Source organism: Virgibacillus sp. CM-4 (genome assembly GCF_000445495.1).
Classification (GTDB): domain Bacteria; phylum Bacillota; class Bacilli; order Bacillales; family Amphibacillaceae; genus Virgibacillus; species Virgibacillus salexigens.
On sequence record NZ_AUQA01000007.1, the window covers coordinates 115,343 to 230,685 of the forward strand.

Below are 115,343 nucleotides of genomic sequence, written 5' to 3' on the forward strand. Positions count from 1 at the left end.
TTAACTGTAAAAAAATTTAACAAGAAGTTGTTCTGGCATTCCGTAGTCTTCTATTGCTTGATCAAAAGAAACATTTCCATTCTCTGTGTTTGATAACAAAAGCTCAATAGCAAACGTGTTCGCTTCAACCTCCTTTTTATCTGTTAAACAGTATGTGTTACCTTTTAGAAAGGCAGTGTTTTCATCTGGGTGTAATACAACATGACCTAATTCATGAGCAATTGTGTACAGTTGTTTTTTATAGGATAAACTCTCATTTATATGGATAATAGTTGTTCGATAGATACTACTGAAGTACCCTAGTGATGTACCTAAGTTTTCGTATACAATCTCAATTCCCATGGCTTCAGCAATCTTGAAAGGATCATTCGTTCCATATTTTTCAACTAATTGACCGACCTTCTTTTTTATTGTCACGGAATCACGCCTTATCTATATTTTTTAGGAGTGAACTTCTTCTTAGCTAGTCTTTTGTGCATTCTTAGAGCATTCTTCAATGATGATATATATAGATCTCTGTCTTCTTCGTCCATTTCATCTAGAACCTTTCCGTCAAATGAAGCAAGTCCGCAATCACTTTCAGCGCTATTAATAATACGCTCCAGGTCTTTCTCGATATCTCGCTCATCTTTGTCAGTTAGGTCATAGTATCTCTTTTCGTCAGTACGGCCTAGTAAGTAGTCAGTAGAAACATCAAAGTAGTTAGCTACTTTAGTAACATTATCAATTTTCGGTGAGGATTTATCCCAACGGCGTATTTGTCCATTGGAAATACCTGTACTTCTTTCAACCTCTGCGAAAGATACTTTTTTCTCGTCACATAACTTTTTTATTCTTTCCACTAAACTCACTCAAATCAACCTTTCAGGGAGCTTATGGAAAACAAATATTAACTTTTGCGCTATTTAGTTGTTGACAAATAGCGTTTACGCTAATATACTGTGTTCATAAGCTATTTAGTTAGCTATAAAAAGACAGTAAAAATACGACCTATCTAAATGCAATTTTTGACGCTGGGGGGCTGAAAAAATGCACAATTACAGGCTTTTTAGAGTCTTATTTAGCTATGCATTGATAATAGCATACACGCTAATTAAGGTCAACACTTTTTAGCTAATTAGCTAACTTTATAGCTTTTTTATAAAACACTCACACCTGAGTTTCAACATCTAAACGAGCGGAGCATGCCATGATCTATCAATTGCGGTAAGAAGCAGCACCAATAGGTCACGCCATGACTTTAGGTCTTGAAACTTAGGTGTGAGTGAAATAAAGGAGGGGTGTAGAGTGAGTGAAATGGTTCCTTACTGTTCAGGGAAAACATTTGGAGGTCAAGTACCGGGATATGTTTTAGAAGTAAGTTTGATTTTTTCAAGATACGAACTAGAAGTAGATGGAGAAGGTAATTTCCAAGTGAATGTACCCGATAAAGAGCTATTTATTGTGAATAAATTTAAAGATGATGTTTCTAAAATGTTATCAGAAATTTATAAAGTGGATAGCGAACTAGCTAAAAAACTAGCTCGCCAATATCAGTTTAAATTACAGAAATTGATTTAATTGCAGATGTGAAGTAGATGGTTTTATCTTCACCATCTCCAACAGAAAAAGCGTCGTGAGATAAAAGGAATCCACCAATCCCTAATCTCTTATCACCAGTATTTAATGCGGATTGAAGACCATTTATGTCACCATCAAGACTACCTGCATAAGTCATTGATAAATAGAATTCTTCTGAACCTTTTCGAGGATTATTATTTATTCCAACAAAAAATGTGTCATGTTCGACTTCTAACTTATCACCATCAAGAAAATTAATAATTACCATATTAAATCACCTCCCCCATAGGGAGATTATACCAAATGAGAGGAGAAATATAATGTCAGATTTAACAATTGTAAGCCACAACGGTCAACTTGTAACGGATAGTAGAGAAGTAGCCGAAATGGTGGGGAAACGTCACACAGAATTACTAAGAACAATTAAAGGGTATGAAGCCATTTTAGCCGAACGCAATTTTGCGTCGGGCGATTTCTTCATAGAACACAACTACAAAGATAGTAATAACCAAACAAGACCTTGCTATCTTCTAACTAAAAAAGGATGCGAAATGGTTGCTAATAAAATGACTGGTGAGAAGGGGATTTTATTCACTGCAACATACGTAAGCAAATTTAACGAAATGGAACAGCAACTAGACACATCACAGTTAAGTCCAGAACTTCAAATGTTTAATGGTTTGTTTCAATCACTGGCTAAACAAGAAATGGCCACCAAGCAACTAGAAAATAAAGTTGATGGAATACGTGATGTAGTTGCTCTAAATACAACAGATTGGCGCAAAGATGCTCGTCAGCTGATTAGTAAGATGGCTCAATCTCGAGGTGGTTTCAGTGCATACAAAGAAATTAACACAGAGATTTATAAAGAAGTAGAACGTCGTGGCGGTTATCAATTAGGTGTTCGTCTAACCAATAAGCGCAGACGTCTTGCAGATGAAGGTGTTAGCAAGTCAAAACGAGACAAGCTCACAAAAGTAGATGTAATAGAAGATGATAAACGTTTAATTGAAGTGTATGTAGCGGTTGTAAAAGAATTTGCTATTAAGCATGGCATTGATTTAAAGGAGGCTAACTAACATGTCAGAAACAAATAAAAAAGTAACCTTAATGTTTTGGGATTGTAACGCTTCGATCGATATAGAAAATCATGAAGAAATGGACTCTTATACATTGTCAGTAACTGAATATCAAGTTAATGAAGAAAAGTCTTCCAGAGATAACGCTCGATTGGAGGAAAGAAGTGTTACGGAAGTCTATCTGGGTGAAGAAGAAATTCAAGAGCTGATCAGATCATTACAATATTTATCACATAACAAGTGTGATCGAAAGGAGTGAACACCATGTCAAACGATTTAGCAGCCAAGGTTAAATCAGAAATGTATAAGCAAGATATTACACAGAAGCGATTAGCTGAGCTACTAGGTGTGTCTGCTCCATATGTGAGCGACATTATTAATGGAAGAAGGACAGGAAAAAAAGCTCAACAGCACGTTAAACACATTAGAAAAATCTTAGGTATTTAACAGGAAAAGGGGGTTCCTAATTGCCAATAGCAGAATTCAATATTGATGTAGATCAATCGGAAGTAAGGGAGTATATCAACGAAAAGTTAGATGAAACATTAAAAAATGCGTTATTTGTTTGGGATATCGAAGAAATGTCGAAAAGAACGTGCATGAGTAAGTCTTTCTTAGAAAATGAATTTTTACACGATCCACGAATGAAGCTCTTGGAAAGAAGAAAAGAAAAGGGAAAACGTTTTTGGTTTTATGAACAAAGCTTAGAAGTTATGAAAGAAATTATGGATGAATGGTAATCCAAATTAAGCGCGGACAGGCGTTCAAATTAACTTTTTAGTTGAAGGAAGTGAAACAAAATGACAAAAGCTAACACATTTCACTTAAACATCTTACAAGAGCGTTTCAATGACATCATGAATACTTTTCCAGCTTCAAGAAAACAACGTGCAGAAATGTTAATGAAAGACATGGAAATGATCTTCCAACTGCCAGGCTCAAATGTACATCCTAGAATTATTAACTTATATGAAAGGGTACAAGCTGCTGCTTTATAAAGGAGGTTTAAAAAATGGCATTAAGAGATCACTTTCTTCCAGAGGATAGAGACATGGTGGATGATGAAGTGGAAAATCTAAGAATTACTTGCAACAAAATTTTAGATAATGCGGTGTCTGCAAACTTTAAAAACAATCGAGGTAGCTTGGAAGACATCAACAATTCAATGCTAACACTAAAGGCATTGAACGCTAAAAAGATTGAAGAAGAAAAGAGCGACATAGCAAGCGAAAAAAGGAGGGATTGGTATTGAGAAATAAAATAATTGATTTCTTTATCGGTGAAGTTGAAGAAGTTAGTTTGTCCGATGAGATTCTATTTTATGTCATTATGGCCACTCCTCTAATAATCGCAGCAATAGCAATCATTATTTCTTAATTAAAGGGGGTGAGGTAATTGTCACAGAAGGAGCTGCAATTATATCGTGAACGGTTCATTGAGATTATGTGGGCATCTAAAGAAGTTCGAGATCATCGTATTACTGCTTTGATGGATGATATGAAAAAGGTTTATAACATTCCAGATCTTTATTCAGCAGCATTTGAATTTAATAATCCAGAAGTAATGCAATTATATCGAGAAATATCTTACGCCAAAGACCTGATAAGGAGGTGAGGTGTAAACATGTTCGACTTTTTAATACTGATGATATCTATAATCGCACTAATTATTAGCGTAATTGTGTTTGTAGTAAGTGCTAGATAGTTGAAGGAGGTGAGGACACTGATCAGAGGAAGTTTAATGGGAGCATTCATTATAGCTTTAGTAGTATTTCTAATCGTTATTTAAGGAAGTGAGTTAATTGGGTAACTGTTTTGAAGATGAAACTGATAAATCACCTGAGGAATTAACAAAGGAAGAGTTCAGCAATCTATCTGATGACTTGAAATGGCTTGCTTATGAGAATTTGTTAGAAATGTTTTATGGCGTTTCTGGTGAGTTAGAAGAATCTATTCAAGATTATTGAAGGGGGTGAACTAATTGGAACTAGGCATAGCAGGAAGTATTGGAACCAAGCAGTTATCAGGTGGTCTTATTGATGGAAAAATCAACAAATGGTTAGAAGAAAACGCAGATGTTGAAGTGATTGATATTAAGTTTAGCGCAAGTGCGAATGAAGAAGAAATGGCAACAGATGTATTAATAATCTATCGGAAGGAGTTATAACATGCAAATCAAATTTAAATCTCTTAAACTAGAAAATTTTAAAAGCCACCAGGATCTTGAAGTTAAGTTTGCCGACCTGACTAAGATCCTTGGTGACAATGCTCAAGGGAAATCAACAATCCCTCAAGCTATCTCATGGTTATTATACGGTACAGACACGTTAGGAAGCAAATTGGATCCTACACCGATCACTTACGAAGCAGATCAAACAATGGTTTCACTACTGTTAGATGTTAACGGTAAGGACATGCTTTTAGGTCGAGGAATACAAAAGGGCAAAACTCAGTTTTACATCAACGAAGTACCAAGCAAGGCAACAGAATTTAATGAAGTCCTTGAACAGATTTTTGAACAAGATTTATTTCTATCATTATTCAATCCAAATTACTTTTTTACTTTACATCCAACAAAAGAACAAAGACCGATGCTTTTGAAATATGTACCTGCACCAGCAAATAAAGAAGTGTTTAAAGCATTGCCAGAAGTACAAGCTTCTAAATTAGCTGAATTAGTTAAGAAAAAATCATTAGAGGATCTGGACAAGATTCATCGTTCAAATAAAACCAAACTTGAAAAACAATACATTGCAGCACAAAGCAAGACCAAAACACTTAAAGAACAACTTGATGAAAATGCACCAACTGTGCCGCTTGAGTCATTAAATGCAGAAGATAGCCAATTAGTAAAACAAATTAAGGAATTAGAAAAAGCTACTGAATCTGCAAATGATAAAAACAGGAAGTTTAATGAACTGCAATCACAAATCCATTCACTAAATGATCAGATTGAAATGTCTAAGGAAAGATGGCCAAGGTTGCGGGACGAGGAAATAGAGGACACATGTAAAACATGTAAGCGTCCTTTAGATGAAGAATCTGTACAAGTGGTTAGAGACGATAAAGACAAACGAATTGGTGAATATAAAAGCCAACATAAAGAACTTGTCGATAAGCGTAATGAGTTAAGAGAAGAATTAAATTCATTGGAATACATCGATGTATCAGAACAACATGAAAAGATTAGAGAGTTAGAAAATAAACGTTATCCAATCTTACAAGAAGTGTCTAAACATAAGCATATTGGAAGTTTACAGGAACAAGTGGATAAGGCAGCAGCTACTGAAAAAGAAACTCTTGATTCTCTCAACGAATCCATTTTCATTATTGATAGCATTAAAGCTTTCTATGCAAAAGAAGCTGAACTGCAAGCGCAGAAGGTACAAGCCTTGTTTGACACCTTATCTATTAATCTATTTAAAGAACAGAAGAACGGAGAGATTAAGCCTGACTTTGAAATTGAAATGGATGGAAAAGGTTATAAAAAACTTTCCCTGTCTGAATCCATAAGGGCAGGACTGGAACTTAGAGAAGTGTTATCTGAACAAAGTGAAGTAATCGCACCTGTATTTGTAGATAATGCGGAATCAATCACCAAGTTTAAAGAGCCTAGCGGTCAGTTGATTATTAGCAAGGTTGTGGCTGGTAAGGAATTGGAGGTAACTGCAGATGAGTAAGGCTAAATTCGGACTATCGTTTAATGCTCGGAAACCTCATGTAAATGTAATTTTTAATACTCGTAAAGAGAGAGAAGAACTGCTACTGCTGCTGAATAAAGTGCAATTTGATGCAACTATTTCTTTATTTGAAAAAAGGGAGGAAACAAACAATGACAAATAATCAATTACAAACATATCAAGGAATGGCATTTGGAGAGTTGGCACCACAGGATGTAACAACTATCCGAGAAACAATAGGTAAGGATTGTAACGAATCCCAATTTAAATTGTTTATGAGCATTGCTAAAGCTTCTGGTGCAAATCCAGTTATGAATGAGATTTATCCAGCTGTACGCAGTGGCCAATTAACAGTTCAATTTGGAGTAGATTTCTATGTGAGAAAGTCTAAAGAAAGTGAAGGATACCAGGGTTATGATGTTCAGCTGGTACATGAGAACGATGAATTCAAAATGCACCAGGAAAAATCAAATTATGGTCGATATTATGCAGTAATTGATGAACACGCTTGGTCGTTCCCTAGAGGGAAAGTTATTGGAGGATACGCTATTGCTTACCGTAACGGATATGATCCATTCACAGTAGTAATGGAAGTGGATGAAGTAGAACACTTTAAACGGTCACAGATCGGTATGCAGAAAACGATGTGGACCAATTATTTCAACGACATGTTCAAAAAGCATATTACAAGAAGAGCGTTAAAAGCAGCATTTGATCTTAATTTTGATGAAGATCAACGCTTAGAGTCAGGTGATCAAATTCCAGAATACCAACCAAGAGAACGCAAGGACATTACACCTAATCAAGAAACTATTACTGAGCCGAAAGAAGAGCAGCCAGAAAATAAGGTTCCTAGTTTACGCGAAGAAATGAAAAGTAAGTTTAGGAAATTAGGAATAACAACAAATGCCAAAATTGGTAAGTATTTAGAAGATAACAATATGAAAATGAGTGATCCAGCTACTGAAGCAGAGCTAATTGGATTAATTGAATTGTTGGACATGCATCTTGAAATGAACGAAGCACAAGCTGCTGATGACGATGAGTTACCTGAATAAGCATTTTCCAAAAGTGATTGTTTATGAAAGAAGACCTGATTGTCAGTTATGTGGAAAAGAAGTGAATCCAGGAACTGAAAATTATTACCGTGGGTGTATTATCTGCCCACGGTATAAGGAGGATTTGAACGATTGAAAGTAGATATTCTAGCATCGGGATCCAATGGCAACTGTATTGCTCTTACTGCAGGTGAAACTACTATTCTAGTAGATGCTGGCATTGCCAAGACAAAGATAGAAAAGCGGCTCTTAGAGGTTGGAATCACTCCTAATAATATAGGAGCCATATTTATTACACATGCCCACAAGGATCACACAAAGGGGCTTCCGTTGGCTAATAAATATAAGATCCCTGTTTATGCAGGTGAGGAAGAATGGAAGTCAATTGAGATTGTAGAGGAAGATCTTATGCAAGTAGTAGATAGTGAAGGGGAATTTTTTAATCACGGAGTAGGGGTTTCCCCTTTTAATACACATCATGATGCATATGATCCGAAAGGTTACATTATTCAAGGTGATAAATATAAAGTATCAGTTTGTTTAGATACCGGAAAAGTGGACGAGTTTATGCTTCACGCTATGCAAAATTCAGATGTTTACATCATAGAAAGCAACCACGAACCAAGAATGGTAGAAGCATCTAGTTATCCTAACAGCGTAAAAGCCAGGGTGCTTTCAGATGTGGGGCATTTATCTAATAAGCAGACAGCTGCAGCATTAACTGAGTTGATTCAAGGTAAAGGTGAACAGATATATCTAACGCATTTAAGCGGCAATAACAACTTGCCTGCTCTGGCTGAAATGACTACAGTTAGAGCCTTAATGAAAAAGAGATTTAAACGAGATATACATTATAAATTGGAGGTAATTTGAATGCCTGTACGTGTACCGAAAAGGGTTGCTGAAGCTTTTGATTATCATCATAAGTTGTGGAAATGGATGTCAAAAGAAAGTAGAGTACTCATGTTTATGTCTATTCCATCATCTTGTGTTGAAGGGAAAGCATTAATTCTAAAAGAATTTGCGAACAAATATCCAATAACTTTTCTTGATGCTGTAAGGAATGGTTATGAAGCTGAAATCGATATTCAAGCAGAATTATCACAAATGATTACCCTCTGGCTAGAAAAACAATATGTCGGAAACGAGCAAGAAGATATAAATAACTTTGCTCACATGGTTACTAAATTTTTTAATCAAACATGAACGGATGATTGAATATGGCAAATCCACAAATTGAAAACGGGTATACAAGGGTTGCCAATGAAATCTTAAACCAAATAATGAAGACCAATCTCAATGGCACACAGTTTCGCTTAGTAATAGCTATATGGCGTTATACGTACGGATTCAAACGGAAGGAATACGAAATGTCCAGTAGCTATTTAGCGAAGCTGCTAGATACAAAGAGTCGTAGTCAAGTGGACAGAGAATTAACTTCTTTAATTGATAAAGGAGTGCTAACTGTTAAAGGGATTGGTGAGAAGGGAGCAAGAGTATTGTCATTCAATAAAAATTATAAGGATTGGAACGAAAAGGATCCAAGTAAGGAGACTGTTCCAGAAATTAAACCTAATAAAAAGCCGACAACTAAGAATTAGAAGTACAGCGAAGATAGCACTTATTACAAAATGGCAGTTTATTTCTATGAGCTTGTTGAGAAGGTTGCACAAGATGCAGGAGTTCCTCATTTAACTAAAAAGGCGAATATGCAAACCTGGGCGGATGATATGAGGAAACTGATTGAGCTTGATGGAGTAGATAAAAAGCTTGCAAAGGATGTTATGGATTGGGTGGTTACAGATTCCTTCTGGAAAACGAACGTTCTTTCAGCTAGGAAACTACGAGATAAATTTGTCGAGTTGGCCATCAAAATGAAAGCACAAAAACAACCTGAGAAGCAGCAACAGCCTAAAGATCATCGTGACAAAGAAATCGAACTGCAGCAATGGATTGCTGAGGGGAATGATCCAGAGGAGTTTGATTGGAATGATTGAAAATTTATCTGCAGAACAATCTGTTCTGGGTGCGGTATTTCTAGATGCAAATGTGCTTGATGAAATTTCATTTCTAGAGGAAAGAGACTTTCATAATCCAGTTCATCAGCAAATCTATAAGGTTATGAAGTGGTTAGACAGGCATGAGTATCCTGTCGATGCTGTGACCGTAACAGAGCAATATGTGAAGTTTAAAAAAACGGATCAATTGGATACCACCTATTTTATACAATTGGCTGAATCTTGTCCTACGACTGCAAATGTGGTTCATCATGCAAAAATTTTACGGTCTAAAGCCATTAGAAGAAGAGGATCGGAAATAGGCAATCAAATTGCAGAACTAGCAAGGGAAGATTTTGAAACAGATGAGGAATACTTTTCCGCTGTGGAAGCTTTAGCTGCTGAAATTAGACCTGATGAGCAAGGCAGGATGAAAAGCTTACAAGAAACCAGACAAAGCTATTTTAACTATCTGTTAGATAAATCGGTCGATTACATTGAAACTGGATTTCCTCAATTTGACGGATGGGCAAAAGGAATATATAGAGGAGATCTCTTTGTATCTGCAGGTCGTCCATCTGTGGGAAAAACAGCAAAATTACTTCAACGATCATTAGGGGTTGCTGAAACAGGTCCTGTACTTATTTGGTCACAGGAAATGGATGAAAACCAGTTGAAAGATAGGATGGTCTCCAACATTACTGGTATTGGATACAACCGAATTAGAAACAAAGAACTGAATCCACAGCAATTTGCACAGATCGAGGAAGCATATAACCGAATAGAGAAACTGCCAATATTTTTACAAGATAGCAGCGGAATAACAATTGAAGAAGTAAGGTCTACCGCTCGGAGGTTTAAACGTAAATATGGCGATCTGGCAATGGTAGCTGTAGATTACTTGCAGATTATGAGTATACCAAGAGTTAAAGGACAAACAAGGTCTGAGGCGATTGGGGAAGTGACAGGTGCAGCTAAGCAATTAGCACGAGAATTAAAATGTTGCTTTATGATGTTATCTCAAATGACCAGGGACAGCGATAAAAATCCTAAAAAACCTACTCTCTCAGAATTAAAGGAATCAGGAGCTATTGAACAAGATGCCGATGTAGTTGAGTTTCTATGGATAAATCCAGACGACAAAGAACAACAAGGCAAAGTGGTGCAGCAGTTTATCGCTAAAGGTCGTAATACTGGATTGAACGAATTCAGGCTCTTGTTTAGAGGTTGGAAGCAGCAATTTGTGGAGTTGGAAAAGAAAAAGCGTAAAAGGTGAAGTTTAAATTTGAGGAGGAACCTATATGGAATTAAACATTGAAGTAGTTGAAGGAAATAAAAGAAACTCTCTACAAATGAAAGGAGCCACACAGGAAAGCGAAAAGACAGCAATTAACAACTTTTTTAAGCTGATGAATGTTGATCCTGACACAAAGCTAGAAAGCCCACCAAAAGAACAAAATATTGCTTTGCTAAACAATGAAACAGCAAAAGATGAAGTTGTGAAACACGAAAAAGAAGAAGTTAAGAGATCCAAAAAACTACCTTTGCTTGGCTCTGAAACCAGATCTAATTTCTCTGTTTATGAATCCGTTGAAGATAAAGAAGGATTTCAGAAACCGGACCATTGGATAACTGGAATTAAAACGGATGAAGATGGATCCAAAAGATATAAATGTCGTTATTGGTGCGAATGTGGAGGAAAAGGAAATCATTATATTCCTCTAGACGTTGAAGAAGTTGAATGTAGAGATTGTGGTGGTTTTATTGATGTGTATCCAGCAACCGATGAAATTGATCAAGAAGGCGTTCCTGAACGTGATGATTTCGGTAATTTCTTTGTAGCGCGTTACTAACAAATATAAAAGTTTTGAAAGGAGAATCGGAATGAAAACAATTGAGAAACAGCAAGTAATAGATGTACTAAATGGTTTAGAAGTAATTGAGGAAAATGGTGGAGAAGATACTTACGTTCTTGTAGAAAATAGTGAGGAAAACCATAAACAGTTAAATTCTGTGGGAATTTCTAGCGAAACTATCAATCGATATGGTGATGAAGAAACATTTTGCATACTAGCGTTAGCTTTCAGTGAAGGATACGCAGACCTGTACGATGGTAATAAAATAATCTTCTTTGATGAAAAAGTCGAATTGGAAGTTGAGGAAGGTAAAACTATTATTTTTTATAAAGATGATGGAGATTTTTACTTAGCTGTTTCTGAAGACAGTGGGAATGTATCAATAAACAAATTAACAGACGAACATCTTCAAGCTTTGAAGAACTTATTGCATAGAGTGAATTAAATAACCAACCCTCCCTTAATGGGAGGTAAAGGAGGAAATGACGTGAAAGCAAATATAAACCTTGAAATAAATAAGGAAGATCTCAATTACGAACTTGAATGCTTGGTGTCTGAAGTAGCTTCAGACCAAGTTGAAAAAATGGTTAGAGAACAAGCAACTGAAATGGTGCGAGAAGAAGTAGAAAAAATCATTTCTCCAATTGTAGATAGTTATTTGAAAACAGCTATAGTCGGGGAAGAGTACAAATCCTTTCATAGCGATAAACCACCAAGGACAGAAGTTGATCAATATATCAAACGTACTCTACAAAATTATTTAGATGAACCTTGTTTTGTTTTTGATAAAAACTCCAATAAGCTGTCTAAAAAATATATGAAGAGTAGTGATGGAGATAGAACAACAAGAGCCGAACATTGGATTATGGATAAGGCAAGAGAGTATGCAGATAAAGAATTATTCTCGAAAATTGATTCACAAATCGAAGAAACAATAAAAAGCGTTATCCCTACAGGAGAACAAATTCAAGAAATAATAAAACAAGAAATACAAAACAAATTCAATCAGGAAGGCGTAACGTCATGACAAAAGAACAATTATAGGAGGTCAAACAATGAAATATCATACCGTCCATGTAGATGGAGTTTATGAACATTATAAAAACAAGAAACGTTATGTGGTATTGGAAGTTGTAGAACATACGGAACGTGAAGGTGAATACCTTGTTACCTACTTTTGTTTAGATGACATTGGCAAGCATGGTTCTAAAAAGGTATGGGCAAGACCTAAGGATATGTTTGAGGAAGGTCTGGAAATAGACGGGGAGATAGTTCCTAGATTTAAATTATTAACAAATTAAATGAAATGAGGTCAAACAATGAATTTAAATAAATTAACAACAAATATCAAATCATGGGCTGAAGATAGAGGTTTAGACGAAGCTCAACCAGAAAAACAAATGCTGAAGCTTATGGAAGAAGTAGGAGAACTGGCGCAAGGATTAGCAAAAGGAAACAGAGATCAGATAATTGATTCTGTAGGTGATGTCTACGTGGTATTGACTATCTTGTCTATGCAGATGGATTTAGATATAGAAGATTGTATAGCAGCTGCGTATGGAGAAATAAGTGGACGTAAAGGCAAGATGATCAACGGTGTGTTTGTTAAAGAGAGTGATTTATAAAAGGTGGTGAAAGCATTGAAAAACATTAAATGTGAATGCAAATATCCTGGTTGTAAGAAATCAGCAGTAACAACTTACGCATTGGTTCCTATTTGTGCCACTCACTACTCCGATATATACAATGAAACGCTGAATTACTACAAGAAGAAAGTAACCAGTAATAACACGAAGTATTCGGATAGAGAGCATTATCACAAGATTTCTCATTTAACACTTCTAGCTAATAAGGAGGAAATGCAGTGAGATTTCTAGGGATTGATCCAGCATCAAAAACAGGATTCGTTGCTCTTGGAGAACAAGGTGATGTATTAAAGGCAAAGGAGTTAACAGGTGTAGGTGATAAGGATCCTAAAAGAATGATTACCTTAATCGATGAAATTGCTTCCTTTGTAAAACGAAAAGATATTATCTGTATTGAAGGAATGCCATTTAGTACACAAAAAGCAATGTTTGCTGGTGGTTTACATCATGGTATCAGGAATGAGCTTTACAAGCGCCACCTTAGATATTATGAGGTTGCACCAAATGCGGTTAAGAAGTTCGTAAACGTCACAGGATGGGAAGGCGAACCAGGTAATAAAAAGCGGCTGAAAGGTAGAGAAAAGAAATTGGCTGTTATGGCTGCAGTTAAAAATCATTTTGGTTTTGAACATACGAGTGACAATGTAGTCGATGCTTATATTTTAGCTCAAATAGCAAAGGCGTTAGTGGAACGAAAAGTATCATATTCTTATCAGGCTGAAGTTTTGTATAATGTAAAAGCTGGATGACCTTGTGAATGATTTTAAGGCAATCTGAGCGGTTTTTATATAAAAATGATCAACACTACTCGTTAACAAATAAAAACGCCACATTTGGCGGAAATCTATTAAATTTAATATGAAGAGGAGAAACTATTATGTCAAAAATAGATTTAAATGTATTGTTTAAAAAGATCCAGAAAGACGATAAGAAAGAAGTATTGGAATTCCATGTACAAGGTGATGAGCTGCAGCATTCAGATGAATTAGTTCTACTGGCTGGGAATATTGCGATATTAGAAGTAGGAGGGAGTGAAGCTGGTCAACTTACTGCAGAGTTTAAATCTATTCAACGTGACAGCAAGAAGACTGTTCTTAAATTCAACGTTAAAGGGGATAGCGAAGATAAGGTATTACAACTATATGCCTTTGCTGGTAGAAGTGTTGTCCTTTACTTGGAACCTTCACAGATGACCATAGAAGAGTTTGAAGAAGCAGCAGAAGAACACGAAGGCATTGATTATAGCGTACAGAAGGACGGCACTGTTGAAGTCGCAGAAGGTCAAATGAGTGTAGAAGATATACCTGCAGGTGAACCAGATAACGTTAATTTTGATGATGACGATTTGTTAGATTAATAGATTAAGCCTCGGATAGTATTCCGGGGCTATCCTCTAAAAGGGGGCGTAACATGGAATTTGAATTGCCAGAATTAGATAGAAAAGCTACGCAACGAGAAGTAGAAGATGCTCTTGAGAAATATCGCATTTTTAAATATCTAGCGTTTGAAGAAAGGGAAGCATCCATAACCGCTGCTTATGATGATATAGGTGGAGGTAAGGCAAATACAATTAGTGACCAGACTGGATCCATAGCTACTCACAATATAAGCGAGCAAGAAAAGAGGAAAAGGTATTGTGAACGTATTGATCGTGCTGTAAGGCGTTTACCTAAGATGGAAAGGTTCCTAATAGAAGAGAGATATCTTAAAGAAGATGCCGAGTATCTGACGGACATCAATGTGTACTGCTTTAAATTTCAACCACCTATAAGCGCAATGACATACTCTAAGCTGAGATGGAAAGCTTTTTATAAATTGGCTTTGAACCTTAATATAGCTGTTACAAAGTCATAATATTGATATGAATACACCGAACAAATGGATGTTTGGTGTATTTTTTGTGTCTCTACATTTAAAAATACTAGAAAAATATTAGAAAAAAATTATAAAAAAGGTTTAAATCATTAGGTTCAAAAGGTGATAAATTTATATTATCGGAAAATCAATAAGGCATAAGCAAATGAACTGTACGCTAATTAGAGTACACCTTTTACTGTACGCGGATTAGAGTACAGCTTGTACGCTAATTAGAGTACAGCACTGTACGCGGATTAGAGTACAGTAAAAATTTTTCCTTCATTATATGCAAAAATCCTAAAGAAAGTATTTAAAGAAATATATAAAGAAAGATACTTGCAAATGGTTTTAAATTACTTTTTAAATGCTAGAATAGGAAGAAAAAGAACAGGGGGAAAATTGTGTTCGAGACTAAGTATTTAGTAAGGTTCGGTATTCCAGGATGGACTTTAATTATTGGTATTGTTTCTTCCTTATTTTTTTCTGAGTTAGAAGCTACATTAAAACTGTTTGATAAGAACACTTTAACTACAGTTGGGTTTGGAGCAATCTTAGCAGGTATTGGAGTACCAATAGGTTATTTAATACATCAAGTGTCCCTTTATTATGGTTGGGTTAGAAAATGTGATTCGAAGAAGTTTTTCGGGGAAGAAATTGAATATGATAGAGAATTTTTAAAAGATGGCACTGGTAAATTAAACGAAAGGTACCGTTATCTCTTATCACAAGTCCATGGTCTTCGAGCTTTAAAATTTTCTTTATATATAGCCGTTATTTCTAATGCGCTTTTATTTGTTTTTCATAAAAATCATTTCTCTATATTACTAGTTTGTATAGTAATGTATTCTTTAAGCATTATTGTAGATAACAATCTGAAATATACAGAGGGAAATCTAAACTTCTTTAAAGATAATATAAAGAGGTTAAATGAAAAATGTAACGAATAAATCAATATTGCATATATTTTCCATCTCCATCATAATAAAACTAAAGTACTACTATTGGGGGAGATTGGGATTGAAGAAAGTATTAGTTGTATTGAGTATTCTAATCACTTTAATGTTGTTTGGTTGTTCTAATGAAACTAAGATTCACGAGAATATTAATGAAGAATTAGCGCAAGATTCTTTGCAAGTTATGAGTATTATCGAAAAAGCTGTGGAACAAGATCAAACAAGCGATGAGCTGGACGATAGTGATTATAAAAAGTTGGTTTCTTATAAAGATAAGTATTTGAATCCCGATGACTCATTCGTGGTTATTGGTGAAGCAGACGATGATATTATCACTTTCACTTTAGGTACTATAAGTCAATATTCTGATAGCGGATTACTTGAATCTGATAAAAAGGACTTCCTAAAAAATAAGGAAAATGTTGAGAAGATAATAGAACAGGGGAAAATACACGCTGAATTAGAAGATTAAAGACATCTCAATGAGGTGTCTTTTTAATTATGTAATTTTGATTCATTGGTGCTTTTTCAATAATCTATTCAAATTAGCTAACAACTCTCCGATAATAGTATTAAATAATAGGGGGGATTAATTATGAAAAAATATTTGTTTGCTTTAATTATTGGATTAATTCTTATTTTAGCTGCGTGTGGTGACTCCAGTGAAAGTGAAGATGCTTCAGCCGAAGAAAGTAATAGTACAAGTGATGAGTCAACAGAATCAGATTCTGGCAGTGAGGAAGCAAAAACAGAAGAAAATTCAGATGTATATTTCAAAGATAACGAAGCTAAAATTAATGATTTAAAAATCAAAATTACCGAAACTAAAGTTATTCCTGCAGGGGAATCAGGAAATGAACATGGAGAAAAACCAGTATTCGCCATATGGTATGAAGCTACGAATCTTTCCGATAAAGAGATAGATCCTTCAACCGCTTGGATCGCAATGTTTACTGCTATACAAGACAATGATCCTAATGCAGTAAACGAGTTAGAAGTAGGAGCTTTGCCTGATGAGGCTCATTTAGATTCGCAGTTAGAAAACATAAAAAAGAATGGCACAGTAGAAAATTCTGTTGCTTATGAACTAGATGATTTAGAAACACCAGTAACATTGGTGGCCAATCAAGGTGTCATGGGTGACGAGATAGGAAGACAAGATTACGAAATAAAATAGTTATAGTTTATAAAGACATCTCAATGAGGTGTCTTTTTTATATGGGGGTGAGTCAATGGATCTCCAAAGAATTAAAGAATTAATAATTCAGGACAATCTTGTTAAGTTCTATCAATGCAAAGCATGGTATGGCAAAGATGGGATAAGGAACAAAGCGCTGGAACGTGATAACAATGAATGCCAGGAATGCAAACGACAAGGGAAAGTTAGCCCAGCACAAAACGTGCATCACATCAAAGAAGTTAAGACTCATCCAGAGTTGGCACTGGTTCTAAGTAATGTTGAGTCTGTTTGTATTAACTGTCATAACAAAGAACATAAACGATTAGAGAAATACATTCGCAAGAAGAAATCTAAGTGGGATGATGAGAGGTGGTGATTGTTTTGGAGACATGGAAACCAATTGAAGGACATAGCTATGAAATATCAAATCATGGTAGGGTTAGGAATAGGAACACAAGAAAGGTAATAAGAGTCGATGTAACTGATCATAGTTATGCGAGAGTTAAGTTAAATAATAGCAGGCACAAAGTCCACCGATTGGTTGGGCTTTATTTTATTTCTAATCCTGATAACAAGAAAGAAATAAATCACAAGGATGGAAACAAAATTAATAATCATGTTGATAATTTGGAATGGGTCAATGGTGAAGAGAACATCAAACATGCTATCAATGAAGGATTGATTATAACCACTGATAATAACATCGTGTCAGATATATACTTATCATTTAAAAAAGGAATTGATAAGAAAGAAATCATTAAAAGACATAAAGTTTCTCGACAGATGGTAGATAATATTATTTCAAAACGCAGGCACAGGAAGTTTACTGACAAACTTGATCTCAAAATTATTTCCTGATACCCCCGGGTAAAAAATTCAGTGATTTTTGGGAGAACCGTGAAACGGGGAGTGGGTGTCTACTGTCCAAAAAAATCGAAAAATCCACACTCGTAATAGGGGGGATAAAAAGTAAGGGGGGTGTTTTTGTGATTAGGACAGTAAAAATTTCTGATTTGGAACAACAACTAATGCTTCGCATAGATACAAACGATTTAGTGGAAGTTGATAAAGTAAAGCGGTATGTCGCTATCGTAAAGCAGGTTAGGAGACTTCAAACTGAAATAAATAAGAATGGAGTGCTAACTAAAACCGTTAACGGAAGCCAAGAATTCATGAAGGCAAATCCTGCAATTAAAGACTTAAATAGTCTCACAAAAACATTAATTTCTCTTGAAAAGTCAATCAAATTTGAACTGATTAACCCTCCTGATTTGGATGAGAATAAGAAGGATAATGACGACCCAGAAGTCAGTGATTTATATTGATTCACCAAAAGTATGTAGATGAATATATACAAGCTTGGCGAAGTGGAAAAATTATATTCAACCAAGAAAGAATTGATTTAGTCAAGCATTTAGAAGCAGAAGTGCTTGTTCGTGATGATATATACTTTGACGAAGATCAGATTGAACAATGCATTAACTATATTGAGAAATGGTATTTTAAATTAGAGCTATTCCAGAAATTTATTATAGCTTTTATCTTCCTGAAGTATATCGAGAAAGACAAATTATTTTATAAAGATATAGTGATTGTTATTGCTCGTGGGAATGGGAAAAATGGTTTGATTACAGGGCTTTCTGATTACTTTATCAGCCCTGGCCATGGGATAGAAGGTTATAATGTAGATGTTGTTGCCAATAGTGAACAACAAGCGGAAACCTCTATAAAAGAAGCATTCAATATGAAAGAAAAAAATAAGAACTTCATGAGAAATTTCTTTTCATGGACTAAAACAAAGATTACGGGTAAAAAAACATTATCCGAATTCTCCTTTAAGACATCTAATGCAGACACTAAAGATGGTGGTCGTCCAGGATGTATCATAATTGATGAATGGCATATTTATGAAAATATGAAGCTTATTAGTACGCTCAGTTCTGGGCTTGGTAAAGTTAAACATAGAAGAAGGATTTTCATTTCCACCAACGGTCATGTCCGAGGTGGTTTTTTTGATAAATTCATGGAGCAATGTTTAGAAGTATTAAGTGGCGGCAGTAAACGTAAAAACCGCTTTGTATTTGTTTGCAAAATGGATAGTAAAGATGATGTAGACAATCCAGATTTATGGGAAAAAGCTAATCCAATGTTTAGTAAACCGCGGAGTCCTTATGCTGATGAATTATTTGATACAGTTATGGACGAGTATTTAGATTTAGAAGATGATCCTTCAGGACGTCCTGAATTTATGGCCAAGAGAATGAATCTTCCTCAAGAGGACACCGCAACCAGGATTGCTTCTTGGGATGACATTATGGCCACCAACAGACCTATACCTTATGATCGTTTAAAAAACAAACCATGTGTTGGTGCTATTGATTACTCTTTTATAAAGGATTTTACTGCATGCGGTGTTTTGTTTAAGGATGGCGATGATTATATATGGGATAGTCATCAATATGCAAGAAGAGATTTCGTGAAAGAAGCTAATTTAAAACCTCCTATTTTTGAATGGGAGCAACAAGGGCTTATAACCTTACTTGACGAACCGGCAATTAATATAAAGTATATGGTTGACTACTTCTGTAGAATGCGTGAACTATATGGATTAACAACTATCATAGGAGATACCTATCGTTTGGATATTGTGAAAACTGCCTTAGAAGCGGAAGGGTTCGAAGTTCTCTATATCAGAAATCCGCATGCTATTTATGCAAAACTTGCACCAAGAATTGAGATGCTTTTTGCACAGCATAAAATCATATTTGGTGATAATCCATTGATGAGATGGAACACGAACAACATAGTCGTAAAAGTAAAAAACGATGGGAATAAAGACTTTGTAAAAGAAGATGAAGTCAAAAGAAAAACAGATGGATTTTCAGCATTTGTTTATGCAATGTGGCAAGCCGATAACATTCTTGTTGAAGAAGAGGAATTTTTCCTTGATGCAATTGACTTTTAGGGAGGTGAGTAAAAATAGGTTTCTTAGATATATTTAAACGCAATAGCGAACTGGTACAGATGTATGACGAGGACTTGATAGAAAATACTTCCGAACGAATTCAGATGAAGCAGCTGGCCATACAAATTTGTGTCAATATGATAGCCAGAACAATAAGTCAATCTGAATTCCGAGTAAAAAAGGACGGGAAAGTATTAAAGGATGAAATGTACTACAGGCTAAATGTTAGGCCTAACTCTAATATGTCAGCATCTCATTTTTGGCAAACTGTCGTTTATAAACTCATACATGATAATGAATGTTTGATTATTAAATCGGATAGCGATGATTTATTAATTGCTGATGATTTTACGCGAATCGAATATGGGCTTGTCGAAGATCTATTTAAAGGCGTTACTGTCAAAAATTTCACCTTCCAACGGTCATTTAGGATGAGTGAAGTTTTTTATTTGGAATACGATAATGAACGATTATCCAAATTATTAGACAGCCTGTATACCGATTATGGGATGTTGTTTGGTAGGATGCTAGAATTTCAAATGTATAATAACCAATTTCGTAGCACCGTGAGTGTAGACAATCAGGGTCCTAAAGACCAGAAAAACCAAGAAAAGCTTCAAAATTTTATTAATAAGATGTATATGGCCATTAGAGATAAAACATTTGCCATTGTTCCCCAGCAAAAGGGGTTTGCTTATAAGGAAGAATCACAACGACAAAACGTAAGTGTAGAGGAAATCAATAAAGTAACTAATGGTTTTCTCGATCAAGTAGCCAAAGCGCTTGGAATTCCACCATCGTTGGTACATGGTGAAATGGCTGACGTGGAAAAGCATACACGTAATTTTATGACGTTTTGTATTGATTTCTTTCTCAAAAAAATTAAAGACGAGATCAATGGGAAGTTCTTTACGAAGCAAGAATATTTAAAAGGAAAGAAAATGGATATAAGACGGGTCTCTTATAGTAATATCTTTGATTTAGCAACTGCTGTTGATAAGCTTGTATCTTCTTCTGCGTTCACAGGTAATGAGATAAGAGAGGAAGCTGGTTATGAACGATCAGAAGATGAGTTATTGGATAAGCATATTATCACCAAGAACTATACAGAACTAGGTAAATTACTTGAAGGGGGTGAGAAAGAGTGAACTGGAAAGAGGAACTTAAAAATATGATGAATAAGAAAAGCGATATCCGTTTTGAAGCAGATACCGACAATAAAGAAGTGAAACTTTATATTTATGGACCAATTGGAGGCTTTCTTTTCAGCGATAACAGTGCGCAGGGAATTAAAAGACAATTGCAGAATGTAGATGCAGAAACAATACATGTTCATATTAATTCTCCTGGCGGTTCTGCTTTCGATGGTGTTGCAATTGCTAATCAGTTAAAACAGCATAAAGCAGAAATAATTGTACACATTGATGGATGGGCTGCTAGTGCTGCATCTGTTATAGCGATGGCTGGTGACAAGATTATTATGCCAGAAAATACAATGATGATGATTCATCGGGCTTCAACGATTGAAATTGGAAATGCTGCAACATTTGAGAAGACAGCCTCAGATTTACGAAAAATTGACACCTCATTAGCTGCATCTTATAAGAAACGTTTTGTAGGTGAAGATTCCGAACTAAATCAGTTACTTGATGAAGAAACCTTTTTAACAGCAGATGAAGCAGTTGCTTTTGGACTAGCGGATGTTGTTGGTGAGGAAATAGAAATCAAGGATCTAGAGGATCTAGAAGATGATGACAAAGAAGAATATGAAAACTTTAAAGATAGTCTTGTTGCCAAATACACAGCACAACAAAATAACCCAAAGCCAAAGCCTACTCCTGCTGAACCAAAGCAGAATATGAGTAAGCTTTTTTTAAATTTAAAATAAAGGAGAATGACAATGCCAATTAAATTCAATAATTTCGAAGAGAAGAAGTTAGATTTCGCTAAAGCTACACAAGATGGTACAGAAGAGGAACAGTCACAAGCATTAAATACTATGCTTGAGGCACTTGCAAACGATGTAAGGGGAGACATCCTGAATCAAGTTAATACACAAATGGCTGATAATGCAGTAATGCAAGCTCGTGGTCAAAACGTATTAACTTCTGAGGAACATAAATTCTTTAATGCTGTTGTAGAAGATGGTGGTTTCAAAGAAACGGATACACTTCCTAAAACAACCCAGGAACGAGTATTTAAAAACTTAGTAGAAGATCATCCAATTTTACAAGCAATCGGATTACAAAACTTAGGAGCAGTTACAGAGTTTATCTTTTCTGATCCAAGTGGTGCAGCTGTATGGGGGCCGTTATTCGGAGACATTAAAGGGCAATTAAATACTGCATTCCGTAAGGAGTCTATTAGCCAATTGAAACTAACAGCGTTTATACCTCTAGCTAACGACATGCTTAAATTAGGACCTGCATGGGTTGAACGTTATGCACGTACTATCATCAAAGAAGCAATGGCTGTGGGACTAGAAAAAGGATTTATTGCTGGTACTGGTCAAAACCAACCTATTGGTTTATTAAAAAATGTTAACAAGGATACTGGTGCCGTATCCGATAAAACATCATCTGGTACCTTAACTTTTAAACGTGGAGACACTATGATTGATGAATTTGCTGGTGTTGCTGAAAACCTTGCAGTCCGTACTGTTAATGGAGAAGAAAAAGTACGTAAGGTTGAAAACAAAATTGTAATGGTTGTGAACCCTAAAAACAGCTTTAAAATCAAAGGTAATGCTACTATTCAAAATGCAAGTGGCGTTTATGTAACAAATTACCCTTTAAACTTTAAAGATTATGAATCTGTATTTGTACCTGCAGGTAAAGTATTGTTTTTCTTGCAAGGTGAATATATTGCTGCTATGGGTGGAACTGAGCCGATCAAACAGTATAAAGAAACAATGGCGCTTGAAGATGCAACCTTGTATATCGCAAAACAATACGCAAATGGTAAACCAGTTGATAATGATGCGGCTAAAGTTTATGACTTGCAATTGACAGAAACTACACCCTAATGCACCCGCAAACCTAGCAGCATCTGATGTAACGGATACAACATTAACGTTAACATGGGATGCTGTTACGTATGAGGCGGGAATCGCAAATTATGAAGTTTTCCGGGATGGTGCAAGTGTGGGAGTAAGTGATACGAATAGTTTTAATGATACAGAACTAACTGCAGATACAGAGTATGTTTATCAAATCAAAGCTATCGGATCGGATGGTAAAGAGTCTATATTAAGTGCTGAATTAACGATTTCTACAGTTCCAGCAGTATAAAAAGGGAGGAAATATTATGCCTTACAAGGTAATTAATGAATTTATTGATAAAGATCATAAGGATACACATTACAAACCAGGTGATGATTATCCAGTGGATGGTTACAAGCCAACGCAGAAACGCATAAAAGAACTATCTCAAAATCATAAAAAGTATAAACGTGTATTCATTGAAGAAGTTAAAGAGGATAATGCTTCTGATGATAAAACAAAGAACAAAGAAACTAAAAAACCATCTTCTAAAAAGTAGGAGGTGGTTTTCTTGAATGAACAACAATTAAGTGATCTAAGGGACGAATTGAAGGATTATCTGAAAATAACATGGCCAGATGAAGATGATGATTTACTAAAGTATATCAAAGATGGTATTGATTATTTGTATGAAATAACTGGTACAGAAATTGATTACACTGTGGATTCAATGGCTAGACGCTTGTTAATGGATTATGGCCGTTATGTTTACAACCATTCGTTGGAACTGTTTGAAATCAACTTTGAAAGAGTGCTTTTCAAACTTTCATTACGAGAGGGGATGAAAAGTTTTGAAACGGAAAATACAGAAACCAGTTCATGGAGTATTTAATGATGGCTTTCTCAGTTATGGCCGAAAGAAAACCAAGCGTAATGAGGCACGTAAACGAATTGGTGAGGAGTTTTCAGAAGAGGGAAAGCTAGCATTTCATTTATTAACTGCCCGTGAAGAGGATTATCGTTTTGCTGGGTTAATGAGTGCTAGCTTAGACCTTAAAGTTAAGACAAGGTTTCCACCATCTTTTAAAAATGTGCGTAAAACGAATTTAAAAGTGGTTATTGAAGAAATTGAATATGATGTTATTGATGTAGATAGAGATAATGACAAACGTTATCTCTATTTTTACTTGCAGGAAGTTGGTGTAACGAGTGAATGAAAAGAAAAAAAAATACATGAAAGAGCAGCAAGAAAAATTAGTTGCTGAACTAAAAAGTGTATTTGAATTGCCTGTATTCGAGGATGAGATTGCTGATGATGAATTACCAGCAACAGGTAATTATTTTCTTGTTGTTTACGGAGATATGCGCGCAACAGAGTCAGTAAAGAGCTTATCCCAAGAAGTATATGTGGTTTATATATCAGAGGATAACGGAGATGTAGAAGTTTCAACGCTTGATATTTTAACAGTCGTTTCAAAAATTAAAGGATATACTTTTTATCGAACGATAAAAGAGCGTGTTCAAAAGAATGAAACAGACGATTTTGTTGACCAGGTAACCATCATCTTTAGAAGGAAGTTGACTTATGAGTGTCAAGTTTGAAATTGACTATGAAGAAGTTGAAAAGTTGGAACAAAAGTTTAAACGGATCCCTGATAATATCGAAAACATCATAAACAGCTATTTACACAAGGATGCTCCAAAACTGGCAAAGAGCAGAATTGTTTCTTTAATGCCTCTATCTCAGAAAAAAGAAGGTATACATGCAAAGCAAAGTAACCCGTTACGAGTGAAAAAGATTAATCTGGGTTTTGAGATATTACCAAAACGAAAATTTAATTACCTGGTGTTCCCTGATCAGGCATTAGGAACATCGGTTGGTAACAATCCTGATGAGTTTATGCAAAGAGGTCTTAATCAATCTATCAATGACATTATGGAAGGTCTCAATGAACATATAGATCACTATTTAGAGGAGGAATTTTGATGGCAAAAACAATTATTGAGGAATTTGATGCAGTTTCCATTGAAAACGCAAGTCTACAATTCTTCGATAAAGGTCAAAAACAACCAGGACAAAAATTTGGTTGTTTAGGAACCATCGAAGGAGAAACAGAATTAAAAGAAATTGTAAAAATGTGTGCCGGTCAGGAAAGAGGAAAAACTACAAAGCCCATTAAAATGAATTTAACATTGTCTGGTCATGTAAAAGTGGCAGTAATTAGAAACTTATTTGGGTTAACGAATCAGGGGTTAAAACCTGGTGTTTACAAATATTCGACTAAGTCTAAAGGGAAGACTTTTGTGTTAACGGCAGATGTCGTAGATGAATTTACAGACGTAACAAAGCTTATTGCCTTTCCTAATTGTATTTCTGCAACGGGGTTAAAAATAACAGTACAAGCAGGTGCCGATGAAGTTGCAGAATTAGAGTTAGAAATAACAGCTTATCCAGACAAAGAGAGTGAAGAAGGGAATTTTTATTATGAATCCTTCAAAGAAGAATTAGAAGATACAACAATAGTAGAGCAATGGCACAAGGAATTTAATCATGAACTTGTTGCTGCTAGTGGAGCTACAGGAGGTGCTGCAAGCTAATGGCATATTTTACAGCTACAGTCACAGAAGCAGTTGAAACCAATCGACTATTAAGTCTATCGAATAGTGAACAAGGGGCTACTTTGTCTATCGCAACCGCAGGACAAACCCCTGATTTCTATTCCACTAGAAGTCTAACTGCAGATGAAAGTATTCGTGTAAGTATTACTGGTAAATCATCTTGGAATATCGAAGCAAGCGAAGATATACAGGAAGGTTCGCTTGTAGATATCGGTGAAGGTGGAACGCTTGTTAATGTGACAACGGGTGAAGGGGTCGGCTATATTACCAATACGGTAGTAGCTGGCGAATTGGCGAATCTTGTTTTAACAGTAAGTGGCGGAAAAGGTCCTAAAGGCGAACAAGGACCTGAAGGACCAAAAGGACCGGCTGGACCAAAAGGTGATCCTGGTGCTGATGGGTTTCCGACAGAAACACAATGGAATGATCTAGTGGCCAGAGTCGATGCTTTAGAAGGTACTGGCGGAGCATAAAGGAGGAGGCATTAGCCTTCTCTTTTTTACATAAAAAGGAGGATAATAATCATGGCCAAAATTGAAATGATTACATTGAAAGACATGGAAATTAAAGAAGTTGATGGAGAGTACCAACAGATCTTTTCCAATGAGAAACAATATCCAGCAGCCATAACGAACTACGGGCTAGGTCTTGGTGAAAAGTTAGGTTTACTGGAAGGTTCTAATTTAACGGATTTATTAAAAATTGCATCGTTAGAACAACTTATGGCTGGCGGAGGAGTAAACGAACAAGCCTTAGAAGCAGATGATACCAATACCACTAAATACTTAAAAGGAATATATATTGCCCTCATCGGTATCAACCCCAAACTCGAATTGTCCTATGAGGAATTTTTACAAAAATATCATGCGGACAGTATAACCACAATGAAAACATATGCCAGATTGGTAATGAATACTCTCCCTTCTACCAAAAACAAATTCGCTGAAGGGATGGAACAAAGTACTAAAAAAAAGTAGAAAAAGACCAGAAAGTAATTAAACCACCAAAACTCAATTTTGAAGGTGTAGAAGATCGCTATGTTTGGTATTGCATTGCCAATGGTATAGATAGCGATATTTTCTGGTATTATCCAATTCCTGATGTAGAACGAATCTATAAAAATAAAATTGCCTATGACGGATGGGCGAATAATCCAAGATAAAGGCAGGTGATAAAATGGCAAAGCAACCAGAAACTAAAGTCAAATTTAGTATCTTCAACAAGGAATTCAATGAAGGCATGAACGAGATGAATAGAGATAGTGCCAAGTTACGTAAAGAGTTTAAATTACAAGAAGCTCAAATGAAACAAAACGGTACAGCTGCAGAACAACTTGAAGCTAAGATATCCTATTTAGGGAAAGAACAGGACATCGTCAGAAAGAAAATAAGCGCCACTGAGAAGCAATTAGATAAAGCTAAGCAAACATACGGAAATAACTCTAACGAAGCAAACAAGCTATCAAATAAGCTTCTAGATTTGCAGATTTCAGAACAGAAGTTAGAGAATGCTATCAATCAATCAAGAAATGAAATAGCGAAGCAATCGCAAGAAATGCAAGAAGCTGCTAGCGACACAGATAAATATAAAAAATCCTTACAAGAAGTTGCTGGTGAAGCTAGTGATCTAGGCGATAAATTAAATACTGGCGTAACATTACCTTTAGCAGGAGTGGGTGCTGTCGCTGGTAAAAGTGCAATGGATATAAGTGATGCCGTTCGATTGATGACAGGATCGCTAGGGGCTACTGGTGATGAAGCGAAGCAGCTAGAAAATGATATGCGTACCGTTTGGTCTGAGGGATTTGGCGATAATCCTGAAGAAGTTGCTCGGTCAATGATGATGGTGAAACAAAATATTCAAGGGATTGATGAAGGGGAAGAACTTCAAAAGGCTACTAAGAACATTTTACTTCTTGCGAATGCCACAGAATCCGATTTAGGTGAAGCTACCCGTGGTGTAAATCAGTTAATGCATAACTTTGGAATAACAGCAGATGAAGCGATGGACCTGTTTAAAAAGGGTCAAGAAGAAGGCATTAACTACTCCAACGAAATGTTTGATAACATCTCTGAATATGCTCCTTTGTTTAATCAAATGGGCTTTGAAGCGGATGAGTATTTTTCTATTCTAGCTAATGGTGCGCAGAACGGTGCTTATAATTTGGACTATGTGAACGACATTATGAAAGAGTTTAACGTCCGTGTTCAAGATGGATCCGATAAAACAGCTGATGCTTTCGGTGATATGTCGAAAGAGACACAGAACCTATTCGAAGAATTTAAGAACGGAGAAGCCACAACAGAAGATTTATTCAAGTCAGTTATTCCTGAACTGGAAAATATGGACGACCAGGTGAAAGCAAATCAAATTGGCGTGGAGCTTTTCGGTACGAAATTTGAGGATATGGGTACGGATACGGTTTATGCACTAGACGATGTTAATGACTCGATGAAAAATGTTGAAGGATCCATGGATGACTTTGCCAAATCCCAAGAACAAGCATTTAGCCGTGAATTAAAAGAAACCATTCGCGGTGTTACTGAAGCATTAGAACCTTTAGGTAGAGAGTTGTTGGAGATTGCCCAAGAAGTCACACCTAAAATACAGGAACTATCCGATTGGTTTGTTAACCTTGATGATGATACACAAAAGTTTTTATTAACGATGGCTGGTTCCGCGGCTTTTATTGGACCAGCATTAAAAGTATTTTCTGGGCTTTCAGGTGTTGTTGGAGGAATAACTACCAAGTTCGGAAAGGCGGAAAAATCAGCCGGAGCGAAAGGATTTGGAGGTACACTACTTGCTTTAGTTAGTCGTGCTGGTCCTGTCGGGGTAGGTATTGGGGCATTAACTGGGCTAGGGATAGCAATTGCAAGTGTGTCTAACAAAGAAGAAGAATTGAATGAGGTATCACTTGAAACCTATGATTCCTTAATGAAACAACATGAATCGACTGGAGCAATGATTGATCAAATGGAAAAATTAAGGGGGAAATCTGAACTTACAAGTGATGAATTTGCGCGGTATGTCGATTTGCAAGCAGAACTAGAAACAGCCAATAGCTCTGAATCTATTAAAGCTATTAAGGATGAAATGGCAGATCTGCAAGGGAAATCAGGATTGTCTAACCAAGAATTAGGAAAAATGGTTGAGTTAAATGGAAATTTGGTAGAAAATCTCCCAGGAGCAACAGAAAAAATTACTACTCAAGGTGAAGGTATAGCAGGTACTACAGAAGAAATGAAAAAGTATAACGAAGAAACACTTAAAATGGCAACTCTAGAATTAGAGGGAGAATTTTTAGATGCTGCAGAGAATCATAATAAATTATTGGAACAACGTAATGTTATAAAAGGTGACTTGGCTTTAGCACAGGAAAAAGAAAAATTCGTTGAAGATATTTTAAATAATTATAGTAAGCAACGGGTTTCTGATGCTCGAGATAAACTAATTACACAGCAAGCTGAAATAGAAAAAAAGATAAGGAACAATGAGTTGAGTCGAGAAGAAGCTGTAGAAGCAGAAAAGATCATGGGACTTAATACAGATATCCTTATTGCACTAGAGGGTGGGAAAAATAAGTTAATTGATCAACTGGGGACCATGCAGCAAAAAACAAACGAAGAACAAAAATCCTTAATTAAGAAAGACCAAGAGATAGGTAAACTAGAAAGCATTTACCAAAAGTTACAACTTCAATATTTAACAAATGCAGGGATTAATGAGGAAACCGCTAGGCGTGCTGTCAAAGAGGGAGAAACATTAGAAACACTAGATAGGCAAATAGGAATGTTGCAGTTCAGTAAAGATATAATTAAACAGCAAACCCCTCCAAATGAAAGGAATACAGAAGAATATAAAAACCAAATCGCAGCTATTGATGAACAAATTGCAGAAATGCAAAATGCAAAAGGTGAATTGAGTGACCTAGGTGGAGATGCAAGAAGATATACTGATGAGCTAGGAAGAGATGTAAGTAAAAATGTCAATGTAAATACTAGCCCGTCTGTTTCTAGTCTAGATAGTCAATTGAGTGCTGAAGTGTGGAAAAGAGTTAATTTAAACGTACCGCGTGCTCCTATTATGCAGATGTTAAGACCAGACAATAATGCAGACGGAACCAACTTCCATCCAGGGGGATTGTCTTGGTTAGGTGAAGAAGGTCCAGAATTAGTAAAACGTAGAGGAAAATGGTCCATTGCTGGTTTCGGTCTATATGATCTTGAACGAGGATCTAAAGTATTTACACATGAACAATCAAAGAAAATCATTAGCGGTATTAATCAGTTTCCGCAATATGCTGGTGGTGTCGGTGTAAGTAGCAGCATGGCTAGGCGTTCAGATGATATGGGAACAGCACTAGCAAATAACAGACAAGCTATTAGCAACAACTTCACCATCGATGTTGGTGTAGGAGATGTAATTATGGATGGTCGTACTGTAGGAAGTGTGGTATGGCGACCAGTTAAAGAAAACATGGATAGAGATGCTAATATCCTACAGGATTTTAGGGGGTGATGGTGTGAAAAGTGAACTTAATTTCAAAATAATAAAGGACGGACAAACCTTTGATATGCATGAATTAGGTATTTGGGTTGAATCTTTTCACATACATTCTCCTAATATAAGTCGATCTAAATTAAATGTTCCAGGAATGATAGGGGCTCATTTGGCATCTACGGAAGAAGGGGAACGTCAAGTATCAATCGGTATGCAAATTGAAACGGATAGCATGTTAGAATTCGATCAACTGAAGCATCAAATATACGATTTATTTTATAGCGATGAATCCTTTTCCATCGTAAGAGATTTAACACCTGATCAAGAAATCTTTGTCCTTCAAGAAGGTGGGTATGATATAGAAAATCTTACTCCTGAAGATGGGGAGTTTGGACTTACTCTGACGATGTTAGATCCATATAAATACGGGAAAGAAAAAGTAAAAGAATTTGGATCAGATGCAGGAAAAATTACAAATGAAGGAACAGCAGAAGCTGAGCCGATATTTGAATTGGAAGTATTGGCACCTGTTACATTTGCCTTGATCCAGAATCAACACGGCGAATATATGTTAATTGGTATCCCTGTGGATGTAACAAGTGAAGTTGTAGATACAAAAACATTACTTTTAGAAGAAAGAGGGCAGACGTTAGATACATGGGATACTGCATCCGATTCCATTGATAATGGATATGTAGACGGCACCTTTGGAACGGATAACGATGGAATTACGGTTCCTAGTTATGGCGAGGACACAACAGAAAAGGATTGGCATGGTCCAGGATTGATAAAAGAAGTACCTGTGGCACAAGACTTTGAAGTCGAGGCTATGGTGCAAGGACGTACCACAGAAACCTCTCAAACCTTCCGAATTGAGGTTTATTTATTTGATGAAGGTATGAACGAATTAGGGAAAATGGCAATTAAAGATGACACCTTGGGAATCCATCGTAAAAAGGGAGAAGGTCGACTTGGTCCATATGTTGGAGCAAATGAGAATTATTTAATCAGTTCCCAAAATTATAGTTATGACCAGGATTATTTCTATGGCATGTTAAGGGTGCGAAGAGTAGGAAAAGAAATCATGTTTTATATTACCCGTGTTAATAATAGCGGTAGGCATGTTCAAACTATACTGCGGAAGTTCATTGATAATGAAAATCGATATGCAGGCAAATTAAAATACGTTCAAATCCATATCGGGAAATTCGCAGATACAGACCGAGCTTATGCGCCTAAGATTGATCATATTAGAGTATTTCAATTGGCGCAAGTAACTGTCGATCAAACGCCTTATATTGCAGATATCGGTGATATTATTACATTTGATCATGTGAATGAAGAGATATTGATAAATGGGGAAGCAAGAAATGACCTTAAAGCATTTGGAGGTCTTTTTTTTACGTTAAAAAAAGGTGAAAACCATTTAATTACGCATCCAGCAAATAGCTTTCGAACAACTGGAAGATACAGGCCAAAAAATAGGTAGGAGGGGAATAATTATGATTTACTGCATAAAAGACAAAGATGGCAATGTGGTACTACAAATTGATGAAAAAGGAACAAAAATTAATAACGCAACCATAACGCAGGGTTAAAAACTTTTTTACCCCTGCTGCAATTTTCCTTTCAGGAAGGAGGGGATCATTTTTGATCCATATTACAGATGGCCAGTATGGTGAAATACTAGACTTTATAACTGCTAAAAACATTCTAGAAAATAATCTCAGGCAGTCAAAAAAGGATAATCTAGAAATATTTGAATTCACTACTTTCGCAGATAAACGATTTTCGCAATATCTGGCTAAGCGCAATCGAGTTATTATTCCCGATGAGGATCAAGGCTACAAAGAGTTTATCATTCACGAATCCGGTAAATTCAGAGATTTTAAAGGATTAATGGCTAAAGTTTATACAAAAGCTAGTTATCTAGAATTGAAGAAAGCTAAAGTCATGGATCCACAAACTTTCTCCAAACAGACAGCAACCACACTAGTAAGCCATACTACAAGCGGCACAGAATGGAGACCAGGCATTATTGAAGGCAGCGGCATACGAACGATGCATATTGAAAAGCATACCAATCCTTATGCATTCTTAAAACGGATTGCCACTGAATTCGGCTTAGAGTTGCGTTTTCGAGTTGAAACAGATGGCAACAAAGTCGCTGGTAGATATGTAGATCTGATCGAACAAGTAGGACAATGGCGTGGTCGTGAGGTTGAATTAGGTAAAGACTTAATCGGTCTAAGGCGTATTGAAAAAACAGATAACATCTTCACAGCATTAAAAGGTCTGGGTCCTGAAAGGGAAGATGGAACCAGACTAGAAGTGATTGTCGAGGATAAAGAAGCATTACAGCGATGGGGAAGACCAGATCCGATAACAGGAGAATTACAACATTTATGGGATACGTACGAACCGCAATCCAGTGATCAGGCAATGACAAAATCTCGATTACGTGAGCTTACCGAGAATGAACTAGAAAAGCGAGTTAATGAAGTGGTCGAATATGAGGGAGACATTGCGGATTTAGAACATGTGCCAGGATTGGAAAATAAAAAGATTCGTTTTGGTGATACCATCAAAATCAAGGATACAAAATTCAATCCTCCTCTTTATCTAGAGGCTAGGGTTCACACACAAGATCGCAGCATTACGGATAAATCGAAGAAGAAAGTTACACTTGGAGATTACATTGAATATACCGAGGAAGAAGTAAATGCTATCTGGCAATCATTACAAAATGAAATACGGAAAAAAATCGGTATTGACCAATTACAGGAGTACGCCGAACCGAAGAAAGTAGAATCGGATACTCCACCCGAAATAAAAGAAGGAGAGAATCCGATTTGGGTTGATACTTCCCAAAAGCCGAAAGTACCGCATGTCGTCATTGCTGGTGAATGGGTTAAAATGAGTCCAACCACTCCCGAAGAGATTGACGCCTATACCAAACAACAAGTCGATAACAAGGCAAATGCCGCTCAACAAGCAGCGGAAGCATACGCACTAGCTAAGGCAGAATTAGCCGAAACGGAAGCAAAAGCACATGCAGATGGTATTGTGGACGCAGAGGAAGCTAGAGCAATACAAGATGCAAAAGCTAAGTTAGCGGAAGCCAAGCAACACGCTGAACAAGCTATTGAGGATATTGAGGTTGGTGGCAGGAATTTACTTGGTAACACAGACTATCATAAGATGCCTGAGGCTTGGGACAACTCGAAGATCATAATTGTTGAAGGCAACCCCAACCACATTCATGCTGAGAAAGTTAATGAACGTGTTGGAGTCGTAACCGATAGGATTACAAATATCGTTGAAGGAGAAACATATATTGTCTCTTTTGAACTAAAAGGCGATGTTACAGCATTAGACTATAATTATCTTATGGACAGTGACGAAGGTAACAGTAGTTCTTTCCCTTCAATTCGAAACATCAATCCAGATGGGGAGTGGCATTATTATGATTTAACTTTTACTGCTACGACTAGCAGAATTGGTTGTGGCGTGTTGTTAGCTACTAGTTCTGGGACGTACTTTGAGATGCGAAAATTACAACTTAAAAAAGGCAACAAAGTCACCGACTGGACACTAGCGCCGGAGGATCAAAAAGCATACACGGACGAACAAGCCGATAATGCGAAACAAGAAGCTAAAGAAAGGGCCGAACAAGCCCTAAAGGATGCCAAAGCCTTTTCAAAAAATGCAAATAACATATCCGAGGGTGTTATTGATGTTAATGCTATACCAATACGAACCTCTGTGACGGGGGCTGGGCTCAAATGGGATGGCGTGAACGGTCTTGTGCAATACGACGCAAACGGTGATCCTGTCTCGTGGCTTGACTTATCCGCTAACGCACACTTTGCGAATGCATTTTTAAGCGGGCGTGTTGAGGCACTTGAAGGATTTTTCGGAGATAACATTCGACTACGAGACGGTAAAATGGAGATTGTTCGTGAAGATGGTGCCATAAGTATGAGTAGTGGGATGGTACGTAATGGGCTTACCGTAGTTGGTAATGATCCGCACTTTATGACATCAGGAAACGCAGAAACAGGAGCTTTTCAATCATTCGTTCCAGGGGGAACAACCGAATCAACATCTTTTCATATTTATGGAGCAACAAAAGGTTCTCTGGACGGAAGAGGTTTAAGCGGTATTAACATGGAATATTACGATGTTCGTGATGCTTTGGGTGCGCTGGCTTTTCAAAAGTATCATTTTATCCATTCGGCTAGGTATTTAGTGTTTCGGTTTAGAAAATACTCTGGATCAAAAATCAGTGTTCACGTCATGGAAGGTTCCAGTGATGATACAAACGACCGTCTGTATTTTGAGATTCTCGAAAATGGTACAAGCGGAGTAGAAGAGTTTCAAGTCGATCTGGGTGTTCCAGATTTTAAGTTAAGAACAGTAACCTTCAAAATTGGATGGACACATGGCTGGGGCGATCGAATGGAATTTGTTAGATTCATCATGGAACGTGTCTTTTTAACAGACTTTCTATAAGAGGTGATTGGTATTGGAATATATTCAAACATATAATACAAATGTTAATGGCAATAAAATGAAGGTGTTTTTTGTCTTGGATGAGAACGGAGGCGCTAAATCCGTTAAAGTGGGTAATCAAGTGGTTCCTTCCGAAGAAGGAATTCAATTTTATGTAGACAAGCATGTGGCATTGCAGATAGATAAATGTGATTTAATCATCGAGTCAAGACCTTATTTGAAAGTGAAGGATGGGGAAACGATAGAAATTCCTGACGAAGTACAACAAAAGGAAGAAAGAATTAAGGAATTAGAAAAAGAATTAGAAGAGTTGAGAGGTAACCAGTAAACGCCTAGTAAGGCGTATTTTTTATGTCTAAAAATGGGGGGGAGAGCATGATTGAATTAGGAGTATTAGTATCAATCGTATCAGTAATTATTGCAACATTTGCAGCGTTAATCGGATATCAAACTTATCAACTCAAAAAAGCTAATTCAACCAAGAGTGAAACACGAGACGAAGCTGAGCAAAGTGCGGAGGTAAGGGCTGCACTAGTATACATCCGTGAGGGAGTTGACGACATTCGAATTGATTTAAAAGCTAACGAAAAAAACATTTCTGATCTAAATGAACGTGTAACCAGAGTAGAAGAATCAACGAAACAAGCTCATAAACGAATAGATACGGTGAAAGGTCAGTCCTAGTAATAGGGCTATTTTTTATTTAAAGGGGGTGAAAACATGAAAGCAGCGATCATTAGATTAGCAGTATTAGCGATTTTATTGTTAAACCAAGGCTTGGTTGTATATGGATGGGATCCACTTCCATTCACAGAAGACCAAATCTATAAAGGCGTATCTACAGTAGCAACTGTCGCTATGTCAATCTTTGCTTGGTTTAAGGACAATCCTGTTACTAAGAAAGGGAAGCATAATGACAAGTTTTTACGTGATCGAGGTATGAAAAAATAAGGCGCTCATTAATGGGGGCCTTTTTATTATTCAAAAAAAGGAGAGGTTTATTTATGACAAAATTATTTATTGATGCAGGACATGGTGGTTCTGATCCAGGAGCAACAGCAAATGGATTAAAAGAGAAGGACCTTACTTTAGAGATTGCTCTTAAGCTACGTAACATTCTTAATAATGAGTATGAGGGACATTCTTTAATGTTATCTCGTACGACTGATCAATCTGTAACCCTGTCATCCCGTACTAACATGGCGAATAATTGGGGTGCGGATTACCTTGTTTCTATCCACATTAATGCTGGTGGAGGTACAGGATTTGAATCCTATACGTATAACGGTAGCTATTCAGGAAAAGCAGAAACAAATCGTTTAAGAGGCATTGTTCACAATGGTATTGTTGCTGAGACAGAATTCAGAGATCGAGGTAAAAAAGAAGCGAACTTCCACATGGTACGAGAATCAGCAATGCCAGCCGTTCTTACTGAGAATGGTTTCATTGACAATGCATCTGATGCTGCAGCTCTAAAATCTGATGCATTTTTAACTAAAATTGCGAGAGGTCATGCGGAAGGATTAGCGAGTGCATTAGGGTTGAGTCGAAAGGATGGCGGAAATGATGGAGAGCAAGGTTATGTGGAAATACTTGCAGATTCTTTATGGACATATAATACAGCCGATTGGGATGACAAAGCTGTTATCGTAAATAAAGATGAGGTATTTACCGTCATTCGGGACAAGTTTCCAGTAGGTGGTGGTCACATGTATCAGATTAAGAGTGGTTTTTATATTACCGCTAATCCGAATTATGTAAGGTATTATACGAAGTAAAATTATGCCCTGCCTTTTGGTGGGGCTTTTTTGGGTTTTATTATTACAATTGTTTTACAAATGTTTCAATTGTGTGGCATGTCTTATTATCAAGTGTTATTATATACAAACAAGGGTAACTTTTTGTACATATAAATCAAGATTCCACCATACATAGCATAAAATTATAAATACTAGGCGATAACTGTAAACAAAGGTGGTGTATGTATGAAAGGCGTTAAATTTTCATTTTTAAGCGAGGGAAGAAAAATGAGTCAAAATAGTATATTTGATGTAGCAAAATTTTTCTTATCAAAAAATGATGCGAACATGACTCACAAAAAATTGCAAAAGCTATGTTATTATGCCTTTTCATGGAACTTAGCATTACGCAATAAATTTTTATTTAGGGAACAATTTCAAGCTTGGGTGCATGGACCTGTTGCTCCAGTTCTTTATAGTAAATATAAGGAGCATGGTTGGAAAACAATTCCTTCAGAAGATGCGCCTAGTTTTGACCAAGATGATCAGGCGATGTTAGAAGAAGTATTTAGAATTTATGGATCTTTTACTGGTGATGAATTAGAAACATTAACTCATTCTGAAGAACCTTGGGTATATGCGAGAGGTGATTTAGCTCCTTACGAGCCATCTCAAGTTCAATTAAGTGATGCAATTATAAAGGATTACTATTTAAGGGTATATGAACGAGCACAAAACGACTAGCGTTCAGTATGATTTATCACGAATACAACCAAACAAAAAGAAGTTACAACAGGACAAAAAAGAAAAACCTCCGATAATACCCAAAGAACAATTAGATCGTATAAAAATTGGTCAGAAACAGGATATTGTATTTTCTTGGCGCTTTTTTGATCGGTATAACAAACTATTTAGTATGGGAAACAGTAAAAGAGAATGGTTTATAGGTTTAATAGACTGTTTAAGTAATGTTTCTAAGATGAAAGTAATGGAATTCAGGCAGCAAAGTAAAAAGAGAGGGCTACGAGTACACTCGCACAATTGGAAAAATGCAACCGATAAATATAATTTTACAGATGAATGGTTTGATCAACACAGTGATGATTGTTTGCAGTTTAGTATATCGAAAGCTAATGGAAGAGTGCATGGATTTTTAATAGATAATGTATTTTATATTATCTGGCTTGATCCAGAGCACAATTTATATCCTCCAAAAGAAAGTAACAGAAAAGTTCTTGAGTATGACTATCCTGTAACTGAATATGAAATTTTAGAACATGATTATCATACATTAGAATTACAATTTAAAGAATTGCAAAATGAACTAAAAGCATGTGAAATTTTATTGGAAGAACATGCTTAATTTGTTAACTCTCTTAATACAGAGAGTTTCTTTTTTTACCTTAAAATGTATAAATAAAAATAAGCCCCGTATCTTTAGGGAGACTAGGGGCTTAATACGTTGGCTCGGCAGGAGCCTCTAAACAGTATTAACATGGATAAATAATCATATACAAAAAATATCCCTCACTAAAATTAGTGGGGGTTTTTCTCTTTCTTAAGCTTATCCACTTGATCAATAAAACCCTCTTTAATCTCAAAGTCTGTACCTTTCATATACCGTTTCATCGTTCGACTAGTCATTTCTTTTAAATCTTCCCACAATCTTGCCTAATTCTAGAAGACTATATATCCCTAATTTTCGGCTGTTTCGGCATCTGCCTTTGTTCTATGAACAGTGCCAAATGGATGTTCAGGCGGTGCATAGATTGTGTAGAGTTTTAACGGGATATTGCCTGTATTCGTTAAATTATGCCACATGCCAGCAGGGACCATAATAGCAGAGTCATCATATACATGCCTTGCAAAGTTTAACTGACTTTCTTTCTCTCCCATTTGTACTAATCCTTGACCTTCCTCAATACGTAAAAATTGATCAACGTCAGGATGAACCTCTAAACCAATATCTTCTCCGACGTTTATGCTCATCAAGGTCACTTGCAGATTTTCTCCAGTCCATATAGCAGTTCGGAATGTGTTATTTTGCCTAGAAGCTTGATTAATGTTTATTATAAAAGGCTCCTTACCATGGTCGTTTAATATGGGATTAGTACATCCCTGAGTGTTTAGGTTTGACCAATATTGGTTTGCAAAGCGCATTCCATACGACATATTTCCATAATTAGGATCAAACATATGATCATGATTACATATTGACCCATGACCATAATAAGCGTTCGAATAATAAGGACACATATAAAAAGGGTAGTTCATTGAAACATTCCTCCAAAGACATATAATTATAATTACATCATATGTCCAGTTTGCTTAGAATGTTATTGCTAATTCTTATTCCGTTATATAGTCCTATTCAAAATAGGAGTAAGGGTTACAAGTTTATATGTTATTACTTCTCCAGATTTTTCAGCGCATATTACATCCCATTCTTTTGCTGATAGCTCTTCCTTGATTACAATTTCCGACATTCCTGCATCCGTAAATTTATCATCATAATAACCGTCATGCATAATAACACCTCCTTATAACTAATATCGAAACAAGTTAGAAGAAGGTGGCATTGTTATCTTAAATTCTTAAAAAAATCATATTTATTAATGATATCTAGATACGTGCCCGTATCTTTATACGAAGTGCCATAAAAACAATTACGATGAATAACTGTATTGTATTCATCCAGAATGACCTCATGGTTATTTTTCAGGACGATCCCACATTTCCCGCAGCGCATTTTTTCAGATCCCTTCACGATTACTTAAATATCTTCCTTATTGTCTTTCCTGCTGCCTTACCAGTCACACGTCTGCCGATCCGTTTACCTACTTTCCCTTTCCTTACAGCATCAACATCATTCCAGATGCGAAGTATTTTATATATAGTAGATTTAAGACTCATCATATCCACTCCTATATCAATGGGGATCTAATAGTGAAATTATCTTTCTAATACGTGTTCTCTTGAGACATTTTTCTTCTTTGTTCTGAATCATTTTACCTTAATGTTGCAAATAGCACTTCTTTTAAGGACATTAGATTTAGTTAAAGAGTAACATACTTTAAAAATGTGTAGTTAATATTTACCTTTTTTGTGGTGAAATGTAGAAAAATGAATTGAGGGGGAAATGAGTTGAAAGAAGTAATGAAGAGTAAAAAATTGTGGGCAGTTGTGTTAGCGATTGTTTTGTTGTCTGTTGCTTTTAAAGTTGGAGAATCTGGGGCTAAAGTTACGTTAGATGAGGAAAAGGTAGCCCATGATGAATTGACATCAAAAATCAACAAATTAGAGGGAAAACTGGAAGAAACGGAAAGTAAATTGCAGGACGAAGAGAAAAGACTAAGCGAAAGACAATCAGAAGTAGACGAAACTCTTGCTTTAGTTGATGATCGAGATACCATAAAAAGCGAAATTGATAATCTTGATACAGAATTAAGTGATAAGAAAGCGGAATTAGATGATATGAATTCTAATATAGAAAGTAAAGAAGAAGAGTTAGAGACTCTTGAAGGAGACATTGTAAAAGCAACAGACAAACCAATTGAATTGTCAGCTGGGCAATGGGTTGTAGGAACGGATATACCTGCGGCACGTTATAAAGCAAGTGGATCCTCTAATTTTTTTGTATATAGTAGTAGCGGGGCGGTAATGGTTAATACAATATTAGGAGATAGTTCAGTTGGAGATGGAGACTATGTGTTTTTTGCTGAAGAGGGCGATATAATAGAATCGTCTGCGGCAGCAACATTAACTCCTGTAGAATGAATGACAAAGAGAAGGCCTTAAAACCTTCTCTTTTTTGATTGATAACTAGGTTAGACCTGTCCGCGCTAAATAAAAAAATCCCTCCCCAAACCTCCCCCAATTCTCCCCAAATGAATAAGTTTATATACTGTATTTTAAGAAACGCAATTTCTATTGAATGTCCGAAAACCCTTATGAATACTGGGTTTCGGGGAAAATGAATAGTGTTATTTAAAATCCTTTTTACATATACTTTCTATGGAGGGGATTTTTTATGGAAAAATTAAGAGATTACTGGATCCACATGTTTGAATCAGATCAGTGGAATAATGACTGGTGGAAACGGAAAAAAGCATTGCTCGAAGAACGAAATGCTTCCATTGTTCATATTAAAGGAAATGGCCATCTGTATAGAAAAATCCGTTATGATCAAGCTACACATTATAATTATCATTTGCATTTATCCTTATTAGTGAAACAACAGGAACAATTATACTTGGAGGAGTCAGTCTATCCATATACTTTTCAAATCAATCAAGGAGAGATTAGTGACCATCGTCTTATAATAAATAAACAACCAGAAATACAACAAAACATAAGCCCTGATGATATTATCGGCAGGGATACATCCACGCGTTTTTCCTATGATCGTCATGCTGCAGTTCAATATGCAGAAAGATGGTGGAATAGTTACAATCCTGCTTATAAAAAGTTTGAAGTGGATTGTACGAATTATGTATCTCAATGCATGTTTGCTGGTGGAGCTCCAATGCGAGGTGCACCTGTAAGAGAAAGAGGATGGTGGTACGGAAACGGGAGTTGGAGCTTCAGTTGGGCTGTAGCTCATTCGCTACGCTGGTATTTAAGTGGTTCGACACAAGGTCTCAGAGGTGAAGAAGTGGAATCTGCCGGAGACCTCCTACCAGGCGATATTATCTGCTATGATTTTGAAGGAGATGGCCGGTGGAATCATAATACAATTGTTGTTGCAAAAGATGCGTATGGAATGCCGCTTGTAAATGCACATACCGACAATAGCCGTAATCGATACTGGTCCTATGAGGATTCCACTGCATGGACACCAGAAATTAAATATAAATTTTTCAGGATTTATTAGAAAAAGTGATATACTAAAAAGCAGTACGTAGGTAAGGAGAATGAAAAGTGAGTTTACATGTTGTTTTATATCAGCCAGAAATTCCAGCAAATACAGGGAATATTGCTAGAACTTGCCTAGCAACAAATGCCACATTACATCTTATACATCCACTTGGATTTTCGACAGAGGACAAAATGGTGAGAAGAGCTGGTCTAGATTATTGGAAAGATGTCGATATACAAGAGTATGATTCACTTGATGAACTCTATGAAACATACCCAAGTGGGTCATACTATTATATAGAAAATTTTGGAAAAAAGCATTACACAGACTATGATTTCAGTAATTGCCAGGAAGAATTATTTTTTGTTTTTGGCCGAGAGACAAATGGGATTCCACATGAATTATTATACGGAAAGGAAGATCGTTGTCTCCGAATACACATGGGTGATAAGGTAAGATCGTTAAATTTATCCAATACAGCTGCTATTATTATTTATGAAGCATTACGTCAACAAGGATTTCCTGACTTGACATAAGAAAAATTAGAAAATAAAAAGCGCAAACGAAAGCTATCTTCTGTAGCGAATCGTTTGCGCTTACTTTATTGCTGTTTTTTAGGTACACCAGGTTTTGAATCATACCCTGATGTGAAAAATGATGTTACAAATACAAGGATTACTCCCATTAATAGAGCTAATTTCATGTACATATCCTCCTTCTATGTAAGAGACCATTAGTACTTAATGTTGCCTCTATTATAACTAATTATTAATAAAATGTGAATATAAGGAAGGAAAACAATGAATAATTATGGTTTTTAGCTAAGAGGATTGGTATATAGTTCATCCTTCCCTTTTTTAATAGAGTTAATCATTTGAAAATTTAAACTATAATCAACGTTGGAACATTGTGTTGTTTCAACTAATAAAATAGGGTATATTAGTTGAAGTAAACATCAGTCAGTTCTATAATGTAGAATGAATAATGTATACCGTTTCATAACGGGAAGCTAACTTCTAATGGGGGTATAAAAGGTGGCACAGCGCGAAGAATCTAATGAGAGATTCTGGTCAGAATTTCATGGTCCAAACATGGGGTATGTAGAAGAACAATATGAATTGTATAAAGAGGATCCAGAGGCAGTAGATCCATCCATTAAGAAAATGTTCGATGAGCATGGAGCCCCACAATGGTTATCCCAATCAACTGTTTCAGCCGAGGCACCGTCTCAGGCTACATCTATAAATGACGTAAAAAAACTCACCTCAGCAATGAAACTTGTTGAGGCTATTCGTCGTTTCGGACATTTGGAAGCAGATATATATCCAGTTGGTCATAGAGGTCGAAAATCTGAATTAGTAGAAGCATCAACTTACGGTTTATCGGATGAAGATCTAAAAAGTATGCCAGCTGCATGGTTATGGGAAAAAGCACCAAGTAATGTTGAAAACGGGTTAGATGTTATTAAAGAATTGAAGAAATATTATTCAGGTACCATTACATTTGAGTACGATCATGTAAATAATGATGACGAACGCAAATGGTTGTTGGATTTGATAGAATCGGGAAATGCCCGATTGGAACTATCGAATGAAGAAAAGGTTAAATTACTTGAACGCCTTACACATGTAGAAGGGTTTGAGAGCTTTTTACAAAAGACGTTTGTTGGCCAAAAAAGATTTTCTATTGAAGGTTTAGAGGCTATGGTACCGATGCTCGACCAAATTGTTAAATATGCAAGAAATGATAAGGTCGAAAACATTATGATGGGAATGGCGCATCGGGGACGTTTAGCAGTATTAGCCCATGTTTTGGGAAAACCATATGATAAGATTTTTTCTGAATTTCACCACTCTCCGAACAAGGAGCTTATTCCATCTGAAGGCTCAATGGGAATTAATTATGGTTGGACTGGTGATGTGAAGTATCATTATGGTGCAACCAAAGAACCAGGCGATGAGAATACAACTCGAATTCGTTTGGCTCATAATCCTTCTCATTTAGAATTTGTTAATCCAGTGGTAGAGGGATTTGCTCGTGCTGCTCAAGATGATCGGACAGAAAGCGGTTATCCAAAGCAAGACACGAATAAGGCAGTTCCTGTAGTTATTCATGGTGATGCGGCTTTTATCGGCGAAGGAGTTGTTGCCGAAACGTTAAACATGAGTGGATTACCAGGTTATTCTACGGGAGGATCACTTCATATAATAGCGAATAACCTTGTAGGATATACGACGGATCAAGTAGATGGACGATCAACTCGTTATGCAAGTGATTTGGCGAAAGGATTTGAAATACCTATTATACACGTTAATGCAGATGATCCAATTGCATGTGTATCTGCTGTGAAGATTGCTTACGAATATCGCCAGAAATTCCATAAAGATTTTCTAATCGATTTAGTTGGGTACCGCCGTTATGGTCATAATGAGATGGATGAACCACGAATGACACAACCAGGTCTTTATGAAGAAATTGATAAGCATCCAACGGCTGCCAATGTTTTTGCTAAAGTGCTCGAAGAAAAAGGAATTGCAAGTGCTGATAAATTTAAAGAAATTAAAGATAAAGCAGAACAAGAATTACGTGAAATATATAATAATATGAAAGAAAATGAAACGGGTGAATGTGTTTCAAAACCAATGCCTGAAGCCTTAACCAATGGCTTGGATCAATTTGAAACGGCAGTTGACTTAGATACATTAAAAGAGTTAAATGAAGGATTAATGCATCGTCCGGGAGGTTTTAATAGCTATAAAAAGCTTGAGAAAATACTCAAACGCCGTCAAAACTCCTTAGAAGAAGGTGGAAAAGCGGATTGGGGCACTGGAGAGGCACTGGCATATGCATCTATCTTGAAAGATGGCATTCCTATTCGTTTAACTGGTCAAGATACAGAGCGTGGGACATTTGCACATCGTCATCTGGTTATTCATGATGTGAAATCGAATGAAAAATTTAGTCCAATGCATACGTTAAAAGATGCTCATGCATCTTTTGATATTCGTAATAGCCCGTTATCTGAAGCAGGTGTGTTAGGCTATGAGTATGGGTATAGTGTTCAGGCGACAAATACGTTAGTTTTATGGGAGGCGCAATTTGGTGATTTTGCCAATGCAGCGCAGGTAGTATTTGATCAGTTTATTTCCGCTGCTCGTGCAAAGTGGGGAGAGAAATCCAATATGGTGATGCTGCTTCCTCATGGATATGAAGGGCAAGGTCCAGAACACTCAAGCGCTCGCTTAGAACGTTTCTTACAAATGGCGGCAGAGAATAACTGGATTGTTGCTTATGTAACTTCATCTGCACAGTTCTTCCATTTAATTCGCAGGCAAGCAGCTTTAAGAAATCGCGAAGAAGCAAGACCTTTAGTTGTTATGACACCAAAAAGTAGTTTAATTCGAAATCAACGGATTGCATCCGCTGCAGAAGAATTTACAGAAGGTAAGTTCCAGCCATTGCGCGAACAGCCTAATTTAAAAGTAAGCAAGAAAAATGCTACACGCCTGTTAATTGGAAGCGGGAAAGTAATGGTTGATATAGAAGAGGCGATGGAACTTTCGGAAGAAAAATTTGATTGGTTACGTGTATTACGATTGGAACAAATCTATCCATTTCCTAAGAAACAATTAGAGAAAGAATTAAAGGCATTGCCAAATCTTGAAGAAATTGTTTGGGTTCAGGAAGAACCGAAAAACATGGGTAGTTGGGATTTTGTAGATGATTATTTAAGGGAATTATTAGAAGATGATCAGTCATTGCGTTATATTGGACGACCAAATCGTTCAGCACCATCTGTTGGTGTTCCAAATGTGCATAAAACAGAGCAAAATCAAATCGTACAACAAGCGATTAGCCCATCAAAAGGAGGAGATTCCAATGAATGAAATTAAAGTACCAGAGCTAGCTGAATCGATTACCGAAGGAACCATTGCAGAGTGGTTGGTTAAAAAAGGGGATAATATTGAAAAAGGTGACCCAGTAGTAGAGTTAGAAACGGATAAAGTAAATGTGGAAGTCAACTCCGACTTCTCAGGAGTTATTACCGAAATTATCCGTGAAGAGGGTGATGATGTAGAGGTTGGTGACATTATCGCGAAAATTGACGAAAATGGCGAAGCAGGTGGGGATACTTCACAAGAAGAAAATGAGCCTGCCGAATCAAAAGCAAAAGAGAATGAGCAGAAAAAAGAGGAACCAAAACAAGAAGACAAGCAAGCGGATAAAGAAGAAACACAATCAAAAGGAGATGTCATTGCTTCTCCAGCAGCAAGAAAACGTGCTCGTGAATTAAACATAGACTTAAGTAAAGTGAGTCCACGCGATCCATTAGGAAGGATTCGTCCAGAGGATGTGGATGCAGCTGCTAGCAGTTCTAAGGAAAATACCAAACCAGCAAAAGAGGATAAAAAATCAAAAGAAAAAACAGAATTTGATAAGCCAGTTGAGCGGGTGAAAATGTCTCGTCGTCGCCAAACAATTGCTAAACGTCTAGTGGATGTACAACATGAAGCTGCGATGTTAACAACATTCAACGAAGTTGATCTAACGAACGTAATGAAACTCCGTAGTGAAAGAAAAGAAAAATTTATTGAAAAACACGGTGTTAAATTAGGGTTTATGTCTTTCTTTACTAAAGCAGTTGTAGGTGCTTTGAAAGAATTTCCGCTATTAAATGCTGAGATACAAGACAATGAAATTGTTATTAAAAAATTCTACGATATTGGTATTGCAGTATCTACAGATGATGGTTTAGTTGTTCCAGTTGTGCGCGACGCTGATCGTTTAGATTTTGCAGGTGTCGAAAAAGAAATTGGTAATCTCGGTAAAAAGGCTCGTGATAAGAAGCTGGAAATGAGTGAACTGCAAGGCGGTTCATTTACGATAACAAATGGTGGAACGTTTGGCTCTATGTTGTCTACGCCAATTCTGAACGCTCCGCAAGTTGGAATTCTCGGCATGCATAATATCCAAAAACGTGCAATGGTTATGCCAGACGATAGCATCGAAGTACGCCCAATGATGTATATTGCTCTATCCTATGACCATCGAATTGTTGACGGAAAAGAAGCTGTACAGTTCCTAGTTCGTGTGAAACAATTGCTTGAAGATCCTTATGATTTATTACTTGAAGGATAATGAAATGTTTAAAAAGCCTTGCTTAAAGCAAGGCTTTTTTTGTGGTAAGATCTTAATTATTGGTTAAAATAGGGCTAATTCTTTCATGTAAAAGATACAAAGCATTTTATCTTGCATTAAAACTTAAAAACGAATATTATATTAAATGTTGTCGATTTTATTCGGAAAGAAAGGTGCTATCTTTGAAGAATTTATTTAGATTAACGGAAAACAATACAAATATCCAAACAGAAATAGTTGCCGGTTTGACTACATTTTTAACAATGGTTTATATTATCGTTGTTAATCCTGCTATTCTGTCTGCAGCGGGGGTACCATTTGAACAAGTATTTATGGCAACGATTATATCGGCAGTAGTTGGAACACTATGTATGGGATTTTTTGCAAACTATCCAATTGCTATTGCTCCTGGGATGGGGTTAAATGCATATTTTGCCAGTGTCGTTGCAGCAGAAGGTCTCTCGTATCAAACTGTATTTGGTACTGTATTTGTGGCTGGTATTTTATTTATACTACTTAGTTTAACAACGTTGCGGGAAACTTTAATAAAAGCAATCCCGTCTTCGCTAAAGTATGGTATTACTTCGGGCATCGGCTTATTTATTGCATTTAACGGGTTGAAAATGGCTGGTATTGTTGCTCCAAATGAAGCCAACATTGTTGGATTAGGGGACTTACATCAGCCAATGACATTATTAACATTGATCGGTTTGTTTATTACCCTTATTTTATTTGTCTGGAACATGAAGGGTGCCTTATTTATTGGTATGCTTATAACTACAATTATAGCTATTTTTACAGGACAATTATCGTTCAGTGAAGGATACATATCAACTCCACCAACACCTGTATTTTTTGATCTTGATATTGCCGGTGTGTTTAGTCAAAGTCTATATACGATTGTCTTTGCATTTCTTCTCGTAACAATATTTGATACAACGGGAACAATGATTGGTGTAGCTGAACAAGCAGGATTTATGAAAAATGGGAATATGCCACGTGCAAAGGCTGCACTATTATCTGATGCTACGGCAACTACTGTTGGTTCTATGTTTGGGACAAGCCCTTCAACTGCTTACATTGAATCTACTTCTGGAGTGGCTGCTGGTGGTCGAACTGGCTTAACTTCTGTAATTGTAGCTTTGTTATTTGCACTGTCGATATTTTTTACTCCCATTATTAGTGCAGTGGCAAATATACCAGCAATTACTTCACCAGTACTAATCATAGTTGGTTGTTTTATGATGGAAGGATTAGCAAAAATAAATTGGAAATCGTTTGTTGAGGCTTTTCCAGCGTTTGCTATTATTCTATCCATGCCACTTACTTCTAGCATTGCCACTGGAATATCCATAGGATTTATCACTTACCCTCTATTAAAGTTGGTATGCGGAAGGGGAAAAGAAGTCCATTGGCTACTTTATTTGTTTGGTGTAATTTTTATCATCCAGATGGCTTTTTTTCCTACCCATTAATTCGTTACAATGGTCTCAATAACTCCTAGGTTATTGAGGCTTTTTTAATTATAAATAAGTGGCTACAGATCAACCGAGAGACAGTGCAACAGTAATTCGATTATATTAAATAGTCGCGTCACCCTTAAGCCTTGAAATCGACGTTTTTTACAAACGAATAGGAAAACAAAATAGTGTAGTTTTTTAAATTGACAGAAAAAACAATCTCTTGCATGACGTCAGACAACTTGGTACAATGACCTATGAAACAAAAAGAATGAAAACAGTTACAAAAAAGGGAGGCAATCAGTGTGGGAATAATTCTAGGATTATTGGCAATTGTCATTGTCCTGGGACTAGCTTTTTTAATGTCGAATGATAAAAAGAACATAAATTATAAAGGCATTGGAATCATGTTAGTCTTACAACTTTTGATTACCCTGTTCATGTTTAGAACAGAGATTGGTCAGAAAGTTATTACTGGTATTTCGGCAGGTTTTAATAAATTAATTGAGTTTGGTACGGAAGGTATTAATTTTGTAGTAGGTGGGTTTGTTACAGAAGAAGGCGGCGTATTTTTCTTCAATGTTCTACTATTAATTATCTTCTTTGCAACGTTGCTATCTGTATTAACTTATCTTCGTATTCTTCCACCACTTATTAAATACTTCGGTGGGTTAATTTCTAAAATAACGGGTTTACCTAGAGTAGAATCATTTAACGCCGTTAATAGTATATTTTTTGGACAATCAGAAGCGTTAATTGCTATTCGCTCACAGTTCCATCATTTAAATGATAATCGATTGTATATTGTAAGTGCTTCTGCAATGGGATCTGTATCTGCTTCTATTGTTGGAGCATATTTACAAATATTACCAGCTGAGTATGTATTGGTAGCACTTCCTTTGAATATGTTAAGTGCGTTAATGATATCTTCAGTTATTGCACCCGTAAAAGTACCAAAGGAAGAAGATGTGGTAGACATCAAGGATGTAACGAATGATCGAAGCATTTTTGAGGCAATGGGTAATGGTGCACTTGAAGGTGGTAAGATTGCCTTAATTGTAGCCGCTATGTTAATCGCATTCATCGCTTCATTAGAATTAGTCAATTGGTTAATTCAGTTGATATTTGCCGGAGTTACGCTTCAAGAAATCTTAGGTTATGTTTTAGCTCCTATTGGAATGCTTATGGGAATTTCACCGAGTGAAGTTGTTCAGGCTGGTTCGATTATGGGAACAAAAATTGTAACAAATGAATTTGTTGCTATGCTGCAATTTCAACCAATGTTAGAATCCATGTCAGAAAAAACAATCGGTATTGTATCTGTATTCCTAACCAGTTTCGCGAACTTCTCATCGATTGGGATTATTGCAGGAACAGTGAAAGGGATCGATGCTAAAAAAGCAGTTAGTGTTTCTGGATTTGGAATGAAATTATTAATTGGTGCGACATTGGCATCAATTTTATCAGCTTCTATTGTTGGCTTATTCCTATAATAATATATCTTCGTTTACGTACGCTTGAGCCAATATGGACAAGCGTATTTTTTTATTGTTTAGGACTGTATAAAATTCTATAATGGTGGACAACTAACCACGTAATCTAGCAGCGGGCCTAAAGGATGCAAGTCTTGCCGAGGTCGCGGTCGCCTAGAACGTGGAATTAGCCAGCCTTCCTTAATAAACCTGGCAAAAAAACTGTTGCAGAATCTAGATAGTTCTGCAACAGTGGTAATATCAATTTTATATTTTCTCTGTCTCTACTCCTTTCAAACGTACATATTTCCTTTGTAAGTAAAGCAGTCTCCCCAATAATGCAATGGCTCCACAAGTCAAGCCGGTTATAATACCGACCCAATATCCAAATGGTTCGAGAGCTGTGTAGTTTGCTAATAGCCATCCAACAGGAAGACCAATAATCCAATAGGAAATCAAGGCCATTATTAGGGTTATATTGACATCTTTATATCCACGAAGCGCCCCTTGTATAGGAGCTCCAAAGGCGTCAGCCAACTGAAAGAATATCGCATAAAATAAGAATTGCTTGGTTAATTCAATTACTTCGGGGTTTGAGTTATATAAGGCAGCAACCCAATCTCTGGTAATGTATATTACAAACCCTGCAAATAATGCAATAAAAATCCCGCCACTAATTCCGATATAGCCATAGGTTCTTGCGTCCTTAAAACGTTTCGCTCCAATCTCAAAACCAATTGCTATCGTTAGAGCCATACCAACACTAAGCGGGATCATATATAGTAAAGAAGCGAAATTAATGGCTGCTTGATGCGCAGCGATCGTATAGGTACTGTATACACTCATAAAAAGCGTTACGGCTGAAAAAATACTCGTTTCAAAAAACATAGCAAAACCAATCGGAATTCCAATCTTTAATTGATCCCACCATACAGCAATAGAGGGTCTAACCCAATTGGTTAAAATGGAAAATCTGCGAAATGGGTGGATATGGTAGATAACAATTAATGATATGATACCTACTAACCAATACGTTACGGATGTTGCTATACCAGCTCCAATCCCACCGTAGGCAGGGACACCAAACTTGCCAAAAATAAAGATATAATTAAAAAATAAATTTAAAGGTAACGATAGTAAAATGATGAACATCGAGATACGTGTTTGACCAAGTGCGTCAATAAAACAGCGAATGGTATTAAAAATAAATAACGGGATAATCCCTGTTCCTAGTGCAATTAGATAATATTTAGCTGTACGTTGTACACCACTTTCTAAATCCATCATGTTCAATATCGGGTTTAGCAGTATCCCGCCAATGATACATACGATAACTGCGAGTATGGTAGACAAGTAAATCGCCTGTTGAACTTTATGAGAAACTTGGTTATTTGAATTCGCACCAATTAGTTGAGCAATAATTGGAGTGATGGCTAATAAGATCCCATTAATTCCTGTAAATATGGGGACCCAAAGGCTAGAGCCAATTGCTACTCCTGCAAGATCTATTGCACCAGCGCGACCTGACATGACAGTATCAAATATGTTCATTAAATACATACTTACTTGGGTAATGAGTATCGGGATTAAAATAATACCAAATAGCTTAAATTTTTCTTTGATGGTTGTTGTTGGATACATAATTCTCTTCCTTTTTCGAGTATTTTCTAATAGGATAGAAGAGGAACAAAAATATTATACCGTTTTATGAAGCAGTTTGAAAGAAGGGACGTTAACATCATATGAATAAAAAAAGGATACTGTTTACAGGTGGAGGGACAGCAGGCCATGTAATTGTAAATTTAGCGCTAATCCCATACTACCAAGAACAGGGATGGGAAATTGATTATATAGGATCTAAAGAAGGTATCGAACGGAATTTGGTTAGCGAGCTAGATGAAGTCACATACCATCCGATTTCTACGGGAAAATTGAGAAGGTATATATCGAAGGAAAATATAAAAGATCCATTTAAAGTATTAAAAGGTACTTTACAAGCAATAAATATCTTAAGGAAACGGAAACCATCTGTAATATTTTCTAAAGGTGGATTTGTATCTGTTCCTGTCATGCTGGCAGCTAAACTAACCGGTGTTCCAGCAGTGGTACATGAATCTGATTATACACCGGGCTTAGCCAATAAAATTGCCATGCCATTTGCACAAAAAGTATTAGCAACATTTCCAGAGACCCTTTCGTACCTTCCGGAGAAAAAATCTGAATACGTTGGTGCAGTCATACGTGATGAATTATTTCAAGGCAGTAGACAAAATGGTCTGGATATAACGGGCTTATCAGGTGAAAAACCGGTACTTTTGATTATGGGAGGCAGTGGCGGCTCTGAAAAAATAAACGAAACCGTTCGAAATTGTCTTCCGCAATTACTACCATTTTTACAAATCATTCATATTTGTGGTCATAGTAAAATGGATACAGCAATTAACGAACCAGGTTATAGGCAATTTGAATACATTAATGAGGAATTAAAAGATATGTTCGCTGCAAGTGATTTTGTGCTTTCTAGGGCTGGTTCAAATGCTATCTTTGAATTTTTAGCTTTACAGTTGCCAATGCTGTTAATTCCATTATCTCGTCAGGCTAGTCGTGGTGATCAGATTATTAATGCAAAATCATTTGCAGAGCGGCGTTATGCCAGAGTTTTAGAAGAGGAAGCCTTAACAGATGAGGCACTAATAGAAGAAATCAAGCAATTAACAAAATCAGCGCCAGTAATGGTTGATGCAATGAAACAATATAAAACAGAAAAAGCCAAGGATCGTGTAATCGAAATCATATCCGAGGTAAGAAAATAATAAAAAGGCATGATAAATAAATTACAAAGGGAGCTTGTGGATAGCTCCCTTTATCTATGCAGCATCATCTAATCGTTCCGTATTCAACGATTTTTACATCTACCTTGTAATCCACGTCTATTTCAGGGTAGAGCTCATGCCATTGATCTCTTTTTAATTCCCCATTATTTTTATTGATTCGGTAAATTTCTCCGTATCCAAATGGATCTGCTTTCATTTTTTGTGTTTGTGTTAATAATTCTTCATACTGCTTTTTTACTTGTTTTTCAATTTGTTCTTCAAGTGTTGAAGTAACTTCTTCATTAGCTAAATCTAATTCTCGGGACAGCTCAAGTAAATTCATTTGGATGGTCACATCCGTTTGAAACTTAAGTTGTTTGGGATCGACTATTTTTGTATTCGTTCTTCCCTTGATAATCTTCCCATTTAATTGGATCGTCTCATTATCTTGACCAGAAAGAAAGTTTTGTAAATACTTTTCAAGCGGTTTTGCATCTACCCCAATATCAAACGGGGTAGAATGAATGGTTTTTAAAAACATATTAATTAATATTGCTTGATCTAGCGAAAGCTTCCCAACATAAACATCATCTTTGAACATGGCCATTGATGACAATGCTGGCGTCCCTTCTGCAGAACTAATAAGAGGTAGTACGGGATCTTGCCCCTTTTCAAAAAAGGCATGTGTAAAATCATATAGTTCTGGCTTTGGAATACTGTCATTCTCAATTTTCTGTTTGATTAACCCACTCATAAATAAGCCGACATTTATATTGGTTGCCTGCTGTCCTTGGGTAATAATTTCCTTTGCAGAAGAATCAGTAATTGCTAACAGTACCCTATCCGATGTGCGTGCATCACGCACTAGGGTATTTAAGTATGAAATGATTCCCTTTTCTGCTACATCTTTACCATATAATTCCAAACGTATTTGCCCTGGTGTTAATGTAAAACTGGTTTTGGTGTTTGCGTCATATCTAGCCTCTTTAATTGTTTTCCCTGAGCCGGAAGCAATCTTGGAAATGTCTGGACTTTGTGTATCAAATTGAAACATTACGAGTGTCGTATCAATTAATCCTTCAGCCAGTAAATCAATACCTCTAGCATTTATAATCGCTAATCTTTCTATTGGTTTCGTTTCCAGACAACCACTTAATAGAAGAATAGGAATAAAGCAGAGCAGCATAATGAGCTTATTTTTCATGATTAACAGCTCCTTTATTTTGAAAGATCCGCTTTTTTACGTAGACCAGAATAAGTAAAAGGAAGGGATAAATATATATAATCCAGAAACCAAGTTTGGCTGAAAAGTTAATTAACGCTTGAATAACATAATGTTCTTTTGTAAATATACTAGCGATTGCTAATAACGAAACAAGTACATATAAGGTAGTTTTTTGTGGGATTTTATAAAGTCGTTTTATCCCATAGATGACTGCCCAGCTACATAATATCATGTTAGGGAGAGTGACCATCATCCACTCTGCAACAACAATATAATCAAATCGTTCTACAAAAGAGAAGGATTGAATCTTATATAGACCAAGTACTGACCATTCTCTAGCTTTTATTTCTTCTGGTGTAAAGAAACCAGTTACAACCACTGTCGCTGCCATTACAAGTAAAGCCGACCATAAAGCTCCTAAATAAACCGGGAGCTTTACTGATTTCTTATTTTGGACAAAGGGATAAAGTAAAAATAGAAGCTCAATGCCGCTAAATGTATAGGCTGTTTGTCGAGCCCCTTCTAACAGCTCCGTTAACGATGATTGAAACATTGGTTGGAAATGCGACCAATCCATTTCCCAAATGGGTTGGGCAAGTAACAATACCAACCAGTGGGATAGGATGAAAAACAAGAAGCAGACACCAATAATTACTCTAATTCCACCGATTGTACTGTATAAGATCAAAGCAACCAATAAAATAGCCATAAAAAAGTTATTAAGATCAGGAAAAATAAAAATAGTAACTACCTCAATATAGGTAATTAATACCGTAAATAAATTTAGAACGAAATAGGCGATATAGATCGTACCTAATAATTTGCCTATCCAATTCCCAAAAATGTCAATTTGAATACCAAAAATGTCTGCATTGTCATACGGTTTTAAAATCAGGAACATCACTGAAAGCAGAAGAACAATATATAAAAATGCAAGGATGACAGATATCCAGGCATCACGGCCAGAGGCTTCAAATATGATTCGTGGCACTCCCATAATGCCTACACCAATTTGAATGGATACGATAACAAAAAACAGGTAAAAGGATCTTATCTGTAAATTTGGTTTGATATTCAGATTAATCTCCACATTTTCACCTACTCATCTATGTCTTTCTTCTTTCTCGCCTTATCTTTGTCAAATCGGTACAGGTCTCTTAAGCGAAAGGAAACAAATCGTTTCGTTTGCATATTGTATGGAAGTCGGAATAAGGTCTTATTTAGATCCTGCCAATTGAATGGGTAGACAGGAGATAAATATGGTCTTCCCAATGAAGTTAATTTAAGCAAATGTATAATTAAAAAACAAATTCCAAACATAATTCCGATTAATCCTAGGACACCTCCAAGAATGATCATCGGAAAACGTAATACGCGTATGGTTGTACCCATTAAGTAACTAGGTGCTGTAAAGGAAGCTAGTGCGCTTAATGTAACCAAAATAATTAACGTATTGCTAGTAAGTCCTGCCTGTACAGCAGCAGTACCAACGACAACACCTCCGACTATACCCATGGTTTGACCTACTTTGGTAGGTAATCTTGCGCCGGCCTCTCGTAGTAATTCGATCAATAGCTCTAACAGCATTGCTTCAAAAATTGGAGGAAACGGAACATTTGCACGTGATTGACCAAGGGTGATGAGCAAGGGCATCGGGATGATCTCATAATGATAGGTAACCACCGCTACATACATAGGCGTCAACAAAACGGATATAACCATTGCTATGAAACGAAGAATACGAAAAAAAGATCCAATGTTCCATCGCATATATAAATCTTCCGTTGATTCCAAAAAGCTAAATAACGTAATGGGTGCGATAATACCAGTAGGACTATTTTCAACAAGTACACCAACTCGTCCTTTGGAAATGGAATAGGAAAAGCGATCAGGTAATTCCGTCTCATAAAACTGTGGAAAGATGCTAGATGAAGAGTCTTCAATTAGTTGGATCAAAACGGAACTGTCTTCAATTTCATCCACTTCCAATTCAACTAGACGCTGGCGCATCGTATTGATGTCATCCTGATTTGCGACGGATTTTAAATACGCTAATCGTAGTTCTTTAGGAGACTGTTCACCGACGATAATCTTTTCTAATACCAGGTCGTTTGATAATATCCCTTTTCTCGTAAGATTCATATTGGTAGCGAGTGATTCTGTAAAGGCAACCTGTGGACCAAGAACTAGTGACTCTGTTTCAGCCTTTGAAAGGTCTCTTTTTTCCTCTTTCTTTAATGGATAGGAGACTATTTCTTTTTCATTTTCAATATAAATGAAGACTTCTCCCATTAGGATTCCTTTTAATATGTCATCCATTGTCTTAGCTTTTTTTCCAGAACTGAGCGGAATTTGATTGAGAAGTTTCGTATTATCCCAGGATTGTTTACTATCTAATAAAGGCTTAAGCAGAGATGCTTCGACTTTATTCGTATCTATTAAATAGGTAACATAAAAAACAGCAAGCTGCTGATTTTGATGTTGGTAGATGGTATAGTTTAAGTCTGAATTGTGATCAAATTTGGTTTGTAATTGCCTTTTAAGATCTTCTAGATTTGTTGGAAAGATAGAGTTATCATTGCTTTTTTTTCTTGCTTTTCTCATACATACCATCCCATTCGTACGGTTTATATAAGTTAGTATGTCTGCAAGCGAGAGATATTATGTTAGAAAAGTGTTGACGCGTCATTAAAATTAATTTCAAAATTTGCAAAAAACATGTTGACTAAAAATTTTCTTAATACTATAATAATTGAGAATCAAAAAAGAGGAGGTCACGTATCATGCGAAAACAAATTACCCAGCAATCATTATTAACCAATTCTATATTCTCTGTGACCTCAAGCGGAAGAATGTAATATTCTTAGATTGTTTATCCGTATCGTTAAAAGGTCACCTATGTCTGTGACTTTTTTTATGGGTAAGTTGTCTATGTAACCATTACTTATCTCAATAAAACACGCATTCGTCATGGACGGATGTGTGTTTTTTTATGGGTGAATGATCCGACATGTTTGAGTAGGACAGAGAATATCAGCGGAAGAATTTTTTATGTAAAAGAAAAAAGAGAAGAAGGTGTAGGGAATGTTTGAGGTATTTATCAAGTTAACTTGGTTTTTTAAACATTATTGGAAACGATACCTCTTTGCAATTTTAGCTTTAATTATTGCAAGTGCGATTGGTTTAATACCACCTAAATTGGCAGGTTATACAATTGATCATATTCAATTTGAGACATTAACTTCCCAGTTATTAATGGCGATTATCGTTGGTTATCTCGTATTAATTATTGTTCACTATGCTATTTCCTATTTATGGGATTATACATTGTTTAGTGGTGCAGTCATTTTAGAAAGATGGATGAGAAGTAAATTGATGGATCATTTCTTAAGGATGACGCCAACATTCTTTGGTAAATATCGTACAGGTGATTTGATGGCACGTAGTACCAATGATTTAAAGGCGGTTAGTTTAACAGCTGGTTTTGGCGTACTTACGCTCGTTGATTCGAGTATATTTATGTTAATGATTGTAGCAATGATGGGATTCACCATTAGCTGGAAGTTAACGTTAGCTGCTTTAATCCCATTACCAATAATGGCAATCGTAATGAATAAATATGGTTCAGCCATTCATAATCGATTTACAAAAGCGCAAGCGGCTTTTGGGGAAATGAATAATGACGTGCTCGAATCGATTCGGGGAGTAAGAGTAATACGAGCTTTTGTTCAGGAGAAGCAGGATGCAAAACGTTTTCATGCGATGACAATGGATGTATACGAAAAAAACATAGAAGTAGCTAAAATAGATGCTTTATTTGAACCTACAATGAAAATATTAGTAGGACTGTCTTATACAATTGGACTGGGCTATGGAGCTTTTCTTGTTTTCGATAATATTTTAACACTTGGGGATTTAGTAACATTTAACGTCTATTTAGGCATGCTTATTTGGCCAATGTTTGCTGTTGGCGAATTAATTAATATATTGCAACGTGGGAATGCTTCCTTAGATCGTATTAGTCATACGCTTGATTATCAATCTGATATTCAACAGCCAGCACATCCTATTCATGTACCAGACGTTATGACGGTGCAATATAACTCGGTATCCTTTGCTTATCCCTCGACGGAGAGAAAGCAATTAAAGAATATCTCATTAACGATAAATAAAGGGCAAACAATTGGGATAGTAGGAAAAACAGGTGCTGGAAAAACAACGCTATTTAAGTTATTACTACGCCAATATGCTGGGGTAGAAGGGAAAATAACAATATCTGATAAGAATATAGAGGATCTTTCCTTAGAAACAATTCGTTCTTGGATTGGATATGTTCCTCAAGATCAGGTCATGTTTTCTAAGTCTATCCGTGAGAACATTCAATTTGGAAAAGAGGCTGCAACAGATCAGGAAATATATCGAGTAATGGAATTAGCCCATTTTCTTAATGATATGAAGCAGTTGCCGAATGGCTTAGATACACAAGTCGGAGAAAGCGGTGTTACATTATCTGGCGGACAAAAACAACGCGTGGCTTTAGCGCGAGCCTTTATTAAAGATCCTGAGATATTAATATTAGATGATTCGCTATCTGCCGTAGACGGTAAGACAGAAGCAAAAATAATTGAGCATTTACGGCAAGAAAGGCAAAATAAAACAACTTTAATTGCAGCTCATCGTCTTTCCGCAGTGACACATGCTGACCATATTATTGTATTGGAAGATGGAAAAATTATTGAAAAAGGAACACACGATCAATTAATTCTTAATAATGGGTGGTATCAAAAACAATATCAACAACAACAATTAGCAGACAAAGAGGTGACCAATTCATGTCAACAGAGAAAAGGTTAGTCGCGTACGCATGGCAATTTAAAAAAGGAATTATTATTGGTCTCATTTGTTTAATTATTGCTGTTTCATTAGAATTAGCAGGTCCATTAATTGCTAAAAAAGTAATCGATGATCATATCCTTGGTGTCGAAGGCATTTGGCAACAGGTCGAATCAAATGATGACCGAAACACAGTCACTTATAAAGGGGATTACTATAAACGAAGTGATCGGTTAGAAGAGGAAGATAAGGCAATTGAGGGAGCATCAACCGTTTTAGGAATTGGTTCCAGTTATTATTTCGTTGATAAAGAAGTGACTTTACAGGGCAAACGGACGATCAATGGAAATTCCATAACGATTACAACTGGAAGTCAACAAATGGAGGTAATGGGAGATAAGTTATCGCTTTCTGAGATATATCCCTTTTTTAAACCTGAGCAAAGACCGATCCTATATTTATTAGGATTATATATGCTGTTGCTAATTATTGCTGGTTTCTTTCAGTTTTATCAGACCTTTTTATTACAGCAAGCATCCAATCATATTGTTAAAAAAATGAGAAATGATTTATTTACGCATATTCAAGGGATTCCGATTAATTATTATGTTGATCAGCCGGCAGGGAAAATAGTTGCCCGTATTACCAATGATACCGAGGCTATTCGAGATTTATATGAACGTGTTTTATCTATTGTCGTTACAAGTGTTATTTATATGGGTGGAATTTTTATAGCCTTGTTTATCTTGGATGTGAAATTAGCAGCATTATGTTTACTTATTATTCCTTTACTATATGGTTGGATGAAACTTTATAAACATTATGGGACAAAATATAATACTGTTATTAGATCAACCATAAGTGAAATAAATGGAAATATAAATGAAGCGATTCAAGGGATGTCAATTATTCAAGCTTTCCGGAGGGAAAAGAAAACAAAAGAGGATTTTGAGGTGTTAAACAACCGTCATTTTACGTTTCAGCGGAAGTTAGTCAAGTTAAGTGCGTTAACATCTTATAATCTGGTTACAGTTTTCCGTAATTTGGCATTTGTAGGCTTTATTTGGTATTTTGGTTCTTTTTCTTTAGAGCCAACTAGTGTGATATCAATTGGATTGTTGTACGCTTTTGTTGATTACCTTAACCGATTGTTTGAACCAGTTACAGATATCGTAAACCAGTTACCATTAATTGAACAAGCGAGAGTAGCGGGAAACCGTGTGTTTGAATTAATGGACTATAAAGGTGAAGCCGTTATTGATAAACCAGTCAAACGATATCGCGGGCATGTACATTTTGATCAGGTTTCCTTTGCTTATAATGACAAGGACTATGTATTGAATGAACTTTCCTTTGAAATAAAGCCAGGGCAAACTGCTGCATTTGTTGGTCATACTGGATCCGGCAAAAGCTCGATCATGAATTTGTTGTTTCGGTTTTATGATCCACAGACAGGAAAAATCACAATTGATGGTATCTCTACACAAGAGTGGTCAAGGCAACAAGTTAGAAGTCATATGGGGATTGTTTTACAGGATCCATTCTTATTTTCGGGTACGATTACCTCCAATGTGACTATGAATGATCCAACAATCACCAAAGAAACAGCGATAAAAGCGTTAAAAGCAGTAGGTGCCGACCGCTTTATTGAAAAATTACCGAATCAATATGAGGAAAAAGTTACTGAAGGAGGAACAACTTTTTCGTTAGGAGAAAGACAACTTATATCGTTTGCACGAGCTCTTGCTTTCGATCCTGCTATTTTAATTTTAGATGAAGCGACAGCAAATATAGATACAGAAACCGAGATGGTTATCCAACAGGCTTTAGAAGTATTAAAAGCAGGTAGAACAACATTAGTTATTGCCCATCGATTATCAACGATCCAGCAAGCTGATATTATTTTTGTATTAGATCATGGTAAAATTATGGAAAAAGGAAATCATAACGAATTAATGAAAGAAACTGGATATTATTATCAAATGTATCAGATGCAGCAAGGATTAAAAGCAAATTCTGCTGTCTAACGTCAATCAAATTTGGGGTGAATGATGAGCTCTAAAGATAAGCGGAAACGGGATATAATAGATGAAGATTTGTATGAAGAAATTGATGATGAAACGTTATTTGAATTAGTTGAGCAAGAAAGACAGCAAGCGTTAGCAAGAGAAAAAGAAGAAGAAAAACAAAAAAGACCCAAACGTCCATTTCCTAAATGGGCGTTTTGGTTAATCGCGTCAGTTCTATTATTAAATGTGATTGCAATAATCCCGCGTACTTTTTCAATTCCAGCCATTGATTTCTTAATTACTTCAGCACAGTTATCTCAAGAAGAGGATATCAAAACGTATCAGCAGGCCGTAGTTACCGTTGAAACTGGAGATTCAAAAGGAACGGGCTTTTCTATTTCGTCAGATGGGTTGATTCTGACAAATTACCATGTGGTGGAGGAAGCAAGCGAAATCATCGTTGCTTTTCCTAATGACAAACTTTATCCGGCTCATGTTAAGGAGATTCACCCATCCATTGATTTAGCAATATTGGATATTGATTCTGAAAATATGCCATATTTACAGTTAGCGAAAAATGCAGATATTCAAAAAAATGATGCTATCCAGTTTATTGGTAACCCACTTCAGTTTCATGGAATAGCTAATGAAGGAACCGTTATTGGTGAAACACAACTTCCTTCTTGGGATCGTAAGGTTATTATGCTTGATGCTCCTGTATACAGAGGAAATAGCGGTAGTCCAGTAATAAATAACAACGGAAAGGTAATAGGCATCATTTTTGCTACTTTAGACCATAAAAGCCATGGAAAAGTGGGATTATTTTATTCAATTGATTATTATTATGATTATCAAAGGTAAGGGCTGTTTGGAAGGAACAAAAAAAGGGTATGAGATCAGTAAACATTGAAGGAGGAAAATGAAATGTTCTTTACATCTGATTTGAAAGCCTACAATATTCATGCATCAGATGGAGAAATGGGGAAAGTCAAGGATTTGTATTTTGACGATCAAAAATGGACGATACGATATGCGGTTATAGATTCAAGAAAGTGGCTCCTAGGCAGGCGCGTGCTTATTTCTCTAACTTCCTTCCGAACGCTTAATGAAAGGGAAGAACTTGTAGAGGTAGAATTAGATAAAGATACCATTCGAAATAGTCCTACAATACCTGAAGAACATGCAATTACAAAAGATGTAGAAAATTCGCTCATTAGTTATTATGGTTGGGCAAGATATTGGACAGGAAATATGATTTGGGGAAACATAGATGAACCTTTTACCTCCCCTCGATCAAATGAGCAATCCGAAATACAAGAACAACGTTTACATGACATGCAGGCGTATGATTTGCGAAGCGAAGATGAAACATTAGGATATAAAGTACACGCGAATGATGGAAAGATTGGAACGGTTATCGATATGGTATTCGATACAGAGTATTGGAAACTAAGATATATGGTAGTACAAGATAGCGATACGTATACAGAAGAAGCTTACTTGATTTATCCAATTGATAAGATTGAAACAGTGGATTGGTTTGAAGAAGATATTTATTTAAACGAGACATTAGCAGAAGCCAAGACAAATGCCGTATATAAATCGAAAGCTACTATATTGCCAAATTTATAAAATGTAATATCAGAAGGACTACGGTAGAGACAATCTACCGTAGTCCTTTTTTCTAAAATTAATTCTTTGATTTTGGATTTACATCCTTATCTTTTTTACTAATGTGAATGGTTGGATTTTTAAACTCTCTAGATGATTTAAGATCATGATTGGATGCTTTGATAAACGACCATGACAATAGGAACATGATGAATATGAGTGGAAAACCTGCAACGATGCTTGCTGTTTGTAATGCCTCAAGATCTCCGATAAACATTAGAACAAGCGGTAACAGACATAAAGTGAATGCCCAGAATAAACGATTCCATCGCATTGGTTCACCTTTCATTTGTTTTTGCACCACAGAGGCTAAGATATAAGAAGAAGAATCAAAGGTTGTTGCTAAAAATAGAACAGCTAATATGGTAAATGCGCCCACAACAACTTTTGCCATAGGAAGTTGATGGAGGATTGCTATGATAGCAGCTGGTGCTCCGTTTTCATTCATAAACCCGATGATATCAAATGTGCCAGAAAGTTGAAGGTAAAGTCCAAAGTTACCAAGAATCCCAAAGAATAAAATGCAGCCCAACGTACCATATATCATCGTACCAAGAATCATCTCACGAATTGTTCTGCCTCGGGAAATACGTGCAACAAATAAACCAACGAATGGTGCGTATACAACCCACCATGCCCAGTAGAAAACCGTCCATGATTCTGGGAATCCAGTTTCCGAAAATCCGGCCAAGTCTCTAAATGGCTCTAACCATGTAGCCATGCGGAAGAAATTATCTGCAAGAATACCAATACTAGAAAATGTCGTTTCACTAATAAATACAGTTGGTCCAAAGATAAATACAAAAGCCATTAATAGAATCGTTAACCAAATACAAACATCACTTAATACCTTAATTCCTCTACGTAACCCAGAATAGGCACTGACGGCAAAGATTACGGTACATAACAACATGATGACTGCTTTTAAGCCTAATGTAACTGGTATACCGGTTAGGTCATGGATTCCTTCTGCAATCATAGGCGTTCCTAATGCTAACGTTGTTCCAGCACCACCCATAAGACCGAACATAAACAATATATCAATGATATTGCCTACGGGGCCATCAACATACTTTCCTAATACTGGTCGGACAGCTTCGCTAATTTTCAAAACAGGCTTTTTTCGTACATAGTAAAAGTATGCGATAGGGAGAGCAGGTAAAGTATAGATGGCCCAAGCAATCGGCCCCCAATGAAAAATTCCATACGTAGATGCCCATTGAATAGCTTCATTTGATTTAGGTTCTACTCCAAATGGCGGCCCTTGATAGTAATAAGCCCATTCAATCATTCCCCAATAAAGGATACTAGAGCCGATCCCAGCAGCAAATAGCATTGCTGCCCATGAGAACGTATTAAATTCTTTTTTGTCATCTTTATTCCCTAATTTGATTCGTCCATTCTTACTAAATGCAACAAATACAAGAAACAGAAAACATCCAAGCCCTAATATTAAATATAGAATTCCAAAATTACCAGTCATGAAAGAATTGGCTAGATTAATTACTTCAGCCCCAGCTTCTGGAAAGAAAATCAGAGGCAGAGAAACACCTAATAATATAAATAAGGCCCCTAAGAAGGTTGGCCAATCGATTAGTTTAAAATTCATATAGTAATCAAACACCTTTCCTATCATAAATATAAAATTTTCCGATTTAAAGGACTTTATTATCTTAGCAAACCAAACTAGCCCACACAAACATCAAATAACTTATAAACTTTATAAATTTTATTATTTATAAAGTTTATAATGGTTGAGTTAGCTCATTCTCTCATATGCTCCCATATTCTAGTTGAATTGATATTTTTTATTTTTGTACATGCATGTTACAGTTTCTACGTAAAACAAAGATTGATATGTCGTCACGATGATGAAGTAATAAATTTCTTGTTGAGAAAAATCCTAACGGTTACTGAGCTGGTTCCCTTTACTTCCATTTTATCCAGTAGGTAAAGAGAGACAATCAGATAGTAGTACATTAACGAAATAGAGGAACAAAATGAGATTCTGATGGAAATCAATTTATTTTTTGGAAGTGGCGAAGTAGTCGAACATATGCATCAGAATAGATAGGAGGAAGAAGAATGAATAATCGAAAAGTTATATTATCTTGTGCAATAACAGGTGCTGGCGAGACAGCTGAAAAAAGCCCGCATGTACCGGTAACGCCAAAAGAAATTGCAGATTCAGCAATTAAAGCAGCTAAGGCAGGTGCGACCATTGCACATATCCATGTACGTGATCCAGAAACGAAAAAATTGAGTCATGATGTTCAATTATTTCAAGAAGTTGTAGAGCGAATTCGTGCGTCTGAAACAGATGTTATTATAAATATTACTGCCGGTGGTGGTGGCGATTGGATACCTAGTGATGCAGACCCAACAAAAGGGGGACTAGGAACGGATATTCAAACACCAGAGGAACGTCATGAACCAGTTGGTTTGTTACTTCCTGAAATATGTACCTTAGATTGTGGTAGTGTGAACTTTGGTGATCAAATTTACATTAGTCCGGCAAATTGGTTACGTAAGCAGGCTCAGCTAATAAAAGATAGTGGTGTTAAACCAGAACTTGAATGTTTTGATACGGGTCATATACGGTTTGCAAATCAATTAATGAAAGAAGGGTTAATTGAAGGGGATCCTTTATATCAATTCTGTCTTGGGATTCCTTGGGGAGCAGATGCTGATGCTGAAACAATTGCCTACATGAAAAGTCGTTTACCTGAAAATGGAAAATGGGCTGCTTTTGGGATCGGAAGAATGCAACTACCGATGGTTGCTGAATCTGTTATCCAAGGAGGAAATGCACGTGTTGGTCTAGAGGATAACTTGTATATAAAGAAAGGTCAGCTTGCTACGAACGAAGAACTCGTAGATAAAGCAGTAGAAACGATTCATGGTTTAGGTCATGAAGTAATGAGTCCCGTGGAAGCGCGTAATTATTTAAATTTAAGAAATCCACATGAAAGAGGAGAATAATCAGAGATGTCAGTACAAACTTCAAATACAACAACAAAGATAAAAAATATAACCGTCGTCGGGACTGGTGTCATAGGGAATGGATGGATAACTAGATTCTTAGCAAATGGCTATCATGTAACTGCTAGTGATTTAGATCCTAAAGCAGAAGCACGCACACGCGAAGCTGTTTCAAGGGCATGGCCAGCCATGAAAAAAAAGGGGCTAACAAATGGAGCTTCTTTAGATAATTTATCTTTCGAAAGTGATCTGGGAAAAGCTGTTTCAAATGCTAACTTTGTTCAAGAAAATGTTCCTGAAAGAGAAGAACTAAAGCGTCAGGTTATAGCAGAAATTGACAAATATGCACCAGAAGAAACAATTATTGCATCTAGTACTTCAGGTATTCTTCCAAGTACATTGCAAGCTGATTGTAGCCTTTATCCAGAAAGAGTAATTGTTGCACACCCATTTAATCCAGTTTATCTAATGCCTTTAGTTGAACTTGTAGGTGGACAAAAAACGTCTTCTTCTTCAATTAATGTCGCTAAAAGTGTCTATGATGGTATGGAAATGAAGCCACTCGTTATTCGAACAGAAATCGAAGGACATGTGGCTGACCGATTAATGGAAGCTATCTGGAGAGAGGCATTGCACATTGTTAATGATGGAGTAGCAACGACTGATGAAGTAGATGCGTCCATTGTATATGGGCCAGGATTACGCTGGGCATTAATGGGTCCTTTCATGACCTTGCATATGGGTGGAGGTAAACAAGGAATGGCACATTTACTCGAGCAATTTGGTCCAGCTCTTAAACTTCCATGGACAAAATTAGAAGCTCCAGAATTAACTGAGGAGCTCTCTGAAAAAGTTATTAGTGGTTGTGAACAACAAACTGCAGGAACAACGATGGAAGAATTAGAAGAACGACGTGATCAGTTTTTAATTGAACTGCAGGATTTAGTAAAGAAATATTGGCCAGCAGCAACGATTAAAGGCGAATTATAGAAAGAGGGTTTGGAAGTGACGTCAAAAGTAATTTTAGAAGATCGGGTAAGAAAAGAATGGATTGACTATAATGGGCATATGAACGATGCAGAGTATGGGCGTGTATTTAGCTGGGCTGTCGATCGATTAATGAAGCTTGCAGGTATTGATGATTCCTTTCGTGAAACAGAACAATACACCATGTACACATTAGAAACACATATCTGTTATTTAGCAGAAATGGAGTATAATGAGCCACTCGAAGTACATGTACAATTGCTGGATTATGATGCAAAACGTATACATGTTTTCTTTGAATTAATGGGGTTGAATGGGAAACGAGCCGCTTCGAGTGAACAAATGTTAATGGGTATGAATCAAGCGACTGGTAAACCGTCACCTTTTCCTGATCAAATATTGTCAAAAGTTAAAGAACTTGCTTCTATGTATACACCGGCTGAAAAGCCGAAAGAAGCTGGAAGGGTAATAGGAATAAGGAAAAAATAAATAATACGTTGTTTCATCAAAGCTGTCGAGACACTTCTCGACAGCTTCTTATATTTAAAGTATTTTATAAAATGATCGTTTCATTATATTCTTATTATTCATAAAATCATACAATATAAGCAAAAAGTCACAGGTAAAAATTGATTAAAGACATTGTAAAGAAATTATTACATAATAGGTGAAGAGAGTAATTATTATTTAAAGAAAATGTAACGGGTTTGTGGTAGCCACACGGTATTCGTTACGTTAAGATAAAATGACTTGTCATATGAAATTACGACAAGATACATCATAATATTCGTAGTGTAACAACCTTATTTTGGGGACTAGCCTCAAAACGTAATAAAAATTTAAAAAATGAACGGGTATATATAGCTTGTTAGAATGAATAATTAAACCTATTAAATGTGTAATAACGGGGAGCAATACCCGTAACGAGAATCAATTGCTTTAACTGAAATAAGTAGGGTTGAAAGAAAAAACCCGACAGACCGAAGATATATTTTATTGAAACTAATAATAAAAGATGGTGAATACATCGTGACTAATAAATTAATGAATGATTATAAATGGAATGAATGTGAATATGGAAATAGTACGGCCAAAAATATTTCAAACAACTCGAAAATTATAATGGCTAGGGGGGCTTTTAATTGATGGTGAGTAAATCATTAAAAGATATTCCCTTAGAAGAAATGATACTTTCAGCCCAGCAAGGAGACCAGACTGTCCAAAATTATCTATTAAAAACATATCAACCTTTTATTGCAAAATGTGTTTCAGAAGTCTGTAAACGGTATATTGATCCTAAAAAGGATGATGAATTCAGTATTGGACTTTCAGCTTTTAATGAAGCAATTTTATCCTATTCACCAGAGAGGGGTAGCTCCTTCTTATCCTTTGCAAAACTGGTGATTAAACGGAAGGTAATTGATTACATTCGGTATGTTCAAAAACGCCCAGCTGCAGTTTCTTTAGATGAAACATATGATGCGGAACAGATGGAAAACCCTACAGAAATTCTCGCAGTAAAGGAACAGTATCAATTAGAGCAGGATTCATGGTATCGTAAACAAGAAATACTTGATTTTAAAGAAAAGCTAAAACTATATAAAATGAGTTTAGCTGAATTAACAGAGGTATCGCCGAAACATAGAGATGCCCGTGAATCAGCGATACGAACAGCAAGGGTATTATGTGAAAAGCCTGAGTTAAAAGAGTATGTGATAGCGAAACGAAAGTTGCCAATTAAAGAACTGGTAAAAAACGTTGATGTAAGTAAGAAAACACTAGAACGTAATCGAAAATATATATTAGCGATTTTTATTGTACTTACAGAAGACTATCTATATCTTAAAGACTATTTGAAGGGGGTGGGTCAGTGAAGAAAGGGATCATCATGGAACAGCATCGAAAGTATATGATTGTTCTTACAGAAGAAGGTGTATTCTATAAGGCAATCCCTGTTAAGAATGTTGAAATTGGAGCTGAAGTTACTTTTAAACCAATCCCAGCACAAAAGCGTTTTCATTTCTTGTCTCGTGGTCATAAAATGAATATGCCAATGCGTTTACTTGCTTTAGTAAGTATCATGCTTTTATTTGTGCTGCCTTTTTATTTTCTTATGGATAATAAAAAAACATATGCTTATGTTGGAATAGATATAAATCCCAGTGTAGAATTACAAATCAGTGAAGATTTGCAAGTCCAATCCATTCGTCCTATTAATAATGATGCTGAAAACATTGTAGGCAAGCTAGGTGAATATCAGGGAAAAGCATTGGAAGATGTAATACATATGATTATGGTTGAAAGTGAAGAGACTGGCTTAATTAATAATCAAAAACATATGTTAGTAGGAGTAAGCTTGATTCAAAATAATAAAGGTTCATCTATAATCGAGAGAATGCAACGCTATTTTCAAGTAGAAGGTTCCGAATGGGATATTGCAACTTATTATGTTCCAGATGAAATCAGGCAGGAAGCAGAAGATAATCACATGTCTATGAATGAAGCGATGGCTGCGGCAATACAAGAGAAGGATGATACGTTAACTAAAAACACTGATTCAGAAACGAAATTGGATGATGAGGATAGAGCTATTATTAATTCATTTTATAATTCTAAAAAAGAAAGTGATTCCGAAAGTAATTCTGAAAAGGTGTCAGAACAAGATTCATTGACGGATCAAACCAATGCTAAGGATAAACAAAAGAATAATCCACAATCAGAAAATAATAAAGAGCAGCAAGAAAATCCAATACAATCGAAGGCTCCATCAACGTCATCAGCAAAAAATAGTAGTAAAAATGAAGATACCAAACAGACAGAAGAGAAAGACCAAGCGAAATCTAAAAAGAAACCTACAAATACAAAAAAGAATGAACATAAACAAACGGATAGGGACAATCATAAATGGGAGAAAGATAAGCAATGGTATCAAAAGCGCCATCATGATAATGAATATGAAGATGAAAGCGACTACAATTGTGGTCGAGAAGAGAAGAAAAGCCATGGATATAGACATAAATACGGTGATGATGAAGAAGATACAGATGATGATAAAGAGGATAGAGATGATGAAGATGAAAGAGAGTACGATGATTAAATCGAATTAACGAGTAGAATAAACAAATGAAGTAACACAGACCATGTGGTAAGGTCTGTGTTACTTTTTATACTTTCATCGTAACTGTGGATTCATATTTCATTGCATGATCCAAGTAATAAAGCAGATTGTCATGAGATTCCATAATTGTTCGTTCATCAAGTGAATAATGAAAAGCGTGCAGAAAATGTTGAATTTTTTTTGAGAGAAGATCATCATTTGTTCGTACCATAAGTACAAGCAAATCGTCCCAATGTCCCCAAAGCGTATAGTAAAGTGCTTTATCATAATCAGGAATATCCATTTTACCCCTCCTTAAATTGTAAGGGTTATTCCATAGTGTCCCCATATTATATATATATTGTCTGAAACAAAAATGGTGTATTTGCCATAAAAAGGCTAAATAAAAAAAGTATAATAACTCAACCTTGAATCATACTAAGGGCAAAACAAAGGAGGTAAATACACATGAAAATAAAATTAGTTAGTATTCTTGCTGTACTTGGTATTGTGCTAATGGGATGTGCCAATACAGATGATAACAACAATAATCCAGACAATGGAGCGGAAGAAAACGCAGAACAAACAAGATATAATAATACTGGCGATGGCATGGCAGGTGACCGTGATTATGAGATGAGAAGAACATCGGAGCGAGATCAGGAAAATAATAATGCTGATCGTTATGATGTTTCAAAAGAAGCAGCTGACAAAATAACCAATGAAATTGATGAAATTGATCGTGCATACGTTGTAACTACGGACAACAACGCTTACGTTGCGGCAGGTCTAGACAAGAATGATGCAAATACCGAGAATAAAAATACAGCAGATAATACGAATACAAATAATACAAACACAAATAATGCGGATAACGGAAATGAAGTTACGGATGCAGTAAAATCAAAAATTAAAGAAATTGTTCAGTCTGTTGATAAAGACATAGATAATGTATATGTCTCAACTAACCCGGATTTTCTTAACTTAACGCAAAATTATGCGGAAGATGTGGATAATGGAGAGCCAGTAGAAGGGTTTTTTGATCAATTCGGTAATATGGTTGAACGCTTATTCCCGCAAAATCGTTAATGATAAACGAGTGGCCCAATTTCAAGGCTACTCGTTTTTTCTTTTAAAAAATAGGAACTTATTATATAATTATACATATAATTCTTACTATCCATAGTGTTTTAGTAAGGATTAATTTATTTTTGGAGCTGAAAAACATGGGGAGAGAGTTTCTATCGATTTTTGATGATTGGGCAAATCAATACGATGACAGTGTGGCAGGGATGGATCCGCAATATGCACGTGTCTTTGCTAACTACAATCATATTTTAGATACAGTGGTTTCCTATACGGAAGGCAGCGTGTTAGAGTTTGGAATAGGGACTGGGAATTTATCTCAAAAGCTCATTGAAGCAGGGCATGAGTTTGTCGGAGTTGAACCATCGTTAGCGATGCGTGAAATTGCTAATAAAAAACTTCCAAATGTCCAAATAGTCGAAGGGGACTTCCTTCACTTTCCAGCTTTCACAGAAAAGGTAGACACCATTGTAAGCACCTATGCGTTTCATCACTTAACGGATACGGAAAAGGAGAGTGCTATTAAACAGTTTTCAGAATTGCTGCCAATAGGTGGAAAAGTAGTATTTGGAGACACCGTGTTCATTACTGAAGAAAAAAAACACAAGGAAATAGATCATGCAAAAAAACATGGTTATATGGATCTTGCAGAAGACCTACAACGGGAGTATTATCCAACAGTAACGGTTTTAAAAAGTATCTTCACCTTGTATAATTTTGATATAGCGATGAAACAAATGAATGACTTCGTTTGGTTAATCGTAGCTACGAAAAAATAGTATATTTCGAAAAGGAGCGGTTATCATGGCAAAAAAAATGAATGTAGAAAGTTTTAATCTTGATCATACAAAAGTGAAGGCACCATATGTTCGTTTAGTTGGCGTTACAGAAGGGGCTAATGGGGATAAAGTATATAAATATGATATTCGGTTTAAACAACCTAATAAGGAACATATGGATATGGATGGATTACACTCCATTGAACATTTAATGGCAGAGAATATCCGTAATCATATGGATAATGTATTAGATATTGGTCCTATGGGATGCCAGACTGGCTTTTATTTATCTATTATGAATCGTGATCAATATGAGGAAGTATTAGAGGCCTTTGAACACACCTTAAACGACGTTCTAGAAGCCCGGGAAGTACCTGCTTGCAATGAGGTACAATGTGGCTGGGCAGCAAATCATAGCTTAGAAGGGGCAAAAAAAATTGCCCAGGAAATGTTAGATCATCGGAACGAATGGCATCAAGTATTCTAAAGGCAGGAGAAATGGATGACAGTTTACAAGTCGATTCAGCATATTATCGGAGATACCCCATTACTTGAGTTAACGAACTTTTCATTACCAAAGGATGTCCATTTATATGCTAAATTAGAGTTTCTAAATCCTGGAGGAAGCATTAAGGATCGATTAGGAGTTGCGTTAATTCAGGATGCCTTAACGAAAGAGAGAATCCATCCAGGTGGTACCATTATTGAACCGACAGCTGGAAATACCGGTATTGGTTTAGCGATTGCGGCAATATCACATAATCTTTCCGTTATCTTATGTGTACCAGAACATTTTAGTACTGAAAAACAAACACTGATGAGAGCTTTAGGAGCAACGATTGTTTCTACTCCTCGGGAATTAGGAATGAAAGGTGCAATACAGAAGGCGGAGCAGTTATTAGGGGAGATACCGAATAGTTACTCTCCACAGCAATTTACTAATGAAGCTAATCCAACTACCTATTATCAAACAATGGCTCCAGAAATTTGGTCAGACTTAGAAGGGAAAGTAGATATATTTGTTGCTGGAGCAGGGTCTGCTGGAACGTTTATGGGAACGACCAGATACATGAAAGAAAGGAATAAACAATTAAAAGCGGTTATTGTAGAGCCAGAAGGTTCAATTATTGGCGGTGGTGAGTCTGGGTCTCATCGGACTGAAGGTATTGGAATGGAATTTTTTCCTGAATATATGGATCATTCCCTGATAGATCTGGTTTATACTGTACCGGATGATAATGCTTTTGATTTAGTTAAAACCTTGGCGGAAAAAGAAGGATTACTCGTTGGGAGTTCTTCTGGTTCTGCAATGTATGCCGCACTGAAGGAAGCAGAGCTTGCCTCTCCAGGCACAACGATTGTGACAGTATTTCCAGATGGAAGTGATCGTTATTTAAGCAAGGATATTTATCCTAGATAAAAGAAAAGAATAAGAAAAGCGGTTTTCAACTCAGCTGCTTTAATGTATGAAGGAGAATCGGAATGCGAAGAAAAACAAAAATGGTTCATGGTGGTATTACTGGTGATAAGCAAACAGGTGCGGTTTCAGTACCTATATATCAAGTAAGTACCTATGAGCAAAACAACGTTGGTCAACATCGCGGATATGAATATTCTCGGACCGGTAATCCTACTCGGAATGCGCTGGAAGAGGTAATTGCTGATTTAGAAAATGGTCAGGCAGGTTTTGCTTTCGGCTCTGGAATGGCAGCAATAACATCAGTAATGATGTTATTTAATACTGGTGACCATGTACTATTAACAGACGATGTTTATGGTGGTTCTTATCGGATGATGACAAATGTATTGAATCGATTTGACTTAAGTCATACATTTGTAGATACAAGTAATCCAAAAAAAGTAGAAGATTCGATAAAACCAAATACAAAGGCTTTGTTTATTGAGACACCTACGAATCCGCTTTTAAAAATTACCGATTTACAGAAAATGGCCGCTATTGCCAAAAAACACGACTTACTCCTTATTGTGGATAATACGTTCGCTACTCCTTATTGGCAATTACCATTAGATTTGGGTGCTGATATAGTATTGCATAGTGCAACGAAATATATAGGTGGGCATAGTGATGTAGTAGCTGGACTTGTAGTTGTTAATTCCGAGAAGCTTGCTGAACAAATTCATTTTATCCAAAACTCTGTGGGAGCAATATTAGGGCCACAAGATGCTTGGCTATTAATGCGAGGGATTAAAACTCTAGGTCTACGCATGGAGGCAATTGAGGCAAATACGAGAAAACTTGTAGCTTTTCTTGAAAGTCATCCACAGGTAACGAAGGTTTATTATCCTGGACTTAAGAAACATCAAGGCCATGAAATAGCAATGCAGCAGGCAAAAGGCTCTGGAGGGATGGTTTCATTTGATGTTGGAAGTAGTAAGGCAGCAGAGACAGTGATTGAAAAAGTAAACTACTTTACTTTGGCAGAAAGTTTGGGAGCGGTAGAAAGTTTGATCTCAGTCCCTGCAAAAATGACACATGCATCGATCCCGAGGGAGCGGAGGCAAGAGCTGGGTATTACAGATGGCTTAATTCGCTTATCCATAGGTATTGAAGATAGTGAAGATTTAATTGAGGATTTGGAACAGGCACTGGAATAGATAGACAAGGCAGCTATTGCTGCCTTTTTTATTATGTCAGCGGTATTGTCCAATAGGTGTTTTGTAAATGTATATGGTAAAATGATACATATTAGAATTTTCAAGTAGGAGGCTTTCGAATGAGTGAAAAAGCGCTCGTGTATTTAAAAAATAATCGAGAACAATTACTAAACAAATTATCAAATTTTTTGGAAATTCCGAGTGTAAGTACGGATCGTGCACATAAAGAAGATATTCATCATGCTGCGGATTTTATCGTTACGTATTTACATGATATTGGCTTCGATTTTGCTGAGAAACAAGCAACTTCGGGTCATCCTCTCGTCTATGGCGAATACAACAGGGCTGGTTCCAATGCGCCAACTGTACTTTTTTATGGCCATTACGATGTACAGCCAGCAGATCCTCTTGAACTATGGGATAGTCATCCATTTCGGCCAGAAGTAAGAGATGGCCGATTATATGCTCGAGGTGCTAGTGATGATAAGGGACAAGTGTTTATGCATCTTGCTGTATTTGAAGCGTATTTGAAAGCGGAGGGGAAGCTCCCGCTGAATGTTAAAGTATGTATAGAGGGAGAAGAAGAAATAGGCAGCGAGAATTTATATGAAGTGCTTCACTCAAAAAAAGAACAATTCGCGGCAGATTTTGCCGTTATATCCGATTCTGGTATGGTCGCTAAGAATCAACCAACCATCTTATATGGATTGAAAGGCTTTACCGGAATCGAAATCAATGTCACTGGCCCGGACCACGATTTACATTCAGGAATGTATGGCGGTGCAATTCGGAATCCATTGATGGCTCTAAGTCATATACTTGCCTCCATGAAGAACGAAGAAGAAGTGATTACCGTCGAGGGTTTTTATGACGGTGTAGAGCCGCTTGCGGAAGAAGAAAAAAAGCTGATTGATCAGGTTCCAGGAGAAAGCTATTCTGAAGCAACAGGAGTTAACGAGACTGCTTCAGAGAAAGGTTACACGGCTAAAGAACATACGATGGGTCGTCCTACATTTGAAGTTAATGGTATGTACGGTGGGTATCAAGGAGAAGGAACAAAAACAATTATTCCTTCAACAGCTACAGCTAAGATTACGTGCCGGTTAGTCCCTGGACAAGATCCTGTTAAAATTCAACAGCTGTTAGAGGAACATGTAATGAATGTTGCCCCTGCAGGAGTTACAGTAGATGTTAAAAAGGAAAAGTTATCTGCGAAAGCTTATAAAGTAGAACCAAACCATCCATTAATTACCAAAGCTGCAACTGCCTACACGAAGGCATTTAATAAAGAGACTGTTTTTGTTAGAATGGGTGGATCCATTCCTGTGGTGGAGTGGATCGAAGCAATCTATCAAATGCCAATTGTATTGTTAGGTTTTGGAACACCAGACGATCGGCTTCATTCGCCAAATGAAAGCTTTCCAATTGATAGTTTTGATAAAGGGATGGAAACCCTTATATATTATTGGAATGAAGTAGGTAATCAATAAAAGCAGGATTATAAATATTTGGGTCCTTTCTCTAGCGGCAAGGACCCTTTTCGTCATTTCCAACTGTAGTTTATTAATGAAAAGGAGGATAACGTATGAAATATGCGGTAGTAACAGGAGTCTCAAGAGGTTTAGGGGAAAGTGTAGCAAAAAAATTTATGAATCAAGGAGTTCATGTTGTTGGTATTTCACGTAATAAATCCTCTAATTTAGAGGCCTATGCATCCGATAAAAAGGTGAATTACACAAGTATTAGCTGTGATTTAGGTGATATGGAAGCAGTCAATGAAACAATCGAATCTCTCGCAATGAAACTTACACAAGAGAAACCGACGAGTATCTATTTAGTTAACAATGCCGCAGCAATTGAACCAATTGATCATGCAATGAATATTTCCTCATCTGACTTGGCATATCATTTTCAAGTAAATGTATTAGCACCTATGGCAACTACGAACATATTTTTAAAATATGCGCATGCAGAAAATGTACCGATGATTGGACTTACCGTTACATCAGGTGCAGCGGAAAAGCCATCATATGGATGGAGTGCATATTGCAGTTCAAAAGCTAGTATTAATATGTATACGCAAACCGTCGCGTTAGAGCAAGAAAAGTTAGCAACGAAAAACAAAGTTATTGCATTTAGTCCAGGTATAATGGATACGGCTATGCAAGAAGCAATTCGCTCGAGCTCAAAAGAATCCTTTGCAGCAGTGGAGAAGTTTAAGGAATACAAGGACAAAAACCAATTGAAAAATACAGAGAAGGTTGGTGGAGTGCTTGTAGATATTATGGTTGATGAGTCTAAAATCACGAATGGAAAAATATATCACGTGAACCAATACTTATAATATTTCTTAAAGTTAGGTAGAGAATTTTTTCAAGTTTGATTCCTCGCTAACGAGAAGCCTTTTTGTGTAAACAAATAAGACAAGTAGAGGGGAAGACATTTAGGTGTCAACACATCGTTCATTCATTACAACAGTGGGAAATGATAGGTAACGCTACTGCTTGCATATTTAGATGGAGCATGTAAAATTTAAAGCCCATATAAGCTAATTTCCCTCCCATTATTTTATCTTTAGCATAAAATGAATTATTCAGTGAAAGAGGAGGCGAAATGCATGAGTGAAGGCGGTTTTGGCTATGGCGGCGGTTTCGCGCTACTTGTAGTATTGTTTATTTTACTAATCATTATTGGTACTGCCTATTCAGATGGTGGTGGCTACGGCGGTGGCTATGGCGGCTGTTGCTAATAAAAAATGCAGGGTTTTCCCCTGCATTTTTTTATTATTTCTAGATATAGTGTTGATGTTTTGCTCGAATTTTTGATTGAATTAGCTTTAATACCAAACCATTGACAAGGACTAAGGCAATCATGATACTAAGAAATGTTAGAAATAGACCATGAATACTAGCTGAATTCCAAATAATTAATACAAGCCCACCAAACATTCCAAAATAGATAAAGAGCGCAATCAAACTAATAAATCTTGATTTAAAGACTTCTTGTTCGTCTGTCCAAGTTAATTTTGGATTGCTGAAGTCCAGATATGTTCCAAAAGTACTTGTTAACCAGCTAGCAATGAACATTAAAATGGCCCAACTTCCAATATATAAGGGAGACAATTGGAATAAAAAACTTCCGATGATTAGCAATAATCCTATCAATATTAAGTTAAGCAGCCAAGCTGTCATTATTTTATAAAACAGTATTTGTTTTATACTTATCGGAAAATACATATGTACAAACCAATTCTTTCCTTCCCTTGAAATGGAAGACAAAGAAGTTGCGTTCGTACCTAGTAAAATAATTGATGCTAAAAACAAAAGTAAAATCGTTTGTTTGCTTGACAAGTTATCAAAAAAGGCAGCAAAAGCTTCATTGGATGAATCCATCAATAGGATAATTAAGATAAAAATCGGACCAAACAAGCTCTGTATCACACATTGCAGTAAAAACGAAGGAGTGCGAAAAATCGTTCGTAATTCTTTTCTTATAAATGAAACCCAAATTGGTCGTTGTGTTATAGCTTTTTTAAATGTATTTTTAGCAACTATTTGCTTTTTCGAATTTCCTGCTCCAAACATTCCTTTTAGATAGGTTTGCTGACCTACCCATAGGAATAAACTGAATAATCCAATTGTAAATGCAATAACAGCAAGTAAACAGAGTATTCCTTCCCATGTTCCAGCCCCAGTTAAGGATTTCGTTTGGAAGTAAGCTGGTGGATAGTATGCAGTAATTTGGTTTAGTAAGCCATCGTTTTTTTGAATGTAATCCGCAAAGTTATTGGTTATCTTATCTGTATCCGTGTTTAGACGGATGAGGACATTTATAAAAATAATAAATGCTAAAGATACAATTCCAGCAATTACTTTTGAACGATCTTTGTTTTTAGCAACATTTACAAAACGCATGACAATCATAAGTATAATGGCTGCAAAACAAAAAGGGACGAACGGCAATAGTATAAAGTTCAAAATCCCATGTATGTAATAGAATATAGAGGCACTGCTCACCCCCCCATAAATGAAGTAAAAAGGAAGAAACAGGAATCCATTCGTTAAATATAAATATAAAAATGGGTTAGTTGCCTTACCTAATAATAATTGATATGGCTGAAAGGGAAAAGGAATGAACGATTGAATATCCTCTGTAAAGTAAAATGTATTCATTATGGTGAAGAAACTCATAAAGAATAGGATTGCATGGATACTAATAAACAATAACCCAAGAATAACGGTTTCCTGCCCTATCGGCTGTAAGGATTCGAAAAGAACTGTAACAATACTCCTAATTAACCCAATATATAAGAACACAAATGGAATACAAAAGATAAATGCAATTAATAAAATCCACATTTGCGAATGGCTCTTACCAGCTTTCGAGTATTGCATTTTTAGCATGATCCGCATTAAAAGCCAGGTTTTACTCATCATTTGTCAACTCCAAAAATACATTTTCGAGTGATTGATCGGTTTGATATTCTTTATGTAATTGGTCCATATCACCATAGAAGAGCAGTTCCCCATTATTAATAATCGCAACTACATCACATATCTGCTCTACAACTTCTAGTCCATGACTTGAAAAGAAGACAGTATTTCCTTTGTCAGCATGTTGACGCATCAAGTCTTTTAGTACATATGCGGACTTTGGATCTAGTCCTGTTAATGGTTCGTCTAGGATCCAAATAGCAGGTTCATGTAGTAATACGCCACTAATAATGATTTTCTGACGCATTCCATGTGAATAATTTAGGATATAATCATGTAGTGATTTATCAATTTGAAATTGCTTTGTAAGCTTTTCGATTCGTTGTTGTCTTAACTGTTCAGGTACCTCATAAATATCACCGATAAAATTTAAATATTCGATTCCTCTTAATCGTAGGAACATGTCTGGTTGGTCAGGAACATAACCGAATAATTTTTTTGCTTCAATCGGATGGTGGTTAATGTTGTATCCATTTAAAGTAATACTTCCTTCGTCAATAGGCAGAATCCCAGTTATCATTTTGATGGTAGTAGATTTCCCTGCTCCATTAGGGCCGAGAAAGCCAACGATTTTTCCATCTGGGACAGTAAACGAAAGGTTGTCAATGGCACGGCTATTGCCAGGAAAACCTTTCCGAATATTTGTTAATTCAATCATGATTACGCCTCATTTCTAATTGCTTTTATGAATAGATTAAACTATGGTACACTTTATGTTGGGTATTGTTTCTTTCATGTACGTTAAAGCTATTCTAACATATATATATTGGAGATTTTGTATGAAGAGAGGAAGTATTAGATGATAACGAGAAAAAGTAAACGAGAGATTGAAAAAATGCAGGCAGCAGGAGATATTCTTGTTAACTGTCATAAAGAAATTGCCAAAATAATTAAACCTGGTATTACTACAATGGAGATAAACGAGTTTACGGAGAACTTTTTAAAAGAACATGGGGCAACACCTGAGCAGAAAGGTTATAATGGATATCCTTATGCAATTTGTGCATCAATTAATGATGAAATCTGCCATGGTTTCCCTCGAGAAGAAAAGTTAGAAGATGGAGATATTGTTACTATCGATATGGTTGTTAATTTAGATGGTGGTTTAGCAGACTCAGCCTGGACGTACGCGGTTGGGAATGTAGATGAAAAAGGTCTTCGATTAATGAAGGTAACCAAAACCGCACTTGATAAAGGTGTGGAACAGGCGCAAGCGGGAAACCGCCTAGGAGATATTGGGCATGCCATTCAACAATATGCTGAAGGAGAAGGTTTTTCAGTAGTACGTGATTTTACTGGTCATGGAATCGGACCGACACTTCATGAAGATCCACATATTCCCCATTTTGGACTGCCTAATAAAGGCTTACGTCTCAAAGAGGGAATGGTGATAACCATTGAACCAATGATTAATGAAGGATCTTGGCACAGTCAAATGGATCGTAATAATTGGACGGCTAGAACAATTGACGAAGGGCGTTCTGCACAATACGAACATACCATTGTTATTACGAAAGAAGGGCCATTACTACTTACAGATCAGGATAAATAATTTTGTAGGATAGGAAAAGGCAGTTCGGAGAGCATCTTTTACTCCAAACTGCCTTTTTTTTATATTTTTTTTGATTTTGTTTCAAATGATTTACCACTGAAGATCATCGTAATTATTGGACTTAATAGACAGAAGAAGGCAAACGGTAAATAAGTTAAAACTGGAACACCTAGAACATCTGCGATAAATACACCACATACGCTCCAGGGAACGAGTGGATTGATAACCGTTCCTGCATCTTCAAGCGTACGAGATAATACTTTTTTAGGCAATTTTGACTTTGCATAAACTGTTTTAAATGTTTCACCAGTAAGCATGATAGAAAGGTATTGTTCCCCAATCAATACATTTACACCTATTGCTGTGGCTGCTGTGGAAACAATAATAGATCGAATATTTCTTAATTTCTCCTGTAATGCAGTTAAAAGACTTGGGATAATCCCTGTAACAAATAATAGGCCGCCAAAGCCTAAGGCTAGAATAACAAGTGAAATTGTAAAAAGCATACTGTTAATTCCGCCTTTTGTTAATAGTTCATTAACAGGCTCGAAATTTGTAGATGCTGAATAGCCATTAAACCAAATTCCCCATATTTCACTTAAGGCTAGTCCACTTGTAAAAGCTGCGAAAATCGTAGCAAATAAACTACTTATTGCAATCGATATAAACGCTGGTATTCGAAAGTACGTACATATAATTAAGACCATAAGTGGTAGCCAGGAAGTCCAATGGATGAGGCCCGTTTCTGCTAAAGCTTGTTGATAAGCTTCCCCATTCTGCATCCCCACCGTTTCATTTGGTGACAGAAGGGCAAAAAGTATAAACGAAATAATAAACGCCGGTATTGTTGTCAAACTGATATGCTTAATGTGATCAAACAGATCAACACCGACAACTGTAGAAGCGAGGTTAGTTGTATCCGATAATGGGGACATTTTGTCACCGAAGAATGCCCCGGAGACAATTGCTCCTGCAGTAATAGCTATAGAGGCATCTAATGCACTCCCCATACCAATAAAAGCAACACCTATTGTCGCCGTTGTAGTTAAAGAACTTCCCATTGATACACCAATGATAGAAGTGATGGCGAATACAATCGCATAAAACCAAGTACCACCGATAAAAGAAAAACCAAGATTAATTAAAGCAGGTATCGTTCCACTTATCATCCAGCTGCTGATTAAGATACCAATAAGAAAGAATAAGAATACTGCACCCATGCCTGTTCGCGCACCTTCAATTAATCCATTCTGAAGGTCTTGAAAAGATATTTTTTTGATTATCCCATATGCCATTAGTATGAAAATACCAAGTAAAATTGGAATATGAGGATTGGTTCCCAATTTAATAATAAAATAGCTTATAAGAGCTATAATGACAACGAAAAAGATAATGGATTCTGATAATGACGGACGGTGTTTAGGTTGAATTGGAAACATCGATTTTCCTCCTTCATGTATTAGATATAAATAGAGAACGATTTCTAAAAAATGGTTGGCTTTTTAACTCCGGTATTCTCATTGAGCGATTTAACAACAATGGAATGCTTCAGAATAGATAAGTGACTTATTCTGCAAACAATGTAAAAGGAACTAAAATAAAAAAAGCTTCGCCCCTATAGGGACGAAGCTTTCTCCGCGTTACCACCCTGATTGCTGGAAAAATATTACCAGCCTCTCGTTATCTTATGACCTATTACAAAGAATGTGTAATTCAATAGTTTTCCTGCCAGAGTTTTCACCAAGCACTCTGTCTCTCGTTACTGCTCAGAAGCTATTTACTATGCATTCTAAGGTCTTCACTATATTATTTTAAAGATTAATATTGAATATAACTGGGAAATTCCAATTTGTCAACATGAAAAATGGGGAATTGAATCTTTTTAAAATTGATAATATAGGATATAATTACAGGAATTATATAAGGGAGGGAAGGTCTTGAACATAAAAGCTGCAGACGGAAGAACAAACGGAACCATTGATATCATTCAAAAAGGATTCGCAAAAGGCTTCCCTATTATGGTTGGGTATTTACCAATAGCCTTAACGTACGGTGTATTGGCTAAACAAGCCGGAATGTCAATTACAGAGTTAACATTAATGAGTGTGCTTGTATTTGCTGGAGCAAGTCAATTTATGGGAGCAAATATGATAGCGGTCGGTGCGGGTGCAGTAGAAATAATTATTGCAACCTTTGTACTTAATTTCAGGCATTTTGTAATGAGCCTTTCTTTTATGAATCGATTAAGGGGGATGGATATAAGATGGAAACTTCCTATGTCTATGGGGTTAACGGATGAAACCTTTGCTGTCACTTCTCTTCATCCGGAAGAGGCGAATAAGGATAAAGGGGCATTATTCTATACAACCATCATTTTAACTGCCTATTTATCATGGGTATTTGGATCTTTTGCTGGTGGTATTTTAGGGGAAGTCATTCCTGAAAAATTGAGTCAAAGTATGGGGATTGCCCTTTATGCCATGTTTATTGGTTTACTAGTTCCTTCTGTGAAAAAAGATAAACGGGTAGCCGTGATTGCAATTTTAGCTATGTTAATTAATGGATTATGTCTGCAATTAGGCTTAGGCACTGGATGGTCCATTGTGTTTGGAACGATAATTGGCGGGATGAGCGGGATATTCTTATGGAAGGAGGAGCGCTGATGATTTTGCTAATTATTATCGGTATGGCAATGGTGACCATGCTACCACGAATGGTTCCTGCCTTTATAGTAGATAAATTACAATTTAGAGATTGGGTGAATCGTTGGTTGAATGCCATTCCTTATGCAGCGCTAGGCGCTCTTATTTTTCCAGGAATTATGTCCGTTAAGCCAGAGCAACCATTAATAGGGGTTATCGGTGGAGTTGTTGCAATTATCCTGGCATATATCGGTGTTAATGTTATATTGGTTGTTGCTGCAGCAATTACAACTGTGTTTTTATTGACTTAATGAAATGCCAAACGCATGAGTTTAGACTACTCATGCGTTAGTTTTTTGTTACATAGGGTTCAATGTGAATATGCGCCCTTGAAATACTATGTTTCTTATATAGATAATTTTCGAGACGTTCTGTAATTGCGTGGCTTTCTTCTACATTGAGATTAGGATCTACTAGGATCGTAATATCGATGAATGCTTGGTTTCCATGTATTCTTCCCTTAATTTCTACAAGCTTTCTTACGTCAGGGTCTTTTTCGATAGTTTTACTTATTTTTTCGATTTGTTTTTCGTCAAAACCATCCGTCAACGTATGTGTAGAATCTTTAAAGATGCCCCACGCTGTTTTGCAAATGATTAGCCCCACAATTAGTCCAGCCAGTGGATCGAGCCAATAAATACCAAATTGAGCACCAATAATACCAATAAATGCTCCGATACTAACCAGCGCATCGGATCGATTATCTTGGGCAGCTGCATAAAGGGAGCTGCTTTGTATTTTTTTGGAAAGTCGTAAATTATAGAAATAGACAGCAAACATAACGATAGCTGCGATTAACGCTGTCCATGCAGTTATCATATTAGGTTGAGCATAGCTTCCGCTTAGGACTGTCTTGCATGTTTCAATTATAACTTGAATACCTACAAACATCATAATAAAAGCTGCAAATAAGGAGGCAATTGTTTCTGCCCGGAAATGTCCGTAGTGATGATCTTCATCGGGTGGTTTCCGAGAAATCTTTAATCCGATTAGAACAGCAATTGATGCAATGACATCAGTTGTATTATTTAAACCGTCTGCTCGTAAGGCGTCTGAGTTTCCAGACGATGCTATGGTTAATTTTCCAATAGCTAAGCTAATATAAGCGAAAATACTTATCCATGCACCTTTTTCACCTTTTTTTAAGTTATCTGAGTAATTCATCATGTAAAGGGCCTCCATCTAACAGCCTTATTTGTACTTAAACAGTCTACCAAAGCGTGCTATGGTAAGTCTAGAGAAACAATAAAGCGTTGAGCAATATGTATTGAGTGGAGGTAAGGATGTTTCGTTAGGTAAAAATTACTTAAAAAGAATTTAACTTTTCTTGCTTTTACCTATTGCAATTATTCTAAAAATTTAAGATAATAGTAAAAAGGAACAAGGGGGAAGTGTTCCATGAAAAAGCAGAAGACAGTTTATCAGTTTTATCGGTATAGTGGAAAAGGAATTAAAGCTAAACGAGAAATTCCGTTTGAGCTAAGGTTTTCCTCCCGGCTGCTTTTAGATGAATTATGCTTTAATTATAATAAAGCATTTTTGGAGGAACGAATAAATCGTTCCATTGATGAAGGTAACGAGGATAGCTTTTTGAAATTAAGTGAGCATTATAGACACTTTATTTGGGAATAAGCATTAACAGATATAGTGCCTTGCCTATCTGGTAAGGTGCTTTTTTTAGTGTATGGATAGGACTTTTTACATAACGGTACGCTTATGATAAATCAGTACACCTGTTTTTAAACTTTTTGTAAAGTAGTTCTTGATTGTACCTTAATTTGATATTCTTAAGATAAACAGGGGGGGATTTTATGAGGAAGATAACGAGAAGCTGGGTACTGTACGATTTTGGTAATTCTGCTTTTGCTACAACGATCATGGCGGCTGTACTTCCTGTCTTTTACTATGATGTCGCTGCAGTTGGCGTCGATGAAAATTTAGCTGCCAGCTTTTGGGGGTATTCTCAATCGATTGCAGTGTTAATCGTAGCAATACTTGCACCAATATTAGGTGCCATTAGTGATTATTCGGCAGCAAAGAAAAAATTTCTACGGTTTTTCGCTTACATGGGGATGTTAGCAAGCATTTTATTAGCCTTTGTTGGAGAAGGGGACTATCTATTTGCTTCATTATTATTAATTATAGGTACGATAGGCTTTTCTGGTGGTAATGTATTTTATGATGCATTCTTACCAGAGATTGCCAAAGAAGAAGAAATTGATAAAGTTTCCTCAGCAGGATTTGCCTGGGGATATATTGGCGGCGGCTTATTATTAGCTATAAATATTTTAATGATTTTAAAATATGAATGGTTCGGCTTAGCTAATGCAACCATAGCTAGTCAGGTTTCATTTGCAACAGTTGGTCTATGGTGGTTTTTGTTCTCACTACCGCTTTTTCGAAATATCAAGGAGGAGAAAAAGCAGCGAGTGAATCGTGAAAGGTCGTATGCGGCAATTGGTTTTTCACGCGTTGCTTCAACTATAAAAGATTTAAAGCACTATAAGCAATTATTAATTTTCCTACTTGCTTTTTGGATGTATAATGATGGCATTTCAACAATAATTAAGATGGCAACCATCTATGGAAGAGATATAGGAATTGACGGGAATAGTTTAATTGCAGCATTGCTGATTACTCAATTTGTTGGTATTCCTTGTACCTTTTTCTTTGGATGGCTGGCAACAAAAATAAGTGCAAAGAAAGCTCTAAGTCTCTCCTTATATATTTATATAGGAATCGTTATATTAGGGTATTTTATGACATCCGCCATTCATTTTTACTTATTAGCAATATGTGTTGGAATGGTCCAAGGTGGGGCTCAATCACTTAGTCGTTCTATATTCGGCAGGATGGTTCCTGAAAATAAACATGCTGAATTCTATGGATTCTACGGAATTTCCTCAAAGTTTGCAGCGATATTTGGTCCATTTTTATTTGCATTTGTCGGGCAGTTGACTGGATCAAGCAGGTTAGGGATTATTTCGTTAGTCGTATTTTTTGTTGGAGGCATTTTATTATTAAAGTTTGTTGATATAGACAAAGGTATAGAGGATGCCCAAAGACAAACAGCGGTGAATGAGAAAATTAATATTATCTCAAAATAAATAAAGCGCTTGAAATGTAACGATAACATTAGAGAATAGACATAGTTAAGACCCCGAACCTCTTTGTCGAGATTCGGGGTCTAGTTATTCAGAGCGTGTTTATCCCCTCAGGCACTTCCTAGTTGTGAGTAACATCTGTTTATGTTATACAATCGGTTCACTGTATCTATTTTCTAATTCTAAGTGAAGTGATTTACCGGTATCATAAGAGATATTGCCAATCTGTCCAGTTAATTTTGTCAAAAGCGATTCGTTGCTTGAATTCCAATACTCGTTAACAGTTGTTAATATTTCTATGGCTTCAACCTTTGCTTGGTGATAGAGGTCAAGAAAACTGTGTGTACAAGGTTTGTTCGTCGCAGGATGAAACCAGGTTGTATTGTGTAAATTAAGATAGTCTTTCTCATCTCTAATCGGTTGATGAGAGTAGGAAGCAATGGTTGATTTTAGAAGTGCATTTTTCCATCCATATGGGTCCGCTAACAGCTTTAATGCAAATTTCATATCACGGTATGATTTTTGAATATATCGTGTGGTACTAAAATTGAATTCTGGAAAATACTTTGTAACCAATCGATGAAGAAGATGACGAATATCTTCATCAATCGAAATACCAACATCAATTTCTTTATAGACAGGAGTTTTCCATGTCTTAAGGTTTTGGTATTTTTCCATCATCAATGTATCTATAAACACTTCTAATTTTTGATGTTTGCTGCCTTCATATCCTGCACGATAATGGATATAAGGATGCGTGTTGCGGTCTAATATATGGTGGGTGATGAATCCAAAAACATAAGCTTTTACGCTTCCATTCAACGTACTAGCCGCTTTAATTAAATCGATTAAAAAATCTCCACAGTATCGTGTGTGCAGTGCAGTGCCAACTTTTTGAACAGACTCATCTTTTAACCATGGCCAAAATTTATAATAGAAAAAGGGATCAGGCCCTTGTGCACCAAGTTTCATGATTGTCTCATGGTTAGAAATTGTTTTTGTCTGTGTTATCTCATCAACAATTTCTTCACAAAAAAGAATATGTGTCCAAATATTAGGCATAACGAAATCCCCCTTCTGTGCTTCTATAAGAAGACTTCTGTTTTGCATTATTATAACTGCTATTTATATAAGTGTCTTCCATAAGTGCATGGTTCTCTAACATATTATAAAAGATATTTGATCAATAAAGGAATAGGGCAGCACGTACAATTTTGTGTCAATCAACAAGCAATAACATGAAATTGCTTTCATTATTTTATTCTGACAAATTTCTGATACAATAGATAAAGAAAGATGGACATAGGGAGGAATCTAAATGGATTATCGTGTAGAACGAGATACAATCGGAGAAATACATGTACCTGCTGACAAATATTGGGGAGCGCAAACACAACGAAGTAAACAGAACTTTCCAATTGGAAATGAAACAATGCCAGTAGAGATAATTAAAGCGTTTGCGATACTTAAAAAAAGTGCTGCACATGCAAATAAAGAACTCGGGTTACTGGAAGCCAAAAAAGCAGAAGCTATTCATGCAGCAGTGGAGCAAATTATAAATGATGAAATAACAGACCACTTTCCTTTAGTTGTTTGGCAAACTGGAAGTGGAACACAGTCTAATATGAATGTAAATGAAGTAATTGCATATGTAGGTAATCATTGGTTACGTGACCAAGGAAGTGACTTAACCTTACACCCAAATGATGATGTCAATAAATCACAGAGTTCAAATGACACCTATCCAACAGCGATGCATATTGCATTTGTTCTTAAACTAGAAGATACAGTTCTCCCAGCCGTACGTACGCTTAAAGATACGTTAAAAGTCAAGATGGAAAAATTCAATGACATCGTTAAGATTGGTCGAACCCATCTACAAGATGCAACTCCATTAACGCTTGGACAGGAGATTAGCGGATGGCATCGTATGTTAGAAAAATCAGAAACGATGATTGAGGGAAGTATTCATTATATCAAAGAACTAGCAATTGGAGGAACTGCTGTCGGTACAGGATTAAATGCACATCCGGAGTTTTCAGAGCGCGTTTGTGCAGCTATTAATGAACATACAGGTAAAAACTTTGTATCTGCCCCGAATAAATTTCATGCTTTAACGAGTCATGATGAATCGGTTTACGCTCATGGGGCTCTAAAAGGGTTAGCAGCAGATTTGATGAAAATTGCAAATGATGTACGTTGGCTTGCTAGTGGGCCGCGATGTGGAATTGGGGAAATAACTGTTCCAGCTAATGAACCAGGTAGCTCGATCATGCCTGGAAAAGTAAATCCAACACAAAGTGAAGCTGTCACGATGGTCGCTTCTCAGGTAATGGGAAATGATGCCACCATCGGTTTTGCATCGAGTCAAGGTAATTTTGAGCTAAATGTGTTTAAGCCTGTGATTGCCTACAATTTCTTACAATCATGTCAGTTGCTATCCGATAGTATTCTGTCATTTGATGAACGTTGTGCTCAAGGGATTGAACCGAATTTAGAACAAATTGAGAAAAACTTAAAAGATTCCTTAATGCTAGTAACCGCTTTAAATCCACACATAGGATATGAAAATGCTGCTAAAATTGCTAAAACTGCATTTAATGATAATGCTACTCTAAAAGATACAGCTGTAAAACTTGGTTTACTTACAGAAGAAGAATTCGATCAATATGTAAATCCAAAAGAGATGACATATCCAAAATAAACTCAGTTTGTAATGAACCTCAAAAGTTAGCGAACGTAACGCTAACTTTTGAGGTGTTTATTTATTTACGCTTGGATTTCGTTTGTTCCTCGAGTCTTACATAAGCGAAGTTTGAACACCGATAGTTTGAAAAATTGTTTTTATAAACAAACACTCCATAAAAACAATCCCTTTAGCTAACATCTACAATTTACCAGTTAAAACTTATGATAAGTTTTCGTAATCTGCTCACACTAGTAGTACAGGAGGTGATAATTATGGCTAACAACAGTTCAAACCAATTAGTCGTACCTGGAGTACAACAAGCTCTTGATCAAATGAAATACGAAATTGCTCAAGAATTTGGTGTTAACTTAGGTCCTGATTCAACTTCTCGTTCTAACGGGTCTGTTGGTGGAGAAATCACTAAAAGACTTGTTCAAACTGCACAACAACAACTAGGTCCAAAAGCTTAATAATGATGGATAAGGGGAAAAGCTGATCAGCTTTTCCCCTCATTGTTTAACGTATGCGAAGTTCTGTTTCAATATCAAAAAAGTGGGCTTTATTCATATCAAATGCTAAATCGATGTTCTCGCCAACATTAATATCTGTACGAGAATCAATACGTGCAATAAAATCTTGTTCGTCTATTTTTGAATAGAGAAACGTTTCTGCTCCCATTAAATCAGCTACTTCAATTGCTGCAGTGATTTTGGTATTTGGTGAAGACTCGATGAATATAGGCTCATCATGAATATCCTCTGGTCTTATTCCTAATGTAATTTCTTTATCTTCATAACCTTGTTCTCGTAATGTCTTCAGTTTACCTTCTGGAATAGCAATTTTCTTTTCTCCTATTTCAAAATTACTTCCATTTAACTTTCCAGTAAAAAAGTTCATTGATGGAGATCCAATAAAGCCTCCAACAAAGACATTGTCTGGATTATCATATACATCCTTTGGTGCCCCAATTTGTTGAATTACCCCATCTTTCATTACAACAAGTCGTGTGGCCATTGTCATTGCTTCTGTCTGATCATGCGTAACGTAAATGGTAGTAGTTTGTAAGCGTTGATGAAGTTTTTGGATTTCTGCACGCATCTGCACACGGAGTTTTGCATCCAAGTTTGATAATGGTTCATCCATTAGGAATACTTTTGCATCTCGAACGATGGCACGGCCAAGGGCTACACGTTGACGTTGTCCGCCTGAAAGCGCTTTAGGTTTACGGTCCAAGTAAGCCTCTAGGCCAAGAATATTAGCAGCATTTTTAACACGTTGTTCAATTTCATCCTTCTTAAATTTACGTAGTTTCAAACCGAATGCCATATTATCGTATACATTCATGTGTGGATACAAGGCATAGTTTTGGAAAACCATTGCAATATCCCGGTCCTTTGGAGCTACATCATTCATTTTTTTGTCATCGATATGCAATTCCCCATCAGTGATCTCTTCAAGACCAGCGATCATACGTAATGTAGTCGACTTACCACATCCAGAAGGACCAACGAAAACAATAAATTCTTTATCTTGGATATGTAAGTTAAAGTCATCTACCGCCGTTGTTTTTTTATCATAGGATTTTTGAATATGCTCCATACGTAATTCTGCCATTTTCTATTCCCCCAATTTGTAAGCGTTTGATTAATTATAGTATAAAAAAAGATTGGGTTGATCGAAACGGTAAACATGCACAAATATTCAATTAGTCTTTGTGCATATTTGCTAGAAGTGCCAAATAGACTGTGACAGCTTGATGAAATTGGCGAATATCAATTCCTGTCTTTTCAATAAACTTATCTAAGCGATATTGGAGACTATTACGATGCATATATAATTCCTTTGCAGTAACAGAAACATTGAGATTGCATTTCAAAAACATTTGAATGGTTTGTAATAGTTCTGTATCAGCTGTGAATTCTTGTAGTATCGTATTTGCTAATTCGTTTCGAAAGGGAGAACCCACTTGCTCAAGTAAAATGTAAGGAATTGCCTCTTGATAATTCGTTACTGGCTTATCGGAATAGGTTAAAGCTATCGGGGCATACCGAAACATCGTTAAGTATTGAGATTTTGCCTCTTGATATTGATTTAAATAAGGTCCAACAAAAAAATGAATATTCACATAAAGATCGCTCATGATCACATCTATGATTTGTTCGTAAGGGATATTTTCACCCGTAATGGAGGATTGCTCTTCAATAAGTATTCCTTCCTGTTCATTCTCCCATAATATAGGGATTTTATAATTGAACAAGGCTTGAATTGACTCTTTAAAGGTAATTGGTTCAATTTGTTGTTCGTTCATCGAAAAATAAACGAATCGAAAAGGGGAAGAAGCTGTTTGATGTGTCATGGAAGAGGTTTGGTCAATGACTTCTTTCCACTGCAACTCTTTATCAGAGGGCACCGGTATTTGCGCATGATATGGAGTCATAAATGTTTCCAATAATGCGGTATCTCTATTTGTTAATTCATTTTTTGAAATACCTATTTTAATCCCATTATCTGTGATATACCATTTATACATTTGCTGTGGGAGCTTGATTTTATCATCGTTTACTATAAGTGATGGAAATATTTTTTTTAGTTGATGTAGCATCTGCAAAACCTCTTTTTTAAAAGTTCTTTTTTTAATTATAGCAATTCTGGTTAATGAAAAAAATAATATATTCAAAAACATGACAATCTCGAATCGCTATACACAATTCCCATCGTTTGATATAGTAAATGGGAGTAAGAAATACGAAGGAGGATAAATCGTGCCTAACATTTATGATAGTGCTTATGATTTAGAAAAAGCGATTCGCGAGAGTGAAGAATTTAAAAACTTGAAAACTGCCTATGATGCGGTAATGAATGATCCATCTGCAAAACAGATGTTTGATAATTTCCGAGATACACAAATGGCTTTGCAAGAAAAACAAATGCAAGGACAAGAAATCACAGAAGAAGAGGTAACTAAGGCTAGACAAGTTGTAGAACTTGTACAACAGCATGGAGATATCTCTAAATTGATGGAAGAAGAGCAACGCTTAAATGTTGTGATCAATGATGTGAGCCGTATTATTACAAAACCATTAGAAGAGCTTTATGGTACACAGGAAGAACAAAATAGCCAAGCAACTGAATAGATAAAAGAAGAACAGCTTGTAGACAAATTATTAAAATTTTCTACAAGCTTTTTTGTCTTTATTATACTATTTAATATAGTTAAGCTTCATAAGCTGTTATTGGATAGTCGAAGGTTAGCATATGGGTATGTAGATCTGTAAATAATTCTAGTCCTTCTTTACCTTGTTTAATTCTTCAGTCATTTGTTCAACTAATTCAGGTCTCCCATGAAACTGAGCCGGAGTATTTTGAAAGAGCTCAATATGCCAATCACTATTTACTTTAGATACGACCATCGTTTGGTGGGCATTTAAATTGGGTTCAATATCTTCTTCTCCTGGTGGGATCATCCCTGCAATAGCATGTAAAATAGCAGCATGGTTTCCTATTGGACGTATATTTTTAATTTTAGTTACAAAAGGAGCAGTTGGATGATTTTCAAAGATAGGTTTTACATGTGCTATGATTTCTGTTTTTCCAATTACCTTGCTCCCATCAAATCCAATTTGAACTCCCTGTTCTGCGAACGATTCAGCCATTCTTGAAGCGTCGCGGTTATTCCAAGCTTTTATTAATTCTTGATAAACTTCCTGAACTTCATCGTATAAAGAAGTATCCATATTTTAATTCCTCCTAAAACAGATATATCATTAATTTTAATTAAAACTTATCCCACAGCAAAGCGTGTATGTTTGTAACCAAGTTTTTTTGGCTTTAGGGAACGGATAATGAATAGTATGATTAGCCATTTCAATTTTTTTGTTACACCAGATTATGATATAGAGTAGGCTGAAACAAAAGATAAAGGTTATTAATGGCTGAATTTTTTCATGAATCTCCATTATAACTGCATTGTATCAAACGCAAGTATAACCTAACCGGAAGTGAATAAATAGTTTACCTATAATAGCAGATCTTCATTTTAACCTTATTGTTATATAGGCAGGAGAATGTTTCACTCATCTCGAAATTTATATACAGTTTAAAAAAGAAGGGGAGAGGATTATGGGCCATACACTCATTTATGAAAGCAAGGACCGTGTATCATATATACATTTTAATCGTGCTGACCGTTATAATGCTATGAATAAAGAAATGCTGGAAGAATTATTACAAACGATTGAAAAAGTAGAACAAAGTGAAGATGCAATTGTCATTTTGTCTGGAGAAGGAAATGCTTTTAGTGCTGGTGGAGATATTTCGATGATGAAAGATTCTGCTACAAAAGAGAACTTTAATGAAATAATGGATATCATAGGCAAGGTAGCTTTAAAGCTATATACGCTTAACAAAATTGTGATTTCAGCTATTCACGGTTCAGCTGCAGGACTGGGATTAAGCATTGCTTTAACAGCAGATTTTGTGATTGCCCAAGAAGATGCAAAACTAGGAATGCTATTTATTGGAATTGGGCTTGCTCCAGATGGTGGAGGACATTTTCTACTAAAAGAACGGCTCGGAACACAGCAAGCAAAACAATTTATTTGGGGACGTAAACAGGTAGATGGTGTAAAGGCTAAAAAAATGGGGCTTGTTGATATTGTTACGGAGGAACGAGTATTGACGCATGCTATAAAGCTTGCGAATCAACTACTGTCTACCCCGCTAGCTGCTATGCTGGCGACGAAAAGCATCTACCATTCCAGGCAAAAGGATGAATTGAAATATTATATTGAAGAAGAAAAGCAAGCGCAGTGGAGCTTAAAGAATACAGAAGATCATCAAGAAGGTGTACAGGCTTTTTTAGATAAAAGAGAACCTGTATTTCAAGGAAAATAAGTAAATCTAAAGCCGGTTAACCATTTTTCTGTCTATTTCAAAACCTGAAACAGGTATGCTTCTACGAGAACGGTTTCAGTAATTTCCGTTAAATAAGACTCGAGTTGCTTCGTAGGAATTATGTCTATTTCATTTGCTTGGTAGGATTGGTTAACCGGTCAATGGAATTCATTTCTTCTGTAATTATCGGATAAGCAAGTAATCTACATATGGTTTGTTACAGTCTTTTGAAGGAATTACTCCTGCAAAAGGGGAGGTATTCATATCATCTATGAAAAAGAACTAGCTTAGCTTCCGGTGATACACATCGATGCGTGTGTTCTAAGTAGCCTTCCGCTTCTAGCTTGGTTGTTCCCAATTGCTTTGCTTCTTCATCATTTGCAGCATTAATTGTTTCATCTAAGAGCTTTTTTCCAGATGGATCAAAAACGGTAAGTGTGTAATTTCTCATATATTACGCTCCTCCTTGAAGTGAATTCAATACTATATATATTCGACATATAATAACAAAAACCTTCCTAATCAAATGGTTATATTCTGTTTCTTTCGCAGCACGTTAAGCTGGGGAAAAGAAAGAATGTACGAAACATGATTCCAATCATTTACGTACTACAAATAGAAAAGGGGGAGAGACCATGCTTAAATTGACTAATGTAACAAAACAGTTTGGAAATCATACCGCAGTAGATCATCTTTCATTAGAGATCCCTGAAAAAGAAATGTATGGTTTTCTTGGAGGAAATGGAGCAGGTAAAACAACAACCTTTCGTATGATATTAGGGCTGTTGGATAGCACAACTGGTGACATTTCATGGAATGGACAATCCATTCATTATGATAAAAGTCACTTAATTGGCTATTTACCTGAAGAAAGGGGGTTGTATCCAAAGTTAACAGTTAAAGAACAGATTGTCTATCTTGGAAAACTTCGTGGTATGAAGAAAGCGGAGATTATAAAAGAGCTAAATAGCTGGTTAGACCGTTTTAAAGTTCCAGAATACTTGAACAAGAAGGTAGAAGAGTTATCGAAAGGGAATCAGCAGAAAATACAATTTATCTCAGCTGTTATTCACCAACCGAAATTATTAATTCTAGATGAACCATTTTCTGGACTTGACCCAGTTAATGTAGAAATGCTTAAAGAAGCTGTTGTTGATTTGAAAGAGTATGGAACATCAATTGTATTTTCTTCTCACCGCATGGAACATGTGGAAGAACTATGTGAACATCTTTGCATATTGCAAAAGGGGAAACAAGTTGTGCAGGGTTCATTACAGGACATCAAGCGTTCCTATGGCAAGAAAAATCTAATTGTGCATGCTGCATTTCCATTAGAATTTTTGGAACGCCTTCCTGGTGTTGTAGGGTTTCGTAAGACAACAGAGGGGTGCCGCCTAGAAATTGAAAATGAGGATGTATCACAGCTGGTTTTTCAGGAATTACAGAATAAAGGCTTTATCCGCAAATTCGAACTAGAAGAACCGTCTCTTAATGATATCTTTATTGCGAAGGTAGGTGCTTCGTATGAATAAGTTCTGGATTATTCTTGGGCATACATTTATGACTCGAATCAAGACGAAATCATTTATTATTAGTACAGTTATTACACTATTATTAATTGTAGGGCTGGTTAATATACAATCAATTATAGAAACTTTTTCCAGTAAAGAAGATGATGAGGTAGCTGTAATTGATTATTCGAACGAATTATATGATCCTTTATCGCAAAGCATGAACCAGTCAAGTGAAGAAGTGAAATTAAGTGAATATGATGGTTCGGAAGAAGAGGCAAAACAAGCTGTTAAAGATGAAACATATCAGGCGCTGATTGTGTTAGACATGAATGAACAGCAATTACCAGAGGCTATTTATTATGCAAATAATATTTCTGAAATAGGCAATCAAGCAGCCATTCAGCAGCATATCCAACAACTGAAAGTTACATATGCGACAACTCAGGCTGATATTGATACTGAAACCTTAGCAAACATTAATGCACCAGTACAATTTGAAACCGTTGCATTGGATAAATCAGCAAAAACAAGTGATGAGTTAAATCAAGCCCGAGGCATTGTATATATCATGCTATTCCTACTGTATATGGCTGTAATTACCTATGGAAATATGATCGCAACAGATGTCGCGACGGAGAAGTCATCACGTGTGATGGAAATATTGGTTTCAAGTGCTTCTCCAGTAACCCATATGTTTGCAAAAATTATCGGTACTGCATTTGTCGGATTAACACAAATCAGTCTGTTTTTAATCGTAGGGTATACATTAATTACCACAAAACAGGATGAACTGACAGAAGGGATATTCTCTACCTTTGGAATTGGTGACACTTCCGTTTCTGTTTACATTTATGCCATTGTGTTCTTTATCCTAGGCTACTTATTATATGCTACCCTTGCGGCTATGTTAGGTTCATTAGTAAGTCGAATTGAAGATGTACAGCAATTAATTATGCCGATGATATTTCTTGTTATGATTGCCTTTTTCATTGCAATATTTGGATTAAGTGTACCTGAATCCAATCTTGTTAAAATCACTTCATTTATACCTTTTTTTGCTCCAATGATTATGTTCTTACGTGTAGGTATGTTAGATATTCCTGTGTGGGAAATTGCTCTATCTATCGGTATTTTAGTAGCTACAATCACTTTATTGGCTATTGTAGGAGCTAGAGTTTATAAAGGCGGCGTATTAATGTATGGCAAGTCTAACTCGTTGAAAGATTTTAAAAAGGCACTCGCTTTATCAAAGAAGGAATAAGAGTGCAGTATGGTATTAAGCTACATGGATAGGACGTAGGAAAACATTCTGTTTTCTACGTCCTTTTTTATGAAGAGCTTTATGTTAATGCAGAAACAGATCCAATAGTGGCCCCAGGCGTACGAACGTGCATTCTGTCATGGGGTTTGATAAAATAATGGGAGATGGAGGTGTGGTTATTGTTAAAACAAGTATCATTTATCCATGCAGCAGATTTGCATTTGGACAGCCCTTTTAAAGGATTATCTCAAACACCAAGCAACTTATTTAAGATGATACGAGAAAGTACATTTTCCGCATTGGATGAATTAGTGCAAACAGCAATTCATCATCAGGTTGATTTTGTTTTACTGGTGGGAGATCTATTTGATAATGAAAAACAAAGTATTAAAGCACAAATACGATTAAAGCAGGCTTTTGAATTGCTTCAACAACATCAAATACTTGTTTATTTATCCTATGGTAACCATGATTACATAAAAGGGAATAAGCATCCAGTAACGTATCCAGATAATGTTACCATCTTTTCCCAAGACACGGTTGATTCAATCGTCTATGAAAAAAATGGTGAAGCCATGGCAGCTATATATGGTTTTAGCTATGTAAATCGAAGTGTACATGCAAATAAAACATCGGAATACGAAAAACAGAACGAATCGATTCCATTTCATATTGCGATGCTCCATGGTAGTGTGCAAAGTAATACAGATCATGATGTATATGCTCCATTTCAAGTACGGGATTTATCAAGAAAGGACTTTGATTATTGGGCACTAGGACATATTCATCAGCGAGAAATTTTAAAGGAAGATCCACCTATTGTATATCCAGGAAATACCCAAGGGCGTCATCGAAAAGAAACTGGAGCTAAAGGCTGTTACCATGTTGTATTGTCACATGCAAAAGCAGAGCTGTCTTTTATTCCACTTCAAGCATTCCAAATAAATTCGCTAACGATAAATGTGTCAGAATGTAAATCAGTATTAGAAATAGAACAAAAGATCTTAGATGAACTGACAAAGCAATCATTTTCTGTGCCTCAATTAATCGATATTCACTTGGAAGGTACAGGTAACCAGGTAGTAGAGTGGGATAAAGAAGGCAGAATAGAAGAAGTAATAGATTTAATTAATGAATCATGTATACAGAAGGATCATTGGATATATCTATTTCGTTATTCTATCCACTTGAAAACTACTACGATAAACCCTGAATGGTATAAAGGGGAACATTTCATTAGTGAATTATTACATGAAGCAGATAACCAAACCATTTCATCGCTTGTAACAGAACTATATCAGCAAAAGCGAGCTAGAAGGTTTATCGAACGTTTAACAGATGAACAGGAACAACAGATAAAAAGAGAAGCAAAAGAATTATTGATTCATGAGTTTTTTAAGGAATGAGGGTAACCGATGTTTATTGAACAAGCAACGATTTTTGGTTTTGGGAAGTGGGTTGACTACACGATTGATTTTTCTAGTGACAATGCTATTTATATATTTGGTGAGAATGAATCTGGAAAATCAACCCTACATACCTTTATTTTATTTATGTTGTTCGGTCTTCCTCCTAAAAAAAGAGAATTCTATCGACCGAAAACAAGTGGCAAATTGGGTGGCAGACTGACGGTGCAAGATAAGGGGATTAGGTTTACAATTGAACGATTTCACGAAGTTGATAACGGTGCAGCTAAATGTTATACATCTGACGGTATACAACAAGATGAACAATGGTTAAAGAACCGATTGCAAGGAATGACATATGCTTCTTATCAATCTGTATTTTCCTTTTCTGCAAACGACCTGTCACAGGTTTCCGAGATGAATGAAAATGAATTAGGTGAAGTTATTCTCGGGATTGGATTAACGGGATCTAAGAATCTATATGCAATTGAAAGACGATTAGATGACAAAATGGGTGATTTATTTAAGCCATACGGAAAAAAACCAAAGATTAATCAGCAGCTATCCAAGTTACAAGATATGCAAATCCGTTTAGATCAATACAAACAATTGGAAGCAAGTTATTATCAAAAGAAAACAGAAGCCAATAACATGAAAACAGCAATTACAGCTACGAAAGAAAAGTTGGAAAAGTTAACGAATGACCGTTTATTCTTGGGGAAAATGCAACATGCCCAGCCTTCGATTCAAATGTATAAAACGATATCGAAACAATTGGAAGATTTTCCTGAACATATTCCATTCCCTGAAGATGGAATAACCCGTTTAGAAAAATGGAAAGAAAAAATGCTTCCATTAAAGAGTGAACTTGCTATCTTACAAGATAATGAAAAGAAATATGATCAGAAAATTAAAAACCTGCAAATGCATCAACTCGAAAAGAGTATTCTAGATCAAGCAGAGAAAATGATAGAAGCAGAGAAAAGATACGATCACTTAATAAGTGAACAGAATAAACATAAAGCAGATAAGGATAAACAGCAAATACAAGTGGATAAAGAGTTAGAGGAACTAGATCTCCATATTAGCAGGGAAGAGCTTGTATCAATGGCCCTGTCTTTTCAAACAGAAAAAACATGGAAGCAAATAAAGGTCGATTCCGAACAAATATCTTTGGAAAAAGAACAATTACAAACAGAGCAAAATCAAATCGATCGGCAACGTCACCATTTGCAGCAGCAAAAGTCCGTACTACAGGAAAAATTACATTCAGATAATAAGATTCATGAGTGGCAAGAAAAGCTGCAAGCTGTAGATGAATTTGCTGCCAAAAATTATCTAAAAACGTTTAAAGAACAACAACAAAATGATTGGGCTAAGCAACGAGTCCGCAAACGAAAAGCAGCAAATTACATACTGATAGGGTTAGTTTTTATTGGAATGATAGTTGGTATGTTTGGCATACTAGGAACACATACTGTATCAATTTTTAGTTCACTACTTCTAGTGCTTTTAGGTATGGGTCAATGGTTTTTTCAACGTCATTCCATACATGAAATGGATCATGCGTTCATGCACGAAGATGACATGCCCATAAGGACGAACGAGATAAATGAAAGCGAACGGGAAATGATAATGGCTGATCTTGAGAAACAACACCAATATAGAAATCAAATTGATGCCATTGAAGAACAATTAAAGGGGCTAGAAATTCAATACTTAAAATGGGAAGAAAAAACCTATCAAACAGCAGAGAGAGAAAAGCGAATAGCTAGGCAGGTTCAGGACCAACAGTTGGAGTACCCCTTTTTGAGTAATATGGAAACTTCATTTTGGCCAGAATTATACTATCGTTTAAAGTCCGTGATACGAATGGATAAGCAAGTTCAAGATATAGCTGCAAATTTCAATAAAATAATATGCGAATTAGAACAAATCCAGGAACAGGTAAATACGTTTTTTGAGCAAGCAAATCGGGAAATGAAAAATAAATCAATTAAACAAAAGTTTGAGTGGATTCATCAACTATTAGATAATCATCATGAAACAACGAAGCAAATGACGTATTTAACAACGTATAAAAAGGATGCTGTTGAGAAACAACAACAGCTCCAACAGCAACTGCAGCCTCATCAAATGGAAATAGAAAAATTATATAAGCTTGCTGGCGTAAATAGTGAGGAAGCTTTTTATGAGAAGAGCAGGGAATTAAAAGAAAAACAAGATCTTTTACAAAAAAAAGATTCGCTGTATCAACAGCTATCTGCCATTGATGCAGAACAAGATTGGCAACATATGCTACAGAATGTCAGGGATGAACATACATTACAACTTCAACTTGACCAAGTACAAGAAAAAATGAAACAGTGTACTACAGATCTTGACAAAAAAAGACAGGATTTAGCAGATATTAATGCTGAGATTACCTCTATAGAAGGTTCGGATAATATTTCTCAATTGATGCATGAGTTGGAGTTTGAAAAAGAAAAACTGAAACAGCAGGCAGAGCAGTGGGCAGTAGTGAAATCAGCAAAGGAAATTCTCTTACAAACAAAAAGAACTTATCGTAACAAGTATTTAAATAAAGTGATGGAATTAACAACGGATTACTTTCAAGAATTAACAGGAGGAATTTATGTTCACGTTTTTCCACCTGTAGATGACTCAACGTTTATAGTCGAGAATGAAAACGGCACTCGATTTCATTTAAGTGAACTATCTAAAGGAACGGTTGATCAATTGTATGTTTCTTTACGTTTAGCTGTAAGTAAAAGTATGAGTGAAAAGCATGCATTGCCATTTATTATTGACGATGCATTTGTTCATTTTGATTCGATACGTACAAAGCGAATGGTTCACTTACTTAACCGTATTGCGAATGATCAGCAGGTTATTATTTTTACATGTAAAAAGGAAGTTGCTGATACTGCAGATAATAAAAGTTTTATAAAGCTACAAAATTCTATTCGCATTCATTAACAAATAATGATAAACTATTTGCAGATTATTAATGCAGGTGGAGGGACATCCATTGCCAGAGAAAAAAGAATCAAAAGAATGGGAAATATATGATGAAACGATTGAGAAGTTTATACAAGTTATCGCGAAGAATATGAACCTATATGGTATCACTTCATCAGTCGGAAGGTTATATGGTGTATTATATTTTGCAGATCAGCCAATGACGTTGGATGATATGCGAGATGCGTTAGAAATGAGTAAAACAAGTATGTCAACAGGAGTAAGATCATTATCCGATATGAAGATGGTTGAATCAACATTTAAGCGGGGCATACGGAAGGATTTATATCAATCAGAAGAAGATTGGTATAAATCTTTTACCTCTTTATTTGGTAACCGTTGGCGTCATCATACAGAAACAAATATTGAAGAAGCAGATGAAGCTATTTACGAATTGGAGAAACTTTATGAAGAAACAACAGATGAAGAGCTAAAGCTGAAGATTACTCGGGACATTGATCGATTACGGTATGCGCAGAATTATTATACCTGGTTAATGAAATTCATTCAGGTCATTGAATCTGGAAAAATCTTCGATTATATTCCTAAAAACTAAGGAACGGTAGGGATTGGCAGTTAAATTGACTATAATTAGTTGATGTCAATCTCTTTTTGTTTACAGTTGGATTGAATTATTTGGTAACGGGGAGGAGTAAATATGAAAAATGATGTTAAAAAAGGAATTGGACATGTAAGTGTTGGTGACGCTTATGACGGTTTCTTACTAATAAGAGAAGCAACCAAAGGGCTAACCAGTAACGGGAAACCATTCTTAACATTAATGCTGCGTGATGCATCTGGAGAGATTGAAGCCAAATTATGGGATGCTAGTAAAGAAGACGAAAGCTTATTCGTCCCTGAACAGATTGTGAAACTAGCTGGAGAAGTTGGTCAATTTCGAGGTAAACCACAATTAAAAATATTATCTGTACGACCTTCGCAACCGACAGATGACGTACATGTTTCTGATTTTGTGGAAAAAGCACCAATCGAAAAAGATAGGCTAATAGAGAAATTGACAGAAGCCATTTTTGAAATGCAAAATGCCACATTACAACGGATTGTTCGAGCTTTTATTAAGAAATATCAGGAGGCACTATTAACATATCCTGCTGCAACCAGGAATCACCATGAGTATGCTTCTGGTTTAGCTCATCATATTGTTAGTATGCTTGCAATTGCTAAGGAACTACATCAATTATATCCACAGCTAAATAAAGATTTACTATATGCTGGAATTATTCTTCACGATATAGGTAAGATAAAAGAGCTATCAGGTGTGGTAACAACCACTTATACATTAGAAGGTAAGTTACTTGGACATATTCCCATGATGATTGAAGAAATAGGTCTGATGGCTGAAGAGTTACAAGTAGAAGAGGAAGAAGAAGTTTTGATATTAAAGCACTTAGTTTTAAGCCATCATGGAAAAGCAGAGTGGGGTAGTCCTAAACCTCCTCTTGTACGTGAAGCGGAGATTCTTCATTTAATTGACCTATTGGATGCAAAATTAAATATGTTAAATCGATCACTCGAAAAAGTGAAACCAGGAGAGTTTACCGAGCGATTATTCGCAATGGACAATCGGGCATTTTATAAACCATTATTTGAAGATTAACGAAAAGTAACGGGTATTTTTTGCTTTCTACTCTCATATATATTCACTAGAGAGATGGACAAGGAGGCATAAAACCCATGATATTAGGAGTGCCTTGGTGGGTATTCGTCATGATTATTCTTATATTTCTTAGTGGATTCATGGCATTCCGTGGAATGCTCGCTGAAAAGAAAATTGAGCAACAATTCATTGAGAAAGAAGGAGAAGTATACATGAAAAGAATACAAGAGGAACAAAAAAAGAAAGCACAACGAAAACAAACAAGAGAAACTTCATAATAAAAGGCTAGTCCACTGATTGTGGCTAGCCTTTTTAGTTCATTGTTTATTCTTGAGATTCAGTATCTTCTGATCCACCGTTTGATTCTCCAGATTGACTGCTGTCTTCTTGTTTAAACATATCTTTGTATTCTTCAATTTTTACATCAATGTTTGCGTCCTGAAGAATTTTATCAATTTTTTCCTGAGCTTTGGTAGGATCCATTTTTTGAGTTAGTAACTCACGACGAAGATCTTCTTTTACATCTTCATATTTACCAATACTTTCTTCTTTTTCGCGCTTATCATTTACTTTAATAATATGGAAACCATGTTCTGTTTTAACAGGATCGCTGATTTCACCTTTTTCCATACTGTAAGCGGCATCCTCGAACTCAGCAACCATATCGCCTGCTGTGAAGTAGCCAAGGTCGCCACCTTGTTCAGCAGACCCGTCTGTAGAGTATTCTTTAGCTAATTCCGCAAAATCTCCACCATCATCAAGCTTTTGTTTTACTTCTTTGGCTGTTTCTTCATCTTCCACTAAAATATGCTGAGCTTTAATTTCAGTGTTTTTTCGATCGTAGTATTCTTTAATTTCTTCTTCTTTAATTTCTACATCTTCAGCAACTGCTTCTTCTTGTAGAAGACTGATTTTAATAACACTACGAAGTGCGTTCTCACTACCGAACTGTTGTTGTACTGCCATATCATACTGTTCACCAAGTTGATCTTTCATTTTCTGTATTTCTTCATCAACTTGTTCATCTGATACTTCATACTTATCTTCCAATACCTCAATAGTAACCATCTCTTGAAGAATCCCTTCACCATAACGATCCTTTAATTCTTGGTAGAATTCTTCTTTTGTTACATTACCAGAACCAGTTTCTACAACTGCTTCTTCTCCGTCTGAACTGCAAGCACCTAACGTAATTAACCCTGCCGTTAATGTGACAGCAATTGCTGTTTTCTTCATACTTGAACACTCCTAATCTGCTTGTACAATAATTCTCCCCTAACAATAAATATAACATATAAATAAGTAAAAAATACAGTTCTAACTAAAACTGTATTTTTAAAACTATACCATGACATTCATTACTCTTACATACGAACATACAAGCAGTACAGTTATCATAATATTAATGATTCGGAACATCTTTCCTTGCTTGAGAGATTCCATTTCCATTTTTAAACAGAATTGATGTGTTAATGAATTAAAAATAAGTAAAATAATAAATCCATATAATAGAAAGATAATATTCATTATATCCCCCCTGATACTAAAGCTCTCTATATAACGTCTTTGTTGTATAATTAGTTAAGCTCTCTAGAATATCCTATTCACTACTGTATCAAAAGATTAACATTATGAACAGAGCAGAGTATTAGAAAAAATGAAAGGATTTGGTTCGATGGAACCAAATCCTTTAATGTTGATGTGCTCTTACAAGTATATCAAAACCATTTCCATCTTCTCTATTTTCGATTAAAGACCGTTTTGGTGCATTCCAAAGATATGCAATAAACAGTATATCAATAACTGCAATTCCAATATTTACGGATGTTAATAAGAGAATATATACGGAATACGCTGTAAAGTAGAAACTAGCAACTACTCCAGGAATTGTAAGCAAGACGGTAGGAGCTAATTTTACAATGAAATATGCTTTTTTTGTTAGGTGATATTTCGTATAATAATAAAATACAGGAAAAATTTTATGTCTTAATTTAAATACAATTTTAATGCGCTTATTCATTAGGATCAAAGGTAAGATATGCATACACGAATGAATGGTTGGTAAAAGAACCAATGAAAGCAAGAATGGAATGATTCCTGATTCATTTACATCATTCGTCCCTTGAGCCATTGTTAATGAAACATATAGAAAGATAAAAGCGATTAGTGCAACTAGCAAAGACACAAGGTATAAACGGTTTCGACCGAATTCTTTTGTAAGATTAATTGATTTCCAGCAATTCATTTTTGATCCCTCCAACCAAGCTTCTTAGAAGTTTTATCCTTCATGAATAATAGTACGATTAATGGTAAAAATCAATAGTTTTTTTATACTTTTTTTTGACGTAAAGAAAAGTTTAAAATAATGAGGGTGGGATCCCTATACAAGCAAGGGTTTGCCAGTTATTATCAACAGTATGTAAAAGTTGATAAAGGTGTGAAATGATGAAGGAGTGAAGATTTATAATGAAAGATTATCACGAAGCAGAAACAGCTTCTTTTCACTTACATTTACTGTCTAAAATTATGGATATGGATAAATACCCATTTACAAAGTTAATTATTGAAAGGAATCTAACCAAAGCAGAATACATTGAGTTAATGGATCGTCTATTCTTATTAAATCAACAGTTTGAGGTGCAAACAAAGGAAGGGTTGTTAGATTTTTCATCTTTGCTTCTTCATTTCGCAGGAATGCTTACGGAGAAACTAGAACCAAATCAAACCATTTATGCATTAAAAGAAGAAGGAGTTTATCCTTCTTTAATGGAAACATTTATAACTATCTTAAAACAAACCAAGGAATAGAAAAGAAGGTAATCAGCACATATCTTCTTTTCTATTCCTTTTTTAATCCTGTTTCATCTCTTTAAATACATCCTCAACTTCTTGATGAAATAAAATGATTTGCTTAAGTCGAGGTGTAATCGTTGTGACTTCAGATGATCGTAACTGATGCATTTGTTTTTCAATTTCTTCTAGAGAAACACGTTGTTGATTTGCGGCATCAATCCATTTGTTTATATAAGAATTCATAAATGATTTAAATAATTGCGTATTTGCTTCGTATAGATCTTTACGAACACCTTTTCTCCAAACACGAGTAACTAAATTTTGATCTGAAAGAGCGCGAATACTTGTACTCATTGATGTTTTACTTTTTCCAAGAGCATCTGCCATATCATCTAACGTCATTGGTTTTTCAGTTAAGTATAGGTAAGCAAATAATCTTGATTCTAAGGGGGTCAGGCCAAACATTTCTACCGTTTTTGATAATTCCAGCATAATTTCATTGATGATTGTTTCTTTTTGAGGTCTGTTCATAAAATCCTCCTAAAGCCTTGATATATCAAGGTTACACTATATCCTAATCTATTAAAAATAGGTAATGATATCGAATTTTAAAGCAATTTAGAGCTAAACAAAGGATATTGTATGTATTTTTTATACAGAATTAACTGTATAAAAAATACATACAAAACCAAAAGAATTTAAAGTTTGTATTGAATTAATAAAACCGTTATAGTAGATAAAGTAAATGAAAAACTGTGTTCGGAGCTCGTGAAAATCTATGTATCAATGAAAATAGTTTTTCATGCGTCTTTGTATGTATCAGTACTGATCTGAAAGTAGTAGTTCTATAATCATGTTCAGAAGCTGAAATAGAAAAATAGAGGTGAAAGTAGTGCCAGTAATAGAAGCGAAAAATTTATCAAAGATTTTTGGTAAAAATCCGAAGCAGACAACAAAGCTTTTGGATAAAGGGGTATCAAAAGACGACATTTTAAAGGAAACGGGTAACACAGTAGGTGTTAATCGTGCGTCTTTCTCCGTCGAACAAGGGGAAATTTTCGTTATTATGGGGCTTTCAGGAAGTGGTAAGTCAACATTAGTACGGCTGATTAATCGATTAATTGAACCAACGGAAGGAACGATATTAATTGATGGGGATGACTTATTAACTTTAGATAAGAAGTCGCTTCGAGAAGTTCGTCGTCAGAAACTAAGTATGGTCTTCCAAAAATTTGCGTTATTTCCACATCGTACAATTTTGGAAAATGCCGAGTACGGATTAGAAATTCAAAAAGTAGATAAAGAAGGAAGGCGAAAAAAAGCTCAGGAAGCTTTAGAATTGGTAGGTTTAGGTGATTATATGCATCAAAAACCAAATCAGCTATCTGGTGGTATGCAGCAGCGTGTAGGACTTGCACGTGCTTTAGCAAATGATCCAGAAGTTCTTTTAATGGACGAAGCTTTCTCAGCATTGGATCCATTAATTCGTAAAGATATGCAAGATGAACTATTAGATTTACAAACAAAGATGCAAAAAACAATCCTGTTCATCACGCATGATTTAGATGAAGCATTACGGATTGGCGATCGAATTGCTTTAATGAAAGACGGTTCGATTGTTCAAATTGGTACACCGGAAGAAATATTAGTTAATCCGGAAAATGATTACGTTGAAAAATTTGTTGAAGATGTCGATCGCTCCAAAGTTTTAACAGCACAGCATATTATGAAGCGTCCAGAAACAATTAATATTGAAAAACATGGGCCGCGCGTTGCGTTAGAACGAATGCGTGAAGAAGGACTTTCCAGCATTTTTGTCGTTGATAAGAAGCGAAATCTCAAAGGGTATATTACAGCGGACGATGCATCAGAAGCACGGAAAAAAGAAATTAAAGATCTCCAAGATATCATGAAAAATGATATCCCACGTGTAAATAAAGAAACGCCAATGCATGAGATCTTTGATTTGATTTATGATTCGCCAATACCTGTAGCTGTTGTTGAAAATGAAAAATTAGTTGGAATTATTGTACGTGGGGCAGTACTTGCTGCATTATCCAGTGAGGGTGAGGTGAATCTAGATGCTTAATAACATATTAGAAATAGTTCCAGAGATGCCAATTGCAAAATGGACCAATTCTGCTACAGATTGGATTACGGATAAATTTTCCTTTTTATTCGACCCTATCAAGGAACACTTCGGGAATTTCATGGAGATGACTTCCGAAACTTTAAATACTATTCCACCAGTCATTATTATTCTTATCGTTGCAATTATTGCATTCTTTATTTCTGGTAAGAAATTTGGATTGGCAGCCTTCTCTATTGTGGGATTATGGTTAATTTATAACCAAGGTTTATGGGAGCAATTAATTAGCACATTTACACTTGTGCTTCTAGCTAGTCTATTATCAGTCATTGTTGGTGTTCCACTCGGCATTCTAATGTCGAAAAGCAAAATTGCTTCTGCAATTATTACACCTATTCTTGACTTTATGCAGACAATGCCGGCGTTTGTTTATTTGATTCCGGCAGTAGCATTTTTTGGAATTGGTATGGTTCCAGGTGTATTTGCATCATTAATTTTCGCAACACCGCCAACAGTACGCTTTACCAATCTAGGGATTCGTCAGGTGTCAAATGAGTTAGTTGAAGCATCGGAGGCATTTGGTAGTACCGGTGCACAGAAGTTATTTAAAGTAGAGTTACCTATGGCAAAAACGACAATTATGGCCGGTATTAACCAAACCGTTATGCTGGCATTATCTATGGTAGTAATTGCTTCAATGATTGGGGCACCTGGTTTAGGAAGAGATGTTCTTTCAGCACTACAACGTGCAGAGGCAGGTGCTGGATTTGTTGCCGGACTAGCAATTGTTATCCTGGCAATTGTAATTGATCGTATTACACAAAACATGAATAAACAAAAAGATTAATCGTTGTTGGTATCTTTTCTAAGGAAAAGTTTCCATATATATCAACTTTAAAAGGGGAGATTAGTATTATGTTTAGAAATAACTGGAAACGTCTGGGTTTAACTGCCGGACTTGCATTGTCATTATTTGCAGCAGGATGTGGGTCAGATGAAGAATCTACTAGTTCTGATGAAGGAGCTTCATCAGAAGGAAAAGAAATTGAACTAGCATATGTAGAATGGGATACGGAAGTTGCTTCTACACATGTCATTGGTAAAGTTCTTGAAGATCAAGGGTTTGATGTAACGTTAACCCCATTAGATAATGCAGTAATGTGGGAAGCCGTAGCTAACGGCGAAGCAGATGGAATGGTAGCTGCATGGTTACCAGGTACGCATGCTGACCAGTATGAAAACTATGGCGATCAAGTAGTTGATTTAGGTACAAATCTAGAAGGTGCAAAAATTGGTTTAGTTGTACCAGAATACATGGATGTAAATAGTATTGAAGATTTAGATTCTCAAGCAGATCAAACAATTACTGGAATTGAACCTGGCGCTGGTGTAGTAGCAGCGGCGGAGGATGCAGTGGAAGAATATGAAAACCTTGAAGGTTGGGAAGTGCAAACTTCTTCAAGTGGTGCTATGGCTACGCAATTAGGTCAGGCGATTGAAAATGAAGAAGACGTTATTGTTACAGGTTGGTCACCACACTGGAAATTCGCTAAATACGATTTGAAATATCTAGAAGATCCAAAAAGTTCATTTGGTGAAGCTGAAACCATTGATACAATGGTGCGTCAAGATTTAGAAGAAGATATGCCAAATGCATATAAAATTTTAGACCAATTTAACTGGACCTCTGAAGATATGGAAGAAGTTATGCTAGAAATCACAGATGGAGCTACACCTGAAGATGCTGCAGCAGCATGGGTTGAAGAAAATCAAGATAAAGTTGATGCGTGGACAAAAGGTGTAGAGTAATGGATGGAGGGCTGATACTTTTTTGTATCAGCCTTTCAATGAACAAAAGAAAGGATGTTTATGTGAATAGCAAAGTAAAAAAGACAGCAGGTTTACTATTTAGCTTAATCGTTGTATGTATACTGGCAGCATGTGGTTCAAATGATTCTGAAGGTGAGAATACAGAAGGATCAACAGAACAAACCAATTATAGTGAGGCAGTCGATTATACAATTACAGGTATTGAGCCTGGAGCTGGAATTACAGTTACAACTGAAAAAGCAATTGAACAATATGATTCGCTCTCAGGCTGGGAACTAGAACAGTCGTCTACAGCTGCAATGGTCACAGAATTGGAAGATGCTATTGCTAATGAAGAACCAATTGTAGTTACAGGGTGGAATCCGCATTGGATGTTTGCTAAATTTGATAACATTAAATATTTAGATGATCCGAAAAATATTTATGGGGATGTTGAGGTTATCAAATCATTAGCTCGAAAAGGATTGAAAGAGGAAAAGCCAAACGCTTATAAATTAATTGATCAATTTAACTGGAGCGTTGACGATATGGAAGGAATTATGTATGAATCATCAGAAACTGGAAAAGATATCGCTGAAGTTGCTAAACAATGGGTGAAAGATAACCCCGATAAAGTAGCTAGTTGGACCGAAGGCGTCGAAGATGTTGATGGTGTGGCAATCGAACTTGTGTCTACGCCTTGGGATTCCGAGCGTGCATCTGTTAATGTTGTAGCAGAAGTATTACGCCAGAAAGGTTTTGAAGTTACGATCACTCCGGTGGACGTAGCAGTTGTTTTTGAAGCGATCGCAAATGGTGATGCTGATGCTACGTTAGCAGCATGGATGCCAATGACACATAAAGATTTTTATGATGAATTCAAAGATGACTTTGTCGATATGGGACCAAATCTCGAAGGAGCAAAAATTGGAATTGTAGTACCAGAATATATGGATATTGATTCAATTGAAGATTTACAGGCAAAATAAAACAAGAAAAGAGCATAGAGATGCTCTTTTCTTGTTTTATTGAATAAACGAAAGCATTTTCTGATGGAAGAATGCTTACAAGCTTATTAATGTTTTTTTACTTTATCCTCTAAGTCTTTTAAACTTAATTCAATTTGTTCTAAATATTGGTGAATGCTTTCTTGATGCGGCTCTACTGTAGCCTTCCAATCACTAACCGATTGTTTCATATCTTGTGTAAGTTCTTTAATTAAAACTGCACCCTCTTGAGAAGTTTCTTTAATTTGCTTTTTCAAGCGTAATCCATCTTGTTTTAAGTTTAAAAGGACATCCTTCCATTCGATGCTTCTATCTTTCATTTGCATACGTAAATCTCTCCCAGAAGCGGGTGTACTTAATAATGTAACTGCTGCACTTACAGCACCTCCAACCATTAAACCTAAAAATAACGACTTATTATTCGCCATTTATCATACGCTCCTTTCTACACATATTATATCTTTTCCTCTTTAGAGTGTAATATTAAACCTTTTATCACAGCTTATGTATTTTTTAAAAAATCCTCCGACAAGCATGTCAGAGGATTTTCATTACGTAATGATGAGTGGCTGTGACCTCTTTAGAATTTTTTGTACGATCGGATAGACAACAGCCATTATGACTGTATTTAATAGAGCAGCTGGTAAAACAGCTATCCCAAATAATGCAATAAATGATCCATCCATTAGACCTATTAAAAATAGGGCAGTACTCAAGAAAATGGCTCCGGAAATCATTGTCCCAACTGCTGTTAGAGCTGGTGCACTATACGAAGGGTTCATTCGATCCTTTATTACAATAAACATTGCTAGAAATAACATCGCTGTTAATGGTTTATCAATTAAATTAGCAATTTGTCCCCCTGGAGCTGTCGTTGTTAATGCTGATACAACACCCGTAGCAATAGAAAGTATAGCTACATATTTAATTTTAGGGAATAGAAGGATACCTAGAAACATCATTGCCAGCAACATGTCAGGTTTTACTCCAAATAATACTGGTGGCACTACTGCATGGAGTACTGCACCTATCCCCACCAAAAGAGACAAAATAATTAAAATACGCGTATTCATTTGTCAACTCTCCTCTTCTCAGCTTTTCTCAACTAAAGTTCCCAACTGTACACTATTGTCAGTTGCGGAAATATAGTACTATTATATCAAAAAGTTTACGGAATAAAAAGAGTTGAATGTGGATTTTTCAAGGGTTGTACACTAGTTCATTGCTTGGTTTAGTTTACTTGCAATCTCCTGTAAATCCTCTGATGTATAGTCATCAGAATGAACAGTCCAATTCGATGAAAAGCCGTCTTCTTTTCCATAACGAGGTAATAAATGTATATGTAAGTGGAAAACGGATTGATCAGCTGGTTTTTCATTATTATTTAATAAATTCATGCCAATTGGTTGGTATGTTTCTTTGATTGCTTTTGCGATTTTAGGAACTCTTTCAAATAAAGCTGCTGCTATTTCTGGAGGGGTTTCATAAATATTTTTAACATGTGTCTTAGGTATAACTAATGTATGCCCCTTGGTAACTTGGCTAATATCTAAAAAAGCATATACGTGTTCATCTTCATATACTTTAGCAGATGGAATTTCTCCATCGATGATTTTGCAAAAAACACAATCTCCATGACTCATTCTATCACCAATCCTCTCATACATTTTTTCTTTCATTGTATATAGTAATGTAACTTATTGTAAAGGGATCCATCTAAGAATTATTTATGTCAAAAAACGAGCTAGCCCATATGGACTAGCCCTTGAAAGGAATGAGATGCAATTTTCTAATGCGGGGACAAGTAAACATTACATAAGCGCATTGCTTCATAAATGCTTACAAAAACCTTTTTGTTCCATATCTCCGTTCTTAGAGATATGTTTCAAAATGGTCATTGATTAGACTGCCGTTCACAAACACCTCATTTTTGTGTTTTTTGTACACGAAATTCAGTTAGATATCGATCACTAACACCTAATTTGTGTAAGCATACACGCATTTACATTAGATTTTCGATCGCTGACACCTCATTTTGTGTTTTTACACGCAAATTGTTTGTTTCAAGTGAACATTGTTGCATCTTCATTCCTTCACGATTATTTTGTACGAAATAGATGAGATTATACAAGGTATTTATAAAAAATTCAATCGTATAAGGATGTCGAAAAATAGTGGAAAGTTTATTTTGGTTTTCAACAAGACAAATGATAAAATAAAGATTAGATGAAGAGGAGGAGCGACTTGTGGAAGCATTATTACATATAAACCATCTCTTTGGTGGGTATACCCATAAAAATGTATTACATGGTATTTCTTTTGATGTTCATCCTGGTGAAATTGTTGGCTTAATTGGGTTGAACGGTGCAGGGAAAAGTACGACAATTAAGCATATAATTGGATTAATGCATCCCAAAAAAGGGACAGTGATGGTGAATGGGAAAACCTTTCAAGAGAATAATGAAAATTATCGTAATCAAATGGCCTATATTCCAGAAATGCCTATTTTATATGATGAATTAACGCTATATGAACATCTACGTTTAACAGCAATGGCATATGATATTCCTGAACACATTTTCGAAAAAAGATTACAGCCACTTTTGAAGGAATTTAGAATGGAGAAGCGATTAAATTGGTTTCCTGTTCATTTTTCAAAAGGGATGCGTCAAAAAGTAATGATTATGTGTGCATTTTTAATTGAACCGCCATTATATATTGTAGACGAGCCATTTGTAGGACTAGACCCCCTTGGTATTCAGTCTTATTTACAACTTATGGAGTCGATGAAAAAAGATGGTTCGGGTGTTTTAATGTCCACGCATATTTTAGCGACCGCAGAACGCTACTGTGATCGTTTTGTTATCCTTCACGAAGGTGAAATACGTGCAAAAGGAACACTTGAGGAGCTGAGGGCAAGTTTTTCAATGCCCCATGCGTCACTTGATGACCTTTACGTTCAATTAACAAAGGAAGAAAATAATCATGTTTGATTCACATCTATTCTTTAAACAACGATTTTCTGCACACTTAAAAGAGACAAGCCGTTATCTAAGGTATATCTTTAATGGACATATTGCTATTGCTATGCTTTTTTTTGTATCTGCTCTCGCATTTTATTATCAAAAATGGCTACTAGAAATACCTGAAAATTTTCCAACCGCATTTATTATTGGAGTATTATTTGGGTTGGTAGCAAGTTATAGTCCTGTTCGCACGCTGCTGAAAGAGCCGGATCTTGTTTTTTTGATAGCTGCGGAACATAAAATGACAAGGTATTTTAGGAATACACTTATCTATAGCTTTATCATTCAGTTGTATCTTGTTTTATTAGTTGCTGCTGCATTAGGCCCTTTATACACCACCGTTTATCCAGAGCGTGAAGGTAGTTTTTATTTACTAACCGTCGTTGTCCTATTGATGTTCAAATTAGGAAATTTAATTGCTAATTGGTGGATGTTAAAGGTCAGAGAACCAGGGATAAGAAGGATTGATATAACAGTACGAACGGTTCTTAATATAGCCGTTTTTTATTTCATGGTAGATGGCAGTATGTGGTTAGCGGGTATGATCTCTATCTTGTTTGCCGCTTTATTTTTATATGATTATCAAGTTTCACGAAAACAACCTGGCATCGTATGGGATTTATTAATTGAAAAAGATCAAATGAGAATGCAGGCGTTTTATCGTTTAGCAAATATGTTCGCAGATGTCCCTCATTTAAAAAGCCGAGTCAAAAAACGGCAATGGCTAGTACAGCTTGTAAACAATGTCCCGTTTCTAAAGAAGCATACTTATGATTACTTGTTCCGAATTACTTTTATTAGAAGTGGCGATTACTTAGGAATGTATGTCAGACTAATTGTTATTGGGGCGCTAATCATTTATTTTATACCCCCGATGTGGCTTAAAGTTGTGTTCGCTATTTTGTTTTTGTATTTGAGCAGTTTTCAGATGATGGCACTTTATCATCATCATCGAACGGTTATGTGGATTGAGCTATATCCAGTCAAGACTTCTATTAGGCAAGAATCGGTTATAAAATTATTATTCCAATTAACCATTATCCAGACTATGTTATATGCGCTTTTGCTTTTTGGAATGATGGAGTGGAGCGGAGGCGTGCTCACACTTGTTGGAGGAGTTTTATTTAGCTTTTTGTTTCATCGTGGATATGTCAAGCAAAAATTAATTAAAAGCACATGAAGCATTGGCTCATGTGCTTTTTTAAAAGCCTATTTTTCCTGATACGCATAATAGGCTTCAATTAATGTTTTTGCTGCTATTGGCATCGAGCGTTCATCAATATCAAATTTAGGGTGGTGATGAGGATAAGGGTTTTCGTGTTTTTGTGCACCTGTGAAAAAGAATGCTCCTGGCTTTTCTAAAAGATAATAGGCAAAATCCTCTCCAGCCATAGATGGATTAACCTCCTGTGTTTCTTTTATATCCTCTATATTTCGTGCGATCTCTAGTAATAATTCAGCTTCACTGGCGTGGTTAATTAGAGGTGGGTAACCCTTAATATAGTCAAATGAATAGGTTGCATCATTACTAGTGCAAACACCTTTAATCATTGCTTCCATCTCTGATATGATTTTATCTTGTAATGTCGGATTTATATAACGGACAGTACCAACTAGTCTAGCCTTATCTGCAATGACATTGAAAGCTTCACCTGCTTCAAATATACCAACGGTTACGACCACCGTGTCGAGTGGATCGACTCGTCTGCTTACGATTTGCTGTAGTTGCGAAATAAGTTGTGAGCCTATAACAATAGCGTCTTTGGTCTCGTGAGGATAAGCGCCATGCCCCCCTTTACCCTGAATGGTTAGTTCAAAGCGATCAGCACCTGCCATGAATGCTTGTTTTGAAGTTTGCAGTACCCCAAGTGGGGTTGTAGCCCAAAGGTGTGTGCCAAATACAGCATCGACATGATCAATGGCACCAGATTCAATAATTGGTTTTGCTCCACCCGGTGCATATTCTTCTGCGTGTTGATGTAAGAAGAGGATGGTTCCTGGTAATTCATACTGGTAATCCTTCATTACTTTTGCAAGCGAAAGTAATGTAGCTGTATGGCCATCATGCCCACATGCATGCATGACTCCGTCAATTTTGGATCTATATGGAACATCTTTTTCATCTTGGATAGGTAATGCATCAAAATCGGCGCGTAATGCAATTGTTTTTCCTGGTTTTCCCCCTTTTAACGTGGCGATTACACCGTTGCCACCAACTTTTGTCTCATAAGGAATACCTAGCTTTTTATAATGACCGGCAATAAATGCAGCTGTTTTTGTTTCGTGAAAGGATATTTCTGGATATTGGTGTAGATATCTACGGATTTCTACCATTTCTGAATAAAGCTTATCAATGGATTGATGTATTTGATCTAACACAAAAAGACCTCCTAGCTGTTTTTCTAACTATTATAACACCAGAAGACTGCGAAGAAAGTATATATTAGTAAAATACAAACAATTATTTATTCTTTTAAAATCAAAAGACAGTTCGTAAACCGAACTGTCTTTTGATTACGATAAGCGAGGGTCAGCAAGTAGGCGCTCTATCTCCTCTTTATGCTGCGTTTCATCTGTTATTAAATCCTCTAATTTTACTACTAACTCGGTATATCCTAAGTCTTCAGCCTGTCTTTTACGCTTTTCATACCGTTCAATTGTAGCAGATTCAGACTGTAAGGTTGCTTGTAATAATTCTCTAACCTCTGTTGGTTGAGGAATTTCAGCAGCTTTCGTAGTAGGAGTTCCGCCAAGTGATTTAATTTTTTCAGATAAGTATAGGGCGTGTCCCAATTCATCATTAATCTCAGCTTCAAAAAATGGTTTAAGTGCGGAACGGTATAACCCATAAACTACAGAGGCACTGTAAGTATATTGAATTACTGCGCCATATTCATTAGAAAGATCCTCATTTAATCCATCAATTAAGTTTTGTAAATCCTTTTCCATTTGTCTTCACCCTTTTATCGTTATTGTATATCTATTCATCCATTCCCTATTCGGTTTTTTTGAAACATAAAATAAGGTATTATATAAGAAATAGGAGGGACCGTATAATGACTGATAAAATTCGCTTTAGCCTTTTCCTTCTTTTATTATTTATGATTGGAATAATTGGCTATTGGATTTTCCGAATTATGAATAATGCAGTT

At 36.1% G+C, this 115,343-nt stretch carries 133 protein-coding genes and 1 pseudogene (1 of these 134 cut by a window edge); 104 read left to right on the plus strand and 30 right to left on the minus strand.

Going from position 1 to position 115,343, the window contains the following annotated elements:
- Both M948_RS39365 and M948_RS39370 read right to left on the minus strand, forming a co-directional pair.
- Window positions 1-417 (minus strand): ImmA/IrrE family metallo-endopeptidase, encoded by a 417-nt coding sequence (locus tag M948_RS39365; RefSeq protein WP_021292081.1) that lies wholly within the window; start codon window positions 415-417, stop codon window positions 1-3.
- A gap of 11 nt (window positions 418-428) precedes the next feature.
- Window positions 429-851 (minus strand): helix-turn-helix domain-containing protein, encoded by a 423-nt coding sequence (locus tag M948_RS39370; protein ID WP_021292082.1) that lies wholly within the window; start codon window positions 849-851, stop codon window positions 429-431.
- 436 nt (window positions 852-1,287) lie between these two features.
- Here M948_RS39370 and M948_RS39375 point away from each other — a divergent pair, with 436 nt between their 5' ends.
- Window positions 1,288-1,560, plus strand: a complete 273-nt coding sequence (locus M948_RS39375) for a hypothetical protein (protein ID WP_021292083.1) — start codon at window positions 1,288-1,290, stop codon at window positions 1,558-1,560.
- On the opposite strand, the gene M948_RS39380 is transcribed toward M948_RS39375, so the two are convergent.
- The gene (locus M948_RS39380) at window positions 1,538-1,828 is read right to left on the minus strand and encodes a hypothetical protein (RefSeq protein ID WP_021292084.1); all 291 of its coding nucleotides are present in this window, start codon (window positions 1,826-1,828) and stop codon (window positions 1,538-1,540) included. The genes M948_RS39375 and M948_RS39380 overlap by 23 nt on opposite strands.
- Before the next feature lie 52 nt (window positions 1,829-1,880).
- On the opposite strand from M948_RS39380, the gene M948_RS39385 reads away from it, so the two are divergent.
- From M948_RS39385 to M948_RS42630, 54 genes and pseudogenes are all read left to right on the plus strand, one after another.
- A complete protein-coding gene (locus M948_RS39385; RefSeq protein ID WP_021292085.1) occupies window positions 1,881-2,639 on the plus strand; it encodes a Rha family transcriptional regulator in 759 nt (252 codons plus the stop codon).
- Between the two features lies 1 nt (window position 2,640).
- The gene (locus M948_RS39390; RefSeq protein ID WP_021292086.1) at window positions 2,641-2,898 is read left to right on the plus strand and encodes a hypothetical protein; all 258 of its coding nucleotides are present in this window, start codon (window positions 2,641-2,643) and stop codon (window positions 2,896-2,898) included.
- 5 nt (window positions 2,899-2,903) lie between these two features.
- Window positions 2,904-3,086, plus strand: a complete 183-nt coding sequence (locus M948_RS39395) for a helix-turn-helix domain-containing protein (RefSeq protein WP_021292087.1) — start codon at window positions 2,904-2,906, stop codon at window positions 3,084-3,086.
- A 20-nt stretch (window positions 3,087-3,106) separates the two neighbouring features.
- A complete protein-coding gene (locus tag M948_RS39400) occupies window positions 3,107-3,379 on the plus strand; it encodes a hypothetical protein (protein ID WP_021292088.1) in 273 nt (90 codons plus the stop codon).
- A 60-nt stretch (window positions 3,380-3,439) separates the two neighbouring features.
- Complete coding sequence (locus M948_RS39405; protein ID WP_021292089.1) at window positions 3,440-3,637, plus strand: hypothetical protein; 198 nt, start codon at window positions 3,440-3,442, stop codon at window positions 3,635-3,637.
- Between the two features lie 14 nt (window positions 3,638-3,651).
- A complete protein-coding gene (locus M948_RS39410) occupies window positions 3,652-3,891 on the plus strand; it encodes a hypothetical protein (protein WP_021292090.1) in 240 nt (79 codons plus the stop codon).
- Window positions 3,888-4,016 carry a hypothetical protein gene (locus tag M948_RS43875; RefSeq protein WP_021292091.1) on the plus strand — a complete coding sequence of 43 codons (129 nt, stop codon included), beginning with the start codon at window positions 3,888-3,890 and terminating at the stop codon, window positions 4,014-4,016. Before M948_RS39410 ends, M948_RS43875 begins: the two co-directional genes overlap by 4 nt.
- Window positions 4,017-4,034: 18 nt before the next feature.
- Complete coding sequence (locus tag M948_RS39415) at window positions 4,035-4,253, plus strand: hypothetical protein (RefSeq protein WP_021292092.1); 219 nt, start codon at window positions 4,035-4,037, stop codon at window positions 4,251-4,253.
- Between the two features lie 187 nt (window positions 4,254-4,440).
- On the plus strand, window positions 4,441-4,605 hold the full coding sequence (locus tag M948_RS43305; protein WP_021292093.1) for a hypothetical protein: 165 nt from the start codon (window positions 4,441-4,443) through the stop codon (window positions 4,603-4,605).
- Between the two features lie 14 nt (window positions 4,606-4,619).
- Window positions 4,620-4,805: a hypothetical protein gene (locus tag M948_RS39420; protein WP_021292094.1), complete on the plus strand. Its 186-nt coding sequence runs from the start codon at window positions 4,620-4,622 to the stop codon at window positions 4,803-4,805.
- A 1-nt stretch (window position 4,806) separates the two neighbouring features.
- Complete coding sequence (locus tag M948_RS39425) at window positions 4,807-6,318, plus strand: AAA family ATPase (RefSeq protein WP_021292095.1); 1,512 nt, start codon at window positions 4,807-4,809, stop codon at window positions 6,316-6,318.
- Window positions 6,311-6,481 (plus strand): hypothetical protein, encoded by a 171-nt coding sequence (locus M948_RS43310; RefSeq protein ID WP_021292096.1) that lies wholly within the window; start codon window positions 6,311-6,313, stop codon window positions 6,479-6,481. Before M948_RS39425 ends, M948_RS43310 begins: the two co-directional genes overlap by 8 nt.
- Window positions 6,471-7,376 (plus strand): RecT family recombinase, encoded by a 906-nt coding sequence (locus M948_RS0122215; RefSeq protein WP_021292097.1) that lies wholly within the window; start codon window positions 6,471-6,473, stop codon window positions 7,374-7,376. The genes M948_RS43310 and M948_RS0122215 overlap by 11 nt, the downstream gene beginning before the upstream one ends.
- A gap of 132 nt (window positions 7,377-7,508) precedes the next feature.
- A complete protein-coding gene (locus M948_RS39430) occupies window positions 7,509-8,249 on the plus strand; it encodes an MBL fold metallo-hydrolase (protein ID WP_021292098.1) in 741 nt (246 codons plus the stop codon).
- Window positions 8,250-8,582 carry a hypothetical protein gene (locus M948_RS39435; protein WP_021292099.1) on the plus strand — a complete coding sequence of 111 codons (333 nt, stop codon included), beginning with the start codon at window positions 8,250-8,252 and terminating at the stop codon, window positions 8,580-8,582. It begins immediately after the preceding gene.
- 14 nt (window positions 8,583-8,596) lie between these two features.
- Window positions 8,597-8,977 carry a replication protein gene (locus M948_RS39440; RefSeq protein ID WP_021292100.1) on the plus strand — a complete coding sequence of 127 codons (381 nt, stop codon included), beginning with the start codon at window positions 8,597-8,599 and terminating at the stop codon, window positions 8,975-8,977.
- A 30-nt stretch (window positions 8,978-9,007) separates the two neighbouring features.
- A complete protein-coding gene (locus M948_RS39445; protein ID WP_021292101.1) occupies window positions 9,008-9,373 on the plus strand; it encodes a hypothetical protein in 366 nt (121 codons plus the stop codon).
- Window positions 9,366-10,649, plus strand: coding sequence for a replicative DNA helicase (locus tag M948_RS39450; protein ID WP_021292102.1), 1,284 nt, complete (start codon window positions 9,366-9,368; stop codon window positions 10,647-10,649). The genes M948_RS39445 and M948_RS39450 overlap by 8 nt, the downstream gene beginning before the upstream one ends.
- A gap of 25 nt (window positions 10,650-10,674) precedes the next feature.
- Window positions 10,675-11,226: a hypothetical protein gene (locus M948_RS42610; RefSeq protein ID WP_021292103.1), complete on the plus strand. Its 552-nt coding sequence runs from the start codon at window positions 10,675-10,677 to the stop codon at window positions 11,224-11,226.
- Window positions 11,227-11,257: 31 nt separating this feature from the next.
- On the plus strand, window positions 11,258-11,674 hold the full coding sequence (locus M948_RS42615; RefSeq protein ID WP_021292104.1) for a hypothetical protein: 417 nt from the start codon (window positions 11,258-11,260) through the stop codon (window positions 11,672-11,674).
- Between the two features lie 42 nt (window positions 11,675-11,716).
- Entirely contained in the window at window positions 11,717-12,256 is a 540-nt protein-coding gene (locus M948_RS39460) for a hypothetical protein (protein WP_021292105.1), read from the plus strand.
- Between the two features lie 28 nt (window positions 12,257-12,284).
- A complete protein-coding gene (locus M948_RS39465) occupies window positions 12,285-12,530 on the plus strand; it encodes a DUF1653 domain-containing protein (protein ID WP_021292106.1) in 246 nt (81 codons plus the stop codon).
- Window positions 12,531-12,548: 18 nt separating this feature from the next.
- Window positions 12,549-12,854, plus strand: coding sequence for a MazG-like family protein (locus tag M948_RS39470; protein ID WP_021292107.1), 306 nt, complete (start codon window positions 12,549-12,551; stop codon window positions 12,852-12,854).
- A gap of 239 nt (window positions 12,855-13,093) precedes the next feature.
- On the plus strand, window positions 13,094-13,624 hold the full coding sequence (locus M948_RS39480) for a hypothetical protein (protein ID WP_021292109.1): 531 nt from the start codon (window positions 13,094-13,096) through the stop codon (window positions 13,622-13,624).
- A gap of 128 nt (window positions 13,625-13,752) precedes the next feature.
- On the plus strand, window positions 13,753-14,232 hold the full coding sequence (locus M948_RS39485; RefSeq protein ID WP_021292110.1) for a hypothetical protein: 480 nt from the start codon (window positions 13,753-13,755) through the stop codon (window positions 14,230-14,232).
- A gap of 53 nt (window positions 14,233-14,285) precedes the next feature.
- Window positions 14,286-14,729, plus strand: a complete 444-nt coding sequence (locus tag M948_RS39490) for an ArpU family phage packaging/lysis transcriptional regulator (RefSeq protein ID WP_021292111.1) — start codon at window positions 14,286-14,288, stop codon at window positions 14,727-14,729.
- 404 nt (window positions 14,730-15,133) lie between these two features.
- Complete coding sequence (locus tag M948_RS39495; protein ID WP_021292112.1) at window positions 15,134-15,679, plus strand: hypothetical protein; 546 nt, start codon at window positions 15,134-15,136, stop codon at window positions 15,677-15,679.
- A 70-nt stretch (window positions 15,680-15,749) separates the two neighbouring features.
- Window positions 15,750-16,157, plus strand: coding sequence for a hypothetical protein (locus tag M948_RS39500; protein ID WP_155974832.1), 408 nt, complete (start codon window positions 15,750-15,752; stop codon window positions 16,155-16,157).
- Window positions 16,158-16,280: 123 nt separating this feature from the next.
- The gene (locus M948_RS39505; RefSeq protein WP_021292114.1) at window positions 16,281-16,862 is read left to right on the plus strand and encodes a DUF5067 domain-containing protein; all 582 of its coding nucleotides are present in this window, start codon (window positions 16,281-16,283) and stop codon (window positions 16,860-16,862) included.
- Between the two features lie 55 nt (window positions 16,863-16,917).
- Entirely contained in the window at window positions 16,918-17,241 is a 324-nt protein-coding gene (locus M948_RS39510; RefSeq protein ID WP_021292115.1) for an HNH endonuclease signature motif containing protein, read from the plus strand.
- Window positions 17,238-17,723: an NUMOD4 domain-containing protein gene (locus M948_RS39515; RefSeq protein WP_231378710.1), complete on the plus strand. Its 486-nt coding sequence runs from the start codon at window positions 17,238-17,240 to the stop codon at window positions 17,721-17,723. Before M948_RS39510 ends, M948_RS39515 begins: the two co-directional genes overlap by 4 nt.
- Window positions 17,724-17,851: 128 nt before the next feature.
- Complete coding sequence (locus M948_RS39520) at window positions 17,852-18,190, plus strand: P27 family phage terminase small subunit (protein ID WP_021292117.1); 339 nt, start codon at window positions 17,852-17,854, stop codon at window positions 18,188-18,190.
- Window positions 18,187-19,830, plus strand: a complete 1,644-nt coding sequence (locus M948_RS39525; protein ID WP_021292118.1) for a terminase TerL endonuclease subunit — start codon at window positions 18,187-18,189, stop codon at window positions 19,828-19,830. The genes M948_RS39520 and M948_RS39525 overlap by 4 nt, the downstream gene beginning before the upstream one ends.
- Window positions 19,831-19,904: 74 nt before the next feature.
- Window positions 19,905-20,978, plus strand: coding sequence for a phage portal protein (locus tag M948_RS39530; RefSeq protein WP_369759900.1), 1,074 nt, complete (start codon window positions 19,905-19,907; stop codon window positions 20,976-20,978).
- A gap of 23 nt (window positions 20,979-21,001) precedes the next feature.
- Entirely contained in the window at window positions 21,002-21,718 is a 717-nt protein-coding gene (locus M948_RS39535; RefSeq protein WP_031335739.1) for a head maturation protease, ClpP-related, read from the plus strand.
- A gap of 12 nt (window positions 21,719-21,730) precedes the next feature.
- Window positions 21,731-22,855 carry a phage major capsid protein gene (locus M948_RS39540; protein WP_021292121.1) on the plus strand — a complete coding sequence of 375 codons (1,125 nt, stop codon included), beginning with the start codon at window positions 21,731-21,733 and terminating at the stop codon, window positions 22,853-22,855.
- 13 nt (window positions 22,856-22,868) lie between these two features.
- Window positions 22,869-23,120: pseudogene (locus tag M948_RS43500) on the plus strand (hypothetical protein); the annotation flags it as partial.
- A 16-nt stretch (window positions 23,121-23,136) separates the two neighbouring features.
- Complete coding sequence (locus M948_RS39545) at window positions 23,137-23,370, plus strand: hypothetical protein (RefSeq protein ID WP_021292123.1); 234 nt, start codon at window positions 23,137-23,139, stop codon at window positions 23,368-23,370.
- Between the two features lie 12 nt (window positions 23,371-23,382).
- A complete protein-coding gene (locus M948_RS0122235) occupies window positions 23,383-23,703 on the plus strand; it encodes a hypothetical protein (protein ID WP_021292124.1) in 321 nt (106 codons plus the stop codon).
- Window positions 23,663-24,028: a hypothetical protein gene (locus M948_RS39550; protein ID WP_021292125.1), complete on the plus strand. Its 366-nt coding sequence runs from the start codon at window positions 23,663-23,665 to the stop codon at window positions 24,026-24,028. Before M948_RS0122235 ends, M948_RS39550 begins: the two co-directional genes overlap by 41 nt.
- Window positions 24,021-24,413 carry a hypothetical protein gene (locus tag M948_RS39555; protein WP_021292126.1) on the plus strand — a complete coding sequence of 131 codons (393 nt, stop codon included), beginning with the start codon at window positions 24,021-24,023 and terminating at the stop codon, window positions 24,411-24,413. Before M948_RS39550 ends, M948_RS39555 begins: the two co-directional genes overlap by 8 nt.
- The gene (locus M948_RS39560; protein ID WP_021292127.1) at window positions 24,397-24,798 is read left to right on the plus strand and encodes a hypothetical protein; all 402 of its coding nucleotides are present in this window, start codon (window positions 24,397-24,399) and stop codon (window positions 24,796-24,798) included. Before M948_RS39555 ends, M948_RS39560 begins: the two co-directional genes overlap by 17 nt.
- Complete coding sequence (locus M948_RS39565; protein WP_021292128.1) at window positions 24,798-25,409, plus strand: hypothetical protein; 612 nt, start codon at window positions 24,798-24,800, stop codon at window positions 25,407-25,409. The genes M948_RS39560 and M948_RS39565 overlap by 1 nt, the downstream gene beginning before the upstream one ends.
- Window positions 25,409-25,903: a head fiber protein gene (locus M948_RS43315; protein ID WP_021292129.1), complete on the plus strand. Its 495-nt coding sequence runs from the start codon at window positions 25,409-25,411 to the stop codon at window positions 25,901-25,903. The genes M948_RS39565 and M948_RS43315 overlap by 1 nt, the downstream gene beginning before the upstream one ends.
- 51 nt (window positions 25,904-25,954) lie before the next feature.
- Window positions 25,955-26,407 (plus strand): hypothetical protein, encoded by a 453-nt coding sequence (locus M948_RS39575; RefSeq protein ID WP_021292130.1) that lies wholly within the window; start codon window positions 25,955-25,957, stop codon window positions 26,405-26,407.
- A gap of 199 nt (window positions 26,408-26,606) precedes the next feature.
- Entirely contained in the window at window positions 26,607-29,951 is a 3,345-nt protein-coding gene (locus tag M948_RS42625) for a phage tail tape measure protein (RefSeq protein ID WP_021292131.1), read from the plus strand.
- A gap of 4 nt (window positions 29,952-29,955) precedes the next feature.
- Window positions 29,956-31,422, plus strand: a complete 1,467-nt coding sequence (locus M948_RS39580; RefSeq protein WP_021292132.1) for a phage tail domain-containing protein — start codon at window positions 29,956-29,958, stop codon at window positions 31,420-31,422.
- 161 nt (window positions 31,423-31,583) lie between these two features.
- Entirely contained in the window at window positions 31,584-34,448 is a 2,865-nt protein-coding gene (locus tag M948_RS39585) for a phage tail spike protein (protein WP_021292134.1), read from the plus strand.
- Window positions 34,449-34,461: 13 nt separating this feature from the next.
- A complete protein-coding gene (locus tag M948_RS39590) occupies window positions 34,462-34,776 on the plus strand; it encodes a hypothetical protein (protein WP_021292135.1) in 315 nt (104 codons plus the stop codon).
- 47 nt (window positions 34,777-34,823) lie between these two features.
- Window positions 34,824-35,132 (plus strand): hypothetical protein, encoded by a 309-nt coding sequence (locus tag M948_RS39595; RefSeq protein ID WP_021292136.1) that lies wholly within the window; start codon window positions 34,824-34,826, stop codon window positions 35,130-35,132.
- Window positions 35,133-35,168: 36 nt separating this feature from the next.
- On the plus strand, window positions 35,169-35,399 hold the full coding sequence (locus tag M948_RS0122250; protein ID WP_021292137.1) for a phage holin: 231 nt from the start codon (window positions 35,169-35,171) through the stop codon (window positions 35,397-35,399).
- Between the two features lie 53 nt (window positions 35,400-35,452).
- Entirely contained in the window at window positions 35,453-36,226 is a 774-nt protein-coding gene (locus M948_RS0122255; protein WP_031335749.1) for an N-acetylmuramoyl-L-alanine amidase, read from the plus strand.
- Window positions 36,227-36,433: 207 nt separating this feature from the next.
- A complete protein-coding gene (locus M948_RS39600; RefSeq protein WP_021292138.1) occupies window positions 36,434-36,931 on the plus strand; it encodes a Panacea domain-containing protein in 498 nt (165 codons plus the stop codon).
- Complete coding sequence (locus tag M948_RS42630) at window positions 36,909-37,550, plus strand: hypothetical protein (protein ID WP_021292139.1); 642 nt, start codon at window positions 36,909-36,911, stop codon at window positions 37,548-37,550. The genes M948_RS39600 and M948_RS42630 overlap by 23 nt, the downstream gene beginning before the upstream one ends.
- 332 nt (window positions 37,551-37,882) lie before the next feature.
- Here M948_RS42630 and M948_RS39605 read toward each other — a convergent pair whose 3' ends face one another.
- From M948_RS39605 to M948_RS43325, 3 genes are all read right to left on the minus strand, one after another.
- A complete protein-coding gene (locus M948_RS39605) occupies window positions 37,883-38,461 on the minus strand; it encodes a cupin domain-containing protein (protein WP_021292141.1) in 579 nt (192 codons plus the stop codon).
- Between the two features lie 83 nt (window positions 38,462-38,544).
- Window positions 38,545-38,715, minus strand: a complete 171-nt coding sequence (locus tag M948_RS43320) for a hypothetical protein (protein WP_021292142.1) — start codon at window positions 38,713-38,715, stop codon at window positions 38,545-38,547.
- A 241-nt stretch (window positions 38,716-38,956) separates the two neighbouring features.
- Complete coding sequence (locus M948_RS43325) at window positions 38,957-39,103, minus strand: hypothetical protein (RefSeq protein ID WP_155974836.1); 147 nt, start codon at window positions 39,101-39,103, stop codon at window positions 38,957-38,959.
- Window positions 39,104-39,331: 228 nt separating this feature from the next.
- On the opposite strand from M948_RS43325, the gene M948_RS39610 reads away from it, so the two are divergent.
- The 7 genes from M948_RS39610 to M948_RS39640 all read left to right on the plus strand — a co-directional run bounded on the left by M948_RS39610 (window position 39,332) and on the right by M948_RS39640 (window position 49,137).
- Complete coding sequence (locus M948_RS39610; RefSeq protein WP_021292144.1) at window positions 39,332-39,964, plus strand: hypothetical protein; 633 nt, start codon at window positions 39,332-39,334, stop codon at window positions 39,962-39,964.
- Window positions 39,965-40,217: 253 nt separating this feature from the next.
- Window positions 40,218-41,060 carry an amidase domain-containing protein gene (locus M948_RS39615; protein WP_021292145.1) on the plus strand — a complete coding sequence of 281 codons (843 nt, stop codon included), beginning with the start codon at window positions 40,218-40,220 and terminating at the stop codon, window positions 41,058-41,060.
- A gap of 47 nt (window positions 41,061-41,107) precedes the next feature.
- The gene (locus M948_RS39620) at window positions 41,108-41,581 is read left to right on the plus strand and encodes a tRNA (cytidine(34)-2'-O)-methyltransferase (RefSeq protein ID WP_021292146.1); all 474 of its coding nucleotides are present in this window, start codon (window positions 41,108-41,110) and stop codon (window positions 41,579-41,581) included.
- A gap of 498 nt (window positions 41,582-42,079) precedes the next feature.
- Window positions 42,080-44,932 carry a 2-oxoglutarate dehydrogenase E1 component gene (locus tag M948_RS39625; protein WP_021292148.1) on the plus strand — a complete coding sequence of 951 codons (2,853 nt, stop codon included), beginning with the start codon at window positions 42,080-42,082 and terminating at the stop codon, window positions 44,930-44,932.
- Window positions 44,925-46,184, plus strand: a complete 1,260-nt coding sequence (gene odhB, locus M948_RS39630) for a 2-oxoglutarate dehydrogenase complex dihydrolipoyllysine-residue succinyltransferase (RefSeq protein WP_021292149.1) — start codon at window positions 44,925-44,927, stop codon at window positions 46,182-46,184. Before M948_RS39625 ends, odhB begins: the two co-directional genes overlap by 8 nt.
- A 182-nt stretch (window positions 46,185-46,366) precedes the next feature.
- The gene (locus tag M948_RS39635; RefSeq protein ID WP_021292150.1) at window positions 46,367-47,659 is read left to right on the plus strand and encodes an NCS2 family permease; all 1,293 of its coding nucleotides are present in this window, start codon (window positions 46,367-46,369) and stop codon (window positions 47,657-47,659) included.
- A 290-nt stretch (window positions 47,660-47,949) separates the two neighbouring features.
- A complete protein-coding gene (locus M948_RS39640; RefSeq protein WP_021292151.1) occupies window positions 47,950-49,137 on the plus strand; it encodes a NupC/NupG family nucleoside CNT transporter in 1,188 nt (395 codons plus the stop codon).
- Window positions 49,138-49,383: 246 nt separating this feature from the next.
- On the opposite strand, the gene M948_RS39645 is transcribed toward M948_RS39640, so the two are convergent.
- Window positions 49,384-50,757 carry an MATE family efflux transporter gene (locus M948_RS39645; RefSeq protein ID WP_021292152.1) on the minus strand — a complete coding sequence of 458 codons (1,374 nt, stop codon included), beginning with the start codon at window positions 50,755-50,757 and terminating at the stop codon, window positions 49,384-49,386.
- A gap of 101 nt (window positions 50,758-50,858) precedes the next feature.
- Between M948_RS39645 and M948_RS39650 the strand changes: the two genes are divergently transcribed.
- A complete protein-coding gene (locus M948_RS39650) occupies window positions 50,859-51,929 on the plus strand; it encodes an undecaprenyldiphospho-muramoylpentapeptide beta-N-acetylglucosaminyltransferase (protein ID WP_021292153.1) in 1,071 nt (356 codons plus the stop codon).
- A 64-nt stretch (window positions 51,930-51,993) separates the two neighbouring features.
- Here M948_RS39650 and M948_RS39655 read toward each other — a convergent pair whose 3' ends face one another.
- Genes M948_RS39655 through M948_RS39665 form a run of 3 tightly spaced genes read right to left on the minus strand, consistent with a single transcriptional unit; the run spans window position 51,994 to window position 55,758 of the window.
- Window positions 51,994-53,133, minus strand: a complete 1,140-nt coding sequence (locus M948_RS39655; protein ID WP_021292154.1) for a Ger(x)C family spore germination protein — start codon at window positions 53,131-53,133, stop codon at window positions 51,994-51,996.
- Window positions 53,123-54,244 (minus strand): GerAB/ArcD/ProY family transporter, encoded by a 1,122-nt coding sequence (locus M948_RS39660; protein WP_021292155.1) that lies wholly within the window; start codon window positions 54,242-54,244, stop codon window positions 53,123-53,125. The genes M948_RS39655 and M948_RS39660 overlap by 11 nt, the downstream gene beginning before the upstream one ends.
- A gap of 8 nt (window positions 54,245-54,252) precedes the next feature.
- Window positions 54,253-55,758, minus strand: a complete 1,506-nt coding sequence (locus M948_RS39665) for a spore germination protein (RefSeq protein WP_021292156.1) — start codon at window positions 55,756-55,758, stop codon at window positions 54,253-54,255.
- Between the two features lie 480 nt (window positions 55,759-56,238).
- On the opposite strand from M948_RS39665, the gene M948_RS39670 reads away from it, so the two are divergent.
- The 4 genes from M948_RS39670 to M948_RS39685 all read left to right on the plus strand — a co-directional run bounded on the left by M948_RS39670 (window position 56,239) and on the right by M948_RS39685 (window position 61,628).
- Window positions 56,239-58,008, plus strand: coding sequence for an ABC transporter ATP-binding protein (locus tag M948_RS39670; RefSeq protein ID WP_021292157.1), 1,770 nt, complete (start codon window positions 56,239-56,241; stop codon window positions 58,006-58,008).
- Window positions 57,987-60,014, plus strand: a complete 2,028-nt coding sequence (locus M948_RS39675; RefSeq protein ID WP_021292158.1) for an ABC transporter ATP-binding protein — start codon at window positions 57,987-57,989, stop codon at window positions 60,012-60,014. The genes M948_RS39670 and M948_RS39675 overlap by 22 nt, the downstream gene beginning before the upstream one ends.
- A 21-nt stretch (window positions 60,015-60,035) precedes the next feature.
- Window positions 60,036-60,857, plus strand: a complete 822-nt coding sequence (locus M948_RS39680; protein ID WP_031335755.1) for a S1C family serine protease — start codon at window positions 60,036-60,038, stop codon at window positions 60,855-60,857.
- Window positions 60,858-60,920: 63 nt separating this feature from the next.
- On the plus strand, window positions 60,921-61,628 hold the full coding sequence (locus M948_RS39685; protein ID WP_021292160.1) for a PRC-barrel domain-containing protein: 708 nt from the start codon (window positions 60,921-60,923) through the stop codon (window positions 61,626-61,628).
- A 58-nt stretch (window positions 61,629-61,686) separates the two neighbouring features.
- Here M948_RS39685 and M948_RS39690 read toward each other — a convergent pair whose 3' ends face one another.
- Complete coding sequence (locus M948_RS39690) at window positions 61,687-63,276, minus strand: BCCT family transporter (RefSeq protein WP_021292161.1); 1,590 nt, start codon at window positions 63,274-63,276, stop codon at window positions 61,687-61,689.
- A gap of 476 nt (window positions 63,277-63,752) precedes the next feature.
- Between M948_RS39690 and M948_RS39695 the strand changes: the two genes are divergently transcribed.
- The 5 genes from M948_RS39695 (at window position 63,753) to M948_RS39715 (ending at window position 68,733) form a co-directional block, all read left to right on the plus strand.
- Window positions 63,753-64,649: a 3-keto-5-aminohexanoate cleavage protein gene (locus tag M948_RS39695; RefSeq protein ID WP_021292162.1), complete on the plus strand. Its 897-nt coding sequence runs from the start codon at window positions 63,753-63,755 to the stop codon at window positions 64,647-64,649.
- A gap of 6 nt (window positions 64,650-64,655) precedes the next feature.
- A complete protein-coding gene (locus tag M948_RS39700; RefSeq protein WP_021292163.1) occupies window positions 64,656-65,639 on the plus strand; it encodes a 3-hydroxyacyl-CoA dehydrogenase NAD-binding domain-containing protein in 984 nt (327 codons plus the stop codon).
- Window positions 65,640-65,654: 15 nt separating this feature from the next.
- On the plus strand, window positions 65,655-66,125 hold the full coding sequence (locus tag M948_RS39705) for a thioesterase family protein (protein ID WP_021292164.1): 471 nt from the start codon (window positions 65,655-65,657) through the stop codon (window positions 66,123-66,125).
- A gap of 656 nt (window positions 66,126-66,781) precedes the next feature.
- Entirely contained in the window at window positions 66,782-67,510 is a 729-nt protein-coding gene (sigI, locus tag M948_RS39710) for an RNA polymerase sigma factor SigI (protein WP_021292166.1), read from the plus strand.
- Window positions 67,507-68,733 (plus strand): anti-sigma factor domain-containing protein, encoded by a 1,227-nt coding sequence (locus M948_RS39715; RefSeq protein WP_021292167.1) that lies wholly within the window; start codon window positions 67,507-67,509, stop codon window positions 68,731-68,733. Before sigI ends, M948_RS39715 begins: the two co-directional genes overlap by 4 nt.
- 67 nt (window positions 68,734-68,800) lie before the next feature.
- Here M948_RS39715 and M948_RS39720 read toward each other — a convergent pair whose 3' ends face one another.
- Window positions 68,801-69,037: a YhdB family protein gene (locus M948_RS39720; protein ID WP_021292168.1), complete on the minus strand. Its 237-nt coding sequence runs from the start codon at window positions 69,035-69,037 to the stop codon at window positions 68,801-68,803.
- 164 nt (window positions 69,038-69,201) lie between these two features.
- Here M948_RS39720 and M948_RS39725 point away from each other — a divergent pair, with 164 nt between their 5' ends.
- The 8 genes from M948_RS39725 to M948_RS42980 all read left to right on the plus strand — a co-directional run bounded on the left by M948_RS39725 (window position 69,202) and on the right by M948_RS42980 (window position 75,963).
- Window positions 69,202-69,822, plus strand: coding sequence for a YhcN/YlaJ family sporulation lipoprotein (locus M948_RS39725; RefSeq protein WP_021292169.1), 621 nt, complete (start codon window positions 69,202-69,204; stop codon window positions 69,820-69,822).
- A gap of 137 nt (window positions 69,823-69,959) precedes the next feature.
- Window positions 69,960-70,598 (plus strand): class I SAM-dependent DNA methyltransferase, encoded by a 639-nt coding sequence (locus M948_RS39730; protein WP_021292170.1) that lies wholly within the window; start codon window positions 69,960-69,962, stop codon window positions 70,596-70,598.
- A 25-nt stretch (window positions 70,599-70,623) separates the two neighbouring features.
- Window positions 70,624-71,085: an S-ribosylhomocysteine lyase gene (locus M948_RS39735; protein ID WP_021292171.1), complete on the plus strand. Its 462-nt coding sequence runs from the start codon at window positions 70,624-70,626 to the stop codon at window positions 71,083-71,085.
- A 15-nt stretch (window positions 71,086-71,100) separates the two neighbouring features.
- On the plus strand, window positions 71,101-72,018 hold the full coding sequence (locus M948_RS39740; RefSeq protein WP_021292172.1) for a PLP-dependent cysteine synthase family protein: 918 nt from the start codon (window positions 71,101-71,103) through the stop codon (window positions 72,016-72,018).
- A gap of 62 nt (window positions 72,019-72,080) precedes the next feature.
- The gene (locus tag M948_RS39745; RefSeq protein WP_021292173.1) at window positions 72,081-73,214 is read left to right on the plus strand and encodes a bifunctional cystathionine gamma-lyase/homocysteine desulfhydrase; all 1,134 of its coding nucleotides are present in this window, start codon (window positions 72,081-72,083) and stop codon (window positions 73,212-73,214) included.
- Between the two features lie 119 nt (window positions 73,215-73,333).
- Entirely contained in the window at window positions 73,334-74,704 is a 1,371-nt protein-coding gene (locus tag M948_RS39750; protein WP_021292174.1) for a dipeptidase, read from the plus strand.
- A 95-nt stretch (window positions 74,705-74,799) separates the two neighbouring features.
- Window positions 74,800-75,558 (plus strand): (S)-benzoin forming benzil reductase, encoded by a 759-nt coding sequence (locus tag M948_RS39755; protein ID WP_021292175.1) that lies wholly within the window; start codon window positions 74,800-74,802, stop codon window positions 75,556-75,558.
- A gap of 273 nt (window positions 75,559-75,831) precedes the next feature.
- Complete coding sequence (locus tag M948_RS42980) at window positions 75,832-75,963, plus strand: YjcZ family sporulation protein (RefSeq protein ID WP_021292176.1); 132 nt, start codon at window positions 75,832-75,834, stop codon at window positions 75,961-75,963.
- Between the two features lie 40 nt (window positions 75,964-76,003).
- On the opposite strand, the gene M948_RS39760 is transcribed toward M948_RS42980, so the two are convergent.
- Together M948_RS39760 and M948_RS39765 are read right to left on the minus strand one after the other, a co-directional pair.
- A complete protein-coding gene (locus tag M948_RS39760) occupies window positions 76,004-77,650 on the minus strand; it encodes a putative ABC transporter permease subunit (RefSeq protein ID WP_021292177.1) in 1,647 nt (548 codons plus the stop codon).
- Entirely contained in the window at window positions 77,640-78,365 is a 726-nt protein-coding gene (locus M948_RS39765) for an ABC transporter ATP-binding protein (protein ID WP_021292178.1), read from the minus strand. The genes M948_RS39760 and M948_RS39765 overlap by 11 nt, the downstream gene beginning before the upstream one ends.
- Before the next feature lie 141 nt (window positions 78,366-78,506).
- Between M948_RS39765 and map the strand changes: the two genes are divergently transcribed.
- Entirely contained in the window at window positions 78,507-79,259 is a 753-nt protein-coding gene (map, locus tag M948_RS39770) for a type I methionyl aminopeptidase (RefSeq protein ID WP_021292179.1), read from the plus strand.
- Between the two features lie 59 nt (window positions 79,260-79,318).
- On the opposite strand, the gene nhaC is transcribed toward map, so the two are convergent.
- Window positions 79,319-80,698, minus strand: a complete 1,380-nt coding sequence (nhaC, locus tag M948_RS39775) for a Na+/H+ antiporter NhaC (RefSeq protein WP_021292180.1) — start codon at window positions 80,696-80,698, stop codon at window positions 79,319-79,321.
- 504 nt (window positions 80,699-81,202) lie between these two features.
- On the opposite strand from nhaC, the gene M948_RS39780 reads away from it, so the two are divergent.
- Together M948_RS39780 and M948_RS39785 are read left to right on the plus strand one after the other, a co-directional pair.
- Complete coding sequence (locus M948_RS39780; protein ID WP_031335763.1) at window positions 81,203-81,922, plus strand: AzlC family ABC transporter permease; 720 nt, start codon at window positions 81,203-81,205, stop codon at window positions 81,920-81,922.
- On the plus strand, window positions 81,922-82,212 hold the full coding sequence (locus tag M948_RS39785; protein WP_021292182.1) for an AzlD domain-containing protein: 291 nt from the start codon (window positions 81,922-81,924) through the stop codon (window positions 82,210-82,212). Before M948_RS39780 ends, M948_RS39785 begins: the two co-directional genes overlap by 1 nt.
- 37 nt (window positions 82,213-82,249) lie before the next feature.
- Here M948_RS39785 and M948_RS39790 read toward each other — a convergent pair whose 3' ends face one another.
- A complete protein-coding gene (locus M948_RS39790; protein ID WP_031335764.1) occupies window positions 82,250-83,125 on the minus strand; it encodes a cation diffusion facilitator family transporter in 876 nt (291 codons plus the stop codon).
- Window positions 83,126-83,359: 234 nt separating this feature from the next.
- Here M948_RS39790 and M948_RS39795 point away from each other — a divergent pair, with 234 nt between their 5' ends.
- Together M948_RS39795 and M948_RS39800 are read left to right on the plus strand one after the other, a co-directional pair.
- On the plus strand, window positions 83,360-83,593 hold the full coding sequence (locus tag M948_RS39795; protein WP_021292184.1) for an IDEAL domain-containing protein: 234 nt from the start codon (window positions 83,360-83,362) through the stop codon (window positions 83,591-83,593).
- A gap of 179 nt (window positions 83,594-83,772) precedes the next feature.
- Window positions 83,773-85,068 (plus strand): MFS transporter, encoded by a 1,296-nt coding sequence (locus M948_RS39800; protein ID WP_021292185.1) that lies wholly within the window; start codon window positions 83,773-83,775, stop codon window positions 85,066-85,068.
- Window positions 85,069-85,212: 144 nt separating this feature from the next.
- Here M948_RS39800 and M948_RS39805 read toward each other — a convergent pair whose 3' ends face one another.
- Entirely contained in the window at window positions 85,213-86,127 is a 915-nt protein-coding gene (locus tag M948_RS39805) for a zinc dependent phospholipase C family protein (RefSeq protein WP_021292186.1), read from the minus strand.
- Between the two features lie 256 nt (window positions 86,128-86,383).
- On the opposite strand from M948_RS39805, the gene fumC reads away from it, so the two are divergent.
- Window positions 86,384-87,769 carry a class II fumarate hydratase gene (fumC, locus tag M948_RS39810; RefSeq protein ID WP_021292187.1) on the plus strand — a complete coding sequence of 462 codons (1,386 nt, stop codon included), beginning with the start codon at window positions 86,384-86,386 and terminating at the stop codon, window positions 87,767-87,769.
- Between the two features lie 257 nt (window positions 87,770-88,026).
- Complete coding sequence (locus M948_RS39815; RefSeq protein ID WP_021292188.1) at window positions 88,027-88,224, plus strand: alpha/beta-type small acid-soluble spore protein; 198 nt, start codon at window positions 88,027-88,029, stop codon at window positions 88,222-88,224.
- 46 nt (window positions 88,225-88,270) lie between these two features.
- Here the strand turns inward: M948_RS39815 and M948_RS39820 are convergent, their stop codons facing one another.
- Together M948_RS39820 and M948_RS39825 are read right to left on the minus strand one after the other, a co-directional pair.
- Window positions 88,271-89,368, minus strand: coding sequence for an ABC transporter ATP-binding protein (locus M948_RS39820; RefSeq protein ID WP_021292189.1), 1,098 nt, complete (start codon window positions 89,366-89,368; stop codon window positions 88,271-88,273).
- Window positions 89,369-89,459: 91 nt separating this feature from the next.
- On the minus strand, window positions 89,460-90,356 hold the full coding sequence (locus M948_RS39825; protein ID WP_021292190.1) for a PucR family transcriptional regulator: 897 nt from the start codon (window positions 90,354-90,356) through the stop codon (window positions 89,460-89,462).
- A gap of 160 nt (window positions 90,357-90,516) precedes the next feature.
- Between M948_RS39825 and M948_RS39830 the strand changes: the two genes are divergently transcribed.
- Window positions 90,517-90,888, plus strand: a complete 372-nt coding sequence (locus tag M948_RS39830) for a YlbF family regulator (RefSeq protein WP_021292191.1) — start codon at window positions 90,517-90,519, stop codon at window positions 90,886-90,888.
- Window positions 90,889-91,035: 147 nt separating this feature from the next.
- Here M948_RS39830 and M948_RS39835 read toward each other — a convergent pair whose 3' ends face one another.
- Window positions 91,036-91,488: an SgcJ/EcaC family oxidoreductase gene (locus tag M948_RS39835; RefSeq protein ID WP_021292192.1), complete on the minus strand. Its 453-nt coding sequence runs from the start codon at window positions 91,486-91,488 to the stop codon at window positions 91,036-91,038.
- 385 nt (window positions 91,489-91,873) lie between these two features.
- On the opposite strand from M948_RS39835, the gene M948_RS39840 reads away from it, so the two are divergent.
- Entirely contained in the window at window positions 91,874-92,647 is a 774-nt protein-coding gene (locus tag M948_RS39840) for an enoyl-CoA hydratase (RefSeq protein WP_021292193.1), read from the plus strand.
- 265 nt (window positions 92,648-92,912) lie between these two features.
- Here the strand turns inward: M948_RS39840 and M948_RS39845 are convergent, their stop codons facing one another.
- Complete coding sequence (locus M948_RS39845; protein ID WP_021292194.1) at window positions 92,913-93,098, minus strand: YhzD family protein; 186 nt, start codon at window positions 93,096-93,098, stop codon at window positions 92,913-92,915.
- Between the two features lie 184 nt (window positions 93,099-93,282).
- Between M948_RS39845 and M948_RS39850 the strand changes: the two genes are divergently transcribed.
- The 7 genes from M948_RS39850 (at window position 93,283) to M948_RS39880 (ending at window position 101,745) form a co-directional block, all read left to right on the plus strand.
- Window positions 93,283-94,179 carry an ABC transporter ATP-binding protein gene (locus M948_RS39850; protein WP_021292195.1) on the plus strand — a complete coding sequence of 299 codons (897 nt, stop codon included), beginning with the start codon at window positions 93,283-93,285 and terminating at the stop codon, window positions 94,177-94,179.
- Window positions 94,172-95,422 (plus strand): ABC transporter permease, encoded by a 1,251-nt coding sequence (locus M948_RS39855; RefSeq protein WP_021292196.1) that lies wholly within the window; start codon window positions 94,172-94,174, stop codon window positions 95,420-95,422. Before M948_RS39850 ends, M948_RS39855 begins: the two co-directional genes overlap by 8 nt.
- Before the next feature lie 170 nt (window positions 95,423-95,592).
- Window positions 95,593-96,828, plus strand: a complete 1,236-nt coding sequence (locus tag M948_RS39860) for a metallophosphoesterase family protein (RefSeq protein WP_231378705.1) — start codon at window positions 95,593-95,595, stop codon at window positions 96,826-96,828.
- Window positions 96,829-96,837: 9 nt separating this feature from the next.
- Entirely contained in the window at window positions 96,838-99,807 is a 2,970-nt protein-coding gene (locus M948_RS39865) for an ATP-binding protein (RefSeq protein ID WP_021292198.1), read from the plus strand.
- A gap of 52 nt (window positions 99,808-99,859) precedes the next feature.
- Window positions 99,860-100,405 carry a GbsR/MarR family transcriptional regulator gene (locus tag M948_RS39870; protein WP_021292199.1) on the plus strand — a complete coding sequence of 182 codons (546 nt, stop codon included), beginning with the start codon at window positions 99,860-99,862 and terminating at the stop codon, window positions 100,403-100,405.
- 102 nt (window positions 100,406-100,507) lie between these two features.
- Window positions 100,508-101,467: a 3'-5' exoribonuclease YhaM gene (gene yhaM / locus M948_RS39875; protein WP_021292200.1), complete on the plus strand. Its 960-nt coding sequence runs from the start codon at window positions 100,508-100,510 to the stop codon at window positions 101,465-101,467.
- Between the two features lie 77 nt (window positions 101,468-101,544).
- Entirely contained in the window at window positions 101,545-101,745 is a 201-nt protein-coding gene (locus M948_RS39880) for a sporulation YhaL family protein (RefSeq protein WP_021292201.1), read from the plus strand.
- A gap of 46 nt (window positions 101,746-101,791) precedes the next feature.
- On the opposite strand, the gene M948_RS39885 is transcribed toward M948_RS39880, so the two are convergent.
- From M948_RS39885 to M948_RS39895, 3 genes are all read right to left on the minus strand, one after another.
- Window positions 101,792-102,703, minus strand: a complete 912-nt coding sequence (locus M948_RS39885) for a peptidylprolyl isomerase (protein ID WP_021292202.1) — start codon at window positions 102,701-102,703, stop codon at window positions 101,792-101,794.
- A 105-nt stretch (window positions 102,704-102,808) separates the two neighbouring features.
- Entirely contained in the window at window positions 102,809-102,994 is a 186-nt protein-coding gene (locus M948_RS39890) for a hypothetical protein (protein ID WP_021292203.1), read from the minus strand.
- A gap of 163 nt (window positions 102,995-103,157) precedes the next feature.
- A complete protein-coding gene (locus tag M948_RS39895) occupies window positions 103,158-103,712 on the minus strand; it encodes a DUF3267 domain-containing protein (protein ID WP_021292204.1) in 555 nt (184 codons plus the stop codon).
- A 221-nt stretch (window positions 103,713-103,933) separates the two neighbouring features.
- On the opposite strand from M948_RS39895, the gene M948_RS39900 reads away from it, so the two are divergent.
- The gene (locus tag M948_RS39900) at window positions 103,934-104,275 is read left to right on the plus strand and encodes a DUF1878 family protein (protein WP_021292205.1); all 342 of its coding nucleotides are present in this window, start codon (window positions 103,934-103,936) and stop codon (window positions 104,273-104,275) included.
- Window positions 104,276-104,317: 42 nt separating this feature from the next.
- Here M948_RS39900 and M948_RS39905 read toward each other — a convergent pair whose 3' ends face one another.
- Complete coding sequence (locus M948_RS39905) at window positions 104,318-104,791, minus strand: GbsR/MarR family transcriptional regulator (RefSeq protein WP_021292206.1); 474 nt, start codon at window positions 104,789-104,791, stop codon at window positions 104,318-104,320.
- 361 nt (window positions 104,792-105,152) lie between these two features.
- Between M948_RS39905 and M948_RS39910 the strand changes: the two genes are divergently transcribed.
- The 4 genes from M948_RS39910 (at window position 105,153) to M948_RS39925 (ending at window position 109,147) form a co-directional block, all read left to right on the plus strand.
- A complete protein-coding gene (locus tag M948_RS39910; RefSeq protein ID WP_021292207.1) occupies window positions 105,153-106,349 on the plus strand; it encodes a quaternary amine ABC transporter ATP-binding protein in 1,197 nt (398 codons plus the stop codon).
- A complete protein-coding gene (locus tag M948_RS39915) occupies window positions 106,342-107,196 on the plus strand; it encodes an ABC transporter permease (protein ID WP_021292208.1) in 855 nt (284 codons plus the stop codon). The genes M948_RS39910 and M948_RS39915 overlap by 8 nt, the downstream gene beginning before the upstream one ends.
- A 68-nt stretch (window positions 107,197-107,264) precedes the next feature.
- The gene (locus tag M948_RS39920) at window positions 107,265-108,158 is read left to right on the plus strand and encodes a glycine betaine ABC transporter substrate-binding protein (protein WP_021292209.1); all 894 of its coding nucleotides are present in this window, start codon (window positions 107,265-107,267) and stop codon (window positions 108,156-108,158) included.
- A 62-nt stretch (window positions 108,159-108,220) separates the two neighbouring features.
- Entirely contained in the window at window positions 108,221-109,147 is a 927-nt protein-coding gene (locus tag M948_RS39925) for a glycine betaine ABC transporter substrate-binding protein (RefSeq protein WP_041203217.1), read from the plus strand.
- A gap of 86 nt (window positions 109,148-109,233) precedes the next feature.
- Here the strand turns inward: M948_RS39925 and M948_RS39930 are convergent, their stop codons facing one another.
- The 3 genes from M948_RS39930 to M948_RS39940 all read right to left on the minus strand — a co-directional run bounded on the left by M948_RS39930 (window position 109,234) and on the right by M948_RS39940 (window position 110,808).
- Window positions 109,234-109,593, minus strand: a complete 360-nt coding sequence (locus M948_RS39930; protein WP_021292211.1) for a YtxH domain-containing protein — start codon at window positions 109,591-109,593, stop codon at window positions 109,234-109,236.
- Between the two features lie 123 nt (window positions 109,594-109,716).
- Window positions 109,717-110,238 carry a tryptophan transporter gene (locus M948_RS39935; RefSeq protein WP_021292212.1) on the minus strand — a complete coding sequence of 174 codons (522 nt, stop codon included), beginning with the start codon at window positions 110,236-110,238 and terminating at the stop codon, window positions 109,717-109,719.
- Between the two features lie 141 nt (window positions 110,239-110,379).
- A complete protein-coding gene (locus tag M948_RS39940; protein WP_031335769.1) occupies window positions 110,380-110,808 on the minus strand; it encodes an HIT family protein in 429 nt (142 codons plus the stop codon).
- 603 nt (window positions 110,809-111,411) lie between these two features.
- Between M948_RS39940 and M948_RS39945 the strand changes: the two genes are divergently transcribed.
- On the plus strand, window positions 111,412-112,158 hold the full coding sequence (locus tag M948_RS39945) for an ABC transporter ATP-binding protein (RefSeq protein ID WP_021292214.1): 747 nt from the start codon (window positions 111,412-111,414) through the stop codon (window positions 112,156-112,158).
- Window positions 112,151-113,371, plus strand: a complete 1,221-nt coding sequence (locus M948_RS39950; RefSeq protein WP_021292215.1) for an ABC transporter permease — start codon at window positions 112,151-112,153, stop codon at window positions 113,369-113,371. The genes M948_RS39945 and M948_RS39950 overlap by 8 nt, the downstream gene beginning before the upstream one ends.
- 29 nt (window positions 113,372-113,400) lie before the next feature.
- Here the strand turns inward: M948_RS39950 and M948_RS39955 are convergent, their stop codons facing one another.
- Complete coding sequence (locus M948_RS39955) at window positions 113,401-114,570, minus strand: M20 metallopeptidase family protein (RefSeq protein WP_021292216.1); 1,170 nt, start codon at window positions 114,568-114,570, stop codon at window positions 113,401-113,403.
- A gap of 135 nt (window positions 114,571-114,705) precedes the next feature.
- Window positions 114,706-115,140 (minus strand): ferritin-like domain-containing protein, encoded by a 435-nt coding sequence (locus M948_RS39960; protein WP_021292217.1) that lies wholly within the window; start codon window positions 115,138-115,140, stop codon window positions 114,706-114,708.
- 107 nt (window positions 115,141-115,247) lie between these two features.
- Between M948_RS39960 and M948_RS39965 the strand changes: the two genes are divergently transcribed.
- Window positions 115,248-115,343 carry the beginning of a phosphatase PAP2 family protein gene (locus M948_RS39965; protein ID WP_021292218.1) on the plus strand. 546 nt of this gene lie beyond the right edge of the window, so only the first 96 of its 642 coding nucleotides appear in the window; the start codon lies at window positions 115,248-115,250; the stop codon falls past the right edge of the window.

Bases quoted from the DNA above. Each gene is read 5' to 3' on its own strand.
- M948_RS39380 (WP_021292084.1), bottom strand. From the start codon at position 1,828: ATGGTAATTATTAATTTTCTTGATGGTGATAAGTTAGAAGTCGAACAT.
- M948_RS39385 (WP_021292085.1), top strand. From the start codon at position 1,881: ATGTCAGATTTAACAATTGTAAGCCACAACGGTCAACTTGTAACGGAT.
- M948_RS39390 (WP_021292086.1), top strand. From the start codon at position 2,641: ATGTCAGAAACAAATAAAAAAGTAACCTTAATGTTTTGGGATTGTAAC.
- M948_RS39395 (WP_021292087.1), top strand. From the start codon at position 2,904: ATGTCAAACGATTTAGCAGCCAAGGTTAAATCAGAAATGTATAAGCAA.
- M948_RS39405 (WP_021292089.1), top strand. From the start codon at position 3,440: ATGACAAAAGCTAACACATTTCACTTAAACATCTTACAAGAGCGTTTC.
- M948_RS39410 (WP_021292090.1), top strand. From the start codon at position 3,652: ATGGCATTAAGAGATCACTTTCTTCCAGAGGATAGAGACATGGTGGAT.
- M948_RS39425 (WP_021292095.1), top strand. From the start codon at position 4,807: ATGCAAATCAAATTTAAATCTCTTAAACTAGAAAATTTTAAAAGCCAC.
- M948_RS43310 (WP_021292096.1), top strand. From the start codon at position 6,311: ATGAGTAAGGCTAAATTCGGACTATCGTTTAATGCTCGGAAACCTCAT.
- M948_RS0122215 (WP_021292097.1), top strand. From the start codon at position 6,471: ATGACAAATAATCAATTACAAACATATCAAGGAATGGCATTTGGAGAG.
- M948_RS39435 (WP_021292099.1), top strand. From the start codon at position 8,250: ATGCCTGTACGTGTACCGAAAAGGGTTGCTGAAGCTTTTGATTATCAT.
- M948_RS39440 (WP_021292100.1), top strand. From the start codon at position 8,597: ATGGCAAATCCACAAATTGAAAACGGGTATACAAGGGTTGCCAATGAA.
- M948_RS39445 (WP_021292101.1), top strand. From the start codon at position 9,008: ATGGCAGTTTATTTCTATGAGCTTGTTGAGAAGGTTGCACAAGATGCA.
- M948_RS39450 (WP_021292102.1), top strand. From the start codon at position 9,366: ATGATTGAAAATTTATCTGCAGAACAATCTGTTCTGGGTGCGGTATTT.
- M948_RS42610 (WP_021292103.1), top strand. From the start codon at position 10,675: ATGGAATTAAACATTGAAGTAGTTGAAGGAAATAAAAGAAACTCTCTA.
- M948_RS42615 (WP_021292104.1), top strand. From the start codon at position 11,258: ATGAAAACAATTGAGAAACAGCAAGTAATAGATGTACTAAATGGTTTA.
- M948_RS39465 (WP_021292106.1), top strand. From the start codon at position 12,285: ATGAAATATCATACCGTCCATGTAGATGGAGTTTATGAACATTATAAA.
- M948_RS39470 (WP_021292107.1), top strand. From the start codon at position 12,549: ATGAATTTAAATAAATTAACAACAAATATCAAATCATGGGCTGAAGAT.
- M948_RS39485 (WP_021292110.1), top strand. From the start codon at position 13,753: ATGTCAAAAATAGATTTAAATGTATTGTTTAAAAAGATCCAGAAAGAC.
- M948_RS39490 (WP_021292111.1), top strand. From the start codon at position 14,286: ATGGAATTTGAATTGCCAGAATTAGATAGAAAAGCTACGCAACGAGAA.
- M948_RS39505 (WP_021292114.1), top strand. From the start codon at position 16,281: ATGAAAAAATATTTGTTTGCTTTAATTATTGGATTAATTCTTATTTTA.
- M948_RS39510 (WP_021292115.1), top strand. From the start codon at position 16,918: ATGGATCTCCAAAGAATTAAAGAATTAATAATTCAGGACAATCTTGTT.
- M948_RS39535 (WP_031335739.1), top strand. From the start codon at position 21,002: ATGATGAATAAGAAAAGCGATATCCGTTTTGAAGCAGATACCGACAAT.
- M948_RS39540 (WP_021292121.1), top strand. From the start codon at position 21,731: ATGCCAATTAAATTCAATAATTTCGAAGAGAAGAAGTTAGATTTCGCT.
- M948_RS39545 (WP_021292123.1), top strand. From the start codon at position 23,137: ATGCCTTACAAGGTAATTAATGAATTTATTGATAAAGATCATAAGGAT.
- M948_RS39560 (WP_021292127.1), top strand. From the start codon at position 24,397: ATGAGTGTCAAGTTTGAAATTGACTATGAAGAAGTTGAAAAGTTGGAA.
- M948_RS39565 (WP_021292128.1), top strand. From the start codon at position 24,798: ATGGCAAAAACAATTATTGAGGAATTTGATGCAGTTTCCATTGAAAAC.
- M948_RS43315 (WP_021292129.1), top strand. From the start codon at position 25,409: ATGGCATATTTTACAGCTACAGTCACAGAAGCAGTTGAAACCAATCGA.
- M948_RS39575 (WP_021292130.1), top strand. From the start codon at position 25,955: ATGGCCAAAATTGAAATGATTACATTGAAAGACATGGAAATTAAAGAA.
- M948_RS42625 (WP_021292131.1), top strand. From the start codon at position 26,607: ATGGCAAAGCAACCAGAAACTAAAGTCAAATTTAGTATCTTCAACAAG.
- M948_RS39595 (WP_021292136.1), top strand. From the start codon at position 34,824: ATGATTGAATTAGGAGTATTAGTATCAATCGTATCAGTAATTATTGCA.
- M948_RS0122250 (WP_021292137.1), top strand. From the start codon at position 35,169: ATGAAAGCAGCGATCATTAGATTAGCAGTATTAGCGATTTTATTGTTA.
- M948_RS0122255 (WP_031335749.1), top strand. From the start codon at position 35,453: ATGACAAAATTATTTATTGATGCAGGACATGGTGGTTCTGATCCAGGA.
- M948_RS39600 (WP_021292138.1), top strand. From the start codon at position 36,434: ATGAAAGGCGTTAAATTTTCATTTTTAAGCGAGGGAAGAAAAATGAGT.
- M948_RS42630 (WP_021292139.1), top strand. From the start codon at position 36,909: ATGAACGAGCACAAAACGACTAGCGTTCAGTATGATTTATCACGAATA.
- M948_RS39605 (WP_021292141.1), bottom strand. From the start codon at position 38,461: ATGAACTACCCTTTTTATATGTGTCCTTATTATTCGAACGCTTATTAT.
- M948_RS43320 (WP_021292142.1), bottom strand. From the start codon at position 38,715: ATGCATGACGGTTATTATGATGATAAATTTACGGATGCAGGAATGTCG.
- M948_RS43325 (WP_155974836.1), bottom strand. From the start codon at position 39,103: ATGATGAGTCTTAAATCTACTATATATAAAATACTTCGCATCTGGAAT.
- M948_RS39615 (WP_021292145.1), top strand. From the start codon at position 40,218: ATGGAAAAATTAAGAGATTACTGGATCCACATGTTTGAATCAGATCAG.
- odhB (WP_021292149.1), top strand. From the start codon at position 44,925: ATGAATGAAATTAAAGTACCAGAGCTAGCTGAATCGATTACCGAAGGA.
- M948_RS39645 (WP_021292152.1), bottom strand. From the start codon at position 50,757: ATGTATCCAACAACAACCATCAAAGAAAAATTTAAGCTATTTGGTATT.
- M948_RS39650 (WP_021292153.1), top strand. From the start codon at position 50,859: ATGAATAAAAAAAGGATACTGTTTACAGGTGGAGGGACAGCAGGCCAT.
- M948_RS39655 (WP_021292154.1), bottom strand. From the start codon at position 53,133: ATGAAAAATAAGCTCATTATGCTGCTCTGCTTTATTCCTATTCTTCTA.
- M948_RS39665 (WP_021292156.1), bottom strand. From the start codon at position 55,758: ATGAGAAAAGCAAGAAAAAAAAGCAATGATAACTCTATCTTTCCAACA.
- M948_RS39670 (WP_021292157.1), top strand. From the start codon at position 56,239: ATGTTTGAGGTATTTATCAAGTTAACTTGGTTTTTTAAACATTATTGG.
- M948_RS39675 (WP_021292158.1), top strand. From the start codon at position 57,987: ATGTCAACAGAGAAAAGGTTAGTCGCGTACGCATGGCAATTTAAAAAA.
- M948_RS39680 (WP_031335755.1), top strand. From the start codon at position 60,036: ATGATGAGCTCTAAAGATAAGCGGAAACGGGATATAATAGATGAAGAT.
- M948_RS39685 (WP_021292160.1), top strand. From the start codon at position 60,921: ATGTTCTTTACATCTGATTTGAAAGCCTACAATATTCATGCATCAGAT.
- M948_RS39690 (WP_021292161.1), bottom strand. From the start codon at position 63,276: ATGAATTTTAAACTAATCGATTGGCCAACCTTCTTAGGGGCCTTATTT.
- M948_RS39695 (WP_021292162.1), top strand. From the start codon at position 63,753: ATGAATAATCGAAAAGTTATATTATCTTGTGCAATAACAGGTGCTGGC.
- M948_RS39700 (WP_021292163.1), top strand. From the start codon at position 64,656: ATGTCAGTACAAACTTCAAATACAACAACAAAGATAAAAAATATAACC.
- sigI (WP_021292166.1), top strand. From the start codon at position 66,782: ATGGTGAGTAAATCATTAAAAGATATTCCCTTAGAAGAAATGATACTT.
- M948_RS39720 (WP_021292168.1), bottom strand. From the start codon at position 69,037: ATGGATATTCCTGATTATGATAAAGCACTTTACTATACGCTTTGGGGA.
- M948_RS39725 (WP_021292169.1), top strand. From the start codon at position 69,202: ATGAAAATAAAATTAGTTAGTATTCTTGCTGTACTTGGTATTGTGCTA.
- M948_RS39730 (WP_021292170.1), top strand. From the start codon at position 69,960: ATGGGGAGAGAGTTTCTATCGATTTTTGATGATTGGGCAAATCAATAC.
- M948_RS39735 (WP_021292171.1), top strand. From the start codon at position 70,624: ATGGCAAAAAAAATGAATGTAGAAAGTTTTAATCTTGATCATACAAAA.
- M948_RS39740 (WP_021292172.1), top strand. From the start codon at position 71,101: ATGACAGTTTACAAGTCGATTCAGCATATTATCGGAGATACCCCATTA.
- M948_RS39745 (WP_021292173.1), top strand. From the start codon at position 72,081: ATGCGAAGAAAAACAAAAATGGTTCATGGTGGTATTACTGGTGATAAG.
- M948_RS39750 (WP_021292174.1), top strand. From the start codon at position 73,334: ATGAGTGAAAAAGCGCTCGTGTATTTAAAAAATAATCGAGAACAATTA.
- M948_RS39755 (WP_021292175.1), top strand. From the start codon at position 74,800: ATGAAATATGCGGTAGTAACAGGAGTCTCAAGAGGTTTAGGGGAAAGT.
- M948_RS42980 (WP_021292176.1), top strand. From the start codon at position 75,832: ATGAGTGAAGGCGGTTTTGGCTATGGCGGCGGTTTCGCGCTACTTGTA.
- M948_RS39760 (WP_021292177.1), bottom strand. From the start codon at position 77,650: ATGATGAGTAAAACCTGGCTTTTAATGCGGATCATGCTAAAAATGCAA.
- M948_RS39765 (WP_021292178.1), bottom strand. From the start codon at position 78,365: ATGATTGAATTAACAAATATTCGGAAAGGTTTTCCTGGCAATAGCCGT.
- map (WP_021292179.1), top strand. From the start codon at position 78,507: ATGATAACGAGAAAAAGTAAACGAGAGATTGAAAAAATGCAGGCAGCA.
- nhaC (WP_021292180.1), bottom strand. From the start codon at position 80,698: ATGTTTCCAATTCAACCTAAACACCGTCCGTCATTATCAGAATCCATT.
- M948_RS39785 (WP_021292182.1), top strand. From the start codon at position 81,922: ATGATTTTGCTAATTATTATCGGTATGGCAATGGTGACCATGCTACCA.
- M948_RS39790 (WP_031335764.1), bottom strand. From the start codon at position 83,125: ATGAATTACTCAGATAACTTAAAAAAAGGTGAAAAAGGTGCATGGATA.
- M948_RS39795 (WP_021292184.1), top strand. From the start codon at position 83,360: ATGAAAAAGCAGAAGACAGTTTATCAGTTTTATCGGTATAGTGGAAAA.
- M948_RS39800 (WP_021292185.1), top strand. From the start codon at position 83,773: ATGAGGAAGATAACGAGAAGCTGGGTACTGTACGATTTTGGTAATTCT.
- M948_RS39805 (WP_021292186.1), bottom strand. From the start codon at position 86,127: ATGCCTAATATTTGGACACATATTCTTTTTTGTGAAGAAATTGTTGAT.
- fumC (WP_021292187.1), top strand. From the start codon at position 86,384: ATGGATTATCGTGTAGAACGAGATACAATCGGAGAAATACATGTACCT.
- M948_RS39815 (WP_021292188.1), top strand. From the start codon at position 88,027: ATGGCTAACAACAGTTCAAACCAATTAGTCGTACCTGGAGTACAACAA.
- M948_RS39820 (WP_021292189.1), bottom strand. From the start codon at position 89,368: ATGGCAGAATTACGTATGGAGCATATTCAAAAATCCTATGATAAAAAA.
- M948_RS39825 (WP_021292190.1), bottom strand. From the start codon at position 90,356: ATGCTACATCAACTAAAAAAAATATTTCCATCACTTATAGTAAACGAT.
- M948_RS39835 (WP_021292192.1), bottom strand. From the start codon at position 91,488: ATGGATACTTCTTTATACGATGAAGTTCAGGAAGTTTATCAAGAATTA.
- M948_RS39840 (WP_021292193.1), top strand. From the start codon at position 91,874: ATGGGCCATACACTCATTTATGAAAGCAAGGACCGTGTATCATATATA.
- M948_RS39845 (WP_021292194.1), bottom strand. From the start codon at position 93,098: ATGAGAAATTACACACTTACCGTTTTTGATCCATCTGGAAAAAAGCTC.
- M948_RS39850 (WP_021292195.1), top strand. From the start codon at position 93,283: ATGCTTAAATTGACTAATGTAACAAAACAGTTTGGAAATCATACCGCA.
- M948_RS39855 (WP_021292196.1), top strand. From the start codon at position 94,172: ATGAATAAGTTCTGGATTATTCTTGGGCATACATTTATGACTCGAATC.
- M948_RS39865 (WP_021292198.1), top strand. From the start codon at position 96,838: ATGTTTATTGAACAAGCAACGATTTTTGGTTTTGGGAAGTGGGTTGAC.
- yhaM (WP_021292200.1), top strand. From the start codon at position 100,508: ATGAAAAATGATGTTAAAAAAGGAATTGGACATGTAAGTGTTGGTGAC.
- M948_RS39880 (WP_021292201.1), top strand. From the start codon at position 101,545: ATGATATTAGGAGTGCCTTGGTGGGTATTCGTCATGATTATTCTTATA.
- M948_RS39885 (WP_021292202.1), bottom strand. From the start codon at position 102,703: ATGAAGAAAACAGCAATTGCTGTCACATTAACGGCAGGGTTAATTACG.
- M948_RS39890 (WP_021292203.1), bottom strand. From the start codon at position 102,994: ATGAATATTATCTTTCTATTATATGGATTTATTATTTTACTTATTTTT.
- M948_RS39895 (WP_021292204.1), bottom strand. From the start codon at position 103,712: ATGAATTGCTGGAAATCAATTAATCTTACAAAAGAATTCGGTCGAAAC.
- M948_RS39900 (WP_021292205.1), top strand. From the start codon at position 103,934: ATGAAAGATTATCACGAAGCAGAAACAGCTTCTTTTCACTTACATTTA.
- M948_RS39905 (WP_021292206.1), bottom strand. From the start codon at position 104,791: ATGAACAGACCTCAAAAAGAAACAATCATCAATGAAATTATGCTGGAA.
- M948_RS39915 (WP_021292208.1), top strand. From the start codon at position 106,342: ATGCTTAATAACATATTAGAAATAGTTCCAGAGATGCCAATTGCAAAA.
- M948_RS39920 (WP_021292209.1), top strand. From the start codon at position 107,265: ATGTTTAGAAATAACTGGAAACGTCTGGGTTTAACTGCCGGACTTGCA.
- M948_RS39930 (WP_021292211.1), bottom strand. From the start codon at position 109,593: ATGGCGAATAATAAGTCGTTATTTTTAGGTTTAATGGTTGGAGGTGCT.
- M948_RS39935 (WP_021292212.1), bottom strand. From the start codon at position 110,238: ATGAATACGCGTATTTTAATTATTTTGTCTCTTTTGGTGGGGATAGGT.
- M948_RS39940 (WP_031335769.1), bottom strand. From the start codon at position 110,808: ATGAGTCATGGAGATTGTGTTTTTTGCAAAATCATCGATGGAGAAATT.
- M948_RS39950 (WP_021292215.1), top strand. From the start codon at position 112,151: ATGTTTGATTCACATCTATTCTTTAAACAACGATTTTCTGCACACTTA.
- M948_RS39960 (WP_021292217.1), bottom strand. From the start codon at position 115,140: ATGGAAAAGGATTTACAAAACTTAATTGATGGATTAAATGAGGATCTT.